Origin of the sequence: Janthinobacterium fluminis, assembly GCF_028595325.1 — a bacterium.
Classification (GTDB): Bacteria; Pseudomonadota; Gammaproteobacteria; order Burkholderiales; family Burkholderiaceae_D; genus Janthinobacterium; species Janthinobacterium fluminis.
Map to the genome: position 1 here is coordinate 570,477 of NZ_JAQQXR010000002.1, position 89,199 is coordinate 659,675.

At 67.8% G+C, this 89,199-nt stretch carries 69 protein-coding genes and 1 rRNA gene (1 of these 70 cut by a window edge); 44 read left to right on the forward strand and 26 right to left on the reverse strand.

Features of this window, described 5'->3' with window-relative positions:
* The 3 genes from OIK44_RS08440 to OIK44_RS08450 form a co-directional block, all read right to left on the reverse strand.
* A protein-coding gene (locus OIK44_RS08440; protein WP_273670282.1) for a phenylacetate--CoA ligase family protein crosses the window boundary here: on the reverse strand, positions 1–640 show its 5' portion. It extends 611 nt beyond the left edge of the window; 640 of the gene's 1,251 nt are visible here — the first part of the coding sequence; the start codon lies at positions 638–640; the stop codon falls past the left edge of the window.
* A 170-nt stretch (positions 641–810) separates the two neighbouring features.
* Entirely contained in the window at positions 811–2,031 is a 1,221-nt protein-coding gene (locus OIK44_RS08445; RefSeq protein WP_273670283.1) for a glycosyltransferase, read from the reverse strand.
* Positions 2,032–2,171: 140 nt separating this feature from the next.
* Positions 2,172–4,352: a DUF4962 domain-containing protein gene (locus tag OIK44_RS08450; protein WP_273670284.1), complete on the reverse strand. Its 2,181-nt coding sequence runs from the start codon at positions 4,350–4,352 to the stop codon at positions 2,172–2,174.
* A gap of 471 nt (positions 4,353–4,823) precedes the next feature.
* On the opposite strand from OIK44_RS08450, the gene OIK44_RS08455 reads away from it, so the two are divergent.
* From OIK44_RS08455 to OIK44_RS08500, 10 genes are all read left to right on the forward strand, one after another.
* Positions 4,824–5,960 (forward strand): glycosyltransferase, encoded by a 1,137-nt coding sequence (locus tag OIK44_RS08455; protein ID WP_273670285.1) that lies wholly within the window; start codon positions 4,824–4,826, stop codon positions 5,958–5,960.
* A 296-nt stretch (positions 5,961–6,256) separates the two neighbouring features.
* Positions 6,257–7,312 (forward strand): glycosyltransferase, encoded by a 1,056-nt coding sequence (locus OIK44_RS08460; protein WP_273670286.1) that lies wholly within the window; start codon positions 6,257–6,259, stop codon positions 7,310–7,312.
* A complete protein-coding gene (locus OIK44_RS08465; RefSeq protein ID WP_273670287.1) occupies positions 7,309–9,282 on the forward strand; it encodes a heparinase II/III family protein in 1,974 nt (657 codons plus the stop codon). The genes OIK44_RS08460 and OIK44_RS08465 overlap by 4 nt, the downstream gene beginning before the upstream one ends.
* Positions 9,283–9,307: 25 nt before the next feature.
* Positions 9,308–10,417 (forward strand): non-hydrolyzing UDP-N-acetylglucosamine 2-epimerase, encoded by a 1,110-nt coding sequence (wecB, locus tag OIK44_RS08470; protein WP_273670288.1) that lies wholly within the window; start codon positions 9,308–9,310, stop codon positions 10,415–10,417.
* Complete coding sequence (locus tag OIK44_RS08475; protein ID WP_273670289.1) at positions 10,414–11,151, forward strand: WecB/TagA/CpsF family glycosyltransferase; 738 nt, start codon at positions 10,414–10,416, stop codon at positions 11,149–11,151. Before wecB ends, OIK44_RS08475 begins: the two co-directional genes overlap by 4 nt.
* Before the next feature lie 44 nt (positions 11,152–11,195).
* Complete coding sequence (locus OIK44_RS08480) at positions 11,196–12,476, forward strand: nucleotide sugar dehydrogenase (protein WP_273670290.1); 1,281 nt, start codon at positions 11,196–11,198, stop codon at positions 12,474–12,476.
* A gap of 73 nt (positions 12,477–12,549) precedes the next feature.
* Entirely contained in the window at positions 12,550–13,548 is a 999-nt protein-coding gene (gene galE / locus OIK44_RS08485) for a UDP-glucose 4-epimerase GalE (RefSeq protein ID WP_273670291.1), read from the forward strand.
* Positions 13,549–13,566: 18 nt separating this feature from the next.
* A complete protein-coding gene (locus tag OIK44_RS08490; protein ID WP_273670292.1) occupies positions 13,567–14,718 on the forward strand; it encodes a nucleotidyltransferase family protein in 1,152 nt (383 codons plus the stop codon).
* A 1-nt stretch (position 14,719) separates the two neighbouring features.
* The gene (locus OIK44_RS08495) at positions 14,720–16,138 is read left to right on the forward strand and encodes a mannose-1-phosphate guanylyltransferase/mannose-6-phosphate isomerase (RefSeq protein WP_273670293.1); all 1,419 of its coding nucleotides are present in this window, start codon (positions 14,720–14,722) and stop codon (positions 16,136–16,138) included.
* A 131-nt stretch (positions 16,139–16,269) separates the two neighbouring features.
* Complete coding sequence (locus OIK44_RS08500; protein WP_273670294.1) at positions 16,270–17,268, forward strand: TIGR03790 family protein; 999 nt, start codon at positions 16,270–16,272, stop codon at positions 17,266–17,268.
* Here OIK44_RS08500 and OIK44_RS08505 read toward each other — a convergent pair.
* Positions 17,231–18,019 (reverse strand): PEP-CTERM sorting domain-containing protein, encoded by a 789-nt coding sequence (locus OIK44_RS08505; RefSeq protein WP_273670295.1) that lies wholly within the window; start codon positions 18,017–18,019, stop codon positions 17,231–17,233. The genes OIK44_RS08500 and OIK44_RS08505 overlap by 38 nt on opposite strands.
* A 512-nt stretch (positions 18,020–18,531) precedes the next feature.
* Here OIK44_RS08505 and OIK44_RS08510 point away from each other — a divergent pair.
* Positions 18,532–18,936 carry a hypothetical protein gene (locus OIK44_RS08510; protein WP_273670296.1) on the forward strand — a complete coding sequence of 135 codons (405 nt, stop codon included), beginning with the start codon at positions 18,532–18,534 and terminating at the stop codon, positions 18,934–18,936.
* A gap of 85 nt (positions 18,937–19,021) precedes the next feature.
* On the opposite strand, the gene OIK44_RS08515 is transcribed toward OIK44_RS08510, so the two are convergent.
* On the reverse strand, positions 19,022–22,162 hold the full coding sequence (locus tag OIK44_RS08515; RefSeq protein ID WP_273670297.1) for a S8 family serine peptidase: 3,141 nt from the start codon (positions 22,160–22,162) through the stop codon (positions 19,022–19,024).
* A gap of 26 nt (positions 22,163–22,188) precedes the next feature.
* Positions 22,189–22,917 (reverse strand): NF038120 family PEP-CTERM protein, encoded by a 729-nt coding sequence (locus OIK44_RS08520; RefSeq protein WP_273670298.1) that lies wholly within the window; start codon positions 22,915–22,917, stop codon positions 22,189–22,191.
* A 296-nt stretch (positions 22,918–23,213) separates the two neighbouring features.
* Between OIK44_RS08520 and gspG the strand changes: the two genes are divergently transcribed.
* The 11 genes from gspG (at position 23,214) to OIK44_RS08575 (ending at position 33,062) form a co-directional block, all read left to right on the forward strand.
* Positions 23,214–23,657, forward strand: coding sequence for a type II secretion system major pseudopilin GspG (gspG, locus tag OIK44_RS08525; protein WP_273670299.1), 444 nt, complete (start codon positions 23,214–23,216; stop codon positions 23,655–23,657).
* A gap of 11 nt (positions 23,658–23,668) precedes the next feature.
* Positions 23,669–24,865, forward strand: coding sequence for a type II secretion system F family protein (locus OIK44_RS08530; RefSeq protein ID WP_273670300.1), 1,197 nt, complete (start codon positions 23,669–23,671; stop codon positions 24,863–24,865).
* Positions 24,862–26,550 (forward strand): GspE/PulE family protein, encoded by a 1,689-nt coding sequence (locus tag OIK44_RS08535; protein WP_273670301.1) that lies wholly within the window; start codon positions 24,862–24,864, stop codon positions 26,548–26,550. The genes OIK44_RS08530 and OIK44_RS08535 overlap by 4 nt, the downstream gene beginning before the upstream one ends.
* The gene (locus tag OIK44_RS08540; RefSeq protein WP_273670302.1) at positions 26,543–27,859 is read left to right on the forward strand and encodes a hypothetical protein; all 1,317 of its coding nucleotides are present in this window, start codon (positions 26,543–26,545) and stop codon (positions 27,857–27,859) included. The genes OIK44_RS08535 and OIK44_RS08540 overlap by 8 nt, the downstream gene beginning before the upstream one ends.
* On the forward strand, positions 27,844–28,422 hold the full coding sequence (locus OIK44_RS08545) for a hypothetical protein (protein ID WP_273670303.1): 579 nt from the start codon (positions 27,844–27,846) through the stop codon (positions 28,420–28,422). Before OIK44_RS08540 ends, OIK44_RS08545 begins: the two co-directional genes overlap by 16 nt.
* Complete coding sequence (locus OIK44_RS08550) at positions 28,419–28,949, forward strand: hypothetical protein (protein WP_273670304.1); 531 nt, start codon at positions 28,419–28,421, stop codon at positions 28,947–28,949. The genes OIK44_RS08545 and OIK44_RS08550 overlap by 4 nt, the downstream gene beginning before the upstream one ends.
* Positions 28,949–30,862: a secretin N-terminal domain-containing protein gene (locus tag OIK44_RS08555; protein ID WP_273670305.1), complete on the forward strand. Its 1,914-nt coding sequence runs from the start codon at positions 28,949–28,951 to the stop codon at positions 30,860–30,862. Before OIK44_RS08550 ends, OIK44_RS08555 begins: the two co-directional genes overlap by 1 nt.
* A complete protein-coding gene (locus OIK44_RS08560; RefSeq protein WP_273670306.1) occupies positions 30,859–31,344 on the forward strand; it encodes a type II secretion system protein in 486 nt (161 codons plus the stop codon). Before OIK44_RS08555 ends, OIK44_RS08560 begins: the two co-directional genes overlap by 4 nt.
* Before the next feature lie 15 nt (positions 31,345–31,359).
* Entirely contained in the window at positions 31,360–31,740 is a 381-nt protein-coding gene (locus tag OIK44_RS08565) for a type II secretion system protein (protein ID WP_273670307.1), read from the forward strand.
* A gap of 4 nt (positions 31,741–31,744) precedes the next feature.
* Entirely contained in the window at positions 31,745–32,371 is a 627-nt protein-coding gene (locus OIK44_RS08570) for a type II secretion system protein (RefSeq protein WP_273670308.1), read from the forward strand.
* 202 nt (positions 32,372–32,573) lie between these two features.
* Positions 32,574–33,062 (forward strand): FxDxF family PEP-CTERM protein, encoded by a 489-nt coding sequence (locus OIK44_RS08575; RefSeq protein WP_273670309.1) that lies wholly within the window; start codon positions 32,574–32,576, stop codon positions 33,060–33,062.
* An 85-nt stretch (positions 33,063–33,147) separates the two neighbouring features.
* Here OIK44_RS08575 and murJ read toward each other — a convergent pair whose 3' ends face one another.
* Positions 33,148–34,698, reverse strand: coding sequence for a murein biosynthesis integral membrane protein MurJ (gene murJ, locus OIK44_RS08580; protein WP_273670310.1), 1,551 nt, complete (start codon positions 34,696–34,698; stop codon positions 33,148–33,150).
* Between the two features lie 301 nt (positions 34,699–34,999).
* On the opposite strand from murJ, the gene rpsT reads away from it, so the two are divergent.
* Entirely contained in the window at positions 35,000–35,266 is a 267-nt protein-coding gene (gene rpsT, locus OIK44_RS08585) for a 30S ribosomal protein S20 (RefSeq protein ID WP_081611844.1), read from the forward strand.
* Between the two features lie 180 nt (positions 35,267–35,446).
* Here rpsT and OIK44_RS08590 read toward each other — a convergent pair whose 3' ends face one another.
* The 3 genes from OIK44_RS08590 to OIK44_RS08600 form a co-directional block, all read right to left on the reverse strand.
* Positions 35,447–35,896, reverse strand: a complete 450-nt coding sequence (locus OIK44_RS08590) for a DUF192 domain-containing protein (protein WP_273670311.1) — start codon at positions 35,894–35,896, stop codon at positions 35,447–35,449.
* A 146-nt stretch (positions 35,897–36,042) separates the two neighbouring features.
* The gene (locus OIK44_RS08595; protein ID WP_273670312.1) at positions 36,043–36,273 is read right to left on the reverse strand and encodes a hypothetical protein; all 231 of its coding nucleotides are present in this window, start codon (positions 36,271–36,273) and stop codon (positions 36,043–36,045) included.
* Positions 36,274–36,396: 123 nt separating this feature from the next.
* On the reverse strand, positions 36,397–36,978 hold the full coding sequence (locus OIK44_RS08600) for a pseudouridine synthase (RefSeq protein ID WP_273670313.1): 582 nt from the start codon (positions 36,976–36,978) through the stop codon (positions 36,397–36,399).
* A 210-nt stretch (positions 36,979–37,188) separates the two neighbouring features.
* Between OIK44_RS08600 and icd the strand changes: the two genes are divergently transcribed.
* Positions 37,189–38,442 carry an NADP-dependent isocitrate dehydrogenase gene (icd, locus tag OIK44_RS08605; protein WP_273670314.1) on the forward strand — a complete coding sequence of 418 codons (1,254 nt, stop codon included), beginning with the start codon at positions 37,189–37,191 and terminating at the stop codon, positions 38,440–38,442.
* A gap of 114 nt (positions 38,443–38,556) precedes the next feature.
* Here icd and cspE read toward each other — a convergent pair whose 3' ends face one another.
* On the reverse strand, positions 38,557–38,760 hold the full coding sequence (cspE, locus tag OIK44_RS08610; protein WP_010395943.1) for a transcription antiterminator/RNA stability regulator CspE: 204 nt from the start codon (positions 38,758–38,760) through the stop codon (positions 38,557–38,559).
* Positions 38,761–39,081: 321 nt separating this feature from the next.
* Here cspE and clpS point away from each other — a divergent pair, with 321 nt between their 5' ends.
* Both clpS and clpA read left to right on the forward strand, forming a co-directional pair.
* A complete protein-coding gene (clpS, locus tag OIK44_RS08615) occupies positions 39,082–39,384 on the forward strand; it encodes an ATP-dependent Clp protease adapter ClpS (RefSeq protein ID WP_090315375.1) in 303 nt (100 codons plus the stop codon).
* The gene (gene clpA, locus OIK44_RS08620) at positions 39,381–41,681 is read left to right on the forward strand and encodes an ATP-dependent Clp protease ATP-binding subunit ClpA (RefSeq protein WP_273670315.1); all 2,301 of its coding nucleotides are present in this window, start codon (positions 39,381–39,383) and stop codon (positions 41,679–41,681) included. Before clpS ends, clpA begins: the two co-directional genes overlap by 4 nt.
* Positions 41,682–41,804: 123 nt before the next feature.
* Here the strand turns inward: clpA and OIK44_RS08625 are convergent, their stop codons facing one another.
* From OIK44_RS08625 to prpR, 3 genes are all read right to left on the reverse strand, one after another.
* Positions 41,805–42,920, reverse strand: coding sequence for a hypothetical protein (locus OIK44_RS08625; protein WP_273670316.1), 1,116 nt, complete (start codon positions 42,918–42,920; stop codon positions 41,805–41,807).
* A gap of 66 nt (positions 42,921–42,986) precedes the next feature.
* Complete coding sequence (locus OIK44_RS08630; protein ID WP_273670317.1) at positions 42,987–45,260, reverse strand: hypothetical protein; 2,274 nt, start codon at positions 45,258–45,260, stop codon at positions 42,987–42,989.
* 215 nt (positions 45,261–45,475) lie between these two features.
* On the reverse strand, positions 45,476–47,110 hold the full coding sequence (prpR, locus tag OIK44_RS08635; protein ID WP_273670318.1) for a propionate catabolism operon regulatory protein PrpR: 1,635 nt from the start codon (positions 47,108–47,110) through the stop codon (positions 45,476–45,478).
* Between the two features lie 227 nt (positions 47,111–47,337).
* On the opposite strand from prpR, the gene OIK44_RS08640 reads away from it, so the two are divergent.
* Positions 47,338–51,000 carry a bifunctional diguanylate cyclase/phosphodiesterase gene (locus OIK44_RS08640; protein ID WP_273670319.1) on the forward strand — a complete coding sequence of 1,221 codons (3,663 nt, stop codon included), beginning with the start codon at positions 47,338–47,340 and terminating at the stop codon, positions 50,998–51,000.
* Between the two features lie 13 nt (positions 51,001–51,013).
* Here OIK44_RS08640 and xth read toward each other — a convergent pair whose 3' ends face one another.
* Positions 51,014–51,778 (reverse strand): exodeoxyribonuclease III, encoded by a 765-nt coding sequence (gene xth, locus OIK44_RS08645; protein WP_273670320.1) that lies wholly within the window; start codon positions 51,776–51,778, stop codon positions 51,014–51,016.
* A 348-nt stretch (positions 51,779–52,126) separates the two neighbouring features.
* Here xth and OIK44_RS08650 point away from each other — a divergent pair, with 348 nt between their 5' ends.
* From OIK44_RS08650 to OIK44_RS08690, 9 genes are all read left to right on the forward strand, one after another.
* A complete protein-coding gene (locus OIK44_RS08650; RefSeq protein ID WP_273670321.1) occupies positions 52,127–52,738 on the forward strand; it encodes a TonB family protein in 612 nt (203 codons plus the stop codon).
* A gap of 2 nt (positions 52,739–52,740) precedes the next feature.
* Positions 52,741–53,256 carry an RNA polymerase sigma factor gene (locus tag OIK44_RS08655; RefSeq protein ID WP_273670322.1) on the forward strand — a complete coding sequence of 172 codons (516 nt, stop codon included), beginning with the start codon at positions 52,741–52,743 and terminating at the stop codon, positions 53,254–53,256.
* 118 nt (positions 53,257–53,374) lie between these two features.
* The gene (locus OIK44_RS08660) at positions 53,375–54,364 is read left to right on the forward strand and encodes a FecR family protein (protein WP_273670323.1); all 990 of its coding nucleotides are present in this window, start codon (positions 53,375–53,377) and stop codon (positions 54,362–54,364) included.
* Between the two features lie 167 nt (positions 54,365–54,531).
* Complete coding sequence (locus tag OIK44_RS08665) at positions 54,532–67,179, forward strand: filamentous haemagglutinin family protein (RefSeq protein WP_273670324.1); 12,648 nt, start codon at positions 54,532–54,534, stop codon at positions 67,177–67,179.
* A gap of 47 nt (positions 67,180–67,226) precedes the next feature.
* Positions 67,227–67,844, forward strand: coding sequence for a sigma-70 family RNA polymerase sigma factor (locus OIK44_RS08670; RefSeq protein ID WP_273670325.1), 618 nt, complete (start codon positions 67,227–67,229; stop codon positions 67,842–67,844).
* A gap of 612 nt (positions 67,845–68,456) precedes the next feature.
* Positions 68,457–68,810: a phiTE_015 family protein gene (locus tag OIK44_RS08675; protein ID WP_273670326.1), complete on the forward strand. Its 354-nt coding sequence runs from the start codon at positions 68,457–68,459 to the stop codon at positions 68,808–68,810.
* A 26-nt stretch (positions 68,811–68,836) separates the two neighbouring features.
* Positions 68,837–69,025 carry a DUF1653 domain-containing protein gene (locus OIK44_RS08680; protein WP_273670327.1) on the forward strand — a complete coding sequence of 63 codons (189 nt, stop codon included), beginning with the start codon at positions 68,837–68,839 and terminating at the stop codon, positions 69,023–69,025.
* Between the two features lie 24 nt (positions 69,026–69,049).
* Positions 69,050–69,523, forward strand: a complete 474-nt coding sequence (locus tag OIK44_RS08685) for a CreA family protein (RefSeq protein ID WP_273670328.1) — start codon at positions 69,050–69,052, stop codon at positions 69,521–69,523.
* Positions 69,524–69,541: 18 nt separating this feature from the next.
* The gene (locus OIK44_RS08690; protein WP_273670329.1) at positions 69,542–69,976 is read left to right on the forward strand and encodes a hypothetical protein; all 435 of its coding nucleotides are present in this window, start codon (positions 69,542–69,544) and stop codon (positions 69,974–69,976) included.
* A gap of 9 nt (positions 69,977–69,985) precedes the next feature.
* On the opposite strand, the gene OIK44_RS08695 is transcribed toward OIK44_RS08690, so the two are convergent.
* Positions 69,986–71,479, reverse strand: coding sequence for a leucyl aminopeptidase (locus tag OIK44_RS08695; RefSeq protein ID WP_273670330.1), 1,494 nt, complete (start codon positions 71,477–71,479; stop codon positions 69,986–69,988).
* A gap of 67 nt (positions 71,480–71,546) precedes the next feature.
* Between OIK44_RS08695 and lptF the strand changes: the two genes are divergently transcribed.
* Genes lptF through OIK44_RS08715 form a run of 4 tightly spaced genes read left to right on the forward strand, consistent with a single transcriptional unit; the run spans position 71,547 to position 75,220 of the window.
* Positions 71,547–72,674, forward strand: coding sequence for an LPS export ABC transporter permease LptF (lptF, locus tag OIK44_RS08700; RefSeq protein WP_273670331.1), 1,128 nt, complete (start codon positions 71,547–71,549; stop codon positions 72,672–72,674).
* Position 72,675: 1 nt separating this feature from the next.
* Entirely contained in the window at positions 72,676–73,845 is a 1,170-nt protein-coding gene (gene lptG, locus OIK44_RS08705; RefSeq protein WP_273670332.1) for an LPS export ABC transporter permease LptG, read from the forward strand.
* On the forward strand, positions 73,845–74,222 hold the full coding sequence (locus tag OIK44_RS08710) for a sirohydrochlorin chelatase (RefSeq protein WP_273670333.1): 378 nt from the start codon (positions 73,845–73,847) through the stop codon (positions 74,220–74,222). Before lptG ends, OIK44_RS08710 begins: the two co-directional genes overlap by 1 nt.
* Complete coding sequence (locus OIK44_RS08715) at positions 74,222–75,220, forward strand: Stealth CR1 domain-containing protein (RefSeq protein ID WP_273670334.1); 999 nt, start codon at positions 74,222–74,224, stop codon at positions 75,218–75,220. Before OIK44_RS08710 ends, OIK44_RS08715 begins: the two co-directional genes overlap by 1 nt.
* On the opposite strand, the gene cobA is transcribed toward OIK44_RS08715, so the two are convergent.
* The 7 genes from cobA to OIK44_RS08750 all read right to left on the reverse strand — a co-directional run bounded on the left by cobA (position 75,210) and on the right by OIK44_RS08750 (position 82,043).
* Complete coding sequence (gene cobA / locus OIK44_RS08720) at positions 75,210–75,980, reverse strand: uroporphyrinogen-III C-methyltransferase (protein WP_273670335.1); 771 nt, start codon at positions 75,978–75,980, stop codon at positions 75,210–75,212. The two genes, OIK44_RS08715 and cobA, sit on opposite strands and share 11 nt — an antisense overlap.
* Before the next feature lie 11 nt (positions 75,981–75,991).
* Positions 75,992–77,296: a sulfate adenylyltransferase subunit 1 gene (locus OIK44_RS08725; RefSeq protein ID WP_273670336.1), complete on the reverse strand. Its 1,305-nt coding sequence runs from the start codon at positions 77,294–77,296 to the stop codon at positions 75,992–75,994.
* Positions 77,296–78,207, reverse strand: a complete 912-nt coding sequence (gene cysD / locus OIK44_RS08730) for a sulfate adenylyltransferase subunit CysD (protein WP_273670362.1) — start codon at positions 78,205–78,207, stop codon at positions 77,296–77,298. The genes OIK44_RS08725 and cysD overlap by 1 nt, the downstream gene beginning before the upstream one ends.
* 25 nt (positions 78,208–78,232) lie before the next feature.
* Positions 78,233–78,949 (reverse strand): phosphoadenylyl-sulfate reductase, encoded by a 717-nt coding sequence (locus OIK44_RS08735; protein WP_273670337.1) that lies wholly within the window; start codon positions 78,947–78,949, stop codon positions 78,233–78,235.
* 12 nt (positions 78,950–78,961) lie between these two features.
* Entirely contained in the window at positions 78,962–79,522 is a 561-nt protein-coding gene (locus OIK44_RS08740) for a DUF934 domain-containing protein (RefSeq protein ID WP_273670338.1), read from the reverse strand.
* A complete protein-coding gene (locus OIK44_RS08745; RefSeq protein ID WP_273670339.1) occupies positions 79,515–81,203 on the reverse strand; it encodes a nitrite/sulfite reductase in 1,689 nt (562 codons plus the stop codon). Before OIK44_RS08745 ends, OIK44_RS08740 begins: the two co-directional genes overlap by 8 nt.
* A gap of 63 nt (positions 81,204–81,266) precedes the next feature.
* A complete protein-coding gene (locus OIK44_RS08750) occupies positions 81,267–82,043 on the reverse strand; it encodes a sulfite exporter TauE/SafE family protein (RefSeq protein ID WP_273670340.1) in 777 nt (258 codons plus the stop codon).
* 174 nt (positions 82,044–82,217) lie between these two features.
* Between OIK44_RS08750 and OIK44_RS08755 the strand changes: the two genes are divergently transcribed.
* The 3 genes from OIK44_RS08755 (at position 82,218) to OIK44_RS08765 (ending at position 85,101) form a co-directional block, all read left to right on the forward strand.
* Positions 82,218–83,159, forward strand: a complete 942-nt coding sequence (locus OIK44_RS08755) for a CysB family HTH-type transcriptional regulator (protein WP_273670341.1) — start codon at positions 82,218–82,220, stop codon at positions 83,157–83,159.
* Positions 83,160–83,218: 59 nt separating this feature from the next.
* Positions 83,219–83,869 carry a class I SAM-dependent methyltransferase gene (locus tag OIK44_RS08760; RefSeq protein ID WP_273670342.1) on the forward strand — a complete coding sequence of 217 codons (651 nt, stop codon included), beginning with the start codon at positions 83,219–83,221 and terminating at the stop codon, positions 83,867–83,869.
* 191 nt (positions 83,870–84,060) lie between these two features.
* On the forward strand, positions 84,061–85,101 hold the full coding sequence (locus OIK44_RS08765) for a porin (protein ID WP_273670343.1): 1,041 nt from the start codon (positions 84,061–84,063) through the stop codon (positions 85,099–85,101).
* Positions 85,102–85,151: 50 nt separating this feature from the next.
* Here the strand turns inward: OIK44_RS08765 and OIK44_RS08770 are convergent, their stop codons facing one another.
* From OIK44_RS08770 to OIK44_RS08780, 3 genes are all read right to left on the reverse strand, one after another.
* Positions 85,152–86,330: a PAS domain-containing sensor histidine kinase gene (locus OIK44_RS08770; protein ID WP_273670344.1), complete on the reverse strand. Its 1,179-nt coding sequence runs from the start codon at positions 86,328–86,330 to the stop codon at positions 85,152–85,154.
* 117 nt (positions 86,331–86,447) lie between these two features.
* On the reverse strand, positions 86,448–87,206 hold the full coding sequence (locus tag OIK44_RS08775; RefSeq protein WP_273670345.1) for a LytR/AlgR family response regulator transcription factor: 759 nt from the start codon (positions 87,204–87,206) through the stop codon (positions 86,448–86,450).
* Between the two features lie 117 nt (positions 87,207–87,323).
* On the reverse strand, positions 87,324–88,646 hold the full coding sequence (locus OIK44_RS08780) for a sensor histidine kinase (protein ID WP_273670346.1): 1,323 nt from the start codon (positions 88,644–88,646) through the stop codon (positions 87,324–87,326).
* A 469-nt stretch (positions 88,647–89,115) separates the two neighbouring features.
* Between OIK44_RS08780 and OIK44_RS08785 the strand changes: the two genes are divergently transcribed.
* A 16S ribosomal RNA gene (locus tag OIK44_RS08785) occupies positions 89,116–89,199 on the forward strand; the annotation flags it as partial.

Genomic DNA, 89,199 nt, shown 5'->3' on the forward strand with positions numbered 1-89,199 from the left:
AGGTCATGATGCCGCGCAGCGCCGTGCCCTGGTAGCGCCGGCCGTTCGCCTTGAGCCAGTTGGCCAGCGTCGCGATCGACGAGGGATAGGCGTGGATGACCGTGGGGTTGAAGCGTTCGAGGGCCTCGATGTAGGCGCCGACGGTCTGGGCCGACAGGTGGTAGGAGGACATCAGCAGCATGTTGCCGACCCAGTCGCGGCACCAGTAGCGGCCGTCGCGCGGCGCGGCGGCGCAGGCCATGTCGCCGCGCAGCGAGGCGCGGCGCTCGCCGTGGCGGTAGCCGATCCAGCGCAACTGGCGGTAGACGAAGGCTTCCTCGCGCAGCACGCAGGCGAGATCCTGGATCACCGTCAGCGGCTGGCCGGTGCTGCCGCTGGTCTTGATGGTGCCGCGTATCAGGCTGCCGAGGCGGCGCGGGCGCAGGAATTGCGCCGGACGGGTCTTCAAGTCGATCTTGCTGATCAGGCCGGCGGTGTCGCTGATACGCCGCGGCGCCGCGCCGTGCCCGGCCGGCGCCAGGCCGAGGCTGCGCCGGCGTTGTGCGATGTAGCTTGCCAGCGCCTCGGGCGAGCGTTCATTGCGCGCCAGGCGCGGATAGAGGCAATATCTGGCCCAGAAGCCGCGAACCAGTTCGCGCAATAGGGAGCGTAGGGAAAATCGGAGCGAATAGATCCACATACATAATACCAAGTCGTAGCATAGCGCCGCGCGGCGGCGGGGCTGGTTAAGAGGGGGAGGTGCCGGCTTTGCGGCGGAGCGTGCTATTAAAAAAACATTGCGTCATGATAACATTAATGGGGCCGGCCCGTTCATGCGGGCGGCGCGGCGATCAGGCGGTAGCGCGCCGCCACCTGCTGCGCCAGCACGCGGTAGCTGCGGGCCGCCTCGATGTAGGCCGGGCCGGCGGCGGCGCGGCGGCGCGCGGCGTCCGGGTCGGCCAGGATGGCCAGCAAGTGCTGGGCCAGCTGGTCCGGCGTGCTGCCGGCCAGCCAGCCGGCCTGGCTCTCGGTGAGCACGGTGACCTGGTCCGGAATGTCGTTGCCGACCGCCGGCATGGCCAGCGCCAGGTATTCCAGCAGCTTGGTGGGCGAGCTGACGTCGTAGAGCGCGCCGCGGGGCACGTAGGAGACGGCCGCGTCGGCGCCCGCCAGCAGGGCCCAGGCTTCGGCCGACGGCAGCCAGCCGGTGACGCGCACCGCCTCGCTCAGGCCGGCCGCGGCGACATAGGCGAGCAGATTGGTGACGTCCTGCGGCGTGCTGGAGGCGCCGATCAGCAGCAGGCGCGCGTCCGGCACGCTGCGGCGGACGATGGCCAGGGCGTCGACGACGCGTTCCAGTTGGCGCGCCTGGTCCAGGGTGCCGAGGTAGGCCAGCAGCGGCACCGTTTCCCAGCCGGCCGGGCGGGTCGGGGTCACCGTCCGGTTGGCCAGCAACTCCATGTCGACGCCCATCGGCACGGCCGTCATGCGGGCGGCGGCGATGCCGCGCGCGCGCATGTGCTCCAGCATCGCCTCGCTCTGGACGAAGACGTGCTGGGCGCGCGGCAGGACGATGCGGTAGAGGATGGCCTGCTCGACGAGGCCCTTGAGCAAGACCAGGCGGTCGCGCCAGCGCGGCTGCCTGGCCAGCGTCTGGCGCGACCTTTCGATGCGTCCTTCGCTCATCAGATAGGACACCCAGTAGCAAAAAGGGATGCCCTTGGCGCGGGCGATCAGCAGCGCCAGCAGGCCGGTCGGCACCATGTCGCGCACCTGGATCACGTCGCAGCGGGACTTGCGCGCGCCCAGCAGGGCGGCCGTGGCGGCGCCGATAAAGCTCAGTTCGCGCAGCCAGCGGTTCTGGAAGTAGCGGCCGCGGCGCAGCGACACGAAGCCCGGCTGTTCCAGCGCCTGGGCGCTGGCCATGCCGACCAGGTCGCACTGCACGGCGTGGCGCGGCAGGTATTTTCCAAAAAGAACCGCCACGTCGGCGCGGAAGGTCGGCACCGGTTCCGGGACCAGTTGCAATATGTTCAGGGAGTCGGGTGGCATCAAGGGTAGGCAGTGGATGGGAGGAGCACGGGCCGCGGGCGGCGCGAAAAAGTGGTCACTATACCATCGTCGCGCGCCGCGCCGCGTCCGTTTGGGCTGCGGCGTGCCATGCCCCTGCCGGGCATGGCACGCCGTTGCGGCTACTTCTGCGCCACCACGGTCGTCAGCGCGCTCGGCAGCGTCAGTTCGCGCGTGCCGATCTTCAGCGAGCGGGCGCCGCTGGGCAGCGTCGTCAAGGTCGTGACGGGGCGCTTGCAGCCGACGTCGAGCACGACCAGGAATTCCGCCTTGTAGTTGGCGACGGCCTTGACGAAGGCGCCATGGGCCTCGAAGGTGCCGGCCTTGGGCGGCGGCGCCGGGCGCGTGGTGTAGGGCGCGGCGCTGTCGTTGATCAGCGACTTGATGCACAGCGAGCGGTCGACGTTGGTGATCTGCAGCACGCCGTCCGCGCCGAGGTTGATCGGCGCGGCCGCGTGCAGGTTCCACTCGTATTTGCGGGCCAGCGGCGAATCGAGCCGGTCGAGCACGACGACGACATCCTGGTCGCGCAAATACCAGACCTTGCGGATCGCCGACTTCATCGCCACGACGGTGTCGCTGTTGTAGGCCGGCGTCGCGTCGCCCTCGGCGAAATCGAGGGTGGGGGTGGTCGAGAAGGCCGTGATCTTGCCGTTGCGGCCCAGGTTCTTCACGCCCTCCGTGCCGATCTGGCCGATGCCGCCGTCGAAGGTGATGGCGTTGTGCGCCTTCGTCGTGCGATACCAGTCGACCGCCAGCGGCGAGTAGAAGTAGTCCGAATAGCCGGCCTCGGTCAGCAGGCGGCGCCCGCCGCTGTCGATGACCAGGCCGTTCTGGTCGGCGTGGCTGTGGTTATACGAACCGTAGGGGCTCGATTTGAAGAACACCGAGGTGCGCTTGGGCGTCGTCATGCTGCTGTGCATGGCCACCCAGCCTATGCTCGGGTACAGCGCGGCGTCCGGCGGCGCCACCGGCGTGATGGTGGAGGAGGGCAGGGGGTAGGGCGCTTGCACCAGGCTCAGCGCGTCCTCGGCGCCGGCCAGGTTCTGGTAGTACCAGGCGGCGTTGGCCGACTTGACGCGCCCGGCGAAGGCTTTCGGGTAAATCACCATCGGCTTGATCTCGTGCTCGTCGCCGAACACGTGGCCGGCCGCGCCCGGCGGTTCGAAGTGCATGAAGAATTGCATGAAGCCGACCGACCAGGGCTTGTCGAACAGGCTCACGCCCGTGGCCTGGCCCAGCGGCTGCCACACTTGCAGGGCGGCGTCGCAGGTGTATTCGGCGTAGGCGGTGCCGTTGGCGAAGCCGCCTTCCGGGCCGCTCCAGGCAAACACGGCATTGAGGTAGGCGCGGTAGGAGAAATCGAACCAGTTGTTGGCCTCGGGAATGTCACCGAGCGACAGCGTGGCGATCAGCGCCAGGAAGCCCAGGGTGTTGCCGCCGTGCGAGTCGAACGGCGTCTGGTCGAGCCGGCCGTTGTCGCGCGACAGGTCGGCGTAGAAGGCGCCCGCCCGCACATTGACGTTGGACAGCCAGCGGGCCTTGCGTTCCGCGCCCAAGTTGGTCGTCAGGAAGTCGACGGCCTTGATCATCGACAGCGCGATCTTGCGCGTGAGCTGGTCCTGGTTCACATACGAGGTGGGGCCGGCGACGGGGTCCAGCCCGGCCAGCTGGTCGCCGCGCCACAGCGCCTCGTTCAGGTAGCGGGTGTTGCCGGTCAAATAGTACAGCAGCGAGGCCGATTCGAGCTGGCGGCTGAAAAAGTCGATCTTGCGGTTCAGGTCGCCCTGCTGGTCGGACTTGGCCGCCGTCAGCGTCGTGCTGGCGTAGGCCAGCGGCCACATGGTGTCGGCGATGGTCGCCGTCGTCAGCATCCGCGTCTCGACCTGGTTGGTCAGCGTCGTCAGGGCGGCGCTGCGCGCGGTCAGCATGGCGCTCGGCCACAGGTCCTTGCGCGTCACCGAGGGCGGCAACTGGCGCGGCCGCGCCTTCAGCAGGGCGGCCGCGCGGATGGTGGGCGACTCGGGCACCTCGAACACCTTCGAGGTGGCGTTGATGACGAAGGTGCGCGGGGTCGACCATTCGACGACGGTGGACGGCCGCACGCGCCAGCTGTAGGTGCCGGCCGGCAGCGCCTTGCTCGGTAGCAAAAAGCCGCGCGTGCTGGTGTAGGTGGCGACGACGACGCCGCCGGAACTGAGTTCCACCGTATACGAGGGGGGCAGCGTGCGGTGCCGGGCCCAGGCGAACGATGGCGGGTTTTGCGGCTGCACCTGGAGGAAATCGGGCGTCGGCTTGATCACGGCTGGATCCGTTGAAAACGCCCAGTCCGCGTGGCTGGGCGCGGAGGCCGCGGCCAACAACAAGGCGATTGCGCCCGCCATTTTATTCTTGCTGTAAATCATCTTACACCTCCGAGAATGGATCGAAACACCAGGCAGCAGGCAGTCGGCCTTATTGAATATGCGAGAAATGGTGGTGCCGGTCAGGCTGGCTTGGCAGCGCGGGAAAGCAACCGCCCGGATGGGGTGTCCGGGACGGCGCGCACGGTGCTGGCGCGGGCCGCCGTTGCCGGATCAGGAACGGTATCTCAACTATACTACTAGCCTAGAGCAAAGGAAATTGTTAAAGAGCAATCCCCAAGTAAATTTCATTGCCTTGCAACAGCAAGCCGGCCGCGCACCGCAGGCCGGCGCGCGGCCCCCGCGAGCGGCGCGGATAAATTATAATATCTGCAATTTCTTTCTTCCATTCATTTTCCACTCGGACGTGTCATGCGAATTCTCCGTTTCATGGGTTACCCTATCAATAATTGCAGTACGCTGGAACGCATGGTGCTGGCGCAGGCCAGCGAACTGGCGCGCCGCGGCCACCATGTCGAAATCGCCTTCGACGGCGTGGTCCGCGCCGAGGCCGAGCGCGAGGCGCGCGCCTTCGCGCCCGACGTGCCCCTGCATGTCGACCTGCCGCCGCTGAGCGGCATCACGCGCCCGCTGCAATTGCTGCGCTATGTGCGCGCGGCGCGGCGCCTGATCGTCGACGGCAAGTTCGACATCGTCCACCTGTATTTCAACCCCAACGCGCGCTGGCTGAACCAGCTGGCGCGCTGGCTGCCGCAGGTGCGCTTCGTGCGCACCATCGGCACCACGCCGCTGATCCGCGGCGCGGCGCCGGCTGTTGTCGGTTTGAAACGCCTGCGCATGGTAGCCGATCTGGCGCATATGGGGCGCGTCATTTGCGTCGGCCAGCATATCGCCGACATGCTGGCCGGTTATGGCGTGCCGGCCCCGCGCCTGGCCGTGGTGCCGAACGCCACCGACACGGAGCGTTTCCGGCGGCGCGCGCCGCACCAGGCCGGCGCGCGTCTGCGCCTGGGCTTCGTCGGCCGCCTGGCGCCGGAAAAAAACATCGAGCTGCTCATCGACGGCGTTGGTCTGCTGGTGCGCGAGCACGGCCTGCGCGACGTCCACCTGACCCTGGTCGGCGACGGCGTGCTGCGCGCGCCTTTGCAGGCGCGCGTGGCGCAGCAGGGGCTGGCCGAGCACGTCAGCTTCGCCGGCCAGGTCAGCGACATTCCGGCCCTGATGGAGCGCGAGTTCGACCTGTACGTGCAGGCTTCGCACAATGAGGGTTGCCCGGCCGCCGTCATCGAGGCCATGGCCTGCGAAGTGCCGGTGGTGCTGTCGGACATAGACGGCCACCGCCAGGTGGCGCAGCCGGAGCGGCACGCGCTGTATTTCGCCGCCGGCGACGCCGCCGACTTCGCCCGCAGCATCGTCGCCGCGCGCGCCGACTACGCCGGCGTGCGCGAGCGGGCCGGCCGCGCCCGCAGCCACATCGTCGCCGGTTACAGCGTGCCGGCGTGGATAGACAGGGAATTGCAGGTCTACCAGCAATTGATGGCGGCCTAGTCCGCAGGCCGCGCACGCTTGGCGGCCCGGATTTCCCGCCGATATTGTATTATGTACATGTAATCGCGTTTGCGCGGGGCCGACGGCCTGCCGCCGGCGCGAGCGCTCCCCCTTTTTTTTCCTGCCCCGTCCGTTTTCCCCCGTGGCGCGCCGTCCGCGCCGGCGGGGCTGCGGGCGGCCATGCCGGCGCGGGGGGCATGAGGGGCAGGCGCGGCAATGGTGCCGCGGCGCCCGGCGCAAGACGATTCAGTGATTGGTGAGGTGTGGTGGTGAAGGTGGATATGTTGAAGGTGTTGATGATCGGCACTGCCTACGAGGGCAGGGGCGGGGTCGCAGCCGTGATCGAGGGCTTGCGCCAGGCGGGATTTTTCGAGCGCCACCAAGTGTATTTCGTCGCCACGCACGCGGACAGCACGCGCTGGACCAAGTTGCGCATGATGCTGGCCGCCGTCTGGCGGGTCTTGTATATCTGCCTGCGCCACCGCCCCGGCATCGTCCATGTCCACACGTCCTCGCGCGCCAGCTTCGCGCGCAAATCGCTGCTCCTGGCGATCGCCCGGGCCTGCGGCCGCAAGACGGTGCTGCACCTGCACGGCGGCGGCTTCCGCGAGTACGCGCAAATCGAATCGGGGCCGCTGCTGCGCTGGTGGATACGCCGCACCCTGAGCCGCAGCTCGGCCGTGGTCACGCTGTCGGACAGCTGGAGCGGCTTCGTGCGCGAGTACGCGCCGCAGGCGCGCACCTGGGTGGTGTCCAACTCGGTCCCGGTGCCGCCCGTCGGCGCCGCCGCCGCCGAGGCGCCGGCGCGTCTGCTCTTCCTCGGCCGGGCCGAGCGGGACAAGGGCGTCTTCGACTTGCTGGAGGCAATGGCCGTGCTGGTGCCGGAGTTCCCTGCGCTGCAACTGGCGCTGGGCGGCGACGGCGACCTGGCGGCCGTCGAGCGCAGCGCCGCGCGCCTGCAGATCGGCGGCCATGTGTCGCTGCTGGGTTGGGTCGGCCCCGAGCAGCGCGACGCCGAGCTGGCGCGCGCGACCGTGTTCGTGCTGCCGTCTTACCACGAGGGCTTGCCGATGGCGATGCTGGAAGCCATGGCCGCCGGCAAGGCCGTCGTCGTCACGCCCGTCGGCGCCATTCCCGAGGCCGTGAGCGCGGGCGAGAACGGCTTGCTGGTGCAACCCGGCGACGTCGCCGCGCTGGCCGGCGCGCTGCGCGCGCTGCTGGCCGACGCCGCGCTGCGGGCGCGGCTGGGGCACGCCGCCCGCGCCACCGTGCTGGCGCGCTACAGCACCGAGGCGGCGCTGGCGCGGCTGGCCGCGCTATACCGCGAACTCGGTCTGCGGGAGGGCGCATGAGCGGCCGCGCCGGACGCCTGACCTGGTTGCTCAACCGGCTGCGCTGCATGTCGGCCGCCGAAGTCGTTTACCGCCTGCGGCAGGCGGCGCTGAACGCCGCCGAGGGCCGCGGCTGGCTGGGCTGGACCGCGCCGGGCGCGGCTGGCCCGGCGCCGTCCCTGGCCGGAGCCGGCGCGCCGTCCCTGACCGAGGCCGAGGCGGCCGCCTGCGTCGCCGACGCCGCGGCCATCCGCGCCGGCCGCGTGACGCTGTTCGCCGAGCGCGCCTTCGAGGTCGGCGCCGAACCGCAGTGGAACCGCGACCCGCTCAGCGGCATCCTCGGCCCGGCCGGCTTTTCCGGCGCCATCGCCATCACCGACCGCCAGCTGGTCGGCGACATCAAGCATGTGTGGGAGTTGAACCGCCACCTGCACCTGGTGCGCCTGGCGCAAGCCCATTGCATCGAGGCCGGCGCCGGCCACGACCAGGCCCTGGCGGCGCAGTTGCGCGGCTGGCTGGAGCAGTGCCCGCCGCTGCGCGGGCCGAACTGGACCAGTTCGCTGGAAATCGGCATACGCCTGATTAACTGGAGCCTGATCTGGCAACTGATGGGAGGCGAGGCCAGCCCGATGTTCGCCGGGGCGGCCGGGCAGCGCCTGCGCGCCGACTGGCTCGCCAGCATCTACGCCCACTGCCTGTACCTGCAGCGCCACCTGTCGCGCCACTCGTCGGCGAACAACCATTTGCTCGGCGAACTGGCCGGCCTGTACGTGGGCGCCTGCGCCTGGCCGTGCTGGCCGCAGTCGGCGCGCTGGCGCGCCGCCGCCAAGGGCGAGCTGGAGCAGCAGGCCATCGCCCAGTATTCCGGCGACGGCGTCAACCGCGAGCAGGCGTTTTCCTACCACGTCTTCAGCGCCGAATTCCTCGTCGTCGCCGGCCTGTACGGCCAGGCGTGCGGCGACCCGCTGTCGGCGCCGTACTGGCAGTCGCTGCGGCGCAGCCTGCACTTCCTCGCCGCCGTGCGCGACGTCGGCGGCCACGTGCCGATGGTCGGCGACGCCGACGACGGCATGGTGTTCCGCCTCGAACCTGGCGCCGGCGGCGCCCGCGCCGAGCTGCTGCTGGCCTTGGGCGCGGCGCTGGCCGGCGGCGCCGCCGCCTGCCTGAGCGCGCGCTGGCTGCTGGCGGCGCTGCCGGGGCCGCTGCCGGCCGCCTTCGCGCCCGCCGCGGGCGCGCCCGGCGACTGGAATTTCGCCGAAGGCGGTTATCTGCTGTTCGGCAGCCGCTTCGGCGAAGCGGGCGAGATCAAGGGCATGTTCGACTGCGGCCCGCTCGGTTATCTGGGCATCGCCGCCCACGGCCACGCCGACGCGCTGGCGCTGACGCTGTCAGTCTGCGGCGAGGAATGCCTGGTCGATCCCGGCACCTATTCGTACTGGCAAGACCAGCAATGGCGCGACTACTTCCGCGGCACCTCGGCCCATAACACCGTGCGCGTCGACGGCCAGGATCAGTCCGTCAGCGGCGGCCGTTTCATGTGGTTGCGCAAGGCGGCCGTGACGCTGGAGCGCATGCCGGCGTCGGCCCAGTCCTTCGATTGCCGCGCCTCCCACGACGGTTATCTGCGCCTGGCCGACCCGCTGCGCCACAGCCGCAGCGTGCGCTTCGAGGCGGACGGCGCCAAGCTGCATGTCAGCGACTGTTTCGCCGCCGCCGGCGGGCACAGCATCGAGCAGTTCTGGCACCTGGCGCCGGGGCTCGACGTGCGGGTCGACGGTTTGACGGCGACGGTGCGGGGGCGGGCTTTCCAGATGCGCGTCGAGTTCGCCGGCGCGGGTCTCGACCTGGCGCTGCTGCGCGGCGTCGAGGCGCCGCCGCTGGGCTGGTTTTCCCGCAGTTACGAAGCGAAGGAAGCCTCGCCCGTGCTGCGCGTGAGCACGCAACAATGCGGGGTGCCGGTCGAGGCACGGTTTACAATTGATGTTTTTTAATACTTTTATTTATTGAGGTCTGGCTATGCCGATTCTTTACCTGGTGGCGGGTGCGCGTCCCAATTTCATGAAAATTGCACCGATCGTGCGCGCTCTGCAAGGGCATGCCACGCTGACATTCAAGATCATCCACACGGGCCAGCACTACGACCGCGACATGAACGAGGTGTTTTTCGAGGAACTGGGCATCCCCCAGCCCGACCTGTTCATGGCCGCCGGCGGCGGCAGCCACGCGCAGCAGACCGGCAAGGTCATGCTGGCCTTCGAGGAGTTGTGCGTGGCGCAGCGTCCGGACGCCGTGCTCGTCGTCGGCGACGTCAATTCGACGCTGGCTTGCTCGATCGTCGCCAAGAAGCTCAACATTCCCGTCGCCCACGTCGAGGCCGGTTTGCGCAGCGGCGACATGAGCATGCCGGAGGAAATCAACCGCCTCGTCACCGACAGCATCAGCGACTGGTTCTTCGTCACCGAGCCGAGCGCCGTCAGCCACCTGCAGCGTGAAGGCAAGGACGAGGCGGCGATCCACTATGTCGGCCACGTAATGGTCGACAATGTGCTGTTCCAGGCCGACAAGCTGGGCAGCGCCGACACCAGCGCCTACGACTGCAGCGCCTTCAAGGCCGCCCACGCGGGGCCGGGACAGCGCTACGGCGTCATCACGCTGCACCGCCCCAGCAACGTCGACAGCGCCGAGGCGCTGGCCGGCCTGGCCGGCGCGCTGCGCGAGATCGCCGCCGAGCTGCCGCTGATCTTCCCCGTGCACCCGCGCACCCGCGGCAACCTGGAGAAGTTCGGCATCGACCTGGGACCGAACATCACGCTGGCCGGGCCGCAAACCTATATGGCCTTCCTCAATCTGTGGAAGGACGCGGCCGTTGTGCTCACCGACAGCGGCGGCTTGCAGGAGGAAACGACGGCGCTGGGCGTGCCCTGCGTGACGCTGCGCGAGAACACCGAGCGGCCGGTGACGGTCGACGAGGGCAGCAATGTGCTGGCCGGCACCGATCCGGCGCGCATCGTCGCCGAGACGCGCAAGATCCTGCGCGGCGAGGGCAAGCAGGGCCGCCGCCCCCACCTGTGGGACGGCAGGGCGGCCGAGCGCATCGTCGCGGTGCTGGCGGCGGCGCTGGCATGAGCGGCCGCATCACGATGATGGGTTGCCAGATAGATAACCTGTCGATGGAAGAAACCTTGCAGCGCGTCGAGGGCTTCATCCAGTCCGGCCTGCCGCACCAGCACGTCGTCGTCAACGTCGACAAGCTCGTCAAGGCCGAGCGCGACCCGGAGCTGCGCCGCATCATCAACGAGTGCGCCCTCATCAACGTCGACGGCATGCCCGTCGTGTGGGCCTCGCGCCTGCTGGGCAAGGGCCTCAAGGAGCGCGTCGCCGGCGTCGACCTGTTCGAGGCGCTGATGGGCCGCGCCGCGCAAAAGGGCTGGCGCGTGTATCTGCTGGGCGCGCGCGAGGAAGTCGTCGGCGCCGTCAAGCAGACCTACGAGGTGAAGTACCCGGGCCTGACGGTGGCCGGCTACCGCAACGGCTACTGGAAGCCGGAGGAGGAGGCCGGCGTCGTCGCCGACATCGCGGCGGCCCGCGCCGACCTGCTGTTCGTGGCCATCAGCTCGCCGAAGAAGGAGCACTTCCTCGGCCAGTACCAGGCGCAGATGAAAGTGCCTTTCGCGATGGGCGTGGGCGGCACCTTCGACGTCGCCGTCGGCCGCGTCAAGCGCGCCCCGCTGTGGATGCAGCGCTCCGGCCTGGAATGGTTCTACCGTTTCCTGCAAGAGCCGCGGCGCATGTTCCGCCGCTATTTTATTGAGGACATGGCCTTTATCCGGCTGTTCCTGAAAGAGGCAATCCGCCGCTGATGCGGTTTTTGAGCGGTTTTTGACATTGATTTGAAAGTTAATATATGAATACTATTGCCGTTATTGGCCTCGGTTATGTAGGCCTCCCCCTGGTGGTCGAATTCGGCAAGCACACGCGCGCCATCGGCTTCGACATCGCCCAGTCCAAGGTCGACAGCTGCCTGCGCGGCGTCGACCCGTCGCGCGAATTGAGCGACGCGCAGATGGCCGCCGCCGTGCACGCGGAATACACGGCCGATCCGGCCATGCTGGCCGAGGCCGACATCATCATCATCGCCGTGCCGACCCCCGTCGACCAGGCCCACAGCCCGGACTTCGCGCCGCTGATCGGCGCCAGCAACAGCGTCGGCCAGCACATGAAGCGCGGCGCCATCGTCGTCTACGAGTCGACCGTCTACCCGGGCGCCACCGAAGAGGTGTGCATTCCGGTGCTGGAGCGCGCTTCGGGCATGAAGTGGAAGGATGGCTTCTTCGTCGGCTACTCGCCCGAGCGCATCAACCCGGGCGACCGCCAGCACATGCTGACCAACATCGTCAAGGTGGTGTCGGGCGACACGCCGCAGACCCTCGACCAGGTGGCGCGGCTGTACGAGATGATCGTCGAGCCGGGCGTGCACCGCTGCTCCAGCATCAAGGCGGCGGAAGCGTGCAAGGTCATCGAAAACACCCAGCGCGACTTGAACATCGCCCTGATGAACGAGCTGGCCATCATTTTCGACAAGCTCGGCATCGACACCTCGGAAGTGCTGCGCGCCGCCGGCACCAAGTGGAACTTCCTCAAGTTCAGCCCCGGCCTCGTCGGCGGCCACTGCATCGGCGTCGACCCCTACTACCTGACGCACAAGGCCGAGATGCTGGGCTACCACCCGCAGGTGATCCTGGCCGGGCGCCGCATCAACGACGGCATGGGCAAGTACATCGCCGAGCAGACCATCAAGAACATGATCGCCGCCGGCAGTTACATCAAGGGTTCGCGCGTCAACGTGCTGGGCCTGACCTTCAAGGAAAACTGCGCCGATTTGCGCAACTCCAAGGTCGGCGACGTCATCAACGAACTCAAGACCTATGGCGTGGAAGTCTTCGTCCACGACCCTTACGCCGACGCCGAGGAGGCGATGCATGAATACGGCGTGCGCCTGTTCTCCTGGGACGAGCTGCCGCGGGCCGACGCCATCGTCGCCGCCGTGTCGCACCAGCAACTGCTCGACCTGCCCGTCGAGGACTTCCAGCAAAAGCTCGTCAAGGGCGGTTGCTTCATCGACGTCAAGGCCAGTTTCGACGCCGCCGCGCTGGCCGCGGCCGGCATCGGCGTCTGGCGCCTGTAAGCGCGAAGGGGCCGCCGGCGCGGCCCCTTCGCTCCATGTGCGCGGTTTGCGCAGCGATTTTTGAGGAAACGCAATGAAAATATTAGTCACGGGCGGCCTGGGGTATATCGGCTCGCACACCTGCGTCGAACTGCTGGCGGCCGGCCATGAGGTGGTGGCGCTGGACAATCTGAGCAACGCCAAGGCTTCGGTGCACGCGCGCATCGCCGGCATCGCCGGCAAGGCGCTGCAGTTCGCCGAGCTGGACGTGCGCGACCGCGCCGGCCTGCAAGCCCTGTTCGGCGCCCACCGCTTCGACGCGGTGATCCACTTCGCCGGCCTGAAGGCGGTCGGCGAATCGGTCGAGCAGCCGTTCAAATATTACGACAACAATGTCTGCGGCAGCCTGGCGCTGTTCGAGACGATGGCCGCGGCCGGCGTCAAGACGCTGGTGTTCAGCTCCTCGGCGACGGTGTACGGCGACCCGGCCAGCACCCCCATCCTCGAGCATTTCCCGCTGTCGGCCACCAACCCCTACGGCCGCAGCAAGCTGATGATAGAGGAAGTGCTGCGCGACGTCGCCAAGGCCGACCCCAGCTGGCGCATCGCGCTGCTGCGCTACTTCAACCCGGTGGGCGCCCACGAGAGCGGCTTGATCGGCGAGCAGCCGAACGGCATCCCGAACAATCTGCTGCCCTATGTGGCCCAGGTGGCCGAGGGCCTGCGGCCCTTCCTGTCCGTCTATGGCGGCGACTACCCGACCGCCGACGGCACCGGCGTGCGCGACTACATCCATGTCGTCGACCTTGCGCTGGGTCATGTCAAGACCCTGGATAAACTGGCCTCGGCCACTGGCGTCTACACGTACAATCTGGGTACGGGGCGCGGCAATAGCGTGCTGGAAATGGTGCGCGCCTTCGAGGCGGCCAGCGGCCGTCCGGTGCCTTACCGCATCGTCGCGCGCCGCCCCGGCGACATCGCCGCCTGCTACGCCGACCCCGGCCTGGCCGAGCGCGAGCTGGGCTGGAAGGCTGAACGCAACATCGAGCAAATGTGCACCGATTCCTGGCGCTGGCAAACGGCGCAAAAATAGCAAGGAAGGGTTGGGAACATGAAAGCAATGATTTTGGCGGCCGGCAAGGGCACCCGCGTGCGGCCCCTCACCTATGACTTGCCCAAGCCGATGATCCCCATCCTCGGCAAGCCCGTGATGGCGTATCTGGTGGAACACCTGGCCAAGTACGGCATCACGGAAATCATGGTCAATGTCAGTTATCTGCATGAAAAGATCGAGGAATACTTCGGCGAGGGCCACCAGTACGGCGTGCAGATCGGTTATTCCTTCGAGGGTTATACCAACGACCTCGGCGAGGTCGTGCCCGAGCCGCTGGGCTCGGCCGGTGGCATGAAGAAGATCCAGGACTTCGGCGGCTTCTTCGACGACACGACGATCGTGCTGTGCGGCGACGCGCTGATCGACCTGGACATCAAGTCGGCCCTGTTCGAGCACCGCCGCAAGGGCGCGCTGGCCTCCGTCATCACCCGCGAGGTGCCGTGGGACAAGGTGCCGAACTACGGCGTCGTCGTCGCCGACCCGGACGGGCGCATCCGCGCCTTCCAGGAAAAGCCCGCCGTGGGGGAGGCCCTGTCGAACTTCGCCAGCACCGGCATCTATATCTTCGAGCCGGAAGTCATCGAGCTGATCCCGGCCGACCGGCCCTTCGACATCGGCGCCGAGCTGTTCCCGCTGCTGGCCGAGAAGGGCTTGCCCTTCTATGCGCAGACGCGGCGCTTCAACTGGATCGACATCGGCAGCGTCAAGGATTACTGGGAAGTGCTGCAGAGCGTGCTGATGGGCGAAGTGGCGAATATGGACGTGCCCGGCATCCAGGTCGACGAGGGCCTGTGGGTGGGCTTGAACACCAGCATAGACTGGGCCGACGGCACGCGCATCGAGGGGCCAGTCTACATCGGCTCCGGCACCCAGGTCGAGGCGGGCGCGACCATCATCGGGCCGACCTGGATAGGCCACGGCAGCCACATCTGCGCCGGCGCCGAGGTCGTGCGCAGCGTGCTGTTCGAGTACACGCGCGTGCTGCCCGGCGTCACGCTGGAGGAAATGATCGTCTTCAAGGATTACAGCGTCGACCGGGCCGGCGAGATGAAGCACGTGTCCGAATGCGTGCCCGACTCCTGGGCCAACGCGCGCGACCGCCGCCGCAGCAGCCGCAACGGCGACGCCGAACGGGCCGCCGGCCAGTAAGATGTCCATCTACCCGGTCATCCTGTCCGGGGGGGCCGGCAGCCGCCTGTGGCCGCTGTCGCGGGCCTTGTTGCCGAAACAATTGCTGGCGCTGGTGACGGAGCGCACCATGTTGCAGGAAACCCTGCTGCGCCTGCGCGGGCTGGCCGGCGCGATGGCGCCGCTGGTGGTGTGCGGCAACGAGCACCGCTTCCTCGTCGCCGAGCAGTTGCGCGAGATCGGCGTCGCCCCGCTGGCCATCCTGCTGGAGCCGGCCGGGCGCAACACGGCGCCGGCGGCGGCCGCCGCCGCCCACTACCTGGCGGCGCTGGACCCGGAGGCGCTGATGCTGGTCTTGCCGGCCGACCATGCAATCAGCGACGTCGCCGCCTTCCACCAGGCGATCGCCGCCGCCGCCGCGCCGGCCGGCGCCGGCGCGCTGCTGACCTTCGGCGTCGTGCCGACCAGCGCGGAGACGGGCTACGGCTATATCCGCGGCGGCGCGGCGCTGGAAGACGGCGGCCCCTGCCGCCGGGTCGCCCGCTTCGTCGAAAAGCCGGACCGGGCGACGGCCCAGGGCTTCCTCGACGCCGGCGACTATTTCTGGAACAGCGGCATGTTCCTGTTCCGCGCCAGCCGCTATCTCAGCGAACTTGAACGTTACCAGCCGGCCATCGTCGCCGCCTGCGCGGCGGCCGTGCGCGGCGGCTGCCGCGACCTGGACTTCTGCCGCCTGGAGGAGGCCGCCTTCGCCGCCAGCCCGGCCGATTCCATCGACTACGCGCTGATGGAGCGCACGGCGGCGGCGGCCGTGCTGCCGGCCGCCATGGGCTGGAGCGACGTCGGCTCCTGGTCGGCGCTGTGGGAGGTGCAGGGCGGCGACGCCGACGGCAACGTCGCGCGCGGCGACGTCTACCTGGACGGCGTCGCCGATTCGCTGGTGCGGGCCGACAGCCGCCTGGTCGCCGTCATCGGCGTGCGCGACCTGGTCGTCGTCGAAACCCCGGACGCCGTGCTGGTGGTGCACAAGGACCAGGTGCAGCGCGTCAAGCAGGTGGTCGAGCACCTGCAGGCGCGCCAGCGCAGCGAGTATCTGCAGCACAGGAAGGTTTACCGGCCCTGGGGCCATTACGAGGGCATCGACGCCGGCGAGCGTTTCCAGGTCAAACGCATCACCGTCAATCCGGGCGGCCAGTTGTCGCTGCAGATGCACCACCACCGCGCCGAGCACTGGGTGGTCGTGCGCGGCACGGCGCGGGTGCGCTGCGGCGACAGCGTCCGGCTGCTGACGGAGAATGAATCGACGTATATTCCGATCGGCATGCAGCACCGCCTGGAAAACCCCGGCAAGGTGGCGCTGCACATCATCGAGGTGCAGTCGGGCAGTTACCTGGGCGAGGACGATATCGTGCGTTTCGAGGACTTGTACCACCGCGGCTGAGGCGGCGGCGTTTTCCTGTACGGCCGCGGCAAGCGGCTATAATTCGACACGCGTGCGCGCGCCATCGCGCCGGCGCGTCCCATTTCCAGTATCCAGACCCACAGGCACACTTGCGTACACTCTTGTTTCTCATGGCGGCACTGGCTGCCGCAGGCGCCGCGGCGCAGGTTCAGACGGGCGCCGCCGGCGCCGGGCTGCAAGCTGCCCAGCTGGCCGTGATCATCAACGACAATGAACCGAACAGCGTGGAAATCGGCGAGTACTACCGCCAGGCGCGCGATATCCCGGCGAAAAACGTCGTGCACGTGCGCATACCGAACCGGCCGCGCAAGCTCGACCTGATACAGTTCGAGAAGCTCAAGGAGCAGATCGAGTCCCAGCTGGGGCCGGAGATCCAGGCCGTGGTGATGGTGTGGACGGCGCCGTATGCGGTGGGCTGCAATTCGATCACGTCCGCCTTCACGCTCGGCTACGACGCCGAGCAATGCCAGAAACCCTGCGGTCCGGGCAAGCCCAGCGCCTACTACAACGCCCGCTCGTCGCGCCCGCTGAGCGATTTCGGCATGCGCCTGTCGATGTTGCTGCCGATTGATACGGTGGCGCAGGCGAAGGCGCTGATCGGCCGCGGCACGGCCAGCGGCTTTCGCATGCCGACGGCCAGCGCGTATTACCTGAACACCAGCGAGCCGGCGCGCAACAGCCGCGCGCAATTTTTCCCCCACGCCGGCACGGTGCCGCAGCGCAAGCTGACGATCAAGAACATCAAGGCCGACTACATCGAAGGGGAGCGCGACATCATGGTCTACCAGACCGGCATGGCGCGCGTGGACAAGCTCGACACCTTGAACTTCCTGCCCGGCGCGCTGGCCGACCACCTGACCTCGGTCGGCGGCGACTTGCATGCGGAGGCGCAGATGAGCAGCCTGCGCTGGCTGGAGGCGGGGGCGACGGCCAGTTACGGGACGGTGACGGAGCCGTGCAATTATTGGCAGAAATTCCCGAACCCGTCGGTGCTGCTGCAGCACTATCTGTCCGGCGCCACGGCCATCGAAGCCTACTGGCGCAGCGTCGCCTGGCCGGCCCAGGGCGTGTTCATCGGCGAGCCGCTGGCCGCCCCTTACCGTCGCTGACGCGGCGGCGCGCCGCCGTGGCGCGGCGCCTGAGGGCTAGCGCGCCCAGCGCCAGCATCCCCGCCAGCAGCATCGCGTAGCTGGACGGCTCCGGCACGGGCGTCATCGCGGCCGGCCCGCCCGCCGGGTTGTCCAGGGCGGCCGGATTGGCGCCGGCGCTGCGGTACAGCGGCGGCATGGCGCGGCGGCCGGCGGCGATGTCGTCCCAGTCGCGCAGCCGGCGCGCAGCCGACACGTCCGGGACCGTCCTGCCGGCGCTGCCGAACAGCGCCGTGCGCAGCGCCTGCCCGTCGTCGTCCATATTGGTGTAGAAGCGGCGCTTTCCCAAGGCCAGGGCCTCTTCCTCTTTTCCTTGCTCGTCCAGCGCCGCCTGGTCCAGGGCCAGCAGCTCGTCTATCTGTTTCAGCAGCTTGGCGACGTCGGTGCCGTCGACGATGAACTCGTCGACCTCGATGTCGGCGTCGACCAGACGGCAGGGGCCGCGCACGCCGTCGATGTCGGCGCTGTCGTCCTCGCCCAGCACGGCTTGCACATGCCTGGCCGCGGCGCTCGGCGGCCCCAGCTGCGTTGCGCCGCCGTCGGCGTCCGTCGCGGGCTGTAGCGTTTGCGCGCAAGTCTTCTTTTGCCCGGCTTGCGCCGCCGCGTCTGGCTGCGGATGCAGGCCGTTGCCGGCGGCCGGGGCGGCAACGGCGCCGCCGCCGAGCAGCAGCAATGCCGCCGCCATTGTGGTCGAGCCCAAGCTGAATCGCATAGTCGTTTTCATGATGACCGATCTGAATGGTGGCTGCCCGCCGCTATCGATCCCCGCGCATCCTGCGTCGCCGATGCAATGGTATGTATCGTTTAGCGGTATTTTAATTCTATGGCAATTTTCTATGATTGCTTGCTACTTTTTTGCCGCGCCGTTGCGTTTTTGCAAGGACGCCGCGGTGCGGTCCACCGCGAGTCGGTGGGCGATTGCATAAATATAATTATTGTTTCCAATTTGGAACTTCATTAATTGAAATGTAGCACATTGCCGCGCCGTTTGCAGTGCGGTTTGGTTTTTTTTGCACCGTGGTGTTGCGCCAGATAATCAAATTGTCATCAAGTCATCATTCGTTCATGCCCATGCGTAAATCGCAATGATTTATCAACTTGCCCGGGCTTGCTGCCGGCGCCATGGCGCCTGCGCGGCCTGAGTCCGGCGCGCCGCTTGACGGCGCCGGGCCGGCGCGTGATGATGCAGGCATCGTCTTTTCGCAGCCGCGCTGCCGTCATGCCATGCGCCACCTTTCCCTCTTGCTCCTGTTTGCCTGCGGCGCGTGCGGCGCGGCGGCGCCGGCGCCGCCGGCCGCCGACGCGCTGACGCTGGCGCGGATCCGCGCCGCCATCGGCGCGGCGTCCTGCGACGCCGACGCGCAGTGCCGCACGCTGGCGCTGGGGGCGAAATCCTGCGGTGGCCCCGAGTTCTATCTGGCCTGGTCCGGCGACGCCGCGCTGGAGCGCGAGTTGCGCCGGCTGGCCGCCACTTACCGGGGCCAGCGTGAAGCCCTCAACGCGGCCGACGACACGGTCGCCGATTGCCGCTTCGTCAGCGACCCCGGCGCCGTCTGCCGCCCCGGCCCGGCCGGCGCCAGTTGCGTCCTGCGGCCGGCCGCCGGGCCGGCCGCAGGCGCGCCCGACTGAAGGTGCTTGCCGCATAAAAAAAGGCTGCGCGCCCGGAGACGCACAGCCTTCGCGGCGGCCGCCGGAGCGGCCCGCTTCGTCTGCCTTAGCGGCCGTTGTCGGCCTTGATGGCGCGTTCCACGGTGTTCGCCAGCGGCACCGGATCGTCCGTTTCCACCGACAGGGCCGTCGTCGTACCCAGCATGCCGCCCTGGTCGAACAATTGCACGCCGCCCAGGTAGCGCTTGCCGGCCGTCAGGCCGGACCAGCCCACCAGTACGCTCGATGTGCTCGTCGAATATACTTTCGGCGGCAGCGTCACCTTCACATTGCCGCCGCTGTCGCCCTTGACCGCGACGGCCGAGGACAGCTGGAAGTCGGTCGAGACGCCGTTCGCGCTGGCATAGCCGATCACGCACACCTTGTAGTTGCCGGCCGCCGGCGCGCTCAGCGTGACGGCTTCGTTGCTGCCGTCGTGCATGCTGGTGCCGACGACGGCGCCGGCGCCGTTCAGAACGAGCAGGTCGAGGTCGTGGCCGGTGCCTCCCTCCGTGTCGCGGTCGAAGGTTTCCACGCGCGCCACCATGGCGTTGGCGGGAATGGCCAGCGCGGCCACGCGCACACCGCCGGCGCCGGCCTTGCACGCCGCCGTCGCCAGTTCCAGCGAGCCGACGCTGCCGGCCGGCGCCTGCGCCACGTTGAGCGCGACACGCTCCACTTCCTTCAGGCCGGCGCTGGCCGCGCTCATCTTGCCGGTGAAGCCGGTGGTCACCGTCATCAGGCGCGCGCCGCTGGCCGCCTCGGCCCGCAGCAGGGCCGGCGCGATGATGCTCAGGCCGGAGCGCAGCGTGACGGGGCTGCGCACGCTGTGCACGCCGTCGCTCCACACCAGCGCGCCGTATTGCCACACGTTGCTGGCGGCCGTGGTGCGGGTCGCGGTGACGGTGAAGGACTTGCTTTCGCCAGGCTGCAGCGTCAGGCTGGACGGCGTCACTTGCAGCGTGTAGCCGCTGATCGAGGCCGCGGCCTGGTAGGTGGCGGCGCTGGCGCCGACATTGGTGACGGTGCGCGTCAGCGTTTGCGTGCCGAACACATTGCTGACCGTGATGGACGGCAGGTTCAGATTGTAGGGCGCCACCGCGCCGTTCGCGCATTCGCCCTTGATGCCCATGCCGCACAGGTATTTGCGGTAGTCGGCCTCGCGCAGGTCGTAGACGAGGCCGGGGTCGCTGGCGCGGTTCGGCATCACGTGGCCGGCGCCCTGGCCGAACGGCAGCACGCCGCGCAGATCGCCGGCCTGGGCGTCGGCCAGCGTGTTTGCGCCGCTGGTCATCAGCGCCGACTTGATGGCGGCCGGCGACCAGTCCGGATGCTGCTGGCGCAGCAGGGCGGCGATGCCGGCCACGTGCGGGCTGGCCATCGACGTGCCCTGGTAGAAGCCCCAGACCGGCGCCGGCGTCAGGCTGCCGTCGCCGATGGCGTCGTGCTCGGCCTGGTTCAGGGCCGGCGTGAGGCCGGCCAGGATGGCGACGCCGGGGGCGCTGACGTCCGGCTTCAGGGTGTTCGCGTCGTAGCGGTTCGGCCCGCGCGAGGAGAAGTCGGCGACGATGGGCGCCGGCCCCGGCCCCTTGCCGGGGAACAGCCGCGTCATCGTCGCCGTCGCGTCCGGCTTGAGCGCGTAGGCGCGTATCAGCGCGCCGTCGGCGGCGCTGACGTGCACCGTCGGCACCACGTGCGGGTCGACGACCAGGCCGGCGCCGTTATCGACGAGCACCATGCCGGCGCCGCCCGCTTCCTGCACGGCCAGGCTCTTGTCGGTGCGCCCGTTGGTGCCGCGCGTGCAGGTGACGATCTTGCCGGCCACCTTGGCCGGGTCGAGCACGGCCACCTTGCCGTTGCCGGCGGCGCTGTAGCACAGCGCCAGCTTGGTGGCGTCGGCGCCGGGCAGGCCGGCGTCCTCGGCGCGTATCAGCGCCGTGCTGGGCAGGGCGATGCGGTTCAGCGACGGGCCGGTGTAGCGCTGGCCGTTGGCCAGCGTCAGCGCGGCCTGGGTCTGGCGGTCGTGGCTGGAGGCCGCCACCGTCGTCAGCCAGGGGCTGACGTGGCCGACGCTGTTGGCCGGCCCGGCGTTGCCGCCGGAGACGGCGACGAAGATGCCGGCGTTGGAGGCGTGCAGGAAGGCTTGCTCGACCGGGTCGGTGACGGTGGCGCCGCCGCTGATCGAATAATTGATGACGTGTACGCCATCCTTGACGGCCGTTTCAATCGCCGCCACGTTGTCGGCGCCCCAGCAGCGGTTTTTCGCGCCGGTCGGGTCGCTGGCGTCGTTGTACGACCAGCACACCTTGTACATGGCGATGCGGGCGCGCGGCGCCATGCCGGACGCGGCGCTCATGGGCAGGTCGCCGACGACGGTTTGCACGCCGCTGTTGCCGGCGGCCGTAGTCGAGGTGTGCGTGCCGTGGCCGCCCTGGCCGTTGGCGCCGCCTATCGAGTCGCGCGGCGAGACAAACTCGGACCAGTGGGCGACGCGGGCCGTGTCGGCCAGGCGCGCCGTGTTGAAAAACTGCGCGCCGATCAGTTTGTTGTTGCAGTGCCTGGCCTCGAATCCCTCGCCGCTCTGGCAACTGCCTTTCCAGCCGTCCGGCGCGGCGTCGTAGACGAGCGTGCCGGACGGATCGAAGGTCGGCGCGCCCTGGCTGTCGACGCGGTCGGCGTAGGCCGGGTTTTCCGGCCAGACGCCGCTGTCGACGACGCCGACGATGATGTTTTCGCCGGCGCGCGACTGGCCGCCGAGTTGGCCCCACAGGCCGCCCGGCTGGTCCAGGCCGAGGAAGGCCGGCGTGTAGTTGGTTTGCAGCTGGACGGCCTCGTCGGCGACGATGCTGGCCACTTCGCTGCTGGCTTTGAGCTGGCGCACCTCGGCGTCCGTGAGCAGGGCGGCGAAGCCGTTGAGCACCACCTTGTACTGGTATTGCACGGGCGCGGCGGCGACGATGGCTTGCACGCTGGCCTGCTTGCGTTCGAGATAGTCGGCGTACAACTGCACCTCGGTGCTGGCGAGGTCGAGGCGCTGGCCGCTGGCGGGGCGGGTGCCGCTCAGGCCGGCGACGCCGCCGCTGTAGGAGGCCACCGGCTGGTCGGCCAGTTGCACGATATAGGGGCGGCGCAGCGTGTCGGCGCGGGCGGCGCCGCTCAGGCTGGCGAACAGGGCCAGGACGGCGAGGGAGACGGGGTGTAATTTCATCGTAAACATTCCTTGAAGTGGGCGGATCAGGCGCGGCGGCGGGCGTAGGCGCCGATGCCGGCCAGGCCGAGCAGCAGCAGCAGGGCGGCCGACGGTTCCGGCACCGAGGCGACGACGTTGTCGAGCGCGAACTGGCCTTCGCCGCTGTTGAAGCCGCTGCAATTGCCGCCTACGTCGCAATGGAAGGCGAAGAAGGCTACCGAGCTGAAGGCCTGGCTGGCGAACCTGGCGCTGGCGTTGAAATGCTGCAGGCTGAAGCCCTTCGCGCCGCCCGGCAGCAGGAAGTCTTCGTAGAAGGAGCCGCCGGCGGCATAGAAACCCTGCACCCGCAACAGCCCGGCCAGGTTGGGGTAGGTGGCGCCGGCGAAGGCGCCGATGAAGCTGGCGTCGAAGCCGGCCACGCGAATCTGCTGGCCGGCGCCGCCCGCCAGCAGCAGCGCGCCGTCGTTGAGTCCGGCGAAATAGTTGCCGCTTGTGGCGGGCGGACAGGCCAGGTTGGCGCACAGGCCGGCGTCGTTGGCGTCGATGACCATGCCGACCAGGTCGCCCGGCGCGGCCGTGTCGGCGATCGACAGGCCGCTCAGCCGGAAGGCGCCGTGGCGGAATGTTTCATTGTGGCCCAGCACGGTGTTGGCGTGGCCCTCGAAATCGATCACCTCGGCGTGGGCGGCCGGCAGCGCGGCCGCCAGCGCGACGGCGGCGAGGCCGGCGCGCAGGCCGGCGCGGGGGGCGAAAAATGGCGTGGTGCGTTTCATGATGTCTCCCTTGGTTTATGGTTTATGCAATATATTTTGCGTTTTACCGGTTCTGGCATTGACACCCGGATAACAATCCGGGTGGAATGACTATAGCAAAACAGTTGACGCGGATGAAACAATTCCAAAATTAAATATTTTCTTGTTACTAATTAACGACAAGCAAGGTTTTCATCCGCGCGCAGCCGCGTCGTGGCGCTAAAGAAAAGGTTGTTGAAACCGTAAGCGGCGTGTTAACCTTGCAGCGCGGGCCGCTGGTGCGGGGTGTTCATGCGGTACATTGAGGAGTCGGGCGGATGCGGGTAGCACAGAAACAGCGCGGCAAGGCGCGGGGCGGCGAACATGGCTTCACCCTGCTGGAATTGCTCGTCGTCATAGTCATCATCGGCTTGCTGGCGGCCTATGTCGGTCCGAAATACTTCGCCCAGCTGGGCAAGTCGGAAGTGACCGTGGCCAAGGCGCAGATCGAGTCCTTCGAGAAGTCGCTCGACACCTACCGCCTCGACGTCGGCCGCTATCCGAACACGGACGAGGGCCTGGGCGCGCTGCTGGTGGCGCCGGCCACGGCCGGCGCCAAATGGAACGGCCCGTATCTGAAAAAAGCCGTGCCGCAAGACCCGTGGGGCCGCCCCTATCTGTACCGTTCGCCGGGCGCCAAGGCCGAGTATGAAATCGTCTCGACGGGCAAGGATGGCCAGCCGGGCGGCAGCGGCGAAAACGCCGACATCAGCTCCCAGTAAGCGGGGCGGCGATGCGTTTTGAGGTGCGCGCCGTGGCGCCGGGCCAGGGCATGGCGACGCTGCGCCTGGAGGCCGGCGACGCGGCCGACGCGCGCCGCCAGGCCGAGGCGCGCGGCCTGTTCGTCAGCGCCGTGCGGCCGCTGCGCGCGGCGCCGTTCGGCGCGGTCGCGCGCCAGCGCTGCAAGGCGCTGCCGCTGCTGCTGTTCAGCCAGGAATTGCTGGCCCTGCTGACGGCCGGGCTGAGCATCGTCGAAGCCCTCGAAGCCTTGCAGGAAAAGGAAGCCAGCGGCGCCACCCGCGCCGCGCTGGCGCGCCTGCTCGACGGCCTGCGCGAGGGCAAGCGCCTGTCGGCCGTGCTGGCCGAACAGGCCGAGCTGTTTCCGCCCCTGTACACCGGCATCGTCAGGGCGGCCGAGGGCACCAGCGACCTGCCGCGGGCGCTGGCCCGCTACATCGACTACCAGCAGCGCATCGACACGGTGCGCGCGAAAATCGTCAGCGCCGCCATCTATCCCTGCATCCTGCTGGCCGTCGGCGGCGGCGTCAGCGCCTTTTTGATCACCTATGTGGTGCCGCGTTTCGCCGAGGTCTACCAGGGCGCCGGGCGCACGCTGCCGTGGATGTCGCAGCTGCTGCTGGGCTGGGGCCAGTTCGCCGGCGCCCATCCGGGCGCGCTGCTGGCCGGCCTGGCCGCGGCGGCGCTGGCGCTGCTGTGGGGCGGCCGCCGCCTCGCCGCCGACGGCGGCGTCGCGCGCCTGCTGGCGCGCCTGCCCGGCATCGGCGCGCGCGTGCGCATTTACGAGCTGTCGCGCCTGTATATGACGCTGGGCATGCTCTGCGAGGGCGGCATCAACATCGTCCAGGCCATCGCCACGGTGCAGGGCATGGTGTCGGCGCCGCTGCAGCGGGCGCTGGCCGCGGCCCGCGCCGGCGTCGAGGCCGGCCTGCCGCTGTCGGACGCCTTCGAGGCCAACGGCCTGACGACGCCGATTTCGCTGCGCATGCTGCGCGTCGGCGAGCGCAGCGGCGACATGGCGCCGATGCTGAGCCAGTCGGCGACCTTTTACGACGGCGAGATCAGCCGCTGGGTCGAGCGTTTCACGCGCACCTTCGAGCCGCTGCTGATGGCCGCCATCGGCCTGGTCGTCGGCGCCATCGTGGTGCTGCTGTACATGCCGATTTTCGACCTGGCCGGGGACATCGCGTGAGCGCCGCGCCGGCCATCGACGCGGACTTGCTGCGGCGCGCCCGCGCCGCGCGCGCGCAGTCGCAGCGCACGCTGGTCGACGAGCTGCACGCGCTGAGCGGCGTCGAGCCGCGGCTGGCGCTGCGCGCGCTGGCGCAGCCCTTCGGCCTGGCCGTGCTGGAGACGGCCGACATGCTGGCCTTCGCGCCGGCCTTCGACCTGCTGCCGCTGGCGCAGGCCTTGGCGCGCCGCAGCGTGCTGCTGCGCACCGGCGACGGCCAGTTGGTCGGCGTGCTGGCCGACCCCTTCGACCTCGACCTGCAAACCTGGCTGGCGGCGCGGGCGCGCTGCCCGGCGCTGGCGCCGCTGCAGATCCGCCTGGCGCTGCAGTCCGACATCCAGGCCTATCTGTCGCGCCAGGAAGAGTCGGCGCGCGCCGTCGACACGCTGCTGCCCGGCGCCGCCGACACCAGGCGCGAGGGCAAGACGGCGGCCGTGCTGTCGTTCGCCTCCGTGTCCGAGGCGGCCAGCCCGGCCGTCCAGCTGGTCAACTCGACGCTGTACGACGCGCTCAAGGCGGGCGCCTCCGACATCCACCTGGAGAGCACGGCCGGCGGGCTGGCCGTCAAATACCGGGTCGACGGCGTGCTCGACCACGCCACGGCCGTCAACGGCGCCGAGCTGGCCGAGCGCATCATCTCGCGCCTGAAGGTGCTCGCCGAGCTCGACATCGCCGAGCGCCGCGTGCCGCAGGACGGCAGCTTCCGCGTCGAGGCGGGCGGGCGCGAAATCGACCTGCGCGTCTCGATCATGCCCAGCATCCACGGCGAGGACGCCGTCATCCGCATCCTCGACAAGCGCGCCATGATCGAGGCCTACGGCGCGCTGACGCTGGAGGCGCTGGGTTTCGACGCGGCCTCGCTGGCCTCGCTGCGCGCGCTGGCGCAGGAAGCCTACGGCATGCTGCTGGTGACGGGGCCTACCGGCTCCGGCAAGACGACGACGCTGTACGCGGCGCTGACGGAAATCCACAACGGCCGCGAGAAGATCATCACCATCGAGGATCCGGTCGAATACCAGCTGCCCGGCATCCTGCAAATTCCCGTCAACGAGAAGAAGGGCCTGAGCTTCGCCAAGGGCCTGCGCTCGATCCTGCGCCACGATCCCGATAAAATCATGGTCGGCGAAATCCGCGACCGCGAGACGGCGGAGATCGCCGTGCAGTCGGCGCTGACGGGCCACCTGGTGCTGACGACGGTGCACGCGAACAATGTGTTCGACGTCTTCGGCCGCTTCACCCATATGGGCATCGACCCCTACGCCTTCGTCTCGGCCCTGAACGGCATCTGGGCGCAGCGCCTGATCCGCATGAACTGTCCGCACTGCGCGGCGCCGTACACGCCGAGCGAGGCCGAACTGGCCGGCGTCAAGCTGCGCCGCGCCGACGTCGGCGACTTCCGCTTCGCCCAGGGGAGCGGTTGCGGCGACTGCCGCGGCACCGGCTACAAGGGGCGCCGCTCGATTGCCGAAATCCTCACGCTCAACGACGAGATCCGCGAGCTGATCGTCGACAAGCGGCCGATCCGCCAGATCAAGGCGGCCGCCTACGAGAACGGCACGCGCAGCCTGCGCCTGGCCGGGCTGGAACTGGTCAAACGCGGCGCGACGACGCTGGCGGAAATCAAGCGCGTGACGCTGCATGCGTAGGCGCCCGGGACAGCTGTTGCGCCTGAGCGTGGGCGCCGAGGCGCTCAGCCTGGAGCGCGCCGGCGGCTGGCGCGCCGCGGCGGCGGCGCCGGCCAGCGTGGCGCTGGCGCCGGGCTGGGACGGCGCAGCCCTCGACGCCGCGCTGGCGCAGTTGCTGGCCGGTGCCGGCCACGCCGGCTGGCCGCTCGCCGTCGTGCTCGACGATGCGTTGCTGCGGCTGTGGCAGGTGGCGCCGCCGCGCGGCGCCAGCCGCCCGGCCGACCTCGACGCGGCGGCGGCGCTGCGTTTCCAGACCTTGTACGGCGAAGCGGCGGCCGACTGGCGTATCGCCGGCCACTGGCAGGCGCGCGCGCCGTTTTTCGGCGCCGCGCCGGCGCCGCTGCTGGCCGCGCTGGAGCGGGCTGCCGCCGCGCACGGCGTGCACATCGTCGCCGTCGTGCCGCAGTTTGTCGAGGCCTGGCAGCGCTGCCGCGGCGCGCTGCGGGCCGGCGCCTGGTTCGGCGTGCTGCGCGGCGGGATGCTGACGCTCGCCGCCATCGACGCCGGCCGCCTGCGCGCCGTGCGCGCGCTGCCGCTGCCGCAAGACGCCGGCCACGAATGGCTGACCGGGACGCTGAGGCGCGAAGCGCTGCTGCTGGACCTGGCCGCGCCGGCCCTGCTGCAGTTGTGCGGCGCGGCGCCGGCGTGGGCGGCGGCGCCGGCCGGCGCCGGCCAGATTCCGCTGGCCCTGTTCGGCGAGGGCGCCGTCGCGCGCGGCGGCGCCGGCATGCCGCGGCTGGCCATCGACTTCGCGCCGGCCGGCCTGCGGCGCGCGCTGTTCCAGCTGCATCCGGCCTGGTGGGCCGGCGCCGCGCTGGGCCTGGCCCTGTGCGTCAGCGGCGCGCTGGCCGGCTCGGCGGCGCTGGCGCAGCAGCGCGTCCGCGCCGCCGAGCTGGAGCAGCAGGCGCGCCGCGCCGCGCGCCTGAGCCGGCCGGCGCCGCCGGCGGCGCCGCTGGTCGCGCCGGAGCGGGCGGCGGCGGTGAACGCCGCGGTGCTGCGGCTGAACCTGCCGTGGCGCGCGCTGCAGGAGGCGGTGGCCGCCGCCACGCCGGCGACGGTGGCGCTGCTGACGCTGGAGCCGGACGCGCGCAAGCGCGTGCTCAAGCTGGGCGCCGAAGCGAAAACCAGCGAGGCCATGATCGCCTACGTCGAGGAACTCAAGCGCCAGGAGCTGTTCGCCAGCGTGGCGCTGACCCGTCACGACATCAACGAACAAGACCCGAACCGGCCGGTGCGCTTCCAGCTGGAAGCCAGATGGGCGGCGCCGTGACGGCGGCCGGTTTTTCCGCCGCGCTGCTGGGCGCGCGCCTGCTGCTGCGCCGGCTCGGACCGGCCGCCTGCGGCGCCGCCGCGCTGTGCGTGTTGGGCGCCGGCGCCTGGGGCTGGGCCTGGCAGCAACGCGCCGCGCTGGCGCGGCTGGCCACCCGGCCGGCCGCCGTTGCGCCGGCGCCGCCGGCCGCGGCGGCCGGGCCGTCCGGCGCGGCCGCCAACCTGGCGCTGTTTTACGACACGCTGGGACAGCGCCGCTACGCCGAGCAAGAGGTCGGCCGGCTGTTCGCGCTGGCGGCCAAGTCGGGCCTGAGCCTGAGGCAGGGCGAATACAAGTTCGCCTACGACCAGGCCAGCGGCGTGCACACCTACCAGGCCGTGTTGCCGCTCAAGGGCAGTTATCGGGCCGTCTGGCAGTTCGGCCTGGAGGTGCTGCGCGCGGTGCCCTACGCGGCGCTCGACGACATCAGTTTCCGGCGCGAGTCGATCGCCGACCCGGCGCCGGAGGCGCGCCTGCGCCTGACCTTCTACCTGAAGGATGCGGACGCGGCGGTGGCGCCATGACGCCGCGCCACCTGGCGCTGGCGGCGGCGCTGGCCGGCGCCGCCGCCCTGGCCGCGTTCGGCGACAGCAGCCCGGCCGTCGACGTGGCCGAGGCGGTGGTGCGCGGCGCGGCCGCGCCGGCGCCGGCGCGGCGCGCCGCCAGTGCGGCGCCGGCCGCCGCGCCGCTGATCCTGGCGCTGCGCCCGCGCGCCGAGTTGATCGGCGAGGCCGGCGAATTCGCCGGCGCCGACGCCGCCTTCCAGAGCCAGGACTGGACGCCGCCGCCGGCGCCGCCGCCCACGCAGGAGGCAGCGCCGCCGGCGCCGCCGCCGAGCGCGCCGCCGCTGCCGTTCACCTGCATCGGCAAGGCCGCCGCCGGCGGCAGTTGGGAAGTGTTCCTGGCGCGGGCCGACAAAACCTATATCGTGCGCAGCAACAGCGTCATCGACGGCCAGTACCGCGTCGATGCGATCGCGCCGCCCTTGATGACGCTCACCTATCTGCCGTTGAACCAGGTTCAACAGCTCAACATTGGAGTTCCCGACTGATGCCTGGCCACGCAAGAATCTTCCCCGCCGGCTGCGCCGGTCTCCGCCGCGCGGCGGCGCTGGCCCTGCTGCTGGCGCTGTGCGGCTGCGCGGCGCAGCAGGCTTACCGCGACGGCCGCGCGCTGCTCGCGCAGGACCAGGTCGAGGCCGGCCTGCTGAGGCTCCAGGACGCGGTCGCGCGCGAGCCCGGCAACGCGGAATACAAGATGGCCTACCTGGGCGCGCGCGACGGCGCCATCGCCCGCTATCTGGAGCGGGCCGAACGCGCCTACGCGGCGGCGCAGCCGGAGCCGGCCGCCGCGCAGTTGCAGGCGGCGCTGGCGCTGGACCCGCAAAACGAGCGCGCCAGGGCCGGCCTGCGCGCGCTCGACGCCGCCGCGCGCCAGGCGAAGCTGCTGGCCGAGGCCGGCGCCGCCGCCGCCAACAAGCAGTACGAGCCGGCGCGCCAGCAGCTCGCCGCCATCCTGAGCGAACGGCCCGACCACCCGGGCGCGCGCGCGCTGCTGCGCGAGATCGGCGAGAAGACGGCGCCGGCGCCGGCCGAGTCGGGCCTGGCGCAGGCGTTCCGCCAGCCGCTGACGATCGAGTTCCGCGACGCCCCGCTCAAGCAGGTGTTCGACGTCGTGGCGCGCCGCTCGGGCCTGAATTTCATCTTCGACAAGGACGTCAAGATCGACGGCAGGACCACTATCCTCCTGAAGAACAGCACGGTTGAGGCGGCCATCTACTTTCTGCTGATAAGCAACCAGCTGGAGCAGCAGGTGATGGATGCGAACACCATCCTGATCTATCCGAACGTCGCGCTGAAGGTCAAGGAATACCAGGAAATGGTGGTGAAGACCTTCTTCCTGGCGAACGCCGAAGCCAAGCAGATCGCCTACACGCTGAAGACCATCCTGAAGTCGCGCGACGTCGTCGTCGACGAAAAGCTCAATCTGGTGATTGTGCGCGACAGCGCCGAGGCGATCCGCCTGGCCGAGCGCCTGGTCGCCTTGCAGGATGTGGCGGAACCGGAGGTCATGCTCGACGTCGAGATCCTGGAAGTCAAACGCAGCCGCCTGATGGAGCTGGGCGTGGCCTGGCCGGGCGGCGTCACGCTGGCGCCGCTGACCGGCACCGGCGGCCGCGCGCTGACCGTCGCGGACCTGAACCATCTGAACCAGCGCAGCATCGGCATTTCCGAACTGAGCGCCAGGATCAACGCCAACAAGACCGACGGCGACACGAATATCCTGGCCAATCCGCGCATCCGCGTGCGCAACAAGGAAAAGGCCAAGGTGCTGATCGGCGAGAGGCTGCCGGTGATTACCACGACGATCTCGCCCGGCACCGGCGGCTTTGCCTCCGAGTCCGTCGCCTATGTCGACGTCGGGCTGACGCTGAACGCCGAGCCGACGATTTACCTGAACAACGAGGTGGCGATCCGCATCTCGCTGGAGGTCAGCAATCTGGTCAGCCAGCTGACGACCAAGACCGGCAGCGTGGCCTACCAGATCGGCACCCGGCAGGCGACGACGCTGCTGCAACTGAAGGATGGCGAGAACCAGGTGCTGGCCGGCTTGATCAACAATGAAGACCGCAGTTCCGGCAGCAAGGTGCCCGGCTTCGGCGACATTCCACTGCTGGGGCGTCTGTTTGGCAGCACCAAGGACGACCGGCAGAAAACCGAGATTGTGCTGTCGATCACGCCGCGCCTGGTGCGCAATATCCAGCGCCCGGAGGCGCAGGCGTCCGAATTTTCCACCGGCACCGAGAGCAACTTCCGCCGCCGCCCCGACCTGAGTCCGAAGGCGCCGACGCAGTTGCCCGGCATGCCGGCCGCATCCGCCGCCGCACCGGCCGCGCCTGTGCCGGTTGCGCCTGCGCCGGCCGCACCTACGCAGGCTGTACCTACGCCGGCTGCACCGAAATGAACTTCGCCGTGGCGCGCGGCGGCGGCTTCACGCTGATCGAGCTGCTGGTGACACTGGCGATTCTGGGCGTGCTCGGCACGCTGGTGGCGCCGGCCGCGCAGGTGGCGCTGCAACGCCGCAACGAGCAGGAGTTGCGCCGCTCGCTGCGCGAGATCCGCCAGGGCATCGACGCCTACAAGCGCGCCTACGACGAGGGCCGCATCGCCAAGACGCTGGCCGCCAGCGGCTATCCGAAAAGCCTGGAACTGCTGGTCGAAGGCGTGGCCGACCAGCAAAGCCCGCAGCGCGCCAAGGTGTTTTTCCTGCGCCGGGTGCCGCGCGATCCCTTTCATCCCGACCCCGGCGTCGCCGACGCGCAAACCTGGGGCCGGCGCAGCTACGCCAGCGAGGCGGACGCGCCGCGCGAGGGCGAGGATGTCTACGACGTGTACTCGACGTCGGACAAGACCGGCCTGAACGACGTGCCTTACCGTTTGTGGTGAGCGATGGAGCGGCACATGATTAAGAGCGGGCGGCGCGGCTTCACACTGATTGAACTGTTGGTGGTGCTGGCCATCGTCGCGTTGCTGCTGAGCCTGGCCGTGCCGCGCTACTTCCCCAGCATCGTCACGGCCAAGGAAACCATCCTCGCCGACAATCTGCGCAATGCGCGCGCCACCATCGACCAGTTCTACGGCGACACCGGGCGCTATCCCGACTCGCTGGAGCAATTGGTGGAGAAAAAATATCTGCGCGCGCTGCCCGTCGACCCGATCACCGACAGCACGGCGACCTGGCTGCTGCTGGCGCCGCCGGACGAGGCCAAGGGCAATGTCTACGACCTTAGAAGCGGCGCGCCCGGCCAGGACCGCAGCGGCAAACCCTACGCCGACTGGTAAGACGATGCCGTCCGCGCCGCGCCGCCAGCAGGGTTTCACCTACCTGGGCCTGCTCATCCTGGTCGCCATCATCGGCCTGGTCGGGGCGGCCGGCCTGAAGATGGGCGCGCTGCTGCAGCGCAGCGCCGCCGAACGGGAGTTGCTCGACATCGGCGCCGCCTTTGCCGACGCCCTCGACAGCTATGCCCGCGTCACGCCGGCCGGCCAGCCGCGCCAGCCGGCCGCGCTCAAGGACTTGCTCCGCGACCCGCGCTTTCCCGGCACGCTGCGGCATTTGCGCAAGCTGTACGTCGATCCGATGACCGGCCGGGCCGAGTGGGGTTTGCTGCATCCGCCCGGCGGCAACGGCATCGTCGGCGTCCACAGCCTGTCGCCGGCCCGGCCGGTCAAGGTCGGCAATTTCGACGCGCGCTTCCAGGGCTTCGAGGACAAGCTGCGTTTGTCGGATTGGGTCTTCATGGCCTCGGGCGGCTTGGCCGGCGCTGCCGCGCCGGGCGCCGATCTCCCGGCCGTCCCGCCTTTGCCGCCTGCGCCCGCCGAGCCGCCTGCGCCGCCCGACGCGCCGCCAGAACCTGAGCCGGAAGCAGAGCCGGAACCGGCCGCAACGCCGCAGCCGGTGTCGGCCGAATGACTATTGTTGACTCTTGGAAACGAGTGTGGCGGGAAAAAGACGGACTTATCAATTTATGCTTGATATGCCCAGGAGCGTTATAAAAAAAGAATCTTAGATGAACATTTTATAAGACTTTTCGTGAGGATATTGATACTATTATTCAACGATGTTCTTTTCCACCAAGGGCCGTGTAACGCGGCCTCTTCATCCGAGGGTAAATATGAAATTGAAACTTTTCGTTGCAAGCTTGTTGGCCGCTGCCTCTTTTAGCGCCCTTGCAGCTGACCAGGCCGTCGTGCTGAGCCTGGATCCTGAGGCGATCAATGGTTTTGTCGGCTATAAAACTCCGCTTGACGGCATCCTGTCCGGCGGCTCCGATGTCATCACATTCAATGGCATTGGCGCCGGCGTGTATAACATCACTGTGACGATCAGCGGTCAGAACCTGACTTTTGATAGCGTCTTGTCGAACCTGAACGGCGTTGGCGGCACCTATAGCCAAGACGGTAAATTCCGCTTCTTCGGTTTCGACTTCACCGGCAATGCGCCATTCACGCTGAACCTGTTCGGTAACGCCGGCCTCGGCGCGAAATACAGCGGCGAAGTGACGATCACGGCCGTTCCAGAGCCAGAAACCTATGGCATGCTGTTGGGTGGTCTGGGTCTGATCGCTTTCCTGGCCCGTCGCAAGGCGGCTAAACAGGTCTGAGTCCCGCACAGCATCTTGTGAGAGACGAAAAAAAACCCGCTCTGCGGGTTTTTTTTCGTCTGCCCGGAAGGGCCGGGGCGCCGGCTCAGGCGGCGCTGCGCTTGAAGTCGCGGAAGCGGAAACCCATCGCCAGCAGCGCGGCGAAATAGCATAGCGCGCACACGCCGACGACGAGGAAGAGGGCGCCGGCGCGCAGCAAGGGGTGGGACTGCAGGGCGATCCAGTCGAAGCGGGCCGCGCCCTGGACGGCCACGGCCGCCATCACGCACAGGGCCACCGCCAGGCGCAGGCAGAACTTGGCCCAGCCCGGCCGCGGCTGGTAAATGCCGCGCCGCCGCAAGCCCCAATACAGGAAGGAGGCGTTCAGGCAGGCGCCCAGGCCGATCGACAGGGCCAGGCCGGCGACGGCCAGATGGGGCACGAACAGCAGATTCATCAATTGAGTGGCCACCAGCACGCCCAGCGCGATCTTCACCGGGGTGCGGATGTCCTGGCGCGCGTAAAACGCCGGCGCCAGCGTTTTCACCAGGATGATGCCGATCAGGCCGGCGCTATAGGCCATCAGCGGCTGGGCCGACATGGCCACGGCCTGGGTGCTGAATTTACCGTAGTGGAACAGCGTGGCGATCAGCGGCTGGGCCAGCGTCGCCATGCCGACGGCGGCCGGCAGGGCCAGCAGGAAGGTCAGGCGCAAGCCCCAGTCCAGCAGGGCCGAATACTCGGTCTTGTCGCCGTCGCTGTTCGCCTTCGACAGGCTGGGCAGCAGAATCGTGCCCAGCGCCACGCCCAGCATGGCGGTGGGGAATTCCATCAGCCGGTCCGCATACGACAACCAGGAAATGCTGCCCTCGGCCAGGTGCGACGCGATGCTGGTGTTGATCATCAGGCTGATTTGCGCGGCCGACACGGCGAACACGGCCGGCCCCATCTTCTTCAGCACACGGCGCACGCCCTCGTCGCGCAGGCCGGCGGCGGGGTTCAAGGCCAGGCGCGGCAGCATGCCGACCTTCATCAGCGCCGGGATCTGTATACCCACTTGCAGCAGGCCGCCGACGAAGACGGCGATGGCCATCGCGTAGATCGGCTGGGCCAGGTGCTGGGCCAGCAGCAGCGAGGCGGCGATGAAGGACAGGTTCAGCAGCACCGGCGTGAACGCGGGAATCTTGAACTGGCGCCAAGTGTTGAGGATGCCGCCGGCCAGCGCGACGAAGGACATGCAGCTAATATAGGGGAACATCAGCCGCGTCATCCAGACGGCCGCGTCGAAGGCGCCCGGCTTGTCGTCCAGGCCCGTGGCGATGAAGTACACGAAGGCGGGCGCGCCGACGATGCCGACGGCGCTCACCAGCAGCGTGGCCCAGACCAGCGTCGTGGCGACGTGGTCGACCAGTAGCTTGCTGGCCTGCGGGCCGTGCTGGTTCTTGTATTCCGACAGGATGGGCACGAAGGCTTGCGAGAACGCGCCCTCGGCAAACAGGCGGCGCAGCAGGTTGGGGATGCGGAAGGCGACAATGAAGGCGTCGGTGTAGGCGCCGGCGCCAAAGGCGCGGGCGAACAGACTTTCGCGCAGCAGTCCGGTGACACGGGACAGCATGGTCATGCTGGAAATAGCGGCTAGGGTTTTGAGCAAGTTCATGGGGCAAGATTATAGCTGGGACAACAGCGCGCGCGGGCGCCGCCGGACGGTGCCGTGGCGGCCGTCCGCCCGGCTTTGGTTTTTTTGCAACATCGACCGGCCGGCGCCATTAATCTGATTTTAGAATTGCCCCCGCTTGAAAATATCGCTATAATCGAAGGCTGTACAGAATTCTGTTACGCAGACACTAATGTTTGACAGGCACTGGTTTGGCACACATGGTTCGGCAGACGCACAGAACGCACCGGTTGGCAAACACTAATGTTTGCAAACGCACTTTGACCCTGTTTTAGGAAATTCCATGGCAAATACCGCACAAGCGCGCAAACGCGCTCGTCAAGCAGTTAAGCAAAACGCACACAATTCGTCCCAGCGTTCGACCTTGCGCACAGCTATCAAAGCTGTTCGTAAAGCGATCCAGGGCGGCGACAAGGCAGCTGCTGCTGCAATCTTCCAGGCTTCCGTGTCGACGATCGACCGTATTGCTGACAAGAAAATCATCCACAAAAACAAGGCAGCTCGCCATAAGAGCCGTCTGGCAGCCGCTTTGAAAGCACTGTCCGCTTAATTGTTGTTGTGGGGCCGCTCAGGCGGTCGCATTCGCAGGCCGGGCCGCGCCATTCGCAAGAATGGCGTCGCTTGGCTTGTGTGCTTTGCGGCGGCATTTTTCCGCCGTGGCACGCCGATGACAGGCAAAAAAAACCCGCGCGACTCCATGTCGCGCGGGTTTTTTCTTGTCCGGCCGGATTTAGCGCAGGCGCGGCAGGTTGCCGATCACGGTGCCCGGCTTGATGTTCTTTTGTTTGAACCAGCCCAGGTTCATTTCCAGCGCGTAGCGCACCGGCACGGCTTTCTTGGAGCAGTGGCTGTCGAGCGTCTGCGGCTGCATGTCCTCGATATTGACGATCTTGCCCTCGGCGTCGATGAAGGCGACCGACAGCGGCAGCAGGGTGTTTTTCATCCACATGCATTGCGTCGCCGGCGCGTCGAAGACGAACACCATGCCCGCGTTGTTGGGCATTTTTTCACGGAACATCAGGCCTTGCTCGCGCTGCGCGTCGGAGGCGGCCACTTCGGCGCTGATCAGGTGGATGCCGGCCGATAATTGGGTCGAGGCGAAGCGCTGGTTTTGCGCCAGTGCGGCGCCGGCGCCGGCCAGCATGGCCGTTGCGCTCAGGGTTGCCAAAAGTGTTTTCATGGGTGTGCAGTGGGGCGGACAGAAGGGGCGATTAAGCCATGCCGGGCGCACCGGCGTCAAGGGCGGCGTCCGGCGCCCGCGGCGGGCGCAAGGCGGGCGTTAAAAAAGGCAGGACCAGCCTGCCTTTTTGATGTTGCCAAAAACGCTTACTTAGCCGATGCGGCGGATGCGGCCGATGCAGCTTCCGAAGCCGATGCTGCCTTCTTGGCTTTTTTGGCTTTCTTGGCTTTTGGCGCCGACGCTTCAGCCGAAGCGGCAGGTGCGGAGGCGGCGGCCGATGCGGCAGGCGCCGAAGCGGAGGCCGAAGCGGCAGGGGCGGCAGCGAAAGCCGAAGCAGCGAACAAGGAAGCAACCAGAGCAGCGATGATTTTGGACATTTTGAATTCCTTTAACGTGTTTGGGAAACTGCAAGATTCTGATGAATCTGAGCCTATAACGCGGGCAAATACTTGGCGGTTGACATCACTTTGCAAAAAAACGCGATTAATTTATATGGTTTATCACTTGCCGCGGCCGGCGCCGGCCTTGCCCAGTTCGGCCGGCGACACTTCGCGCCATTCGCCCGGCATCAAGGGGTGGCTGGCCAGCGAAAACGGCCCGATGGCGCTGCGCACCAGGCGCAGCGTCGGCAGGCCGACGGCGGCCGTCATGCGCCGCACCTGGCGGTTCTTGCCCTCCTGTATGGTCAGCGCCAGCCACGCCGTCGGCTGCTCCAGGCGCGCGCGGATGGGCGGCGTGCGCGGCCAGATCCAGTCCGGCGCGGCGATCTGCACGGCCTGGCAGGGCTGGGTGGTGAAGTCGCCCAGGTCCAGCGGCGCGCGCAGCCGCGCCAGCGTGGCCTGGTCCGGCACGCCGTCGACCTGCACCAGATAGGTCTTCGGCTGCTTCAGGTCGGGGTGGCTGATGTCGTGCTGCAGGCGGCCGTCGTCGGTGAGCAGCAGCAAGCCCTCGCTGTCGGCGTCGAGCCGGCCGGCCGGGTAGATGTTCGGGATCGTCAGGTAGTCGGCCAGCGTGGCGCGCTCCGGCTGGGGGGAAAACTGGCACAATACCTGGTAGGGCTTATTAAATAGTATGAGTGGCATGCGGGTCGGGTGCAAAATAGGGGGTGGCAGGCGACGCCTGTGTCGTAAAATCGTAGCGCCTTGTAAAATACTAGTGCATAATGTGAAACGCCTGTCTTATGTCTTATAGAAGACTAAAGATGCAGTAGCACTTTTGTAAAAATTCAGATTGCAGATCGCGTCAGCAAGCGCCCTTACCGGCCGTTTGCAGCGCCCACTTCGGAGATCACGATGTATCAACATATCACTGTACCTGCTGACGGCAAAAAAATCACCGTCAACGCCGATTTTTCGCTGAATGTACCGCACAATCCCATCGTTCCCTACATCGAAGGCGATGGCACGGGCGTCGACATCAGCCCGGTCATGATCAAAGTGATCGACGCGGCCGTGGCCAAAGCCTACGGCGGCGCGCGCAAAATCAGCTGGATGGAAATCTACGCCGGCGAAAAGTCGACCAACGTCTACGGTCCCGACGTGTGGCTGCCGGAAGAAACGCTGCAAGTGCTGCAGGACTACGTCGTCTCGATCAAGGGTCCGTTGACGACCCCGGTCGGCGGCGGCATCCGTTCGCTCAACGTCGCCCTGCGCCAGCAGCTCGACCTGTATGTCTGCCTGCGCCCCGTGCGCTACTTCACCGGCGTGCCTTCGCCGGTGCGTGAGCCGGAAAAAACCGACATGGTGATTTTCCGCGAAAACTCGGAAGACATCTACGCCGGCATCGAATGGCAGGAAGGCTCCGACGGCGCCAAGAAGCTGATCGAGTTCCTGACCAAGGAAATGGGCGTCACCAAGATCCGCTTCCCGGAAACCTCGGGCATCGGCATCAAGCCGGTGTCGCGCGAAGGCACCGAGCGCCTGGTGCGCAAGGCGATCCAGTACGCGGTCGACAATGACAAGCCGTCCGTGACGATCGTCCACAAGGGCAACATCATGAAGTACACGGAAGGCGGCTTCCGCGACTGGGCCTATGCGCTGGCGCAAAAAGAATTCGGCGCCGAGCTGATCGACGGCGGCCCATGGTCGAAGTTCAAGAACCCGAAAACCGGCCGCGACATCATCGTCAAGGATTCCATCGCCGACGCGTTCCTGCAACAGATTCTGCTGCGCCCGAACGAGTACAGCGTCATCGCCACGTTGAACCTGAACGGCGACTACATCTCCGACGCGCTCGCCGCGCAAGTGGGCGGCATCGGCATCGCGCCGGGCGCCAACCTGTCGGACTCCGTGGCGATGTTCGAAGCGACCCACGGCACGGCGCCCAAGTACGCCGGCAAGGACTATGTGAACCCGGGTTCGCTGATCCTGTCGGCTGAAATGATGCTGCGCCACATGGGCTGGTTCGAAGCGGCCGACCTGGTCATCGACTCGATGCAGAAATCCATCGCCTCGAAGCGCGTCACCTACGACTTCGCCCGCCTGATGGAAGGCGCGACCCAAGTGTCGTGCTCCGGCTTCGGCGAGGTCATGATCGAGCACATGTAATACCACAGGCCGGGCCTGCCCCTGCGGGGGCTGGCCCGGCCCGCGCGCCGGCTTGGCCCGGACGAAAAAAAACCCCGCGACGCGGGGTTTTTCACTTCCTGGGCCTGATAAAACTCAGGCTGCCTGGATGTTGGAAGCTTGCTTGCCTTTAGGGCCTTGCGTGACTTCGAACTGAACTTTTTGACCTTCTTTGAGGGTCTTGAAACCGTTCATGTTGATTGCGGAGAAATGCGCAAACAAATCCTCGCCACCATCATCTGGGGTGATGAAACCAAAGCCCTTGGAATCATTGAACCACTTAACTGTACCTGTTGCCATAAAAAGAACTTTCAAATAAAAACGAATCACACGAGCCATAAAAGCAAGAAGCTTCTTGCCCCCTCCTCGACGCCTCACTTCTTATCAACCTATACATTTCTGCACTAGTCGATACCGCATTGTTGGCGGAATAAATGCTGAAGTCAAGCGCTTTCCTCACAATTTTGCTAATATTTTTATAACATGCAAATGGGCAACTCTTGAATTTATCGATGGCGTCGCCACCTGCGCAGAGTCGAGAAAGCGCGTAAGATTGAAAACTATTGGAATGGCGCTGATATTTGCGCTTTGCATCCACCCTGAAAGCATTAGAATAAGCGTATGGCAACCAAGCATGACACCGAAACCCTACTGGAGCGTCAGGCGCTAAAACCGCCGCCTTTGTACCAGGTGGCCCTGCTCAATGATGACTACACGCCGATGGAATTTGTCGTCGCCATCATCCAGGAGTACTTCAACAAAGACCGGGAAACGGCGACTCAGATTATGCTCAGTGTGCATCGTTACGGCAAAGGAGTGTGCGGCGTGTTCTCTAAAGATATAGCGTGTACAAAAGTGGAGTTCGTTTTAACGCATGCGCGCAAGGCGGGGCACCCCCTGCAGTGCGTGATGGAGGAAGTATGATTGCGCAGGAATTAGAAGTAAGTTTGCACATGGCGTTCGTCGAGGCGCGCCAGGCCCGGCACGAGTTCATCACGGTCGAGCATTTGCTGCTGGCGCTGCTGGACAACCCCTCGGCGGCCGAGGTGTTGCGCGCGTGCGCGGTCAACATCGAGGATTTGCGCAAGACCCTCACCAATTTCATCGGCGATAACACCCCGACCGTGCCCGGCACGGGCGAGGTCGACACCCAGCCGACGCTCGGTTTCCAGCGCGTCATCCAGCGCGCCATCATGCACGTGCAGTCCGCCTCGAACGGCAAGAAGGAAGTGACGGGCGCCAACGTGCTCGTGGCCATCTTCGGCGAGAAGGATTCGCACGCCGTCTACTATCTGCACCAGCAGGGCGTGACGCGCCTGGACGTGGTCAACTTCATCTCCCACGGCGTGCGCAAGGACCAGCAGGTCGACATGCAGAAGACTTCGGAAGGCGTGGAAGAGGCGTCCGTCGACGGCCAACAGAAGGAAAGCCCGCTCGACCAGTTCACGCAGAACCTGAACAAGGCCGCCGCCGAGGGCAAGATCGACCCCTTGATCGGCCGCGAGGACGAGGTCGACCGCGTCATCCAGATCCTGTGCCGGCGCCGCAAGAACAATCCGCTGCTCGTCGGCGAGGCCGGCGTCGGCAAGACCGCCATCGCCGAGGGCCTGGCCTGGCGCGTCACCCAGGGCGAGGTGCCGGAGATCCTCGCCAATGCCGTCGTGTATTCGCTGGACATGGGCGCGCTGCTGGCCGGCACCAAATACCGCGGCGATTTCGAGCAGCGCCTCAAGGCCGTCCTCAAGCAATTGAAGGATAACCCGCACGGCATCCTGTTCATCGACGAGATCCACACGATCATCGGCGCCGGCTCGGCCTCGGGCGGCACGCTGGACGCGTCCAACCTGCTGAAACCGGCGCTGGCGAACGGCCAGCTCAAATGCATAGGCGCGACCACCTACACGGAATTCCGCGGCGTGTTCGAGAAAGACCATGCCCTGTCGCGGCGCTTCCAGAAGGTCGACGTCAACGAGCCGACCGTCGAGCAGACGGTGCAGATCCTGCGCGGCCTGAAGTCGCGCTTCGAGGAGCACCACGGCGTCAAGTATTCGGCGTCGGCCCTGTCCACGGCGGCCGAGTTGGCCGCGCGCTTCATCAACGACCGCCACCTGCCCGACAAGGCCATCGACGTCATCGACGAGGCCGGCGCGGCCCAGCGCATCCTGCCGAAGTCGAAGCAGAAGAAAACCATCGGCAAGTCGGAGATCGAGGACATCATCGCCAAGATCGCCCGCATCCCGCCGCAGACCGTCAACCAGGACGACCGCAGCAAGCTGCAAACCATCGACCGCGACCTGCGCAACGTCGTCTTCGGCCAGGAGCCGGCCATCGAGGCGCTGTCGTCGGCCATCAAGATGGCGCGCGCCGGCCTGGGCAAGACCGACAAGCCGATCGGCTCCTTCCTGTTCTCCGGTCCCACCGGCGTCGGCAAGACCGAAGTGGCGAAGCAGCTGGCCTTCATTCTCGGCATCGAGCTGATCCGTTTCGACATGTCGGAATACATGGAGCGCCACGCCGTCAGCCGCCTGATCGGCGCGCCGCCGGGCTATGTCGGCTTCGACCAGGGCGGCTTGCTGACCGAGGCGATCACCAAGAAGCCGCACGCCGTGCTGCTGCTCGACGAGATCGAAAAGGCCCATCCGGACATCTTCAACATCCTGCTGCAGGTGATGGACCACGGCACGCTGACGGACAACAACGGCCGCAAGGCGGACTTCCGCAACGTCATCATCATCATGACGACGAACGCGGGCGCGGAGAGCCTGCAGAAGCATGCGATCGGCTTCACCAACTCGAAAGAGGCGGGCGACGAGATGGCCGACATCAAGCGCATGTTCACGCCGGAGTTCCGCAACCGCATCGACGCGACGATCAGCTTCCGCGCGCTGGACGAGGAAATCATCCTGCGCGTCGTCGACAAATTCCTCATGCAGCTGGAAGAGCAGTTGCACGAGAAAAAAGTCGAGGCGATCTTCACGGAGAAGCTGCGCAAGTTCCTGGCCAAGAAGGGTTTCGACCCGCTGATGGGCGCGCGGCCGATGGCGCGCCTGATCCAGGACATGATCCGCAAGGCGCTGGCCGACGAACTGCTGTTCGGCCGCCTCGTCAGCGGCGGCAAGGTCACCGTCGACCTCGACGAGAAGGATGCCGTCAAGCTGGAGTTCCCCGAGTCCGACGCGACGCCACCGACGAGCGCGCCGGAAATCGTCGAAGTCGAGTAAGGCTGCAGGCCGTCCCGAATTGGCGGGCTGTCGCGATTGCTGCGATACAGCGATAAAAGTAAAAAAGCCCCGTAACTCCAAAGAGTTACGGGGCTTTTTTGATATTTGCCTCGGTGGCGTATCTCAGAACGGGTGGCGGTAGCCCAGGTTCAGTCCGAGCGCCTTGGCGCGGTTCGGGTTCAGTGTGTCCGCCTGCAGCGCGACGTGGAAGTCGCCCCGCTCGACGCCCACGCCGAAGGTCTTGAAGCGCGTGTCGACGCTGGCGCTCAGCGTGCCCCAGGCGAAGCGGCGCGAGCCGGTGAACGTGGGGATGGTCACGCCGGCGTAGCGCTCGATCTGCAGGGCCGCGCCCCAGTCGCCGAAGCCGCCGGCCAGCGTGGCCGCGGCGGTGCGGCGCAGCGCCGTGCTTTTGCTGATCTGGCTGTTGCGGCCGTTTAACAGGGGGCGGTAATTGATGTAACCCTGCGCGTCGTAACTGGCCACGGCGGAGTCGGCGGTCTGCCGTGTCTGCGGCAGATTGGTCCAGCGCATGCGGCTCCACAGGTCGTCCACGTTCAGCGTGAAGCGGCTGGCCTGGCCCAGCGGCCAGTCCAGCGTCAGCGCCGTGCTGACGCCGGAGCCGCCGGGGCTCTGGCCCATGAAGGGGTAGCGGAAGCGGCTGTTGACGTCGTTCTGCACGGCGCTGAAGCTGTAGTCGTCGCCGCCGCCGCCGGCCGCCGTGCCGTCGACGCTGTTCTCGCGCAGGCGCGGCCTGGCGTACAGGGCCAGCGCCAGGTTCAGGCGCGGCCCGCCGGCGGCCTGGCCGGGCAGGGCGAACCAGCGGCTGGCGCGCAAGCCCTGCGCCGCCCAGCCGTCCATGCTGGCGTGGACGTCGAAGGCGGCCGGCGCCGCCGGCCGGATGCGCTGCTTGTACAGGTGCACCAGCTCGAGCGTGTCGCGGTTCGTGCTCAGCACCGCCTCCTGGCGGTATTCCCAGGCCAGCCGCCAGGGTCCGCGCTCGACGCCGGCCTCGACGCGGTTGCGCTGGAACATGACGTTGCGCCCGGCCCTGGGTGAGAAACCCTGCGACCAATCCTTGTCGAATTGTTTGATGGGAACGCCGTCGTGGGCTTCCCACAGGCGCACTTCCAGGTACGGCGCCCAGCCGGCCGGCGCATCCGGCGCCGCCGCGGCCGTCTGGGCCAGGGCGGACGGGCAGGCGGCGCAGGCGGCCAGCGCGGCGAAGACATAGTGATGCATAGGACTCCCGACAATAAAAAAAACCTGGCGGTGTCGGCCGCCAGGTCAGTTGCCTTGCGGCGGCGCTTACTTCAGCGATTCAAAGATGCCGTCGGCGTAGTCGATGCGGCCGGTCTTGAGGTTCAGCACGCCCACTTTGGCGTTGTCCTTCAGCACGTCGACGCTGTCGGCGGCGCCGCTCAGCGCCATCGTCACGCCGTCGGAGCTGGCGAAGGTCGTCAGCTTCGGCGTGACGCCGTGGTTGGCGTCCGTCACGCTGAAGTTGATCAGGCTGGCGCCGTCGTTGTACTGTCCGGTCAGGCTGCTGCTGTGGAAGGCGTTGCTGCCGGCGTTCAGGCTGATGCCCAGGGCCGGGCGGTTCGGGATGCTCAGTTTGCCCGCCAGCGCCGCGCTTTTCTTCACATAGTTGGTGGCCGACTCAGGCAAGGCGCTGTCGAATTTGTCGAAGTCCGTTTGCTGCAGTTTCAGCGTGCCGGTGAAGAATTCCGCGTTGGCGGTGGCCAGGTTGCCGGTAAAGCTGAGTTTGGTTGGCATGTACTCCTGGCCGTTCTTGTCGGCCATCGCCTCGCTCATCACCAGGGTGCCCGCAGCCTTGCTGCCGCCCGCCTCGGCGGCCAGCGACAGCGAGAATTCCTTCACGCCGGTGGCGACGATGCGGCCTTCGTTGGCTTCCACGGTGCGCAGGAAGGAGCCGGCGGCGATGCTGACCTTGCCCACCTGCTGGCCGGCCTTGATCGCGGCGATGGCGCCGGAGAAGGCGTATTTGAAGGTCTTGTTGCCCTCGGCCGTGCGGGTGGCCGACAGGGTCCAGCTCGCGCGGTCCGTGACGGCGTTGCCGTAGTCGTCGGTGCGGGCCGGCATCGTGCCCTCGACGCTGAAGGTGCTCAGCGTGTTGCCGTTGCGGACATAGTTGATGCTGCCGGTGGCGCGCGCGTTCGGCGTGTCGCCGTAGACGCCGACGGTGACGTCGAGGTTGCGGTTGCGCTCGCTGGCGCCGACGTTCCAGGTTTCCAGGCGCGCCCGCGACACATAGGTGTAACTGGTGTCGCCGACGGGGGTGATGGTGAAGGCCGCCGTGACGCGCTTGTAGGTGTTCGGCGAGAGGCCGGTGGTGTACGAGCCGGGCACGGTTTTGCGCACGATCGAGCAGCCGACCGTGAGGGCGTCGGCGGCCGAGGTGGCGGCGACGCTGCCGTCGGCGTCGCTATACACGCCGCAGCCGCCCAGCTTGGTCGCGCCCGCGTACACTTCCAGGGTGTTCGAGGTGGTGCTGCCGGCCTGGTAGGCGCGCAGGAAGTCGATGCCGTTGGTGCTGAGCTGCATCCATTTGCTCAGGTCGTCGTCGAGCGGCGCGACGGCTTGCTCGAAGTCGGCGCGCATGGCGTCGGCGCGCAGGTCGATGGCGCCGCTGTGGTTGCCGTTGCTCAGGGCCGTCAGGTTGCTGCGCAGGCTGGCGAACAGGTTCTTGGCCGCCTGCACGCCGCTGGCCGCCGGCGGCAGGATGGGCACCGTGCCCTTGGGCAGCGGGGCGACGCTGGTGTTGCCGGTCTGGTTGATCGTGGTGTCGGCGACCACCTCGGTGGCCGCCGTGTCGATGGCGCCGCTCAGGGCGTCGTTCACTTCCAGGCTATTGCCCTTGATCGTGCCCAGCGCGCCGATCTTGCCGACGACGCAGCCCAGCTGCGCGCCCGGCGTCGTTTCCGCGCAACCGAGTTTGCCGTCCTTGGCCAGCTTGGAAATGGCGGCCAGCATCACGCTTTGCAGTTTCTCTTGCGCGTTGGCGGTGGCGGCGGCGGCCGAGTTCGAGTTGACAGGTTTGACCTGCTCGGGGCTGAAGCCGAAGAAGGCGGCGAAGCCTGCCTTGGCGCTGTCGATGTTGGCGGCGGACAGGCCGCCGCTGGCGCCCTCGGCCGTTTTGACGATCATCTCCGTCAGCGGACTGACCGAGCCGGTGTAGGTGGTTTCGCCGGCGGCGGCCAGCTTGACGACGTTGCGCAGCTTGAAGCCGGCGCCGACGGGCACGTCGACGCCGCTGGCCTCGTCGGCCGAGGTGGCGTTCGGGCCGCCGCTGACTTCGACGATGAAGCTCAGCACGTCGGTGGGAATCTTGATGGAGAAGCTGCCGTCGTTCAGCGTCGTGCCGGTGGCGATGGCCGTCGTGCCCTGCTTGCCGTCGGCGCCGATGGCGTAGGCGTTGACCGTCGCGCCTTTCAGGATGCCTTTCGCGGCGGTCCCGGCGACGGTGCGCGAGGCGGCCGTCGTCGGGGTGCCCGCCGAGTCGCCGCCACCGCCGCATCCGGCCAGGGTGAGGGCGAGGGTCAGGGTGGTCATTTTCAACATGCCTGCGCGCTTCTTATCCATTGATTTCCCGTAATTATTGGTTGTATTGAAATACGACTGAGTGTTGCTGTGCGTAAATATACAAGCTTTGCCCGGGAAGGGAAATGGTCGGGACTGGCGGCCGTGGAAAGTGTCTGTTTTTTGCGATGGACGTCTTCGCAAGCTTGTAAACATGCCAAATTTAAGCTTTGCGCATGCTTGCGCCGGCGTCCGCCTCAGGTCGCGCCGGCGCCGCCCTCGGCGCGCAGCTTGCGCCACAGCGTGGTGCGGCTGATGCCCAGGTGGGCGGCGGCGGCGTCGCGCCGGCCGCCGAAGCGGGCCAGCGTTTGCGCCGCCGTTTCGCCGGCCGGCGCCGGGGCGGCTGAAGCGGCCACGGCCATGGCCGGCGCGCCGGGCCGCGCCAGCTCGGCCGCCACGCCCAGCACGAAGGCGGGCGTGAGCGCCTGCAGCGGCTGGGCCGCGAGGAACAGCGCCAGCCGCTCCATCAGGTTGCGCAGCTGGCGCACGTTGCCGGGCCAGCCGTAGCGGGCCAGCAACGGCGCGCAGGCGAGCAGCTCGGCGTGCAGGTTCGGGTGCGGGCGCGCGCCCAGCGCCGCCAGCGCCCCTTTCAGCGTCCATTCGGCCAGGGCGGGGATGTCGCCGGGGCGCTCGCGCAGCGCCGGCACGGCCAGGCGCAGCACGGCCAGGCGGTAGAACAGGTCGGCGCGGAAGCGGCCGTCGCCGATGCGCTGCTCCAGGTCGCAGTGGGTGGCGCTGATGATGCGCACATTGATGGAGATCGGCCGGGTGCCGCCGACGCGCACCACTTCGCGCTCTTCGAGCACGCGCAGCAGCCGCGTCTGCAGCGCCGCCGGCATTTCGCCGATTTCGTCGAGGAACAGGGTGCCGCCGTTGGCCGCCTCGAACAGGCCGGCGTGGCCGCCGCGGCGCGCGCCCGTGAAGGCGCCGTCCTCGTGGCCGAACAGCTCCGATTCGAGCAGGGACTCGGCGATGGCGCCGCAGTTGACGGCGACGAAGGGCCGGTTCGCCCCCAGCTTGCGCGGGCCTTCGCGGTGGATGGCCTGCGCCACCAATTCCTTGCCGCTGCCCGTTTCGCCCTGGATCAGCACCGTCGCCGGCGACTGCGCGTACAGCAGCACGGCCTGGCGCAGCGCCTCCATCGCCGCCGAGTCGCCGCGCAGGTCGTTGACGCCGTGTTTGGCGCGCAGCGTGTCGGCGACGACGGCGCGGCGGCCGCGGCTCGCTTCGAGCTGGCCCAGGCGGGCCATTTCCAGCGCGTCGTCGAAGGCCAGGCGGATCGACGCGGCCGAGTAGACGAACACGCCGGTCAGGCCGGCCTCCTCGGCCAGGTCGGTGATCAGGCCGGCGCCGACGATGGCCTCGATGCCGGCCGCCTTCAGCTCGTTGATCTGGGCCCGCGCGTCCTCCTCGGTGGCGTAGGTGCGCTGGGCGATGGGGCAGCCGAAGGTGGCGCAGAATTCGGCCAGCTCCGGCATCGCGTCCTGGTAGGTGATGACGCCGATGCGCGCCGAGACGCGGCGCGCCCGCGCCAGCGCCTGCATGACGTCGAAGCCGCTGGCCTTGGCGATGATCACCGGCACGCCCAGGCGGCCCTTCAGGTAGGCGCCGTTCGAGCCGGCCGCGATGACGGCGTCGCAGCGCTCCGTGGCCATGCGCTCGCGGATGTGGCGGGCGGCGTCGTCGAAGCCGAGGTTGATCGGCTCGATCGTCGCCAGGTCGTCGTATTCCAGCGTGATGTCGCGGAACAGGTCGAACAGGCGCGACACCGAGACGGTCCAGATGACCGGCTTGTCGCCGGGGTCGGAGGGGAGGGGAGCAGGTCGGCGCATGGCGCCATTCTACGGCAGATGCCGGGCGGGGACAGACCACGATTTCCAGGAAATGATTTCTTGGAAATCATTTCCTGGAAATCGTGGTCTGTCCCCAGCTGTTGCGCTTTATGACAAAATTGCCTGAATGTGGTTTATGATCGTCGCAGTGTGCGGCACCCGGGTCCAAGGCCGTAGTCCCAGGCCGCAGTCCAAGGCCGCATTTTTTAATTGTTGCAGTGGTGTCCATGAACCGAGCTCCGACCCATCCCGATTTCATCGCCGCCGCCCTAGACATGATAGGGCTGGCCGCCTGCGCCTGCGACAGCGGCGGCACGGTCGTCGCCGCCAACGCGGCGCTGGCGCGCCTGCTCGGCGTGGACGCGGCCGGGCACGCGCTGGACGAGTTTTTCGCCGCGCCGCAGCGCGCCGGCGCCGCCGCCCAGCTGCGCGCGGCGGCCGGCGCGCAGGCCGAACAGCGCTGGGACGCCAGCGTGCTGAACGCGGCCGGCGCCGCCGTCGCCGTGCAGGTCTGGGTCAAGCCGCTGCCGGAAGGCGCCGGCCTGCGCGGCGTCACCGTCGTCTTCAACGACGTCAGCGTCCACCAGCGCGACCAGACGGCGCTGCGCAAGACGCTGCTGGAGCAGCGCGCCATCCTCGAAAACGCCGCCGTCGGCATCCTCTTTTCGCGCGCCGGCGTGATCCGCGAATGCAATATCCGCGCCGCCGAAATGTTCGGCTACGCCAGCAAGGAGTTGGCGGGCCGCGACGGCGTCACCCTCTACCCCTCGGCCGAGGCCTACGCGGCGCTGGGGCGCGCGGCCGGGCCGCCGCTCTCGACGGGGCGCTCGTTCCGCACCGAGCTGCAGTTGCGGCGCCAGGACGGCGCGCTGTTCTGGGCCCGCCTGTACGGCCGCGCCGTCGATCCGCTCAACACGGCCGACGGCACCGTCTGGATCGTCGAGGACATCAGCGAGCACCGCCGCGACGAGGACCAGCTGCGCCGCGCCCTGCTGGAGATGCAGGCGATCATGGACAGCGCGCCGCTGGCCATCGGCTTCCAGCGCAACAAGCGCATCCTGCGCTACAACCGCCGCTTCGCTGAATTCTTCGGCCTGTCCGGCGACGACGGCGTCGGCCGGCCGGCGCGCTCACTGTACCCGTCGCCGGCGGCCTACCAGGCGGTGCTGCGCAAGGCCGGGCCGCTGCTGGCGCGCGGCCAGCCCTACCAGGCCGAGATGGAAATGCGCCGGCGCGACGGCAGCACCTTCTGGGCGCACGCCTTCGGCTATGTGATCAAGCCGGGCGGCCCGCACCAGGACACGATCTGGATTTTCGACGACCGCAGCGCGCAAAAGGCGGCCGAGGAGGCCACCAAGCAGCTGCTGCTGGAGCAAAAGGCGATCCTCGACAACGCCTCGGTCGGCATCCTGTTCAGCAAGGAGCGCCTGATGCTCAGCTGTAATCCGCGCTTCGCCGACATGTTCGGCTACCGCCGCGACGAGCTGACGGGGCGGCCGGCCGCCGACGTCTTCCCCTCGCCCGAGGTGTACGAGGCGTTCGGCAGGGAGGCCGCGCCGCTGCTGGGCAGCGGCCAGCCCTTCGAGAAGGGCGAGTACCTGTTCAAGCGCAAGGACGGCACGCTGTTCTGGTGCCGCGTGCGCGCCAAGGCCGTCGACCAGGAGCACAGCGAGCAGGGCACCATCTGGATACTTGAGGACATCAGCGCCAGCCGGCAGACCCGCATGGAAGTGGAGGCGATCATGACGAACGCCTCGATGAGCATCCTGTTTACCAAGAACCGCCTGATCACGCGCTACAACCGCGGCTTCGGCGACATGTTCGGCTATCCGGGCGACAGCGGCCTGGGCCTGCCCGGGCGGGCGCTCTACCCCTCGCAGCAATCCTACGACTGCCTGGGCGCGGCCGCCTTCCCCGCGCTGTCGGTCGGCAAGCCCTTCCAGACCGAAGTCGAGATGCAGCGCAGCGACGGCAGCATGCTGTGGGCCCAGTTGATCGGCTACGTCGTCAACCCCAGCGAGCCGGCGCAGGGGACCATCTGGATCATCGAGGACCGCAGCGAGCAAAAGCGCGCCGAGGAATCGCTGCGCAACGCGCTGCTGGAAAACCAGGCCATCCTCGACAGCGCCGTGCTCGGCATCGCCGTCGTCGAGGGCGGCTTCAACCTGCGCAGCAACAGCAAGATGGAGGAATTGTTCGGCTACCCGCCCGGCGGCATCGTCGGCCTGTCGGTGCAGGCCCTCTACCCGGACCGGGCGGCGTGGGACGCGGCGCGGGCCGAGACGGCGCGCGACTTCAGCGCCGGCCGCGTCCACATGTCCGAATACCGGCTGCGGCGGCGCGACGGCAGCATGTTCTGGGCGCGCCTGTCGGGGCGGCCCTTCGACCTGGCCCAGGCCAACGGCCGCTCCGTCTGGCTGGTCGACGACGTCACGGCGCGCCGCGAGGCGGCCGAGGCGGTGCTGCGCGCCCGCGACGAGCTCGAGCTGCGCGTGCTGGAACGCACCGCCGAGCTGGCCGGCGCCAACGCCCTGCTGCAGGGCGAAATCGTCGAGCGCCGCCAGGCCGAGGCGCGCGTCCACCACATGGCCTACCACGACAGCCTGACGGGCTTGCCGAACCGCGCGCTGCTGTCGGACCGGCTCGACCGGGCCATGCTGGCGGCCCAGCGCCAGGAGCGCCGCCTGGCCGTCATGTTCATCGACCTGGACCGCTTCAAGACGATCAACGACTCGCTCGGCCATATGACGGGCGACAGCCTGCTCAAGGAAGTGGCCAGCCGGCTGTGCCGCGCCGTGCGCGTCAGCGACACGGTGGCGCGCCTGGGCGGCGACGAATTCGTCGTGCTGGTGCCGGGCATCCGCGGCGCCGAGGAGTCGGGCCATGTGGCGGAGAAGATCATCGAGGCGCTGGCGGCGCCGTTCCCGCTGGACGGCCACACGCTGCACATCACGCCGTCGATCGGCATCTGCGTGTATCCGGACGACGGCGCCGATGTCGACACGCTGATGCGCCACGCCGACGCGGCCATGTATTACGCCAAGGCGAGCGGGCGCAACAACTACCAGTTCTTCACGCAAAGGATGAACCAGGCGGCGGCCCAGCATTTCGAGTTGGAGAGCAGCCTGCGCGGCGCGCTGGCGCTGCACCAGTTCGAGCTGTTCTACCAGCCCATCGTCGACACCGGCACGCGCCGCCTGCACACGATGGAAGTGCTGCTGCGCTGGCGCCGCCCGGAGCACGGCCTGGTGCTGCCGGACAGCTTCATTCCCATCATCGAGGAAAACGGCTTGATCGTGCCGATCGGCGAGTGGGTGATACGCCGCGCCTGCGAGCAGAGCATGGCCTGGCTGCGCCAGGGCTGGCAGCCGGTGCCGCTGGCGGTGAACCTGTCGCCGCGCCAGTTCATGCACCGCGACCTGGTCGGCTCGATCCGCCGCATCCTCGACGAAACGGGCATCGACCCGGCCCTGCTGGAATTCGAGATCACCGAGACGGCGCTGATGCAGCATGGCGAGCACACCCTGGCCATCCTCGGGCAGATCAACGCGATGGGCATCCGCCTGTCGATAGACGACTTCGGCACCGGCTATTCCAGCCTGGCCTACCTGAAGCGCTTCCCGGTGAAGAAAGTGAAGATCGACCGCGCCTTCGTCAAAGACCTGGAACACAGCGCCGAGGACCGCGCCATCGTCGCCGCCATCATTGCCCTGGCGGACAGCCTGCAACTGTCGACGGTGGCGGAGGGGGTGGAAACGGAGGCGCAGTTCGCGCTGCTGCAGCGCAACGGCTGTCGCTACGCCCAGGGCTATCTGTTCTCGCAGCCGGTGCCGCAGGCGCTGGCCGAGCGGCGCCTGGACCGGCTGGCGCGGCCCGGCGGGGGCGGCTGAGGGCGCGGCCCGCTCAGCCTATGGTGGCCACCACCGGCGCGTGGTCGGACGGCTGCTCCCACTTGCGCGGCGCGCGGTCGATGACGCAGGCGGTGCAGCGCGTCGCCAGCGCCGCCGACAGCAGGATATGGTCGATGCGCAAGCCCTTGTTCAGGCGGAAGCCGAGCGCGCGGTAATCCCACCAGCTGAAGGATTTTTCGGCCTGCTCGAACAGGCGGAAGGCGTCCTGCAGGCCGATGTCGAGCAGCTTGCCGAGCGCGGCGCGCTCCCTGTCCGACACCAGTATCTGGCCGGCCCAGGCCAGCGGATCATGCACGTCGCGGTCCTCCGGCGCGATATTGTAGTCGCCGACGACGGCCATGTTTTCGTGCAGCAGCGCCTCGGCCGCCAGCCACTCGTGCAGGGCCGCCAGCCAGCCCAGCTTGTACTCGTACTTGTCGGAGTCGACGCTCTGGCCGTTCGGCACATAGGCGCAGACGACGCGCACGCCGTCTATGGTCGCCGCCAGGATGCGCTGCTGGGCGTCCTCGTAGCGCGGATTGTTCTTGACGACGTCGTGAATGGGCAGCTTCGACAGGATGGCCACGCCGTTATAGGTTTTCTGGCCGCTGAAGACGACCTGGTAGCCGGCCGCCTCGATGTCGGCGACGGGGAACTTGTCGTCCGTCAGCTTGGTTTCCTGCAGACACAGCACATCGACGGGATTGTCGGCCAGCCATTGCAATACCTGCGGCAGGCGCACCTTCAGGGAGTTGACGTTCCAAGTGGCTATTTTCATCATTGACCTAAGATATTGATATTGAAGAAGTATATTGCTAGATACGGGGTAGCGGCACGATAACATAGCTGGGGACAGACCACGATTTTCAAGGAATTATTCCTTGAAAATCGTGGTCTGTCCCCGGCTGTGCGGGCGCATGTCACGAAGCGGTAATCTGGGGTGTGTAGAGTCCGGCATATTACCTCCAACCGCGACGATCGCACCCTTAGGAATATGACAGGCAACCCGGCATCGCCCAGTGTGCTTGCGCTGGCGGGATGCCTGATCTTTTCAGGCTTGCTGAGCGCCGCGGCGTCGGCGCGCGCGCCTGCGCCCGAGGCGCGCGCCGGCCTGCCAGCGGCGGACATGGACGGGCCCTTGTTCGATTTCGCCATTGCCGCCCAGCCGCTGGCGGCGGCGCTCAACGAGTATGCCGCCATCGCCAACCGGCCCGCCCTGTTTGCCAGCGGCATCGTCGCCGGCCGCGCCGCGTCGGCCGTGCGGGGCCGCTATTCCGCCGAGGCGGCCTTGCGCGCGCTGCTGGAGGGCAGCGGCTTGTTCGCCGAGAGGCTGGACACGCAGGCGGGCCAGACTTTCCTGCTCAAGGAGCGGACCGCGCCGCCCGCCGCCGCGCGCGCCGGCATGGCGGCGCTGTTCGACGCCGACGGCTACGCCGGCCTGGTGCAGGCGCGCATCACGCAGGCGCTGTGCGCCGACGCGCGCACGGCGCCGGGCCGCTACAGCGCCGTGCTGCGGTTTCGCCTGGACGCGGCCGGCCGCGTGTATGGCGCGCGCCTGCTCGGCTCCAGCGGCGACGCCGGCCGCGACCGCGCGCTGCTGGACGGTTTGCGCGGCGCGCACGTCGGCATGGCGCCGCCGGCGCCGCTGGCGCAGCAGTCCTTGACGATGATGGTCTTGCCGGCCGACGCGGACGCCGCGCCGCCGTGCGCGCCGCGGCGCGGCGGGGACGGGGTCTAGCCGTGGCCGACAATGTGCAGCTGGAGCTGCTGGATTATCTGAGCAAGCGCTATGCCAACCTGAAGTTGCGGCTCACGCGCATGCTGGGCAATGGTGACATGGCCAGCGACGCGCTGCACGACACCTATCTGCGGCTGCATGGGCAGGACGAGCATGGGCCGATCCGCAGTCCGGGCGCCTATCTGGTGCGCATGGCGCATAATATCGCCGTGGACGTGCAGCGCCGCCAGCGGCGCGCGCTGTCGGGCGAGGCGATCGACGCGCTGCTCGAAGAGATGTGCGACCCGGCGCCCGGCCCCGAGCAGGCGGCCGAGTCGCGCTCCGATCTGGACGCCTTGTTGAAGGTCATGGAGCGCATGCCTGAGCGCCGCCGCCTGATCGTCGTGATGGTGCACTGGGAGGAGGCGACGCAGAAGGAGGCGGCCGCCCGCCTGGGAGTGTCGCTGCGCACGGTGGCGTCCGAACTCAAGCGCGCCCACGAGTCGCTGAACGCTTACCTCGCCGCGGAGAAAAAATAAATGCAGTCCTGGGCGTCGCCATTCGTCATCACTGTGATGGACAAACAAGACCGGCACCGGCGCAGTGGGCCGTGGGCCCCCGCTGGCGGCTATGCGCCCGGACGCGAGAAATGACACCATGAACCAGACACCGCCCCCTGTTGACGAGCGCGCCGCCCTTGCGGCGCAGGCCTGGGACTGGCTGCGCCTGCTTAATTCGGGCGATGCCGTGGCCGAGGATGCCGACCGGTTTCGTGGCTGGGTGCGTTCCAGCCCGGCCCACCGGACGGCCTACAACGAGGCCAGGCGGCGCTGGGATGGATTCAGGCAACCGGCCGGCGCCCTGCTGCGCAGCGACCCGGCCGTGGCCGCCTTCTTCCGTCCACGCGCGCAACGCCTGCCGGCGCCGGGCCGCCGCGCCTTCCTCGGCGGCGCCGTGGCGGCCGCCGTCGCCGGCGCCGCCGTGCTGCGGCCGCCGCTGGGACTGTGGCCGGCGCCCGCCGAGTGGGGCGCCGACGAGCGCACCGCCACCGGCGAACAGCGCGCGCTGGCGCTGGCCGGCGGCGTCACCGTCACGCTCAACACGCGCACCAGCGTGCGCCGGCAGACGGCCGGCGACGCCACCGTCGGCCTGGAACTCATCAGCGGCGAAGCCGCCGTCGACGTGCGCGGCGCGGCGCAGGTGTTTGCCGTCGTCGCCGGCGCCGGCCGCAGCGTGGCCGGCTTCGGGCAGTTCGAGGTGCGCCATCTGGACGGCCGGGTGTGCGTGACCTGCCTCGACGGCAGCGTGCGCGTCGAGCACCCGGCCGGCGTCCGGGCCTTGCGGGCGCGCCAGCAAACCGTCTACGACGCGCACGCCGTGGGCGAGGTCAGCGGCGTCGATGCGGCCGCCGTGCCGGCCTGGCGCAGCGGCGTGCTGGTGTTCAACGAAACCCGGCTGGCCGATGCGCTCGACGAGATCAACCGTTATCGGCCCGGCCGCGTCGTGCTGATGAACCAGGCCGCGCGCGGGCAGGCCGTCAGCGGGCGCTTTGCCATTGCCGCGCTGGACCTGGCCCTGGCGCAGCTCCAGCACGTCGTCGGCCTGCGCGCCCGCACGCTGCCGGGCGGCCTGACCATACTCAGCTAAGCGCCGTCCCGGCCGGTTTCCCGCGCGCTGCGCCCGCCTGAAATATTAATCGAAAAAAAATCTTGCACGTTTTGAGTGGCGCCGTTCGTCATAGCCTCAACGGGGGGCTGGTCCGCGCGGGGCGGACGGCCGATTCGGCATCGACTCAACTACTGGCGGACATTTCAATGAATACATGCGGGCGCAGCGGCAAACAACGGTCATCCATCCAGGCGCTTGACGGCCCGTTCCGGCTGGCGCCGCTGGCGCAGGCGGTGGCCCTGATGCTCGTCGCCGGCGGCGCGATGGTCGACGTGCGCGCCCAGCAGGCGTTCAGCGGCGCCTGGTTCGCCGCCAAGGGCGCCGTGCAGAACGCCGCCGGCGCCTCCGGCCGGCTGCCCGGCGGCCAGCCCCTGCCGGGCCAGGCCGGGCCGCTGGCCCAGCAGCAAAAAGCCGGCGAGCAGTTGCAGCGTTCCCTGAACAATCTGAACCTGGCCGCGCGCGGCATCGCCGCCCAGCAGGCGGCGCAGGCGGCGGCCCGGCTGGCCGCGACGGGCGGCCCGGCCGTGCCGGATGGCCTGGCCGACGGCGGCCTGAAGGTCGACACGAATGCCCTGACGGCCGGCTGGATCAACGCCGGCGCGCCGGTGCAGAGCGTCGCCGGCGGCAAGACCACCGTCAGCATCGGGCAAACGGCCGACAAGGCCATCCTGAACTGGGAAAGCTTCAACGTCGGCCGCGACACCACCGTCGCCTTCGTCCAGCAGAAGGACTGGGCGCTGCTCAACAAGGTCAACGACCCGTCCGCCCGCCCCAGCCAGATACAGGGCCAGATCAAGGCCGACGGCACGGTCATGCTGGTCAACCGCAACGGCGTCGTCTTCCACGGCAGCAGCCAGGTGAATACCCGCAACCTGCTCGTCTCGACGGCCGCCATCGGCGACGCGCAATTCCGCGACAAGGGCCTGTACGTCGACACGGCCGGCAGCCAGCCCACCTTCAGCGACGCGCTCGGCAAGGTCGAGGTCCAGGCCGGCGCGCAGATCGCCACGGCCGCGCCGAAGTCCGTCACCGAGGGCGGCGGCTACGTGCTGCTGATGGGCGCGGAGGTGCACAACGCCGGCGCGATCCAGACGCCGAACGGCCAGACCGTGCTGGCCGCCGGCGACAGCTTCAGCATCCGCCGCGGCGTCGGCAGCGGCGGCAACCTGACCTCCACCACGCGCGGCAACGAGGTGCTGGCCAACGCCGGCGGCGCGGCCGGCGCCGTCGCCAACACGGGCCTGATCCAGGCAGCCACCGGCGACGTCACGCTGGCCGGCCGCGACGTCGTCCAGGATGGCGTCGTCCTGAGCAGCACCTCGGTGAACACCCGCGGCACCGTCCACCTGAACGGCGCCGCCAGCGTCACGCTGGGCCAGCGCGCCCGCACCGCCATCCTGCTCGACGGCGCCGACGCCACGGCGCTGGACAGCCAGCGCGCCGGCCTGCAGACGCCGTTGAACGCCGGTGCCGGCGACATCGAGGCCGCCGGCGCCGACCGCCGCGACCAGTCGCGCATCGACGTCGCCAGCGGCGGCACGGTCGACTTCCAGGGCGGCTCGCTGACGCTGGCCACCGGCGGCCAGCTGGCCGTCAGCGCCGCCCGCCGCAGCCTGCTGCGCGACGGCGCCGTCGTCGACGTCTCGGGCGCCGTCGGCGTCAAGTTGGCGATGGATGGGAACAGCGTCAAGGTGAATATCCAGGGCAATGAGCAGCGCGACTCGCCGCTCAACCGCGACAGCAAGAACCTCAACAGCAGCGACGCCTGGGTCGACGTGCGCGACCTCGTCTACGTCCCGGCCGGCACCAACGGCTACGCCAGCGACCGCTGGTACACGGCCGGCGGCTTGCTGGAAGTGGGCGGCTACCTGGGCACGGCCGGCCACCGCATCGGCGAGTGGATGGCGCTGGGCGGCACGGTCGGCTTCGCCGGCGGCGACCTCGTCACCCAGCGGGGATCGCTGATCAACCTGTCCGGCGGCACGCTGGACGTGCAAAGCGGCGCGGTCAGGCAGAGCTGGCTGAAGGGCGCCGACGGCCGCCTGCATGAGGTGTCGAAGGCGTCCGGCGACTTGCCATACACGGGGCTGTATAAAGGTTACGAGGAAGTGCATGCGCGCTGGGGCGACAAGGCCAGCGCCCATTACGCCAATCCGCTGATCGCGCCGCAGAGCCGCCTGGAGAACGGCTATACGGTGGGACGCGACGCCGGCACGCTGCTCGTCTCGACCAAAAACGCGGTGCTGGAGGGCGAGGTCGCCAGCGCCACCTTCCAGGGCGAGCGCCAGACGCAGGCGGCGCAGGCCGGGCTGGACGGCTACAAGCAGTCGCAGAAGGCGGTGGCCCGGGGCGGCCAGTTGGTCGTCGGCAGTTACACCCCTTACTTCCTGAAGAACAGCGGCGTGCTGCAGCATGCGCTGGGCGCCGATGCCGGCACGCTCAAGCACGTCGTGCTGGGCGCGGGGCAGGAGCGCGTCGCCGCCGGGCTGGATCTGGACACGGCCCTGCCGGCCGAGCGCCAGGGCCGCCTGTTCCTCGACACGGAGCAGTTGAACGGCTTTCAACTCGGCGCCATCAAAATTGCCGCCAGCGGCAAGATCGAGGTCAACGCCAGGCTGCAAACGGCGGCCGGCGGCAACATCACCCTGTATGGCCAGCAGGTGGCGGTCGAGGCCGACCTGACGGCCCGCGCCGGCAGTATCGAGCTGGGCAATGTGCTGCGCCAGATCGGCTCCGGCGGCGTCGTCGATTTGCCCGTCAACAGGAGCGCGCCGGCCGGCAGCGTCAGCGTGGCCGGCGGCGTGGCCCTGGACGCCAGCGGTTTGTGGAGCGCGCCGGGACTGAACCAGGACGACGGCGCGGCCCTGCCGTATCTGAACGGCGGCCGCGTGTCGCTGCGCAGCGGCGGCAGCGTGCGCCTGGCCGAAGGCAGCCTGGTCGATGTCGCCTCGGGCGGCGCGCTGCTGGCCAACGGCAAGCGACAGGGCGGCAGGGGCGGCGACGTCAACCTGCACGCGCAGGCCCAGGGCGGCGCCGGCACGGCTGCGCTGGTGTTCGAGGGCGCGCTGCGCGGCTATGGCGTGAACGGCGGCGGCACACTGTCGCTGCAGGCCGGCAAGGTGCTGATCGGCGCCGCCGCCGGGGCGGCGGAAGCGGACACGCTGGCGCTGGCCCGCGATTTCTTTTCCAAGGGTTTTTCGGCATACGAGGTGGCCGGCACGCGCGGTCTGAGCGTGGCCGAGGGCGCCGTCGTCGACGTAGACATGCCGGTTTACCGCTTCGACGCCGGCGCGCGTCCGTCCGCCGCGCCGGCGTTGTGGACGCCGTCGCTGTACCAGGACGATGCGCTCAAGGGTGTGCTGACGCAGCGCAGGGGCGCGAGCCTGAGCCTGCAGGCCGGTTCGCGCCTGTCGGTCCCGGCGGACATCGCGACCGTGCAGGCGTCGATAGGCAAGGGCGCGGTGATCAATGTCGATGCGGGCCAGTCCATCGAGGTGCGCAGCATCGGCCAGTTGAACGTGGACGGCACGCTGAACGCCTGGGGCGGCAAGATCAAGCTGGCCACCCTGCCTTTGTTGGCGGGCACGCAGGGGGTGTGGCAGCCAGCCAGCCTGGGGCGCTCGATCCTGGTCGGCGAACATGCGCGTCTGGATGTGGCCGCGCGCGGCCAGCGTTACGGCCAGGTGCGCGACGGCGGCAGCATTGTCGTCGGCGGCGAGATCGACCGCGCCACGGGCAAGACGACGGCCTCCGAGCTGTTCATCGTCGTGCGCGAGGGCGCCGTGCTGGACGCGTCCGGCGCGCAGGCCACGCTGGACTTGCCGGGGCAGGGCGGCCGCGTCGTCGCCAGCAACGGCGGCAGCATTGCGCTGGCCTCCGGCAGCGGCTTCTATCTGGACGGCGCCCTCAGGGCCGACGCCGGCGGCAAGGGCGCGGCGGGCGGCACGCTGGCCGTGGCGCTGGACGCGCTCATCTACGACAGCGGCGCGCCGCAGCAGGTGCGCCGGGCCCGCGAGCTGGTCCTGGGCCAGCGGCGCGGCGCCGCCGCCGACGCGGCGGCCAGCCTGGCGTATGGCCAGGCCCGCCTTGGCGCGGACCAGGTCAAGGCGGGCGGCTTCGACAATCTGTCCTTGCTGAGCAAGGGCGCGCTCAGCGTTGACGGCGACCTTGCGCTGTCGCTGGGCCAGAGCCTGAACCTGTACGCCGGCGCCTACGCGCTGGCCGACGGCGCCGCGGCCGGCAGCCGCGCCACGCTGGCCGCGCCGTCCGTGCGCCTGGCCGGCGTGGCCGTCGACAAGCTGGAGGATGGGCAGTTTTCATCGGCCGTCCGCGGCGGCGTTTCCCGCCAGGCGCCGGCCGGCCTGCTGCGCGTCGAGGCGGCCAATGTGCTCGACCTGCGCGACGAAGTCGGCTTCGGCACGCAGGGCGCCATCCCGGCGTTGGGGGGCGGCCAGCAACAGCTCGACCGGCGCGCCTTCGAGCGCGTGGAATTGCTCAGCCAGGGCGACATCCGCTTCCTGGCCGCCGCGGGCAAGGGCGTCAACACCCTCGTCAGCACGCCGGCCGACCTGCATCTGGCGGCGGCGCAGCTCTATCCGGCGACGGGCGCCGTCGCCACCGTGCAGGCCGGTTACGTGGGGGGGAACCTCGACTACGACCCGGCGCGCACGCTGAGCATAGGCCGCAGCGGCGCCGCCGAGCCGGCCGCGCCGTATTCCGCGTTCGGCAACCTGACGCTGGGCGCGGCCGTCATCGAACAGGGCGGCGTGCTGCGTGCGCCGCTGGGCGCCATCGCGCTGGGCACGGAGTCGGGCGGCGTGCGCACGACGAAGGCGCTGCGCCTGCTGCCGGGCAGCGTCAGCTCGGTTAGCGGCGCCGGCCTGGCGCTGCCGTATGGCGGCACCATCGACGGCGTCAGCTGGCAGTACGACGGCGCGCAGGTCGAGCTGCTGGGCGTTGGCGGCACGGGGCAGGGAAACAACCTGAGACAGGGGCTGAGCCTGATTTCCCGCGCCGTGGACGTGCGCGACGGCGCCGTGCTGGACTTGTCCGGCGGCGGCGCCTTGCTGGGCGCCGCCTTCGTCTCCGGGCGCGGCGGCTCCATCGACGCGCGCTACCATCCGCTGGTGCAGAACGGCGCGAACGGCGGCTTCACGACGCCCGGACTGGCCAGCAACCCCGTGTACGCCATCGTCCCCGGCGTCCAGGTGGGCGTCGCGCCGGCCGGCGGCGCCTCCGAGGCGCTGGCGGGCCAGCAGGTCAGCATCGGCGCCGGCGTGCCCGGTCTGGCGGCGGGCACCTACACGCTGCTGCCGTCGACCTATGCCCTGCTGCCGGGCGCCTTCCGCGTCGAGATCAACGGCAAGGCCGGCGCGGCCGCGGCCGGCCCCGCCGCAGTCATGCGCAACGGTTCCTGGAGCACCTCGGGCCAGTTGTCGGTGGCCCGCACGGACATCGCCGACGCGCTGCCCAGCCGGCTCATCGTCACGCCGGCCGCCGTGCTGCGCAGCTATGCGCAATACAATGAAACGGGCTACGCCGACTTCGTCCGCGCCGACGCGGCGCGCCGCGGCGTGCCGCGCGCGGCGCTGGAGGCGGACGCCAAGACGCTGGCGCTGCGTCTGCTGCCGGGCAATGCCGCGCCGCTGGATTTCGAATACGCCGGCAAGACCAGGTTCCAGGCCGGCGCCGGCGGTTTCGGCGGCACCTTCGCCGTCATCGGCAGCTCGAACATGGCGATCGAGGTGCTGGCCGGCGGCGCCCGCGCCAGCGCCCTGCCGAATACGGTGTCGCTGCGCGCCAACGACCTCAACGCCGTCGGCGCCAGCCGCCTGGCGGTGGGCGCGCGCCCCTGGGTTTCCTATGGCCAGGGCGGCAATTACGTGCGCTTCGGCGATTATGTGGAGGCGGCGGGCACGGTGTCGCTGCGCCAGGGCGCGACGCTGTCGGCGCCCGAGGTGTTCCTCGTCAGCGGCGGCGCCGCCGGCGCCATCGAGGTCGAGCAGGGCGCCGCGATCAACACGCTGGGCCGCGGCAAGGCCGCCTACGATTCCGCCGACGGCTTCGTCTACCAGCCCAGCTACCGCAGCGTGCTGGCCGTCTCCAACGCCCGCCTGCAGATGCTGGCGCCCGAAACCGACGGCTCCAGCGCGCCGGGCCGCATCCTGGTCGGCCAATGCGCGCCGCCGGCCTGCGCCGGCGACACCGCGCTGTACTCGGAGGGCACGATCGCCTTCGCCACCAACAACGCCTTCGAGCTGCGCGACGCCGTGCGCTACGGCACCCGCCACCTGGCCCTGGCCGTGGGCGGCATCAACGTCGGCGGCGCCGAGGCGCTGGCCGCGGCGGCGGCCCGCCAGGCCCTGCCCGCCGGCCTGACGCTGAACCAGCGCATCATGGACAGGCTGCTGCGCGGCGACACCGGCGCCGGCGCCCCGGCGCTGGAATCGCTGTCGCTGACGGCGGCCGGCTCGCTCAATTTCTACGGCGACACCAGCCTCAGCACGCTCGACGCCAGCGGCAAGTCCGTGCTGGAGCGGCTGGTGCTGACGACGCCGGCCATCTACGGCCACGGCGGCGGCGCCGACGTGGCGCGCATCCAGACCGGCACGCTGGTCTGGAACGGCGCGGCGGCCGCGCCGGCCGGCGTCGTCGCCGGCGGCGCCGGCACCGGCGGCGGCAGCCTGGCCATCCAGGCGCAACGCATCGAATTCGGCTACGGCCCGTACACGCAGCCGGACGGCGTGGCCGACGCCGCCCGCCTGACCCTGGGCTTCGCCAGCGTCGACCTCAGCGCCAGCGAGCGCATCACCGCCAACCACAAGGGCAGCCTGGCCGTCTACCAGCGCCAGGACGGCTACGAGGCCGGCAAGGGCTTCCAGTACAGCGGCGGCCAGTTGAACATCAGCGCGCCGCTGCTGACCGGCGCGGCCGGCTCCGTCAACCGCATCGGCGCCGGCGGCGCGATCCGCGTCACGGGCGCGCCGGGCGGCGCGGCGGCCCCGGCCGGCGCCGCCGGCGAGGCGCTGGGCGCGGAACTGGCGCTGTCCGGCGCCAGCATCGCCGTCGACAGCGCCGTGGTGCTGCCGAGCGGCAAGCTGACGCTCAGCGCCAAGGGCGACCTGAGCTTGGGCGCGGCCGCCCGCATCGACGTCTCCGGGCGCAAGCTGACCTTCAACGACGTCGCCAAGTACAGCTGGGGCGGCGAGGTGAACCTGGATAGCCGCGCCGGCAACATCCGCCAGGCCGGCGGCGCCGTCATCGACCTGTCGGCGCAGCACAACCAGGGCGGCAGCCTGAAGGTGGTGGCGCTGGACGCGGCGGCCGGGCAGGTTGCGCTGGACGGCAGCATACTCGGCGCCGGCAGCGGCCAGTACGATGCCGGCGGCACGCTGCTGTCCTACAAGGCGGGCGCCGTCGACATCCGCGCCCAGGGCGTGGGCGACTTCGCCGCCCTGAACCGGCGCCTGAACGAGGGCGGCGTGTTCGGCGCGCGCAGCTTCCAGCTGAAGCAGGGCGACCTGCGCATCGGCGACGAGCTGCGCGCCGGCGCCGTCAACGTCTCGCTCGACAATGGCAGCCTGACCGTGGCCGGCACCATCGCCGCCGGCGGCGAACGGGTCGGCAGCATCCGCCTGGCCGGAAAGCACGGCCTGACCATCGCCGCCACCGGCGTGCTGGACGCCCACGGCACGGTCTTGCGCGTGGATAGTTACGGCAAGATCATCGACGCGCCGAACCGCGCCGTGGTCGAGCTCGATTCCGGCACAGGCCAACTGACGCTGGCCGGCGGCGCCCGCATCGACCTGCGCCACGGCACGGCGGCGCAGCCGGGCAAGGGGCCGGGCCGGCACGACGGCCAGGCCCGCGGCACGCTGGAGCTGAACGCGCCGCGCCTTGACGCCGCCGACCCCGGCGCCGGCGACATCGCCATCGACGCCGCCGGCAGCCTGGCCATCCAGGGCGCGCGCGCCATCGCCGTCAACGGCGTGGCCCGCTATACGGACGCGGCCCCCGGCGCGGCGCCGGCGGCCGGCGGCCGCCCCTACCAATTCATCGACAAGGATTATCTGGACCGCAAGCACGCCGAGAGCGGGCGCTTCATCAACAATGCGCTGGACAACGCCGGCCTGATGAAGGGCAAGCTGGCCGGCTTGAACAACGCCGCCTACGCCGACGTCTTCCACCTGCGTCCCGGCGTGGCCATCGTCACCGAGGGCGACCTGGTCGTCAGCGGCGACCTCGACCTGTCCGGCTACCGCTACGCCGGCGTCAACCCGCATGCGCAGCCGGGCGCGGCCCGCGGCTCGGGCGAAGTGGGCAGCCTGACGCTGCGCGCCGGCGGCAACCTGTCCGTCTACGGCAGCATCAACGACGGCTTCGCGCCGCCGCCGCCCACGCCCGACGACGCCGGCTGGGTGCTGACGCCGGGCCGCCAGGCTTTCGGCGCCGACGTCGTCGTGCCGGGCGCCGGCGTGGTGCTGGCGGGCGGCAGCCTGTTCCCCTCCGGGAAGACGCTGAATTACGCGCTGCCCATCCAGGCGGCCACGCTGCTGCGGGGAACCGTGCTGCCCGTCCAGGGCGCCCTGGCGGCGCCTCTGGAACTGCCCGCCAACACGGTGCTGCGGGCCGCCGTGCGCGACGGCGCCGGCAAGGTCGTCTACGCTGCCGGCACGCTGATCGAGCGGGCGGTGACGCTGCCCGAGGGCACGCTGCTGGACGCCGGCACGCTGCTGCCGAATCCGGCGGCGCTGGCCGCGCTGCGCTGGCCGGCCGGCGTGCCGCTGCCTAGCCTCGGCGGCGCCGCCGCGGCCGAGGGCGGCGTGCTGCTGGCCGGCGACTTGCCGCTGGAAGTGGGTGCGCTGATCCCCTCGCAAACGGAAGTCAGGCTGCCGGGCGGTGCGCTGTCCGTGCCCCTGCGCCATCTCAACGGCGCACGCCAGGGCAGCAACTGGGCCGTGGCCGCCATGCTGCCGGAAGGTTCGCAGTCCTGGTCGCTGCGCCTGGTGTCGGGCGCCGACACGCAGGCGGCCGACCCGCGCGCCCTCAAGCCGGCCCTGTACGGCGACCTGACGCTGGCCGACAACCATTACGCGCTGTACAAAACCTACCAGAAGATCATCGGTCCGAGCACGCCCGACCAGTGGGTCGGCGCCTGGTACTGGAGCGAGGGCGCCACCGGGCCGGGGCGCGTGCCGGGCACGCCGGTGCCGGCGGGCGAGCAGGCAAATTGCCCGGACGCCTGCACCAGCGTCAACTATGTGTGGGGGCCGGTGGGGGCGGACCTGGGTTTCGAGGTCGGCAAGCCGGTCACCGCGGAATGGGAGGGTTTTTGCGGCGACGAGGGCGTCTGCATCCTGGTTGGCCAGTTCATTCCCGGCAAGCCGGGAGTGGAGACGGATGGCCCGCTGCGGCAAGTCTCGCCCATTAGCCAGCATTTCAGCGTGCTGCGCACCGGCACGGGCGACCTCGACCTGATCGCCGCCGGCAATATCGCCATGCAGTCGCCGTTCGGCCTCTACACGGCCGGCACCTCCACCGCCTCGCTGGGCGGCGCCGCCTTCGACCGGCCGCGCGGCCTGGCCGGCGATGGCAAGACGGTGCTCGGCGCCGGCGGCAAGGACTACGAGGGCCTGGTCGACGAAGCGCCGGGCAGCCAGTACGCGGCCTGGTATCCCGACCACGGCGGCAATGTGCTGGTGCGCGCCGGCGCCAGCCTGACCGGCGACATCCTCAGCCCGGCACTGCTGGCGGCGCCGGAAAACGGCCGCATCCAGCGCGCCGGCGCCAACCTGGGCAACTGGCTGTGGCGCCAGGGCACGGGCGCGACGGCCGGCGTGACGCCGCAGCCGACCAGTTGGTGGATCAATTTCGGCACCTATATCAAGGAGGCCGGCGGCGCCAACATCTATTACCAGGACAAGGAAAAAATCGACCAGCTGCCGATGCTGGTGGGCTTCACCGGCATCGCCACGCTGGGCGGCGGCAACCTGAGCGTGGAGGTGGGCGGCGACGCCGGCATGCTGAGCCGGCGCGGCGACCCCGCCGTTGGCGCGGCGCCGCGCAGCCAGGGCCTGGTGCTGGCCGTGGCCGGCAGCGGCCGCGTCACGCCCGACGGACAATTGCTGCTGACGGGCGGCGGCGACCTGGACGTGCGCGTCGGCGGCGCGCTGAACCCCGGCCTGGAGGCGCGCGCCATCAACTACCATCGGACGGGGGAGGGCGGCGCCGCCGCTTACGGCGTGCAGAACCTGAACCTGAACGGCGTGCTGGCCAATCTGCGCGGCGCGCTGCAACTGCAGACGGGCAGCCTGGGCGGCGTCGCCCTCAACTACGGCGCGCGGGCGCTGTCCAACGACCTCAAGGAAGAGCGCGCCTACGACCCCTTCAAGTCGACGCTGGGCACGGCCAGCGGCGGCATGACGCTGATGCTGGGCGACGCGGCGGCGCGCCTGAACACGCGCGGCGACCTGGTGCTGGCCGGCGCCGGCGACCCCGGCCGCGTGCCGACCGAGAACACGCAGGGGTTTTCCTATGGCGGCAAGAACTATGGCGACGGCGCCAACGGCTGGTTCTCGCTGTGGACGGAGCGCACGGCGATCGACCTGCTGGCCGCCGGCGGCAGCCTGGCGCCCAGCGTGCAGGCGGGCGCCCTCGGCACGGGGGGATCGGCGACGCCCCAGGCCGGCGACAACTATTCGCCGACGGATGGCCGTTTCCTGCTGCCTTCGCAGTTGCGCGCGGTGGCCGCCAACGGCAGCATCTTCCTGGGCCGCTCCGCGCTGGGCCAGAACGGTCCCTACAACACCGCCTATTCGCTGCTGACGGCGCCCTCGGCCAACGCCAGCCTGGAGCTGCTGGCCGGCGATTCCATCTATGCCAGCGGCTATGCGGTGAGCCAGTCGGGCGCCGACCCGGCGGCCCTGCCGACGCCGTTCAAGCCGGCCTTCATCGGCGTCGACAGGACGAAGGGCGACAGGCCCATCATCGTCAGCAATCTGAGCGGCGACGGGGTCGCGCCGGGCGGGCTGAGATTTCCCTTGTTCGCCTTCGGGCCGGACAGCGCGTCCGGCGCGGCCGCCGGCACGGCCGGCCCGGCGCGCTTCTACGCGGCGCAAGGCGACATCGTCGGCCTGCGCAGCGGCGAGGTGCTGCACTTCAGCGGCGGCCACCGCATCGGCCAGCGCTGGTACGAGGGCGCCGGCCCCGTGTGGATGACGGCGGGGCGCGACATCGTCAACTCCGGCACGCCGCTGGACCAGCCGACGTCGTTGCCGAGTGTGCTCGGCTACGCGCTCAATGGCGTGGACGGCGGCGGCGCCAGCAGCGGCAACCTGTTCGTCCACCGGCGGGCCGGCGACGTGTCCCTCGTCTCGGCCGGACGCGACATCCTGTTCAGCAGCTTCCAGGTGGCCGGCCCCGGCACGCTGGAGCTGACGGCCGGGCGCAACATCCGCATGGACGACAGGGCCGCCGTCAGCAGCATCGGCGCGGTGGTGGCGGGCGACGGCCGGCCCGGCGCCGACATCGTCATGCAGGCCGGCGTCGGCGCCGCCGGCCCCGCCTACGCGGCCTTTGCGGCGCGCTACCTGGACCCGCTCAACCGGCTCCAGGACGGCTTGCCGCTGGCCGGCCAGGCCGGCAAGGTGGCCAAGACCTACGAGGCGGAACTGGCCGCGTGGCTGGGCCAGCGCTATGCTTTCGCCGCCGCGACGCCGGCGGCGGCGGCCGGCTTCTTCGGCGCGCTGCCGGCCGAGCAGCAGCGCATCTTCCTGCGCCAGGTGTATTTCGCCGAATTGAAGGCCGGCGGCCGCGAGTACAACGAGGCCGGCGGCGTGCGCTTCGGCAGTTATCTGCGCGGCCGCAACGCCATCGCCGCGCTGTTCCCGGCCGGCGCCGCGGCGGCGCCCGGCGGCGACATCACGATGTACGGTTCGGCCGGCGTCAACACCCTGTTCGGCGGCGCCATCCAGATGCTCACGCCCGGCGGGCAGCAAGTGTTCGGCGCCGAGGGCGAGGCGCCCAAGGCCGTGGCCGGCGTGATCCCGGGCGTCATCACCCAGGGCGCCGGGAATGTCGAGTTGTATGCGCGCGACAGCATCCTGCTGGGGCAGAGCCGCGTCATGACCACTTTCGGCGGCCACATCCTGGGCTGGTCGGGGCAGGGCGACATCAACGCCGGGCGCGGCGCCAAGAGCGGCGTCGTCTACACGCCGCCGAAGCGCGTCTACGACAACTGGGGCAATGTGGCCCTGTCCTCGGCCGTGCCGAGCACCGGCGCCGGCATCGCCACGCTGGCGCCGATTCCCGAGGTGCCGGCCGGCGACATCGACCTGATCGCGCCGCTGGGCACCATCGACGCGGGCGAGGCCGGCATCCGCGTCTCCGGCAACGTCAACCTGGCGGCCCAGCAGGTGCTCAACGCGGCCAACATCCAGGTCAAGGGCCAGTCCGCCGGCATCCCGCTGGCGGCCGTCGTCAACGTCGCCGCGCTGTCGAACGCCAGCGCGGCCGCCAGCCAGGCGACGGCGGCGGCGCAGGAGGCGACGCAGCGCGAACGGGCCGGCGCCCGCGCCGCGCTGCCGTCGATCTTCTCGGTGCGCGTGCTCGGTTTTGGCGAAGAGCCGGCGGAGGGCGCGAAAGCGCCGTCGGCGGCGCTGGCGCCGCCGTCCGGCGGCCTGCCTTACGACCGCAAGGGGGTGCTGCAGTTTGTCGGCGTGGGCCAGGATTTCGCCCCGGCGCAGGTGGCGCGCCTGAGCGAGGAGCAGCGCCGCCAGTTGGCGCAGGACCAGTAAGGCCGGCGCGCCGGGCCTGGGTGTCGATGTCATATGGAGGCAAAGCCATGAGTAAGCGTTTCCCCACCGCGCCGCGCGACGCGGGCCAGCACGGCGTCGCGCTGCGCGACTGCCTGCTGGCGAACTACGAGCGCCTGCACCGGCGCCTGTTGCGCTACCTCGGCTGTCCCGAGCAGGCCCGCGACAGCTTGCACGACGCCTGGCTGCGCCTGGGCGAGGCGGCCTTGCCGGCCGCCGTGCAAAGCCCGGAAGCCTATGTGTACCGGGTGGCGTGCAATCTGGCGATGGACCAGTTGCGCCAGCGCCGTGCCGGGCAGTACGTGGGCGAGGCCGAGGCCGAGCTCGACGTGCTGGCCGACGCCGCGCCGGGGCCGGAGGGCATCGCCGAAGTGCGCTCCGAGCTGGCGGCGCTGGGGCGGGCGCTGGAGCGCCTGCCGCGGCGCCACCAGGACGTGCTGCTGAGTTTGCGGCTGAATGAATTGACGCGCCAGCAAGTGGCGGCGCGCCACGGCATTTCCCTGCGCAGCGTCGACACGGTGCTGCGCCAGGCGCTGGACCATTGCGCCGAGCACACCGGCTGGCGGGTCGGCGGCGGCGTCGCCGCGCCGCGCCGCCCCCTGGCGCGGGCGGCCGGGTGGCCGCGCCAGGCCGCGCTGCCTGCCTGACATGCCGGCGGCGCCCGCCGCCTTCGCCCATCCCTCTCCATCCTCCCCTCGCAATTCCCTGATTGGCGCGAAAAGCGCTTGAATCCGCGCCGCCGTCCGGGCGCGCCGCCGCGCATGGCGGCGCCGGCGCCACACATCCCATCCGACCCCGGCGCACGATTGAAACTACAGTTACAGTAGGGAGTTAATTTATGTATAAAATGCAGTGCATGGCAAGTTGGCGGGCGGCAGCATTCAATGTTGCCGATCAAGGAAACGAGCTGATCCGCTTTACCTGCCGCCCAGCGCTTGCTACGGGGGTATTGTTGCAAAAATCGTGCAAGTTTCTCGCTGGGCAATGCCGAATGCCACTAAAATATCGACGAATGTAATACTGGCGTAATAAAGTGTCTTGCAAGCTTGTGGGGTTGCAATAAAAACATTAAAATTACATTACCATTGAATCAAAAGCGAAATATACTGAATATAGATCGCGGTTGGTCGCGCATTTTTTATATATTAAACGCAACACTACATGACAGAAAGTGTTATGCAGCGTTAATAAATGGTACTATTGGGAAATATTGCTGTTTTAATAGTGAGACATGCGCGTAGCATTTGTAAAGGAAGAAAATGCGAACTGCATTTGAAGCGTGGGCGCAGCGTGATGGTCACATTGTGCGACGCCGGGAAGATAAACCCGAAGAGTATCTGATATTCGAAACGCAACGCCGCTGGGTAATCTGGCAGGCGGCGCTGACGCACGGCAAGACGGCCGGTAAAACGACCAAGGCCGCGCGGGCCAGCGCGACGCGCACGGCCGACATCTCGTCGGACGAGGCGGCCGTGCGTAACAAGGTGCTCAATGAGGTGCTGGACGCCTTCACCGATCTCGACGGAGCCGCCGGCATGGAAGGCATCCTGAAAGTCATCCAGGGCTTGAAGAAGAAGCAAAAGGCGCTGGCGGACGATAACAGCGATGCGTGAATGCCACAGGCTGAGGGGACGGCGCCATGCGCTACCGGCACTATAAGGGCGGGGTCTACGAACTCGTCTGCGAAGCCACCCAGGAATCGGACCTGACGCCGATGATCGTCTACCGGGCCGCCGACGGTTCCATCTGGACCCGGCCGAAGGATGTGTTCTTTCAGCTGATCGAGGTCGACGGGGTCGTCGTCCAGCGCTTTTCGCCGATTAACTGATCGGCCCACATGACAAGGATTTGTATGCGCGTAGTGCAAGCGGTATGCTCGGCGGTGTTGTTGGCCGGCGCCGGCCTGGCCGCGGCCGAAACGGTCGGCGCGGTCGACACGGCCTTCAAGTTGATCGGCCCCGACCATAAAGTGGTCGTCGAAGTGTTCGACGATCCCCGCGTCGGCGGCGTCAGCTGCTATTTGTCGCGCGCCAAGACGGGCGGCATCAAGGGCGCCATCGGCCTGGCCGAGGACAAGGCGGAATCGTCGGTGGCCTGCCGCCAGGTGGGCGCGCTGCAATTCAAGGAAAAGCTGCCGAGGCAGGAGGAGGTGTTCTCCGAGCGCGCCTCCGTGTTCTTCAAGCACGTGCGGGTGGTGCGCATGGTCGACGCCAAGCGCAACGCGCTGGTCTACCTCGTGTATTCCGACCGCTTGATCGACGGCAGCCCGAAAAACAGCGTGACCGCCGTGCCCGTGCCGGCCAACCAGCCGGTGCCGCTGCGCTAGCGGCGCCGCGCCCTGCCCATGTTGCGCCGCGCCGCATTCGCAAGCCTGGTCCTGCTCGGCGGCTGCGCCACGCTGGGCGAATCGAACCAGCAGATGGTGCTGGTGCAAACCATCCAGGACAACCGCCCTCTGCTTGGCGCCGGCTGCATCCTCGCCAACAACGTCGGCAAGTGGTTCGTCACCACGCCGGGGCGCGTGACGATACAGAAAAGTCCGGGGCCGCTGCGGGTCGACTGCCGCAAGGACGGCGCCGGCCGGGCCGACGAGCAAATCGCCTCGAAGGTCAACGCCAATCTGTGGGGTAACATCATCCTGACGCTGGGCGTCGGCTATCTGGTCGACCGCAACACCGGCGCCGGCTACGACTACCCGTCCACGCTGACCATCGAAATGAAAAAAACCGGCGCGGCGGGCTCCTTCGAGACCCCGCCGGCCGGTTCTATCGTCTACTGAGGACGGCGCTTACACGCGGCCGATCAGGAAGTTCGCCAGCAAAGGCACCGGACGGCCGGTCGCGCCTTTCGCCGCACCCGATTTCCACGCCGTGCCGGCGATGTCCAGATGGGCCCAGGTGTACTTCTTGGTGAAGTTTTCCAGGAAGGCCGCCGCCGTCACCGAACCGCCGCCCGGCGTGCCGATGTTGGCCAGGTCGGCGAAGTTCGACTTCAGCTGTTCATTGTAGGCTTCCTCGATCGGCATGCGCCACGCGGTGTCGCTGGCTTTCTTGCCGGCCGCCAGCAGTTCCTCGGCCAGCTTGTCGTGGGCCGCGTCGCTGCGGGTGAACAGGCCGCTGTTGTGGTGGCCCAGCGCGATCACGCAGGCGCCCGTCAGCGTGGCGATGTCGACCACGGCGGCCGGATTGAAGCGCTCGGCGTAGGTCAGCGCGTCGCACAGCACCAGGCGGCCTTCGGCGTCGGTGTTGAGCACTTCGATGGTCAGGCCGTTCATCGAGGTGACGATGTCGCCCGGCTTGGTGGCGCGGCCCGACGGCATGTTTTCGCAGGCGGCGACGATGCCGACGACGTTCAGCTTCAAGTTCATTTCGCCGATGGCGCGGAAGGTGCCCAGCACCGAGGCGGCGCCGCACATATCGTATTTCATCTCGTCCATGCCGGGACCGGCCTTGATCGAGATGCCGCCCGTGTCGAAGGTGATGCCCTTGCCGACCAGCACCACCGGCGCGTCCTTGGCCTTGCCGCCCATGTGCTTGAGGACGATGAACTTCGGCGCCTCGTCGCTGCCGCTGGTGACGGACAGGAAGCTGCCCATCTTCAGCGCTTCGAGCTGTTTGCGGTCCAGCACCTCGACGTCGAACTTGTAATCCTTGGCCAGTTTCTTGGCCGTGTTGGCCAGGTGGGTGGGCGTGCAGATGTTGGCGGGCAGGTCGCCCAGGTTGCGCGTCAGGGCGACGCCGTTGCCGATGGCGATGGCCTGCGCCAGCGCGGCCTTGGTGGCGACGCTCGACGGCACGGCCAGGGCGATCTTCTTGACGCCGGCGGGCGCCGGGTCGCGCTTGCTTTTCTGCGTGTCGCCGCGGTATTCGCTCTCCAGCGCGGCTTGCACCACACAATGGATGGCCCAATTCACATCGCGCTCTTTCACTTCCGTCATCGGTAATGCGATAATGGCGTCGCTGGCGCCCAGCGAACCGAAGGCTTTGAGCGCCGCTTGCACGCCGGTGGCGAAACTCTTTTCGCTGATCGCCTCGTCGCTGCCCAGGCCGACCAGCAGCACGCGCTCGGCGTTGGCGCCGTTCACGCCGCGCAGCAGCAGGGTGGTGCCGGCCTTGCCGGTGATGTCGCCGGACTTCAGCGCAGCCGTAATGTCACCGCCGCCGTCGAGGGCCTTGGCGGCCGCCGACAGTTTTTTGTTTTCAAATACCGCAACCGCGACGCAGCCCGTTTTGGCCGTGGCGACGGTGTTCTTTGTGTCGAATGCTTTTATGCTAAAGTCCATTTGCTTCTCCGTTTTCTATGCTTAGTAACATATTACTTAACTTTCCGACCCGAATTATAGACTTCGAATGATCTTTCAACGTGCCCTTCAACGTGAGCTGACCAGTGCCGCCGGGGCCATCTTCACGGTGTTGTTTTCCATTTTTGCCACATGGACGCTGATTAAGATCCTCGGCGAAGCCGCGGGCGGCAAGGTTGCGTCGAGCGATGTGATTGCCTTAATCATATTCGCAGCCCTGAATTATCTGCCAACTATACTCATCCTCACTAGTTTTATTTCCGTGCTGATGGTGGTCACGCGCAGTTACCGCGATTCCGAAATGGTCGTCTGGTTCGCCTCCGGCCTGAGCCTGGTGCGCTGGATCCGCCCGGTGCTGACCTTCGGCCTGCCGCTGGTGGCGCTGACGGCCTTGCTGAGCCTGTACGCGACGCCGTGGGCCAAGCAGAAGAGCGACGAGTACGTCGAGCGCTTCCAGAAGCGCGAAGACGTGCAGAAAGTCTCGCCCGGCCAGTTCAAGGAATCGGCCGCCAGCAACCGCATCTTCTTTGTCGAGGGCGCCAGCGGCGACGCGGCGAAGGTGCAGAATGTCTTCGTCAACACGCTCGACGAGAAGGGCACGACGGTGGTCGTGGCGAAGGAGGGCAGCATCGTCAAGGACGCCCGCGGCGAGCGCTTCCTGGTGCTCAAGAACGGCCGCCGCTACCAGGGCAAGCCGGGCCAGTCGGATTTCCAGACCATGGAGTTCGAGCGCTACAGCATGCGCGTGGCGACCAAGACCCAGGAGCTGGGCGCCGACACGGGCGTGCGCGCGATGTCGACGCGGGCCCTGCTGGCCGACCGGAATCCGTTCACGATGGCCGAACTGCTGTGGCGCATCAGCGCGCCCATCATCACCCTGGTGCTGATCTTGCTGGCCATTCCGCTGGGCTTCGTCAACCCGCGCGCCGGCAGCTCCGTCAACCTGATCATCGCGCTGCTGGTCTTCTTCACCTACAGCAATCTGACGAAACTGATGGAGGCCAGCGTGCAGCAGGGCCGGCTGTCGTTCGGCATGTCGTGGTGGCCGCTGCACGCGCTCGCCGCGCTGCTCGTCGTGCTGCTGTTCGCCTGGCGTTTGAACGTCAACCACCGCTACCACCCCGTGGTGTTGCTGGCGTCGCTGAAACGCGCCCGCGGCGCCTCCACTCCGCAATGACATGAAGATTTTACAGCGCTATTTCGCCGTCTCGATCGCCCAGGCGGTCGCCTTCGTCCTGCTCGCCTTCCTGGCGCTGCAGGCATTCGTCGACCTGACCAGCGAATTGCCGATGGTCGGCAAGAACGGCTACAGCATCGCCCACGCCTTCCTGTACGTGCTGATCCTGATACCCGGCAACGTCTACCAGGTGATGCCGGTGGCGGCGCTGATCGGCACCATCTACACGATGGCGCAGTTCGCTTCGACGTCGGAGTTCACCATCATGCGCGCGGCCAGCATGTCGACGTCGATGGCGGCCTGGTTCCTGTTCCGCATCGGCGCCGTGTTCGTCATCATCACCTTCGTCTTCGGCGAGCTGATCGCGCCGCGCACGGCGCCGCTGGCCGACAAGCTCAAGCTGGCCGCGCGCGGCACCGCCGTCTCCAGCGAATTCCGCTCCGGCCTGTGGACCAAGGACATCGTCAAGAGCGAGGGCTTGAAGGGCGAGCCGACGGGGGCGCGCTTCTTCAATGTGCGCGAAGCCCGTCCCGACGGCCAACTGACGGACGTTAAGTTGTACGAGTTCGACAACAGCTTCCGGCTGCGCTCGGTGATCGTCGCCGCGCGCGCCACCTACCAGGGCGGCAATGTGTGGCGCCTGCTCGATGTGACGGAGACGCGCTTCTCCAACAGCACCACGCTGCAGCCCGGCGTCGAGGCTAATCTGCAGAATAACTTCATCCAGGAAACCAGCGCGGTGGCGACGGAAAAGAGCGCCAGCCGCGAGCTGGTGTCGGAGATCACGCCGCAGATCCTGTCCGTGTCGGCGTCCGACCCGCAGCGCATGTCGGCGGCCGAGCTGGCCGTCTACACGGCCCACCTGGCCGAGAACAAGCAGGAGACGGAGCGCTACAAGATCGCCTTCTGGAAAAAACTGATCGACCCGATGTCGATCTTCGTGCTGATGGCACTGGCGCTGCCGTTCGCCTATCTGCACACGCGCAGCGGCGGCATCAGCCTGAAGATCTTCATCGGCATCATGATCGGCGTCAGCTTCCTGCTGGTCAACACGCTGTTTTCCCATCTTGGCCTGCTGAGCACCTGGCCGGCCTTCCTGACGGCCGTCGCGCCGAGCGCGCTGTTCCTGTTGCTGGCGCTGGGTGCCTTGTGGTGGGTGGAGCGGCATTGATGGAACGGCGCGCCATGATCCTGTTCGCCCACGGCGCGCGCGCCGCGTCCTGGGTCGAGCCGTTCGAGCGCCTGCGCGCGCTGACGCAGGCGCGCCTGCCCGGCGTCGCCGTGTCGCTGGCCTTTCTCGAATTGATGGAGCCGCGCCTGCCGCAGGCCGTGGCCGGGCTGGCCGCCGCCGGCGTCACGCAACTGACCGTGGTGCCGGTGTTCCTGGGGCAGGGCGGCCATGTGCTGCACGACCTGCCGCTGATGGTCGCGCAGTTGCGGCTCGACCATCCGCATGTGGCCATCGAGGTGGCCGAGGCGATAGGCGAAAACGCCGGCGTGCTGGCGGCCATCGCCGACTACTGCGTCGGCGCCGGCAAGCCCGCCTGATGGGCCGCGCCGACGCCGCGCGCATCGACATCGTCTACCTGTGGGTGGACGGCGCCGACCCCGTCTGGGGCGAGCGGCGCCGCCAGGCCTATGCCGGCTGGGCCGGGCGGCAGGGCGGCCAGCTGGCCGTGTACGGCAACGTCTCCGGCCGCTACCGCGACAACGGCGAGCTGCGCTTCAACCTGCGCTCGCTGGAAAAATTCTTCCCCGACCACGGCCACGTCTACATCGTCACCGACCGGCAGGCGCCGGCGTGGCTGGCGCCGCGCGCCGGCCTGACGCTGGTCGACCACCGCGAACTGCTGCCGGCGGCGGCGATGCCGGTGTTCGACTCCGGCCATATCGAATCCTATCTGCACCACATCCCCGGCCTGTCCGAGCGCTTCATCTACCTGAACGACGACGTCTTCTTCGGCCAGCCGGTCGACCCCGACTGCTGGTTCGGCGACTGCCTGACGGTGTACGCGGAAACGGCCACGGTGGCCGACGGCGACGCGCTGCGCGAAGACGGCACGGCGCTGGCGAACGCCGCCATTTTGTCGAAGCAGTGGTTGGGGCGGCGCTACCCGCAGTACCGGCACGAGCCGCGCCTGTACTCGCATGCGCCGCGGCCGATGCTGAAGAGTGCGATGCACGAGCTGGAGGGGATGGCGGCGGAGCTGTTCGAGCAGGTGCGCTCGACCGTGTTCCGCTGCTGGCGCGTGCCGCCGTTGCTGCCCGACCTGGTGCCGCGCTGGATGGTGCATGCCGGCTACGCGCGCCAGCAAATCCTCGACCCGCTGCATATCAGCAGCGGTGCGCCGGGGGCCGAACTGCAGCTCGACGCGCTGCTGTCGAATTTCGGCCGGCTGCCGTTCTTCTGCATCAACGACACCTGCGACGAAGCCGAGGCCGACGACCCGCGCCTGCTGCGCGTCGCCGCGGCGCTGGAAAAACTGCTGCCGCGGCCGTCGTCGTTCGAGCGCGCCGCCGCGCCGCGCCGGCGCCTCAGGCGCTAAGCCGGCACGCCGGCGCGCCGGCGCTGTCGGCGCCGACGTCCTGCTGCGGGCGCACGCGCATCGCCTCGCCCAGCATCACCAGCACCGGGCCGTGGGTGGCCCCCAGCCCCTGCGCCAGCGTGCCCAGCTCCAGGCGCAGCACGCGCTGCTCCGGGCGGCTGCAGTTTTCAATCACCACCACCGGCGTGTCGGCGCGGCGGCCCTGCTCCAGCATGCGCCGGGCCGTGGCGATGGCCTCGCGCCCGCCCATGTACTGCACCAGCGTGTCGCTGTCGGGAATGGCGACGTGGTCGGGCTGGCCGGGCGCCGTGCTCGACGTGAAAAAGGCCACGCTGCGCGCCACGCCGCGTTTCGTCAGCGGCTGGCGGGTGGCCGCCGCCGCCGCCAGCGCGGTGGTGATGCCGGGCACCACCTCGACCTCGATGCCGGCCTCCTCCAGCGCGCGCAACTCCTCGTCGGCGCGGCCGAACAGCATCGGGTCGCCGCCCTTGAGGCGCACCACCAGCGCGAACTTGCCGGCGTTGTCGACCAGCTGCTTGTTGATGAAGGCTTGCGCCGTCGACAACTGGCCGCAGCGCTTGCCGACCGGGATCTTCAGCGCCTGCGGGCACAGCGCCAGCATCTCGTCCGTGACGAGGGCGTCGTGCAGCACGACGTCGGCTTGCGCCAGCAGGCGCGCGCCGCGCAGCGTCATCAAGTCCTGGGCGCCGGGGCCGGCGCCGATCAGGACCACTTTTCCATAGCCGGATGGTGTCGCCATGGCGGCCTCGCTCAGGCGGTCCGGATCATGCCGGCGGCGACGGTCTGGTGCGTCACCTCGTCGATCAGGATGAAGGCGCCGGTGGCGCGGATGTCGTCGTAGGCGTCGGCCGCCAGCGGCTGCTGCACGGTCAGCGCGATGCGGGCGATGTCGTTGAGCTTCAAGCCCTCGGCCGCGCGGCGCTGCTGGGTGTTGATGTCGAGCAGGGTTTCGATGGCCGTCACCTTGGCGGCCGTCTGTTTGGTGCCGTGCTTGATCCAGTACTTGCGGCGCAGGTCGAGCGCGTCCTCGGACAGCCAGCAAACGTCGGCGACGACGTTCTTCAGCAGGGTGGCGGGGCGGTCGGCGCCGGCCAGCATGTCGCCGCGCGAGATGTCCAGGTGCTCGTTGAGCAGCAGCGTCACCGACTGGCCGACGACGGCCGTGGCCAGTGAGCCGTCCAGCGTGACGATGTCCTTGACGGTCGCGCTTTGGCCGGACGGCTGCACCACCAACTGGTCGCCGACGCTGACCTTGCCGGCTTCGATGCGGCCCATGTAGCCGCGGAAGTCCTTGGCTTCGTGGCCGTTGTGGCGCGCCACCAGTTGCACGGGGAAGCGGAACGGCGCGTCGTGCGAGTCGTCGTAGACGGACAGCGATTCGAGCAGCTCGATCAGGGTCGGGCCGCTGTACCAGCCAAGCTTGTCGCCGCGCTCGACGACGTTGTCGCCGCTCAGGGCCGACAGCGGAATCGGCGTGATGTCCTTCAGGCCCAGGCTGGCGGCGAATTCCCGGTAGGCGGCGACGATGCGTCTATAGACGGTTTCGTCGTAGCCGACCAGGTCCATCTTGTTGACGGCGACGACCACGTGCTCGATCTGCAGCAGATGGGCGATGGTCGAGTGGCGCTTGGTCTGGATCAGCAGCTCGACGCTGCCGTCGTCGCCCAGTTTGACCTTGGAGACGTCGATCAGGATGATGACGGCGTCGGCCGTCGAGGCGCCCGTGACCATGTTGCGCGTGTACTGTTCGTGGCCCGGCGTGTCGGCGATGATGAATTTTCGCTTGGGCGTGGCGAAGTAGCGGTAGGCGACGTCGATGGTGATGCCCTGTTCGCGCTCGGCCTCCAGGCCGTCCGTCAGCAGCGACAGGTCGACGCTGTCGCCGACGGTGCGCTTGTGCTTGGAGCGCGACATGGCGTCGAGCTGGTCGGCGAAGATGCCCTTGCTGTCGAACAGCAGGCGGCCGATCAGCGTGCTCTTGCCGTCGTCGACGGAGCCGGCCGTGATGAAGCGCAGCATGCCGCGCTCGGAGAGGTTGTCGGTGTGTGCGTTCATCAGAAGTACCCTGCTTTCTTACGTTTTTCCATCGACGCTTCGGAGGTCTGGTCGTCCATCCGGGTGGCGCCGCGTTCGGTGATCTGGGTGACGGCCGTTTCGGCGATGATCTGCTCGACCGTGCTGGCGTCGGACGACACCGGGCAGGTGCAGGAGATGTCGCCGACGGTGCGGAAGCGCACCACTTGCGTCTCGACGGTTTCGCCCGGCAGGGCCGGGGTCAGCCCCGTCAGCGGCACCAGCAGGCCGTTGCGCGGGATCACCTGGCGCGCGTGGGCGAAGTAGATCGGCGGCAGCGCCAGCTTTTCGCGGGCGATGTATTGCCACACGTCCAGCTCGGTCCAGTTGGAGATGGGGAAGACGCGCATATTCTCGCCCGGATGCACGCGGGTATTGTATAAATCCCACAATTCCGGGCGCTGGGCTTTCGGGTCCCACTGGCCGAACTCGTCGCGGAAGGAGAAGATGCGCTCCTTGGCGCGGGCCTTTTCCTCGTCGCGGCGGGCGCCGCCTATGCAGGCGTCGAATTTGTGCTCGGCGATGGTTTCCAGCAGGGTCACGGCCTGGGCCGCGTTGCGCGAATCCGTCGCCGGGTTGCGCAGGCGCACCGTGCCGCGGCGTATCGATTCCTCGACGGAGCCGACGATCAGGCGCTCGCCCAGCTGGGCCACTTTTTCGTCGCGGAAGGCGATGACTTCGGCGAAGTTGTGGCCGGTGTCGATATGCACCAGCGGGAAGGGGAATTTACCGGGGCGGAAGGCTTTTTCGGCCAGGCGCAACAGCACGACGGAATCCTTTCCGCCCGAAAAGAGCAACGCCGGATTGGCGCATTCGGCCGCCACTTCGCGCAGGATGTGGATGGCTTCCGATTCGAGGCTGTCGAGGTGACGCTCGTTCAAGATGGTATTCATGGTCATGGTCTGTCTTCTTATTGAGTCAAGCTGCAACGGACTTGATGCGGATGAGTTTGCCGTCCACCATGTGCAAACCGCATTCCTTCGAGTCGGGGTTTTCCCACCACCAGCGGCCGGCCCGCACATCCTCGCCCGGTTCGACGGCGCGGGTGCAGGGCTGGCAGCCGATCGACGGATAGCCCTGGTCGTGCAAGGCGTTGTAGGGCACGCCGTGGCTGCGGATATAGTGCCAGACGTCGTCTTCGGACCAGTCGGCCAGCGGGTTGAATTTCGTCATGCCATGGGCCGGGTCGGCTTCCTCGACGTGCAGTTCGGCGCGCGTCGTGGACTGGGCGCGGCGCTGGCCCGTGATCCAGGCTTTGTTGCCGGCCAGCGCGCGGCCCAGCGGCTCGACCTTGCGGATGCGGCAGCATTCGCGGCGCAACTCGACGCTGTCGTAGAAGGCGTTCAAGCCGTGCTGCGCGACATAGGCGTCGACGGCCTCGGGCTGGGGCCGGTACAGCGTGATGTCGGCGCCATAACTGGCCTTGATCTTGTCGAGCACGGCCAGGGTTGCCGCGTGCAGGCGGCCCGTTTCGAGCGAGAAGATGCCGATGGGCAGACGCGCCTTCAAGATCAGGTCGGTCAGCACCATGTCTTCGGCGGCCAGGCTGGAGGCGAACACGGCCGGCGTGAAGTCGCGGGCGATGCGTTCCAGGGTCAGTCCGGTGGCGGCGACGAGGTTGGTGAACTCAGGCATGGGCGGCTCCGTTCAAATGCCAAAGCCCACGTCGCCGTCCGTCTTCTGGACTTCGCGGTGGTGGCGGCGGAACAGCGGCGTCCTGTCGTCCCACGAGGCTTGGTAGGTTTCGGAAAACACCGACAGGCCCTTGAGCGCGTCGTCGATGCTGCGGTCCGGCCGCGTCGCGTAGGCGTCGAAGCCGACCCGGTGCATCGAGAACAATTGGTCGCGCAGCACGTCGCCGATGGCCCGCAGCTCGCCCTTGAAGCCGAGGCGGGCGCGCAGATTGTAGGCGATCGAATAGCCGCGGCCGTCGGTGAACTTGGGGAAATCGACGGCGATGACGGCCAGTTGCTGCACGTCCGCGCCCAGCGCCTCGGGGCGCTCGTCGCTGGCCAGCCAGACGCCGACCTCGGGCAGGCGCGCGGCCAGCGCGGCGCGCTGGGCCAGCCAGACGCTCAGCGGCACGATGGCCTTGCCGGCCGGCACGACGACGCCGTCGGCGCTGTCGCCCTCGTCCAGGCGCAGCACGCCCCAGTCGTTGGCGACGACGGCCTGGTTCTTAATGATCTTTTCGCGTACCTCAAACATAATCGTCTTCCCCAACCAAATGGCCGATCTGGATCGGCGTTGCATAAACATGTTCTTTGAAAGGCCCGATGCCGAGGCGCTGGGCCGTGTCGGCGAAGCGCTCGTCCTCGCAGCGCTCGCGCACATACACCTGCAGCAGGCGGGCGATCACTTCCGGCATTTGCTGCGACGAGAACGAGGGGCCGATGATTTTGCCGAGGGCGGCATGGTTGCCTTGCGAGCCGCCGATCGACACTTGATACCATTCGCTGCCGTCCTTGTCGACGCCGAGCACGCCGATGGAGCCGACGTGGTGGTGGCCGCAGGCGTTGATGCAGCCGGAAATGTTCAACTCCAGTTCGCCGATGTCGTGCTGGAAGTCGATGTCGTCGAAGCGTTCGGCGATGGCGGCGGCGATCGGCAGGGACTTGGCGTTGGCCAGCGAGCAGAAGTCGCCGCCGGGGCAGCAGATCATATCGGTCAGCAAGCCGATGTTCGGCGTCGCCAGGCCGTGGGCCTTCACTTCCTGCCACAGTTGGAACAGCTTGGACTGCTCGACGTCGGCCAGCACCAGGTTCTGTTCGTGGGTGACGCGCAGCTCGCCGAAGCTGTAGCGATCGGCCAGGTCCGCCACGCAATCCATCTGCTCGGCGGTGGCGTCGCCCGGCGGCACGCCGGTTTTCTTCAGCGACAGCATGGCGATGGCGTAGCCGGGCACCTTGTGCGGCTTGACATTGCGCTTGAGCCAGTTGGCGTAGGCCTTGTTGTCGGCGTGTCCGGCCAGCGGCTCGATGGCCGGCAGCGTCGCGTAGGCGTGCGGCGCGAAATAGGCGACGACGCGCGACATTTCCTCGACGGTCAGGGTTTCCGCGCCATCCTTCAAGTCCATCCATTCGGCCTCGACCTGGCGGGTGAATTCCTCGACGCCTATGGCCTTCAGCAAGATCTTGATGCGGGCCTTGTATTTATTGTCGCGGCGGCCGTACTGGTTGTAGACGCGCATCACGGCCTGGATGTAGGTCAGCAGGTGCTGCCACGGCAGGAAGTCGCGGATCACGCTGCCGATGATGGGCGTGCGGCCCATGCCGCCGCCGACCATGACCTTGAAGCCGACTTCGCCGGCCGCGTCGTAGACGGCCGTCAAGCCGATGTCGTGCACGGCGATGGCGGCGCGGTCTTCCTTGGCGCCATTGATGGCGACCTTGAATTTGCGCGGCAGGGCGATGAATTCGGGGTGGAAGGTGCTCCACTGGCGCAGCACTTCGGCGTAGGGGCGCGGGTCGATGATCTCATCGTGGGCGACGCCGGCGAACGGGTCCGAGGTGGTGTTGCGGATGCAGTTGCCCGAGGTCTGGATGGCGTGCATTTCCACCGAGGCCAGTTCGCTGAGGATGTCCGGGGTCTGCTCCAGCTCGATCCAGTTGAACTGGATGTTCTGGCGCGTCGTGAAGTGGCCGTAGCCGCGGTCGTACCTGCGGGCGATGTGGGCGAACATGCGCATCTGTTTCGACGACAGCAGGCCGTAGGGCACGGCGATGCGCAGCATGTAGGCGTGGCGCTGCATGTACAAGCCGTTCTGCAGGCGCAGCGGAATGAATTCCTCCTCGGTCAACTCGTTGGCGATCCGGCGCTCTACCTGGTTGCGGTATTGGGCAATGCGTTCCTTGACGATGAGGTGGTCGTATTGATCGTATTGATACATGGCAAAAATCCTAAAAGAAAACCTGAACGAGGACTGAAAAATGGCCGGCGGGGGCGGCGCGGGCTATTGCGACATCAGCTTGACGGCGACGCCGGTCAGCGTCATCGCCAGCAACACGCGCAGGAAGCGCTCGGGCATCGAGCGGGCCACCCAGGAGCCCAGCGTGATGCCGGGCAGCGAACCGATCAGCAGGGAGGCCAGCAGCGACCAGTTGATCGAACCGAGCCACCAGTGGCCGAAGGCGGCGATGGCCGTCAGCGGCACGGCGTAGGCGATGTCGGTGCCGGCCACTTCCGCCGAACTCATGCGCGGATACAGCAGCACCAGCAGGGTCGCGCCGATGGCGCCGGCGCCGATCGAGGACACTGTGACGAGCACGCCGAGGACGGCGCCGGCCGCGACGGTGGCCGCGACCAGGGACTTGCCCTGCAATTGTTTTTCCGGATGGGCATTTATCCAGAACAGCATCTTGCTCTTGAATACGAGGGCGACGACGGTCAGCAGCACCGAGCAGGCGATCGAATAGCGGATGACGACGCCGATTTCCCGGTTGAGCGCGCCGAACGACTTCAGCGCCAGCGTGGCCAGCACGGCGGCCGGCAGCGCGCCCAGGCACAGGCGTTTGACGATGTCCCAGCGCACGGTGCCGCGCAGGCGGTGCGTCAGCGTGCCGGCGCCCTTGGTGATCGAGGCGAACGCCAGGTCGGTGCCGACGGCGACGGACGGCGGCACGCCGAACAGCAAAGTCAGCAGCGGTGTCATCAAGGACCCGCCGCCCACGCCGGTCATGCCGACGAGCAATCCAACTGCAAATCCTGAGACTATATAAGAGAAAGTCATGCATGCGCCCCCAAAGTACCTGCAATAGTAATAAACTTCGTCTTCAATCCATACGACTTCCTACTCATTTGCTTATATGCGGATTGCGTATAAGCATGAACACAAAATGGACGGGGGAAGTGCCGGTGCGCAAGAAACCTTCGCAAATGTAGTGACCAAAGGCAAAAGACTGTAATGAATCTTCATCAACTGCGCTTCGTGCGTGAAGCTGTGCGGCAAAACTACAACCTGACGGACGCCGCCAAGGCCCTGTTTACGTCGCAGCCTGGCGTGTCGAAGGCCATCATCGAGCTGGAGGAGGAGCTGGGCGTCGACATTTTCACGCGCCACGGCAAGCGCATCCGCGGCTTGACCGAGCCGGGCCGGCTGGTGCTGGAGTCGGTGGAACTGATTATGCAGGAAATTGACAGCCTGAAACGTATCGGCAAGGAATTTGCCGCCCAGGATAGCGGCAGTTTTACCATTGCCACAACGCATACCCAGGCCCGCTACACGCTGCCGAAGGTGGTGCAAGCCTTCATGCAGAAATTCCCGAAGGTAAGACTGTCTTTATTGCAAGGCAATCCGCGCCAGATCGCCGAGATGGTGCAGCGCGACCAGGCCGACCTGGCCATCGCCACCGAGTCGATCGCCGCCATCGACGGCTTGATCACCTTGCCCTGCTACCAGTGGGAGCATGTGGTGGTGGTGCCGCCCGAGCATCCGCTGCTGAAAACGAAGTCGGTGACGCTGGAGGAAATCGCCGCCTTCCCGCTGATCACCTACGACAGCGCGTTCGCCGGGCGCAGCAAAATCGACCACGCCTTCGTGCTGCGTGGACTGAAGCCGGACGTGCTGCTGGAGGCGATCGACGCCGACGTCATCAAGACTTATGTCGAGTTGGGAATGGGAATTGGTATCATAGCGGGGATGGCCTTTGACGCCGAGCGCGACAAGAACCTGCGCGCCATCTCCGTGGGCCACCTGTTCGGCATGAATGTGTCGCGCGTGGCGGTCAAGCAGGGCGCCTATTTGCGCAGCTATATCTACACCTTCATCGAGTTGCTGACCCCGACGCTGAACCGGAAATTGATCGAACAGGCGATGAGCGGCGAGAAGGAACACTACGAGCTATAAGCGGGGAGCGCGGCCCCGGCCCGTATCACTTAACTACGAATATGACAGAGAAGAAACAAATGATTACCGAGCAATTAGCCCAATTCTACGCCGTGGAAGCGCAGGAGTACGACCGCGTCTACGCCAATCCGCAGGTCGAGGACGACCTGGATGAATTGCACGACAAGATAGACGAGTTGTTCAGCGGCCACAAGGTGCTGGAGATCGCCTGCGGCACCGGCTACTGGACCCAGACGCTGGACGAGGTGGCCGAGTCGGTGCTGGCCACCGACATCAACCCGGCCATGCTGGACCTGGCGAAAACCCGCGGCTTCGACACGGCCAAGGTGCAGTTCAGCCTGGCCGATGCCTACGAGCTGCCGGCCGACATCGGCAGTTTCACGGCCTGCTTCGCCGGTTTCTGGTGGTCGCATGTGAAGCGCGAAGACCAGCAGCGTTTCCTGGCGCATTTGCGCGCCAGGCTGGGCAAGGACACCTTGCTGGTGCTGGTCGACGACAGCTATGTCGACGGCCACAGCGACGTCATCGCCCGCACGGATGCGGAAGGCAACACCTACCAATTCCACACGGCGGCCGACGGCCAGCGCTATGAAATCGTCAAGAATTTCCCGTCCGACAGCATGCTGCGCAAGCGGCTGGCGTCGGCGGTGCGGGAAATCCGCATCTTGCGCCTGGAGCATTACTGGCTGCTCAGCTGCCGCCTGAAGTAAGCCTGTCCGCGCGGCCCCGGCCGCGATGCCGCCGGCGCGCTCTGCGCCGGCGCCCCCTCCCTCAGTAGCTTCCCCTCGTAATTCCCACCGACATTCTTCCGTTTCCGCAAGTGCTTGTGCCAAAAAACAACAAATTGCTCATGTCATATTGTTGAAGCATTTGATAGGCATGATTCCGTTCGGTGGCGCGGATGCTGCCGGACTGGGCTGGAATTTCAGTGATTTGTCCGGTAGGCAACGCGCTCTGCAATTGCACAATTTTGTCAACTTCATGTAGAGAATTTCAAGTGAAAAAACTTACACTGGCAGCACTGATCATTGGCGGTTTCGCCGCTTCCGCCCAAGCGCAATCGAATGTCACCGTTTACGGCGTCGTTGATCTGGGTCTGGCCAAGTCCAGCGGCACGAGCGCTGTTCAGCGTGAAAACCACGCCTCGCGCCTGGGTTTCAAAGGCTCCGAAGATCTGGGCAATGGTTTGTCGGCAATCTTTAATCTGGAATCCGAAATCAAGGCCGACACCGGCGAGCAAAAGGGCGGTTTGTTTGACCGTCAAGCGACCATCGGCCTTAAAGGCAGCTTCGGTACCGTGCGCCTGGGCCGCACCAAGGATCTGGTTGACGGCGCGCAAACCCGCGTCGAGCCGTTCAACGCCGACGGCGTGGTCGGCAAGGTCAACGAAAGCATGATGCGTGTCGGCGTTTCCGATTCGCGCGTCAGCAATGCGATCACCTACGACAGCCCGAACATGGAAGGCTTCGTCGCCAGCGCGCAATACGTGCTGAGCGAGATCAAGGATGCCGACGCCGGCTACAGCGCTTTGCTGACCTACGACAACGGCCCGTTCAGCGCGCACGCCGGTTACGAGCGCGCCGCACAAAAGGTCGCGAACAGCGCCAAGCCTAGTATGTATGTGATCGGCGGCGGCTACAAATTCGGCGACGCCAAAATCACGGCCGCTTATGCCAAGGGTGACAGCAAGGACGTTAAAAAAGGCAAGCAAAACGCCTTCCTGCTTGGCTTGAGCTACACCATCGGCCAGGGCGACGCCAAAGTCGTCTACGGCAAAGGCAAGCAAACCATCGCCGGCAAATCGGACATCGACACCGTCAAGGAGTTCGGCCTCGGTTACGACTACCACCTGTCGAAGCGCACCGACCTGTACGCCTACGCCGGCCGCGAGCGCGTCAAGGAAATGACGTCCTACCAGCTGGGTATTTCCCACAAGTTCTAAGTCCGGCCGCATCGGCAGGCTGAACGAGGCGCTCCCCGGAGCGCCTTTTTTTATGTGCGCTCGGCAGGCAGCGGCAGCGCGATGTCGATGCGGGTGCCGCCGGCGCCGCCCTCGTTGGCGCCGATGCTGATGGTGCCGTGCAAGCCCCAGACCCGCTCGCGCATGCCCAGCAGGCCGAAGGAGGTGGCCTTGTCCATATCGCTGTCCTCGATGCCGCGGCCGTCGTCCTGGATTTCGATGGCCAGCTCCGAGTCGACCCGGTGCAGCGCCACCGTCACATTGCGGGCCTCGGCGTGGCGGGCGATGTTGGTCAGCGATTCCTGCACGATGCGGTAGATCACCGTGCTGTAGGCGTCGTCGAGGGTGAGTTCGGTTTCGTCGGCCAGCAGCTCGACGTTGACGGGGTGGCGCTGGATAAAGTCCTGGCGCAGGCTCTGCAGCGCGAAGTACAGGCCGCCCTCGTCGAGCGCCCGCGGGCGCAGGTTGCTGGCGATGCGGCGCAGCGAGGTGATGGCCGTGACGATCAAGCCATCCATATTGTCGAGGATGCGCGCGTTGGCCGGGGCCGCGCCGGCCAGCTTGCCCAGCAGCGTCAGGTCGAGCCGCAGGGTGGCCAGCAATTGGCCCAGGTCGTCGTGCAATTCGCGGGCGATGTGCTTGCGCTCCTCTTCGCGGATGCTTTGCAGCGTCGCCGACAACTGGCGCAACTGCGAAAAGGAGCGCTCCAGCTGCTCGTGCACTTGCTTGCGCGCGGTGATGTCGCGCAAAACGATGGTGTAGACCGTTTGGCCGTCCTCGTCCACGCTGGCGATCGTGCCTTCCAGCGGGAAGCGCGCGCCGTTCGCTTTCAGACCGCTCACGGCGTGGTCGACGGCGCGCCGCCCCATCATGCGCAGATTGACGCCGGTGTCGCCGAAATGGCCGACCGTTTGCTGTTGGCCCAGCGTGCGCAAATCGCGCGGAATGAATTTGTCGAGCGCCGCGCCGCGCATGGCGGCGACGCTGGTGCCGAACATGGCGGCCGCCGCCGGATTCGCTTCAAGGATGGTCTGGGCGGCGTCGGTGCGGATGGTGGCGTCGCCGGCATGGCCGAAGCCCTTGCCGCCGCGCCGCGCGGCGCGCGCATACGCCGGCATCAGCAGCAGCCAGGCCAGGGGCAGGGTCAGCAGGAGCGTCAGTGCGAGCAGTGGCGCGGCGAAATGAAGGCTGAAATGGTCCGGCTGGCTCATGGGGCGCCCAGGTGGTGACAGGGGGAGGTTCTGTCACACACTAATCTAGCCCTGTCCCTAAGGGTTGATTTGCCGCAGAGGGGAGGGAATCCGCCGCGCGATGGCGCGGCGGCGCGCTTACATCTGTTTGAATAGATGCAGGAAGCTGCGGCTCACTTCCAGCTTGTCGGGTTTTCCCTTGATTAAGACCAGGTGGCGGCCGCGAATGTCGCGCGTGACGCCTTCGATGGCGTTGACGTTGACCAGGGTGGCGCGGTGGATTTGCCAGAACAGCGAGGGGTCCAGTTCCTCGGCCAGGTCGCGTACCGGCTTGCGTATCAGCGCCTCGTACTTGGCCGTTTGCACACAGGTGTATTTTTCGTCGGAGCGGAAAAACAGGATCTCCTCGACGGGGATCATGCGCAGATCCTGGCCGATGCTGGCCTGTATCCATTGCAGGTAGCTGGGTTTGGCGACGATTTTTTCCGCCAGCTGGGACAGGATGGCCGTGACGCTGGTGTTGACGTCGACGGCCGGCTTGCTCAGATGCGTCTTCAGGCGTTCGACCGTCACCTGCAGGCGTTCGTGCTCGGGCGGCTTGAGCACGTAGTCGACGGCGCCCCGCTCGAACGCTTCGACCGCATAGGCGTCGTAGGCGGTGACGAAGACGATGCGGCTCTTGTTGCCGATCACCTGGGCGGCCTCCATGCCGGTTTTGCCGGGCATGCGGATGTCGAGGAAGGTGAAGTCCGGCTTGAGCTGCTCAACCAGTTCGATCGCTTCGTCGCCGTTCTTGGCCTCGCCGATGATGTCGAGTTCGGGCCAGGCCTGGCCCAGGCGCATGCGCAACTGGTCGCGCATCAATCGTTCGTCGTCGGCAATAATAGCTGTAGGCATAGTGTGCAAGGTTGGGCTGGCGAGCGCCAATTATTCAATGAAATGATTGATTAATCAATATCTTCATCGCTGCGGCGCTCAATTGAATGGACCCGCCGCCAACTGGCGGCGGGCGGCTTACTTCGATAACTGGTAGGGCACCTCGATGGTGACGCAGACACCGCTGGGCGTATTGGGCGCTATCAGCAACTGCGCCTGTTCGCCGTGCAGCAATTTGAGGCGCTCGCGTATCGTCGGCAAGCCCAGGCCGGTGCCGTCGCTGGGCACGGCGCCGAAGCCGAGGCCGTCGTCGGTGACCGAGACGCGCAATTTACTATGGGCCACTTCAGCCAACACCTTCAGCGTGCCGCCCTCGGGTTTGCATTCGAGGCCGTGCTTGATGGCGTTCTCGACCATCGACTGCAGCATCATCGGCGGGAACGCCGCCGTGCGCAGGCCGTCGGGAATTTGGAAGTCGACCGTCAGGCGTTCCTCCATGCGCATCTTCAGCAGGTTCAGATAAGCCTGGACCATGTCGGCTTCGCGGCCGAGATTGGTGATCACGGCGTTTTCACGGATTTGCGGCAGCACCGCGCGCAGATACTGGATCAGGCTGCGCTGCATCGCCGAGGCGCGCGGCGGATTCGTCTCGATCAAATGCTCGACCGAGGCGAGGGTGTTGAACAGGAAGTGCGGCTCGACCTGCGCCTGCATCATCTGCATCTTCGCCTCGCTCAGCTGGCGCTGCATGGATTCGCGCTCGGCGGCGGCGTTCGCCGTCATGGTTTCCGCTTCGGCGCGCTTTTTGCCGCCAACCAGGGCCTTGGTCGCAAACAGGGCCAGCACCAGCAACCAGACGAAACTGGTGAACCACGTCGATGCCTGCTTGTGATAGCGCGTCACCTTTTGCTCGGCGGCATCGTCAACCGCTTCCTCGATCGCATTCGACAGCTCTTCGCCGATTTGCGGCGGCAGGTCGATATGCACTTCCTCGTTGGATACCTCGACGCCGGCGGGCAGGCTGGGTTTCACGGCTTTCGCTGGCGGCACGGGCGGCGCCGGCGGTGCGGTGGGGGCGGTGGGTGCCGGCGCCGCGGGCGGAGTGCCCTCGGATGGCTCGGCCACCGGGGGCGGTTCGGCCGGTTCGGCGCCTTCGTTGTTGCGGCGGTTCTTGTTGTTGCGCGGGTTGAAGTGAATGCCCGTGTCATCGATCAATATATTGGTGTCGCCGCTATTTTTCTTCCGGTTGCTTTTCTTTTCAGACTTCATCACGACCTCTTCGCTTGAGCCGGAGAATAGCTCGTCCTGCAAGATGGAGCCGGCGATCAGCGCCAGTGCCGCGAAGAGGAAAAATTTCCACCATGACAGTTGAGTGACCCAGGTAGCCGTCGCATCAAAGCCTTGGTGCAACCAGGCTGCGATGGTTTTCAAAAGTTGCGGTGCTGTGGGCAAGGAAAACATATGGGTCTTTCAAGTGCGAACATGGGCGGTAACGAAGCAGTGTAACTGAGTGACGATGCAACTCTAAGCAGGGCAAGGTCGGCGCGCCAGTGAATTGCGACAGCCTGCAAAAAATGGACCCTGGAATGGCGTCCGCTGGCTTTTGGGGAGAGGGCGGCGCCACGGCAAAACAGAGGGTTGACGAAACAGGCGAAACGCTTCATACTCTTTCTTCTTCGCGGCTGACAAACAAAACGCTTTGTCGCTAGGCCGCAGCAGCACAGAACAAGTTCTTTAAAAATTAACAGTCGATAAATGTGGGCATTTGATGATGGTGCCGGCGGACTTCGGTCCGCCGCATACTTAAATTATTAAATGCTCGCGAAAAAGAAATATAGGATGTTTCGCAAGAAACAGCCTGTCAGTATTTTGAGTGAGTAAGAAGCCAGCAATGGCTTCGACCTGTCAGAAATGACATTAAACAGAGATTAAACTGAAGAGTTTGATCCTGGCTCAGATTGAACGCTGGCGGCATGCCTTACACATGCAAGTCGAACGGCAGCACGGAGCTTGC

What these genes read in the sequence shown, in the direction of transcription:
- OIK44_RS08445 (WP_273670283.1), bottom strand. Translation starts at nt 2,031, where the DNA reads ATGCCACCCGACTCCCTGAACATATTGCAACTGGTCCCGGAACCGGTG.
- OIK44_RS08455 (WP_273670285.1), top strand. Translation starts at nt 4,824, where the DNA reads ATGCGAATTCTCCGTTTCATGGGTTACCCTATCAATAATTGCAGTACG.
- OIK44_RS08460 (WP_273670286.1), top strand. Translation starts at nt 6,257, where the DNA reads ATGATCGGCACTGCCTACGAGGGCAGGGGCGGGGTCGCAGCCGTGATC.
- OIK44_RS08465 (WP_273670287.1), top strand. Translation starts at nt 7,309, where the DNA reads ATGAGCGGCCGCGCCGGACGCCTGACCTGGTTGCTCAACCGGCTGCGC.
- wecB (WP_273670288.1), top strand. Translation starts at nt 9,308, where the DNA reads ATGCCGATTCTTTACCTGGTGGCGGGTGCGCGTCCCAATTTCATGAAA.
- OIK44_RS08475 (WP_273670289.1), top strand. Translation starts at nt 10,414, where the DNA reads ATGAGCGGCCGCATCACGATGATGGGTTGCCAGATAGATAACCTGTCG.
- OIK44_RS08480 (WP_273670290.1), top strand. Translation starts at nt 11,196, where the DNA reads ATGAATACTATTGCCGTTATTGGCCTCGGTTATGTAGGCCTCCCCCTG.
- galE (WP_273670291.1), top strand. Translation starts at nt 12,550, where the DNA reads ATGAAAATATTAGTCACGGGCGGCCTGGGGTATATCGGCTCGCACACC.
- OIK44_RS08490 (WP_273670292.1), top strand. Translation starts at nt 13,567, where the DNA reads ATGAAAGCAATGATTTTGGCGGCCGGCAAGGGCACCCGCGTGCGGCCC.
- OIK44_RS08495 (WP_273670293.1), top strand. Translation starts at nt 14,720, where the DNA reads ATGTCCATCTACCCGGTCATCCTGTCCGGGGGGGCCGGCAGCCGCCTG.
- OIK44_RS08500 (WP_273670294.1), top strand. Translation starts at nt 16,270, where the DNA reads ATGGCGGCACTGGCTGCCGCAGGCGCCGCGGCGCAGGTTCAGACGGGC.
- OIK44_RS08505 (WP_273670295.1), bottom strand. Translation starts at nt 18,019, where the DNA reads ATGCGATTCAGCTTGGGCTCGACCACAATGGCGGCGGCATTGCTGCTG.
- OIK44_RS08510 (WP_273670296.1), top strand. Translation starts at nt 18,532, where the DNA reads ATGCGCCACCTTTCCCTCTTGCTCCTGTTTGCCTGCGGCGCGTGCGGC.
- OIK44_RS08515 (WP_273670297.1), bottom strand. Translation starts at nt 22,162, where the DNA reads ATGAAATTACACCCCGTCTCCCTCGCCGTCCTGGCCCTGTTCGCCAGC.
- OIK44_RS08520 (WP_273670298.1), bottom strand. Translation starts at nt 22,917, where the DNA reads ATGAAACGCACCACGCCATTTTTCGCCCCCCGCGCCGGCCTGCGCGCC.
- gspG (WP_273670299.1), top strand. Translation starts at nt 23,214, where the DNA reads ATGCGGGTAGCACAGAAACAGCGCGGCAAGGCGCGGGGCGGCGAACAT.
- OIK44_RS08530 (WP_273670300.1), top strand. Translation starts at nt 23,669, where the DNA reads ATGCGTTTTGAGGTGCGCGCCGTGGCGCCGGGCCAGGGCATGGCGACG.
- OIK44_RS08540 (WP_273670302.1), top strand. Translation starts at nt 26,543, where the DNA reads ATGCGTAGGCGCCCGGGACAGCTGTTGCGCCTGAGCGTGGGCGCCGAG.
- OIK44_RS08545 (WP_273670303.1), top strand. Translation starts at nt 27,844, where the DNA reads ATGGGCGGCGCCGTGACGGCGGCCGGTTTTTCCGCCGCGCTGCTGGGC.
- OIK44_RS08550 (WP_273670304.1), top strand. Translation starts at nt 28,419, where the DNA reads ATGACGCCGCGCCACCTGGCGCTGGCGGCGGCGCTGGCCGGCGCCGCC.
- OIK44_RS08555 (WP_273670305.1), top strand. Translation starts at nt 28,949, where the DNA reads ATGCCTGGCCACGCAAGAATCTTCCCCGCCGGCTGCGCCGGTCTCCGC.
- OIK44_RS08560 (WP_273670306.1), top strand. Translation starts at nt 30,859, where the DNA reads ATGAACTTCGCCGTGGCGCGCGGCGGCGGCTTCACGCTGATCGAGCTG.
- OIK44_RS08565 (WP_273670307.1), top strand. Translation starts at nt 31,360, where the DNA reads ATGATTAAGAGCGGGCGGCGCGGCTTCACACTGATTGAACTGTTGGTG.
- OIK44_RS08570 (WP_273670308.1), top strand. Translation starts at nt 31,745, where the DNA reads ATGCCGTCCGCGCCGCGCCGCCAGCAGGGTTTCACCTACCTGGGCCTG.
- OIK44_RS08575 (WP_273670309.1), top strand. Translation starts at nt 32,574, where the DNA reads ATGAAATTGAAACTTTTCGTTGCAAGCTTGTTGGCCGCTGCCTCTTTT.
- murJ (WP_273670310.1), bottom strand. Translation starts at nt 34,698, where the DNA reads ATGAACTTGCTCAAAACCCTAGCCGCTATTTCCAGCATGACCATGCTG.
- rpsT (WP_081611844.1), top strand. Translation starts at nt 35,000, where the DNA reads ATGGCAAATACCGCACAAGCGCGCAAACGCGCTCGTCAAGCAGTTAAG.
- OIK44_RS08590 (WP_273670311.1), bottom strand. Translation starts at nt 35,896, where the DNA reads ATGAAAACACTTTTGGCAACCCTGAGCGCAACGGCCATGCTGGCCGGC.
- OIK44_RS08595 (WP_273670312.1), bottom strand. Translation starts at nt 36,273, where the DNA reads ATGTCCAAAATCATCGCTGCTCTGGTTGCTTCCTTGTTCGCTGCTTCG.
- OIK44_RS08600 (WP_273670313.1), bottom strand. Translation starts at nt 36,978, where the DNA reads ATGCCACTCATACTATTTAATAAGCCCTACCAGGTATTGTGCCAGTTT.
- icd (WP_273670314.1), top strand. Translation starts at nt 37,189, where the DNA reads ATGTATCAACATATCACTGTACCTGCTGACGGCAAAAAAATCACCGTC.
- cspE (WP_010395943.1), bottom strand. Translation starts at nt 38,760, where the DNA reads ATGGCAACAGGTACAGTTAAGTGGTTCAATGATTCCAAGGGCTTTGGT.
- clpS (WP_090315375.1), top strand. Translation starts at nt 39,082, where the DNA reads ATGGCAACCAAGCATGACACCGAAACCCTACTGGAGCGTCAGGCGCTA.
- clpA (WP_273670315.1), top strand. Translation starts at nt 39,381, where the DNA reads ATGATTGCGCAGGAATTAGAAGTAAGTTTGCACATGGCGTTCGTCGAG.
- OIK44_RS08625 (WP_273670316.1), bottom strand. Translation starts at nt 42,920, where the DNA reads ATGCATCACTATGTCTTCGCCGCGCTGGCCGCCTGCGCCGCCTGCCCG.
- OIK44_RS08630 (WP_273670317.1), bottom strand. Translation starts at nt 45,260, where the DNA reads ATGTTGAAAATGACCACCCTGACCCTCGCCCTCACCCTGGCCGGATGC.
- prpR (WP_273670318.1), bottom strand. Translation starts at nt 47,110, where the DNA reads ATGCGCCGACCTGCTCCCCTCCCCTCCGACCCCGGCGACAAGCCGGTC.
- OIK44_RS08640 (WP_273670319.1), top strand. Translation starts at nt 47,338, where the DNA reads ATGAACCGAGCTCCGACCCATCCCGATTTCATCGCCGCCGCCCTAGAC.
- xth (WP_273670320.1), bottom strand. Translation starts at nt 51,778, where the DNA reads ATGAAAATAGCCACTTGGAACGTCAACTCCCTGAAGGTGCGCCTGCCG.
- OIK44_RS08650 (WP_273670321.1), top strand. Translation starts at nt 52,127, where the DNA reads ATGGACGGGCCCTTGTTCGATTTCGCCATTGCCGCCCAGCCGCTGGCG.
- OIK44_RS08660 (WP_273670323.1), top strand. Translation starts at nt 53,375, where the DNA reads ATGAACCAGACACCGCCCCCTGTTGACGAGCGCGCCGCCCTTGCGGCG.
- OIK44_RS08665 (WP_273670324.1), top strand. Translation starts at nt 54,532, where the DNA reads ATGAATACATGCGGGCGCAGCGGCAAACAACGGTCATCCATCCAGGCG.
- OIK44_RS08670 (WP_273670325.1), top strand. Translation starts at nt 67,227, where the DNA reads ATGAGTAAGCGTTTCCCCACCGCGCCGCGCGACGCGGGCCAGCACGGC.
- OIK44_RS08675 (WP_273670326.1), top strand. Translation starts at nt 68,457, where the DNA reads ATGCGAACTGCATTTGAAGCGTGGGCGCAGCGTGATGGTCACATTGTG.
- OIK44_RS08680 (WP_273670327.1), top strand. Translation starts at nt 68,837, where the DNA reads ATGCGCTACCGGCACTATAAGGGCGGGGTCTACGAACTCGTCTGCGAA.
- OIK44_RS08685 (WP_273670328.1), top strand. Translation starts at nt 69,050, where the DNA reads ATGCGCGTAGTGCAAGCGGTATGCTCGGCGGTGTTGTTGGCCGGCGCC.
- OIK44_RS08690 (WP_273670329.1), top strand. Translation starts at nt 69,542, where the DNA reads ATGTTGCGCCGCGCCGCATTCGCAAGCCTGGTCCTGCTCGGCGGCTGC.
- OIK44_RS08695 (WP_273670330.1), bottom strand. Translation starts at nt 71,479, where the DNA reads ATGGACTTTAGCATAAAAGCATTCGACACAAAGAACACCGTCGCCACG.
- lptF (WP_273670331.1), top strand. Translation starts at nt 71,547, where the DNA reads ATGATCTTTCAACGTGCCCTTCAACGTGAGCTGACCAGTGCCGCCGGG.
- lptG (WP_273670332.1), top strand. Translation starts at nt 72,676, where the DNA reads ATGAAGATTTTACAGCGCTATTTCGCCGTCTCGATCGCCCAGGCGGTC.
- OIK44_RS08710 (WP_273670333.1), top strand. Translation starts at nt 73,845, where the DNA reads ATGGAACGGCGCGCCATGATCCTGTTCGCCCACGGCGCGCGCGCCGCG.
- OIK44_RS08715 (WP_273670334.1), top strand. Translation starts at nt 74,222, where the DNA reads ATGGGCCGCGCCGACGCCGCGCGCATCGACATCGTCTACCTGTGGGTG.
- cobA (WP_273670335.1), bottom strand. Translation starts at nt 75,980, where the DNA reads ATGGCGACACCATCCGGCTATGGAAAAGTGGTCCTGATCGGCGCCGGC.
- OIK44_RS08725 (WP_273670336.1), bottom strand. Translation starts at nt 77,296, where the DNA reads ATGAACGCACACACCGACAACCTCTCCGAGCGCGGCATGCTGCGCTTC.
- cysD (WP_273670362.1), bottom strand. Translation starts at nt 78,207, where the DNA reads ATGAATACCATCTTGAACGAGCGTCACCTCGACAGCCTCGAATCGGAA.
- OIK44_RS08735 (WP_273670337.1), bottom strand. Translation starts at nt 78,949, where the DNA reads ATGCCTGAGTTCACCAACCTCGTCGCCGCCACCGGACTGACCCTGGAA.
- OIK44_RS08740 (WP_273670338.1), bottom strand. Translation starts at nt 79,522, where the DNA reads ATGTTTGAGGTACGCGAAAAGATCATTAAGAACCAGGCCGTCGTCGCC.
- OIK44_RS08745 (WP_273670339.1), bottom strand. Translation starts at nt 81,203, where the DNA reads ATGTATCAATACGATCAATACGACCACCTCATCGTCAAGGAACGCATT.
- OIK44_RS08750 (WP_273670340.1), bottom strand. Translation starts at nt 82,043, where the DNA reads ATGACTTTCTCTTATATAGTCTCAGGATTTGCAGTTGGATTGCTCGTC.
- OIK44_RS08755 (WP_273670341.1), top strand. Translation starts at nt 82,218, where the DNA reads ATGAATCTTCATCAACTGCGCTTCGTGCGTGAAGCTGTGCGGCAAAAC.
- OIK44_RS08760 (WP_273670342.1), top strand. Translation starts at nt 83,219, where the DNA reads ATGATTACCGAGCAATTAGCCCAATTCTACGCCGTGGAAGCGCAGGAG.
- OIK44_RS08765 (WP_273670343.1), top strand. Translation starts at nt 84,061, where the DNA reads ATGCTGCCGGACTGGGCTGGAATTTCAGTGATTTGTCCGGTAGGCAAC.
- OIK44_RS08770 (WP_273670344.1), bottom strand. Translation starts at nt 86,330, where the DNA reads ATGAGCCAGCCGGACCATTTCAGCCTTCATTTCGCCGCGCCACTGCTC.
- OIK44_RS08775 (WP_273670345.1), bottom strand. Translation starts at nt 87,206, where the DNA reads ATGCCTACAGCTATTATTGCCGACGACGAACGATTGATGCGCGACCAG.
- OIK44_RS08780 (WP_273670346.1), bottom strand. Translation starts at nt 88,646, where the DNA reads ATGTTTTCCTTGCCCACAGCACCGCAACTTTTGAAAACCATCGCAGCC.